General features: G+C 60.7%; 73 protein-coding genes, 1 tRNA gene and 1 other RNA gene (1 of these 75 cut by a window edge). 41 read left to right on the plus strand and 34 right to left on the minus strand.

From position 1 onward, the window contains the following. Positions 1-221: the 5' end (the start) of an RNA polymerase factor sigma-54 gene (gene rpoN, locus G7Y51_RS01585; RefSeq protein ID WP_165174655.1), read on the minus strand. It extends 1,207 nt beyond the left edge of the window; only the first 221 of its 1,428 coding nucleotides appear in the window; the start codon lies at positions 219-221; its stop codon lies off the left edge, out of view. A 320-nt stretch (positions 222-541) separates the two neighbouring features. Beyond that, positions 542-2,185, minus strand: coding sequence for a CTP synthase (locus G7Y51_RS01590; RefSeq protein WP_165070601.1), 1,644 nt, complete (start codon positions 2,183-2,185; stop codon positions 542-544). Positions 2,186-2,427: 242 nt separating this feature from the next. Here G7Y51_RS01590 and G7Y51_RS01595 point away from each other — a divergent pair, with 242 nt between their 5' ends. The 13 genes from G7Y51_RS01595 (at position 2,428) to G7Y51_RS01660 (ending at position 18,749) form a co-directional block, all read left to right on the plus strand. After that, positions 2,428-3,237 (plus strand): phosphoribosylformylglycinamidine synthase subunit PurQ, encoded by an 810-nt coding sequence (locus G7Y51_RS01595; RefSeq protein WP_165174656.1) that lies wholly within the window; start codon positions 2,428-2,430, stop codon positions 3,235-3,237. Between the two features lie 421 nt (positions 3,238-3,658). Further along, entirely contained in the window at positions 3,659-4,453 is a 795-nt protein-coding gene (locus tag G7Y51_RS01605; RefSeq protein WP_165174659.1) for a Nif3-like dinuclear metal center hexameric protein, read from the plus strand. 19 nt (positions 4,454-4,472) lie between these two features. Continuing rightward, positions 4,473-5,240: a C4-type zinc ribbon domain-containing protein gene (locus tag G7Y51_RS01610; protein ID WP_165174660.1), complete on the plus strand. Its 768-nt coding sequence runs from the start codon at positions 4,473-4,475 to the stop codon at positions 5,238-5,240. 149 nt (positions 5,241-5,389) lie between these two features. Further along, positions 5,390-5,803: RNase P RNA component class A (gene rnpB / locus G7Y51_RS01615), an RNA gene on the plus strand. Positions 5,804-5,927: 124 nt separating this feature from the next. After that, entirely contained in the window at positions 5,928-7,169 is a 1,242-nt protein-coding gene (ispD, locus tag G7Y51_RS01620) for a 2-C-methyl-D-erythritol 4-phosphate cytidylyltransferase (protein WP_165174661.1), read from the plus strand. Positions 7,170-7,468: 299 nt separating this feature from the next. Further along, positions 7,469-7,822: an STAS domain-containing protein gene (locus G7Y51_RS01625; RefSeq protein ID WP_165174662.1), complete on the plus strand. Its 354-nt coding sequence runs from the start codon at positions 7,469-7,471 to the stop codon at positions 7,820-7,822. A 98-nt stretch (positions 7,823-7,920) separates the two neighbouring features. After that, the gene (locus G7Y51_RS01630; RefSeq protein ID WP_165174663.1) at positions 7,921-9,054 is read left to right on the plus strand and encodes a FapA family protein; all 1,134 of its coding nucleotides are present in this window, start codon (positions 7,921-7,923) and stop codon (positions 9,052-9,054) included. Next, positions 9,054-10,895, plus strand: coding sequence for a glycosyltransferase (locus G7Y51_RS01635; RefSeq protein ID WP_165174664.1), 1,842 nt, complete (start codon positions 9,054-9,056; stop codon positions 10,893-10,895). The genes G7Y51_RS01630 and G7Y51_RS01635 overlap by 1 nt, the downstream gene beginning before the upstream one ends. Next, the gene (locus G7Y51_RS01640; RefSeq protein WP_165174665.1) at positions 10,892-12,319 is read left to right on the plus strand and encodes a glycosyltransferase family 9 protein; all 1,428 of its coding nucleotides are present in this window, start codon (positions 10,892-10,894) and stop codon (positions 12,317-12,319) included. Before G7Y51_RS01635 ends, G7Y51_RS01640 begins: the two co-directional genes overlap by 4 nt. A gap of 136 nt (positions 12,320-12,455) precedes the next feature. After that, on the plus strand, positions 12,456-14,348 hold the full coding sequence (locus G7Y51_RS01645) for a flagellar hook-length control protein FliK (protein WP_165174666.1): 1,893 nt from the start codon (positions 12,456-12,458) through the stop codon (positions 14,346-14,348). A 22-nt stretch (positions 14,349-14,370) separates the two neighbouring features. Further along, positions 14,371-15,219 (plus strand): flagellar hook assembly protein FlgD, encoded by an 849-nt coding sequence (locus G7Y51_RS01650; RefSeq protein ID WP_165174668.1) that lies wholly within the window; start codon positions 14,371-14,373, stop codon positions 15,217-15,219. Between the two features lie 71 nt (positions 15,220-15,290). Beyond that, complete coding sequence (locus G7Y51_RS01655; RefSeq protein WP_165174669.1) at positions 15,291-17,435, plus strand: flagellar hook-basal body complex protein; 2,145 nt, start codon at positions 15,291-15,293, stop codon at positions 17,433-17,435. A 408-nt stretch (positions 17,436-17,843) separates the two neighbouring features. Continuing rightward, positions 17,844-18,749, plus strand: a complete 906-nt coding sequence (locus tag G7Y51_RS01660; RefSeq protein ID WP_165174670.1) for a flagellin — start codon at positions 17,844-17,846, stop codon at positions 18,747-18,749. A 99-nt stretch (positions 18,750-18,848) separates the two neighbouring features. Here G7Y51_RS01660 and rnc read toward each other — a convergent pair whose 3' ends face one another. Next, positions 18,849-19,610: a ribonuclease III gene (gene rnc, locus G7Y51_RS01665; protein ID WP_165174672.1), complete on the minus strand. Its 762-nt coding sequence runs from the start codon at positions 19,608-19,610 to the stop codon at positions 18,849-18,851. 101 nt (positions 19,611-19,711) lie between these two features. Here rnc and G7Y51_RS01670 point away from each other — a divergent pair, with 101 nt between their 5' ends. The 4 genes from G7Y51_RS01670 to G7Y51_RS01685 all read left to right on the plus strand — a co-directional run bounded on the left by G7Y51_RS01670 (position 19,712) and on the right by G7Y51_RS01685 (position 23,797). Then, complete coding sequence (locus G7Y51_RS01670) at positions 19,712-20,050, plus strand: hypothetical protein (RefSeq protein ID WP_165070542.1); 339 nt, start codon at positions 19,712-19,714, stop codon at positions 20,048-20,050. A 144-nt stretch (positions 20,051-20,194) separates the two neighbouring features. Then, positions 20,195-22,897: a TIGR03960 family B12-binding radical SAM protein gene (locus G7Y51_RS01675; protein WP_165174673.1), complete on the plus strand. Its 2,703-nt coding sequence runs from the start codon at positions 20,195-20,197 to the stop codon at positions 22,895-22,897. Positions 22,898-22,911: 14 nt separating this feature from the next. Further along, on the plus strand, positions 22,912-23,550 hold the full coding sequence (locus G7Y51_RS01680; protein ID WP_165174674.1) for a GDSL-type esterase/lipase family protein: 639 nt from the start codon (positions 22,912-22,914) through the stop codon (positions 23,548-23,550). A 13-nt stretch (positions 23,551-23,563) separates the two neighbouring features. After that, positions 23,564-23,797: a hypothetical protein gene (locus G7Y51_RS01685; RefSeq protein WP_241160093.1), complete on the plus strand. Its 234-nt coding sequence runs from the start codon at positions 23,564-23,566 to the stop codon at positions 23,795-23,797. A gap of 42 nt (positions 23,798-23,839) precedes the next feature. Here the strand turns inward: G7Y51_RS01685 and G7Y51_RS01690 are convergent, their stop codons facing one another. The 3 genes from G7Y51_RS01690 to G7Y51_RS13860 all read right to left on the minus strand — a co-directional run bounded on the left by G7Y51_RS01690 (position 23,840) and on the right by G7Y51_RS13860 (position 27,035). Further along, positions 23,840-24,283: a GNAT family N-acetyltransferase gene (locus tag G7Y51_RS01690; protein ID WP_165070531.1), complete on the minus strand. Its 444-nt coding sequence runs from the start codon at positions 24,281-24,283 to the stop codon at positions 23,840-23,842. 201 nt (positions 24,284-24,484) lie between these two features. Next, the gene (locus G7Y51_RS01695) at positions 24,485-24,961 is read right to left on the minus strand and encodes a chemotaxis protein CheW (protein ID WP_165070526.1); all 477 of its coding nucleotides are present in this window, start codon (positions 24,959-24,961) and stop codon (positions 24,485-24,487) included. A 217-nt stretch (positions 24,962-25,178) separates the two neighbouring features. Then, positions 25,179-27,035, minus strand: coding sequence for a cytochrome c biogenesis protein CcdA (locus tag G7Y51_RS13860; RefSeq protein ID WP_277424680.1), 1,857 nt, complete (start codon positions 27,033-27,035; stop codon positions 25,179-25,181). A gap of 144 nt (positions 27,036-27,179) precedes the next feature. Here G7Y51_RS13860 and G7Y51_RS01705 point away from each other — a divergent pair. Next, positions 27,180-27,255, plus strand: a tRNA-Lys gene (locus tag G7Y51_RS01705). 145 nt (positions 27,256-27,400) lie between these two features. On the opposite strand, the gene hslU is transcribed toward G7Y51_RS01705, so the two are convergent. Then, the gene (gene hslU, locus G7Y51_RS01710) at positions 27,401-28,714 is read right to left on the minus strand and encodes an ATP-dependent protease ATPase subunit HslU (RefSeq protein ID WP_165174678.1); all 1,314 of its coding nucleotides are present in this window, start codon (positions 28,712-28,714) and stop codon (positions 27,401-27,403) included. A 259-nt stretch (positions 28,715-28,973) separates the two neighbouring features. Between hslU and G7Y51_RS01715 the strand changes: the two genes are divergently transcribed. Beyond that, positions 28,974-29,264 (plus strand): hypothetical protein, encoded by a 291-nt coding sequence (locus G7Y51_RS01715; protein WP_165174680.1) that lies wholly within the window; start codon positions 28,974-28,976, stop codon positions 29,262-29,264. A 75-nt stretch (positions 29,265-29,339) separates the two neighbouring features. On the opposite strand, the gene G7Y51_RS01720 is transcribed toward G7Y51_RS01715, so the two are convergent. The 4 genes from G7Y51_RS01720 to ybgF all read right to left on the minus strand — a co-directional run bounded on the left by G7Y51_RS01720 (position 29,340) and on the right by ybgF (position 34,056). Next, positions 29,340-30,257 (minus strand): manganese-dependent inorganic pyrophosphatase, encoded by a 918-nt coding sequence (locus G7Y51_RS01720; RefSeq protein WP_165174682.1) that lies wholly within the window; start codon positions 30,255-30,257, stop codon positions 29,340-29,342. Positions 30,258-30,437: 180 nt separating this feature from the next. Beyond that, positions 30,438-31,385, minus strand: a complete 948-nt coding sequence (locus tag G7Y51_RS01725) for a tyrosine recombinase XerC (protein WP_165174684.1) — start codon at positions 31,383-31,385, stop codon at positions 30,438-30,440. A 14-nt stretch (positions 31,386-31,399) separates the two neighbouring features. Then, positions 31,400-32,632 carry a DNA-processing protein DprA gene (gene dprA, locus G7Y51_RS01730; protein WP_241160094.1) on the minus strand — a complete coding sequence of 411 codons (1,233 nt, stop codon included), beginning with the start codon at positions 32,630-32,632 and terminating at the stop codon, positions 31,400-31,402. 92 nt (positions 32,633-32,724) lie between these two features. After that, positions 32,725-34,056 (minus strand): tol-pal system protein YbgF, encoded by a 1,332-nt coding sequence (gene ybgF, locus G7Y51_RS01735; protein ID WP_165174687.1) that lies wholly within the window; start codon positions 34,054-34,056, stop codon positions 32,725-32,727. A gap of 365 nt (positions 34,057-34,421) precedes the next feature. Between ybgF and G7Y51_RS01740 the strand changes: the two genes are divergently transcribed. Next, the gene (locus tag G7Y51_RS01740) at positions 34,422-35,366 is read left to right on the plus strand and encodes a hypothetical protein (protein ID WP_165174689.1); all 945 of its coding nucleotides are present in this window, start codon (positions 34,422-34,424) and stop codon (positions 35,364-35,366) included. 268 nt (positions 35,367-35,634) lie between these two features. On the opposite strand, the gene G7Y51_RS01745 is transcribed toward G7Y51_RS01740, so the two are convergent. Together G7Y51_RS01745 and G7Y51_RS01750 are read right to left on the minus strand one after the other, a co-directional pair. After that, positions 35,635-36,903, minus strand: coding sequence for a glycosyltransferase (locus G7Y51_RS01745; protein ID WP_165174690.1), 1,269 nt, complete (start codon positions 36,901-36,903; stop codon positions 35,635-35,637). Continuing rightward, positions 36,903-38,177: a glycosyltransferase family 9 protein gene (locus G7Y51_RS01750; RefSeq protein WP_165174692.1), complete on the minus strand. Its 1,275-nt coding sequence runs from the start codon at positions 38,175-38,177 to the stop codon at positions 36,903-36,905. The genes G7Y51_RS01745 and G7Y51_RS01750 overlap by 1 nt, the downstream gene beginning before the upstream one ends. A 338-nt stretch (positions 38,178-38,515) precedes the next feature. Here G7Y51_RS01750 and G7Y51_RS01755 point away from each other — a divergent pair, with 338 nt between their 5' ends. Genes G7Y51_RS01755 through tilS form a run of 5 tightly spaced genes read left to right on the plus strand, consistent with a single transcriptional unit; the run spans position 38,516 to position 42,835 of the window. Then, positions 38,516-39,220 carry a bifunctional precorrin-2 dehydrogenase/sirohydrochlorin ferrochelatase gene (locus tag G7Y51_RS01755; protein WP_165174694.1) on the plus strand — a complete coding sequence of 235 codons (705 nt, stop codon included), beginning with the start codon at positions 38,516-38,518 and terminating at the stop codon, positions 39,218-39,220. Further along, the gene (gene ccsA / locus G7Y51_RS01760) at positions 39,207-40,034 is read left to right on the plus strand and encodes a cytochrome c biogenesis protein CcsA (RefSeq protein WP_165174696.1); all 828 of its coding nucleotides are present in this window, start codon (positions 39,207-39,209) and stop codon (positions 40,032-40,034) included. Before G7Y51_RS01755 ends, ccsA begins: the two co-directional genes overlap by 14 nt. Positions 40,035-40,046: 12 nt before the next feature. Then, positions 40,047-41,339: a glutamyl-tRNA reductase gene (gene hemA / locus G7Y51_RS01765; RefSeq protein WP_165174697.1), complete on the plus strand. Its 1,293-nt coding sequence runs from the start codon at positions 40,047-40,049 to the stop codon at positions 41,337-41,339. Next, positions 41,339-41,674: a hypothetical protein gene (locus G7Y51_RS01770; RefSeq protein WP_165174699.1), complete on the plus strand. Its 336-nt coding sequence runs from the start codon at positions 41,339-41,341 to the stop codon at positions 41,672-41,674. Before hemA ends, G7Y51_RS01770 begins: the two co-directional genes overlap by 1 nt. Positions 41,675-41,689: 15 nt before the next feature. Then, positions 41,690-42,835, plus strand: a complete 1,146-nt coding sequence (tilS, locus tag G7Y51_RS01775) for a tRNA lysidine(34) synthetase TilS (RefSeq protein ID WP_165174700.1) — start codon at positions 41,690-41,692, stop codon at positions 42,833-42,835. 124 nt (positions 42,836-42,959) lie between these two features. Here tilS and dxs read toward each other — a convergent pair whose 3' ends face one another. The 7 genes from dxs to ispG form a co-directional block, all read right to left on the minus strand. Further along, positions 42,960-44,864, minus strand: a complete 1,905-nt coding sequence (gene dxs / locus G7Y51_RS01780) for a 1-deoxy-D-xylulose-5-phosphate synthase (protein WP_165174702.1) — start codon at positions 44,862-44,864, stop codon at positions 42,960-42,962. 1 nt (position 44,865) lies between these two features. Next, a complete protein-coding gene (locus tag G7Y51_RS01785; protein WP_165174703.1) occupies positions 44,866-45,759 on the minus strand; it encodes a polyprenyl synthetase family protein in 894 nt (297 codons plus the stop codon). Next, positions 45,756-46,016 (minus strand): exodeoxyribonuclease VII small subunit, encoded by a 261-nt coding sequence (xseB, locus tag G7Y51_RS01790; RefSeq protein ID WP_165174704.1) that lies wholly within the window; start codon positions 46,014-46,016, stop codon positions 45,756-45,758. The genes G7Y51_RS01785 and xseB overlap by 4 nt, the downstream gene beginning before the upstream one ends. A gap of 16 nt (positions 46,017-46,032) precedes the next feature. Then, positions 46,033-46,983: a M23 family metallopeptidase gene (locus tag G7Y51_RS01795; RefSeq protein ID WP_165174705.1), complete on the minus strand. Its 951-nt coding sequence runs from the start codon at positions 46,981-46,983 to the stop codon at positions 46,033-46,035. Beyond that, entirely contained in the window at positions 46,973-48,478 is a 1,506-nt protein-coding gene (xseA, locus tag G7Y51_RS01800; protein WP_165174706.1) for an exodeoxyribonuclease VII large subunit, read from the minus strand. Before xseA ends, G7Y51_RS01795 begins: the two co-directional genes overlap by 11 nt. 23 nt (positions 48,479-48,501) lie before the next feature. Then, positions 48,502-50,256 carry a proline--tRNA ligase gene (locus G7Y51_RS01805; RefSeq protein WP_165174707.1) on the minus strand — a complete coding sequence of 585 codons (1,755 nt, stop codon included), beginning with the start codon at positions 50,254-50,256 and terminating at the stop codon, positions 48,502-48,504. Between the two features lie 284 nt (positions 50,257-50,540). After that, complete coding sequence (gene ispG / locus G7Y51_RS01810; RefSeq protein ID WP_165174708.1) at positions 50,541-51,614, minus strand: flavodoxin-dependent (E)-4-hydroxy-3-methylbut-2-enyl-diphosphate synthase; 1,074 nt, start codon at positions 51,612-51,614, stop codon at positions 50,541-50,543. Positions 51,615-51,842: 228 nt separating this feature from the next. On the opposite strand from ispG, the gene G7Y51_RS01815 reads away from it, so the two are divergent. The 5 genes from G7Y51_RS01815 to G7Y51_RS01835 all read left to right on the plus strand — a co-directional run bounded on the left by G7Y51_RS01815 (position 51,843) and on the right by G7Y51_RS01835 (position 55,527). Next, a complete protein-coding gene (locus G7Y51_RS01815) occupies positions 51,843-52,526 on the plus strand; it encodes a FlgO family outer membrane protein (protein ID WP_165174709.1) in 684 nt (227 codons plus the stop codon). A 13-nt stretch (positions 52,527-52,539) separates the two neighbouring features. Beyond that, on the plus strand, positions 52,540-52,842 hold the full coding sequence (locus tag G7Y51_RS01820; protein ID WP_165174710.1) for a hypothetical protein: 303 nt from the start codon (positions 52,540-52,542) through the stop codon (positions 52,840-52,842). A gap of 8 nt (positions 52,843-52,850) precedes the next feature. Continuing rightward, positions 52,851-53,459 carry a FlgO family outer membrane protein gene (locus G7Y51_RS01825; protein WP_165174711.1) on the plus strand — a complete coding sequence of 203 codons (609 nt, stop codon included), beginning with the start codon at positions 52,851-52,853 and terminating at the stop codon, positions 53,457-53,459. A 264-nt stretch (positions 53,460-53,723) separates the two neighbouring features. Further along, positions 53,724-54,824 carry a redox-regulated ATPase YchF gene (ychF, locus tag G7Y51_RS01830; protein ID WP_165174712.1) on the plus strand — a complete coding sequence of 367 codons (1,101 nt, stop codon included), beginning with the start codon at positions 53,724-53,726 and terminating at the stop codon, positions 54,822-54,824. Between the two features lie 151 nt (positions 54,825-54,975). Next, entirely contained in the window at positions 54,976-55,527 is a 552-nt protein-coding gene (locus G7Y51_RS01835; RefSeq protein WP_165174713.1) for a hypothetical protein, read from the plus strand. Positions 55,528-55,575: 48 nt separating this feature from the next. Here the strand turns inward: G7Y51_RS01835 and G7Y51_RS01840 are convergent, their stop codons facing one another. The 10 genes from G7Y51_RS01840 to G7Y51_RS01885 form a co-directional block, all read right to left on the minus strand. Next, complete coding sequence (locus G7Y51_RS01840; RefSeq protein ID WP_165174714.1) at positions 55,576-56,190, minus strand: histidine phosphatase family protein; 615 nt, start codon at positions 56,188-56,190, stop codon at positions 55,576-55,578. Next, positions 56,187-57,362, minus strand: a complete 1,176-nt coding sequence (locus G7Y51_RS01845; protein ID WP_165174715.1) for a DVU_1551 family NTP transferase — start codon at positions 57,360-57,362, stop codon at positions 56,187-56,189. Before G7Y51_RS01845 ends, G7Y51_RS01840 begins: the two co-directional genes overlap by 4 nt. Continuing rightward, positions 57,359-58,504, minus strand: a complete 1,146-nt coding sequence (locus G7Y51_RS01850; protein ID WP_241160095.1) for a DVU_1553 family AMP-dependent CoA ligase — start codon at positions 58,502-58,504, stop codon at positions 57,359-57,361. The genes G7Y51_RS01845 and G7Y51_RS01850 overlap by 4 nt, the downstream gene beginning before the upstream one ends. Next, positions 58,501-59,940 carry a radical SAM (seleno)protein TrsS gene (trsS, locus tag G7Y51_RS01855; protein ID WP_165174716.1) on the minus strand — a complete coding sequence of 480 codons (1,440 nt, stop codon included), beginning with the start codon at positions 59,938-59,940 and terminating at the stop codon, positions 58,501-58,503. Before trsS ends, G7Y51_RS01850 begins: the two co-directional genes overlap by 4 nt. Next, positions 59,937-60,404, minus strand: a complete 468-nt coding sequence (locus tag G7Y51_RS01860; RefSeq protein ID WP_165174717.1) for a DVU_1555 family C-GCAxxG-C-C protein — start codon at positions 60,402-60,404, stop codon at positions 59,937-59,939. The genes trsS and G7Y51_RS01860 overlap by 4 nt, the downstream gene beginning before the upstream one ends. Beyond that, complete coding sequence (gene trsM / locus G7Y51_RS01865; protein ID WP_165174718.1) at positions 60,401-61,117, minus strand: DVU_1556 family methyltransferase; 717 nt, start codon at positions 61,115-61,117, stop codon at positions 60,401-60,403. Before trsM ends, G7Y51_RS01860 begins: the two co-directional genes overlap by 4 nt. After that, positions 61,114-61,329 (minus strand): DVU_1557 family redox protein, encoded by a 216-nt coding sequence (locus tag G7Y51_RS01870; RefSeq protein WP_165174719.1) that lies wholly within the window; start codon positions 61,327-61,329, stop codon positions 61,114-61,116. Before G7Y51_RS01870 ends, trsM begins: the two co-directional genes overlap by 4 nt. 168 nt (positions 61,330-61,497) lie before the next feature. Next, positions 61,498-63,843, minus strand: a complete 2,346-nt coding sequence (locus G7Y51_RS01875; protein WP_165174720.1) for a pyridine nucleotide-disulfide oxidoreductase/dicluster-binding protein — start codon at positions 63,841-63,843, stop codon at positions 61,498-61,500. A gap of 65 nt (positions 63,844-63,908) precedes the next feature. After that, complete coding sequence (locus tag G7Y51_RS01880; RefSeq protein WP_165174721.1) at positions 63,909-66,632, minus strand: molybdopterin-dependent aldehyde oxidoreductase; 2,724 nt, start codon at positions 66,630-66,632, stop codon at positions 63,909-63,911. 60 nt (positions 66,633-66,692) lie between these two features. Next, positions 66,693-67,718 carry a molybdopterin-binding protein gene (locus G7Y51_RS01885; protein ID WP_206214226.1) on the minus strand — a complete coding sequence of 342 codons (1,026 nt, stop codon included), beginning with the start codon at positions 67,716-67,718 and terminating at the stop codon, positions 66,693-66,695. A gap of 350 nt (positions 67,719-68,068) precedes the next feature. Between G7Y51_RS01885 and G7Y51_RS01890 the strand changes: the two genes are divergently transcribed. The 3 genes from G7Y51_RS01890 to G7Y51_RS01900 all read left to right on the plus strand — a co-directional run bounded on the left by G7Y51_RS01890 (position 68,069) and on the right by G7Y51_RS01900 (position 71,317). Further along, positions 68,069-68,425: a DVU3141 family protein gene (locus tag G7Y51_RS01890; protein WP_165174723.1), complete on the plus strand. Its 357-nt coding sequence runs from the start codon at positions 68,069-68,071 to the stop codon at positions 68,423-68,425. Positions 68,426-68,659: 234 nt separating this feature from the next. Beyond that, positions 68,660-70,213, plus strand: a complete 1,554-nt coding sequence (locus G7Y51_RS01895; RefSeq protein ID WP_165174724.1) for a polysaccharide biosynthesis/export family protein — start codon at positions 68,660-68,662, stop codon at positions 70,211-70,213. A 267-nt stretch (positions 70,214-70,480) separates the two neighbouring features. Continuing rightward, on the plus strand, positions 70,481-71,317 hold the full coding sequence (locus G7Y51_RS01900) for a nitroreductase family protein (protein ID WP_165174725.1): 837 nt from the start codon (positions 70,481-70,483) through the stop codon (positions 71,315-71,317). Positions 71,318-71,380: 63 nt separating this feature from the next. On the opposite strand, the gene G7Y51_RS01905 is transcribed toward G7Y51_RS01900, so the two are convergent. Both G7Y51_RS01905 and G7Y51_RS01910 read right to left on the minus strand, forming a co-directional pair. Further along, positions 71,381-72,295, minus strand: a complete 915-nt coding sequence (locus tag G7Y51_RS01905) for an Mrp/NBP35 family ATP-binding protein (RefSeq protein ID WP_165174726.1) — start codon at positions 72,293-72,295, stop codon at positions 71,381-71,383. Positions 72,296-72,337: 42 nt separating this feature from the next. Then, positions 72,338-72,949: a protein-L-isoaspartate(D-aspartate) O-methyltransferase gene (locus tag G7Y51_RS01910; protein WP_165174745.1), complete on the minus strand. Its 612-nt coding sequence runs from the start codon at positions 72,947-72,949 to the stop codon at positions 72,338-72,340. 228 nt (positions 72,950-73,177) lie between these two features. Between G7Y51_RS01910 and G7Y51_RS01915 the strand changes: the two genes are divergently transcribed. Then, a complete protein-coding gene (locus G7Y51_RS01915) occupies positions 73,178-74,500 on the plus strand; it encodes a M23 family metallopeptidase (RefSeq protein ID WP_165174727.1) in 1,323 nt (440 codons plus the stop codon). Positions 74,501-74,532: 32 nt separating this feature from the next. Here the strand turns inward: G7Y51_RS01915 and G7Y51_RS01920 are convergent, their stop codons facing one another. Continuing rightward, complete coding sequence (locus G7Y51_RS01920; RefSeq protein WP_165065736.1) at positions 74,533-74,826, minus strand: transcriptional regulator; 294 nt, start codon at positions 74,824-74,826, stop codon at positions 74,533-74,535. Between the two features lie 134 nt (positions 74,827-74,960). Beyond that, entirely contained in the window at positions 74,961-75,470 is a 510-nt protein-coding gene (gene folK / locus G7Y51_RS01925) for a 2-amino-4-hydroxy-6-hydroxymethyldihydropteridine diphosphokinase (protein ID WP_165174746.1), read from the minus strand. Between the two features lie 199 nt (positions 75,471-75,669). Here folK and xerD point away from each other — a divergent pair, with 199 nt between their 5' ends. From xerD to G7Y51_RS01960, 7 genes are all read left to right on the plus strand, one after another. Further along, positions 75,670-76,593 (plus strand): site-specific tyrosine recombinase XerD, encoded by a 924-nt coding sequence (gene xerD / locus G7Y51_RS01930; protein ID WP_165174728.1) that lies wholly within the window; start codon positions 75,670-75,672, stop codon positions 76,591-76,593. Further along, positions 76,590-79,256: a CBS domain-containing protein gene (locus G7Y51_RS01935; protein ID WP_165174729.1), complete on the plus strand. Its 2,667-nt coding sequence runs from the start codon at positions 76,590-76,592 to the stop codon at positions 79,254-79,256. The genes xerD and G7Y51_RS01935 overlap by 4 nt, the downstream gene beginning before the upstream one ends. A 227-nt stretch (positions 79,257-79,483) precedes the next feature. Beyond that, positions 79,484-79,960 carry an HIT domain-containing protein gene (locus G7Y51_RS01940; RefSeq protein ID WP_165174730.1) on the plus strand — a complete coding sequence of 159 codons (477 nt, stop codon included), beginning with the start codon at positions 79,484-79,486 and terminating at the stop codon, positions 79,958-79,960. Between the two features lie 168 nt (positions 79,961-80,128). Beyond that, positions 80,129-80,584, plus strand: coding sequence for a LapA family protein (locus G7Y51_RS01945; RefSeq protein WP_165174731.1), 456 nt, complete (start codon positions 80,129-80,131; stop codon positions 80,582-80,584). A 121-nt stretch (positions 80,585-80,705) separates the two neighbouring features. Continuing rightward, entirely contained in the window at positions 80,706-83,453 is a 2,748-nt protein-coding gene (mutS, locus tag G7Y51_RS01950; RefSeq protein ID WP_165174732.1) for a DNA mismatch repair protein MutS, read from the plus strand. Then, positions 83,450-83,845 (plus strand): DnaJ family domain-containing protein, encoded by a 396-nt coding sequence (locus G7Y51_RS01955; protein ID WP_165065718.1) that lies wholly within the window; start codon positions 83,450-83,452, stop codon positions 83,843-83,845. The genes mutS and G7Y51_RS01955 overlap by 4 nt, the downstream gene beginning before the upstream one ends. A 352-nt stretch (positions 83,846-84,197) precedes the next feature. Next, entirely contained in the window at positions 84,198-84,569 is a 372-nt protein-coding gene (locus G7Y51_RS01960; protein ID WP_165174733.1) for a transposase, read from the plus strand. The last annotated feature ends 83 nt before the right edge of the window (positions 84,570-84,652 follow it).

Genomic DNA, 84,652 nt, shown 5'->3' on the forward strand with positions numbered 1-84,652 from the left:
ACGCCCTCTTCCGCCGCATCCTGCCGGCTTTCCGGCTGCTCGGCAGTAGCAGGATCGTCGCCTGCGGATTCTTCAAGGAAAGGATTATCCAGCAATTCCTGCTGCACAGTCTCCAACAGCTCCAGACGCGAGAGCTGCAACAGCTTGATGGCCTGCTGCAGTTGCGGAGTCATTACGAGCTGTTGAGCCAGTTTTAACTGCTGACGAAGTTCCAGTGCCATGTCTGCTCTTTTAGCTGAGTCCGGACGAAAAAGCCCGAGAAGAGATTTTCTTGTATCAAGTACTGTGCCACACGCGAAAAAATTATGCAATAGCCGGAGGTTGCGAGCATGAAAAGAAAGAGAAGCCCGGCCTGAACTCCGGCAGAGCACAGAAAGGCACAATTTCCAAGATAAGGCGTGCTGTCCGATGGGCAAGCCCTGCCGCATCCCGGCTGCTTGCAAACCGGCGGCGTGTGCTGAAAACCCCACAGGGAAAGGCTGTTGTCTTTCCCTGTGGGGTCATGCCCACCATCAGGAGTGGAATTCTCAAAAAAGGCAGGTCAGGATGTTGCGTGCTGTTTGGCGGCCCTGATAAATTCCCTGAAAAGAGGGTGGGCCTGCATAGGCCGGGACTTGAACTCGGGATGAAATTGACAGCCCAAAAACCAGGGATGGTCAGGCAGTTCCATGATTTCCACCAGGGAGTCGTCCGGCGCGGTACCGCTGAAAACCATGCCTTTTTGAGCCAAACTTTCCTTGAAAGCGTTGTTGAACTCATAGCGGTGGCGATGCCGTTCCTCGATCAATGCCTTTTGATACGCCTCGTGCGCTTTGGTGCCTGAGAGAATCTTGCAGGGATACGCCCCCAGGCGCATGGTCCCCCCCTTGTCGCTGGCGGCATTGCGCTTTTCCACATTCTTGGTGCGGAAATCAAACCATTCGGTCATCAGATAAATGACTTTGTGATCTGAAAGCGGGTTAAACTCTTCGGAATTGGCGTCATCCAGCCCGGCCACATGGCGGGCGAATTCAATGACCGCGCATTGCATTCCCAGGCAGATGCCGAAGAAAGGCACAAGATTCTCACGGGCATGACGGATGGCTGCAATTTTACCTTCCACCCCCCGGTAGCCGAAGCCGCCGGGCACCAGAATGCCGTTACAGCCTTTGAACAGCGTCGCGGCATTGCGTTCATCCACATTTTCAGAGTTGACGTAGCGCAGTTCCACAGCCACCCTGTTGGCCACGCCGCCGTGGATCAGAGCTTCGTGCAGACTTTTGTAGGCCTCTTTCAAATCCACATACTTGCCCACAATGGCAATGGTCACTTTGCCTTGAGGGTTGGCGCAGTCATGCACCAGCTTTTCCCAGTTTTCCAGGTGGGCATTGCGCGCAGGCAGACGCAGCATAATGGCCACCTTCTGATCAAAGCCCTCTTCATAAAATTTGAGGGGCACCTCATAGATATTATCCACATCCACAGAGGAAAAAACCGCATCCTGATCCACATTGCAGAACAACGCGATCTTGCGCCGCATTTCCTGAGGTATGCTCTGCTCGCAACGGCAAAGGATGATATCCGGCTGGATGCCGATGGAAAGCAATTCCTTGACGCTGTGCTGCGTGGGCTTGGTCTTGTGCTCGCCGGCACAGCGCAGATACGGAACCAGCGTCAGGTGGATGTTAAGGCAGTTGTCGCGCCCCAGATCCGAACGCAACTGGCGGATTGCCTCCAGAAAAGGCAGGCCTTCGATATCGCCCACCGTGCCGCCGATTTCTATGATCGCCACATCCGGGGCGTCTTCGCCTTCGGCCAGGGAAAGCACGGTTTTCTTGATTTCATCGGTAATATGCGGGATGACCTGAACAGTGGCTCCCAAATAGTCGCCGCGCCGCTCTTTGGCAATGACCTGGTTATAAATGGCGCCAGAGGTCGTGTTGTTCTTTCGGGACATGGGCACGTCAAGGTAACGCTCGTAATGGCCCAGATCGAGATCCGTCTCGGCGCCGTCGTCGGTCACGAAAACCTCGCCGTGCTGGAAGGGGTTCATGGTGCCCGGGTCCACATTGATGTAAGGGTCCAGCTTCTGGATGGTCACCGAAAGGCCTCGCGTCTGCAGCAGCGCGCCCAAAGAAGCGGCTGCCAGACCTTTGCCCAACGAAGACAAGACGCCGCCCGTCACGAAAATAAACTTGGTTTTCATGGCCTCCCACCTTTTGCTTGAAGAGCTGATCCGCTTAACCGGATGGCAGTACACCAAAATGATTTTTTTGGCTAGCATTGACTACGCAAGGCAAGCTACGTAGTGTATTTTTCCCTTTTTCAGCAAGGCGCGGTCGTCGATCCCGACCGCCTTTTTCGCCCCTGGCAGCGGCGCCCGCGTTTTCAGACGGCTGTGTTGCCGTGCTGCTGTTTTCCGAAGATCTTCAAGGAGGCTCCACCGGCATGGCCACGGTCAACGTATTGGTAATCACCGGCTACGGCGTCAATTCGCATCTGGAAACCGCGCACACGGCGCGCCTGGCCGGGGCCGACAGGGCCGATGTGGTGCATTTTTCCGATCTGGTCGCCGCCAGGGTACGTTTGTCCGAGTATGATTTTTTGATCTTTCCCGGCGGCTTTCTGGATGGCGATGACTTGGGCGCGGCCCAGGCTGCGGCAATGCGCTGGCGGTATCTCAAGGATGCAGCCGGCACGCCGCTCCTGCAACATCTGCAGGATTTTCTGGATCAGGGAAAGTTGATTTTAGGCATCTGCAACGGTTTTCAGCTTTTGGTCAAACTGGGCTTGCTGCCCGCCCTGGGCGGCGTGCGTTTTGAGCGTCAGGTTTCCCTCGGGCACAACGATTCCGCGCGTTACGAGGATCGCTGGGTGCATTTGCTGCCCAACCCCCAAAGCCCCTGTGTTTTTACAAAGGGGCTGCCCATGCTGGCCATGCCCGTCCGCCACGGCGAGGGCAAGCTGGTTCCCGAGAATGAAGACTGTCTGCGCCGCCTGCAGGCAGAACAGCTTATCGCTCTGCAGTATGTGGATCCCGATACCGGCAAGCCTACCCAGGAGTATCCGCTTAATCCCAACGGTTCGATCCTTGCCGTTGCAGGGCTGAGCGATCCTTCCGGCCGCATTCTGGGGCTCATGCCTCACCCCGAAGCCTTTCACCATGTAACAAATCACCCTGCCTGGACGCGAGGCGAGCTGGATCCGCCCGGAACGCTGCTTTTTGTCAATGCAGTGCGTTATTTGCGCGGTCAGTAGAGCAGATTACCTTTGACTTTTTATGAAAGTCAAAGTGGCATTCAGGCGAAAAACGCGGTTTTCGCCAGAATGTACGCCGCGTTGCGGCGGCTGCCGCTTTCGTGTCAGCAGAGCATTTTCAAAGTGAAAATGCTCTAGCCGCAGCCCGCAGCATTCCGAATGCGGTTGACGCACGAGGAACGGCAGTGGCAATGCCCTCGCCCATTGACAAAGTTCTTTCTTTGGGGTAATTTTTACAAATTAACAGCTAAATGGGTAAAACCAATGTCGCGTGAATCCGAAGCAAATTCGCGCGCCGCCCTCTGCAAGGTGCGAACACTATTGCCGCAAGTTTCTGTTTCTTTGAGTACGCCGGATAATTTTGCAAGGCGCTTTCTCTGCCCAAGGCAAGAAAGTGCCTTTTTTAGTAAAGGCAATATTGATGCAACTTATTGAAATAATTAATTCCATTGAAAAAATTGCGCCTCTTGCCGCGGCAGCGTCCTGGGATCGTTCGGGCCTGCAGGTAGCTGCCCGGCGCGAGGATGTCGCGGCTCTGGCCGTTTGCCTGGATCCTACGCCCTCTTCCGTGCGCAACGCCCTTGAGCTGGGCGCGGAGTGCATTCTCAGTCATCATCCTTTGCTGCTTACGCCGGTATTGCCCACTCGGCTGGACGACTACCACGAGGTTTTGCGCCTCCTGCTGGTGGCCGATGTGCCGCTCTATGCGGCGCATACCTCCCTGGATGTCAACGGGCGCGGACCGGCCGGCTGGCTGGCTCAGGAGCTTGAGTTGCGCAATCTCGCGGTGCTGGAGCCGACAAGCGGGCAGCCTTTCGGCGATACGCTTCCTCTCGGCTTCGGTCTGGCCGGCGATCTGCCCTCCCCTCTCGGCTTTGAAGCAATTGTGGAAATCCTGGCCCGTCACCTGGACTTGTCCACAGCCGCGCTTTGCGGCCCAACGCCGGGAACGATCAGACGTCTGGCCTATTGCACGGGTTCGGGTTCTTCCCTGTTGCCCGCAGCGCGCGCGGCCGGGGCCGATCTTTTTATAACCGGCGACGTGAAATACCACACGGCGCTCGCCGCTGAAATTTCCACGCTTGATGTCGGGCATCACAGCCTTGAAGAAGAAATGATGCGCCGCATGTGTCGTTTGCTGCAGGAGCGTCTTGAGCCTTTGGAAATTTTTTTCGTGCCTTCCAGGTCTCCGCTGCGCCCGCTTGTTGTGTCATGACTCCCAGGAGGTTTACGGTATGAGCAGTGCCTTGTATTTTGATCAGATAAAGCAGTTGGTGGAATTGCAAAAGGTCGATGACGCCATCTTTGCCGTCCGGCAGGAGCTGGAGAGCGCCCCTCGTGACCTTGAGGAACTGGAACAGCGTTTTGAAGCAGCCGATGCGCAGCGCAATCGCGTGCTGGATAAACTCGCGCACTTGCAGGAACAGCAAAAACGACTTTCTCTGGAAATCGATGACGACTCCGCCCGAATCAAAAAGAGCAAGAACAAGCTCATGCAAGTGGGCAATACACGCGAATACCATGCCATGATGCGTGAGATGGACAGCATGGAAAAAGTCAACCGCTCTCGGGAAGAAGAAAAAATGACTCTTCTGGAAGAGTTGCAGTTGCAAAATGACGCGCTGGCCAAAATTGATCGCGACTATTCTGCCCTTAAGGCAGAACTTGAAGTAAAGCGCGACGGCTTGGAGGAAAAACTCCGCAAGGCCAAGGACAATCTGGAAGAATTGAATGAAAAGCGCAGCCAGGTCAGCAAGCTCATTCCTCAGCCCGTGTTCATGCGCTATGAGTTCATTCGCGTGCGCCTGGAGCATCCCGTGATTGTCGCCGTCAAAGACGGCGTTTGCTCGGGCTGCAATATTGCCGTGCCGCCGCAGTCCTTTATTGAGTTACAGCGTGGTCAGCAGATTCTGAGTTGCCCCAACTGCCAGCGTCTTATTTTCTGGTGCGAGCATTTCAGCATGCCTGAAGAAGCGCCTGAAGTGACTGCTCCCGTCGATTGACGCTATGTCATTGTGCAGGCCGATTCCGCGCCATGACGTGCCTTTTGCTGCCCCCTTGCGCGGCCACGTTGCAACTCGCTGCAAAAATGGCATGCCTTGCAAGGCGCTTCGCCGATAGGAGAGAATGACGACACGCTGTAAAAAATGCGGGAGTCGGACAGACCGTCGCTGCGGGCCATTGCGCCCGGAGAGGAAAGTCCGGGCTCCACAGGGCAGGACGCTGGGTAACACCCAGGAGGGGCGACCCTCGGAAAGCGCCACAGAAAGCAAACCGCCCCGCACCCAAACCGGCACGAAGGACGCCAGACCTTTTTCTGGCCTCCCTGCGGATTTGGGCGCGGGGTAAGGGTGAAACGGTGGGGCAAGAGCCCACCAGATGCCGCGGCGACGCGGCATGCTCGGCATACCCCGTTCGGAGCAAGACCAAATAGGGAAGGCGGTCGGCCCGGCCACAGCCTTCCGGGTAGGTTGCTTGAGGGCGCGGGCAACTGCGCTCCTAGAGGAATGACGGTCAGATGCGGCTTGCCGCATGACAGAACCCGGCTTATCGTCCGGCTCCCGCCGAAAAAAGATAGTATCCTGTGCAGAGGAATGGATGCCGGCTGCACAGCCGTGTGAAATCCGATTTGGCCCCCATTGACCGGCGGCCCTCAAAGAATCCACCCTTCAGCCGCCAGAGGCCGCGCCATGTCCGTTACGTCTCCGCAGGAAAAGCCGTGGGCCCTGATTCTGGCGGCCGGACAAGGCAGCCGCCTGTCCGCCGTCACCGCCGGATGCGCCAAACAGTTTCTGCCTTGGCGCGGCGCGCCGCTCTATTGGCACGCCGCCCGCGCCATGAGCCGCAGCGCCGCTGTGGCCGGATTGGTTGTTGTTTTTCCTGAAAATCAACTTGCGCAAGCCGAGGAACAACTGCGCGCTCTCTGCCGCAACGAAGACCTGGGCTTGCCCTGCCTGGCGGTCGCAGGCGGCAGACAGCGCCAGGATTCCGTGCGCCTGGGTCTTGCCGCCCTTCCCGTGCGCGCGCGTTTTGTGCTGATTCATGACGGGGCCAGGCCATTTTTGAGCCCTGCGCTGGTGCGGAGCGTCTGCGAAGAGTTGCGCCGTGGAGCGCGCGCGGTGGTTCCCGCTCTGCCTGTCACTGATACTATCAAGCTGGTTGAGGACGGGCGCGTGACCGCAACTCTGCCCCGGGAGCGGCTGGCAGCCGTTCAAACGCCGCAGGGCTTTGATCTGGCGCTTTTACGCCAGGCGCACCAGCACGCGCTCCGCACGTCCCTGGCCGTCACTGACGATGCCTCGCTGATCGAAGCTCTGGGCCAGGTGGTGCGGATTATTCCCGGTGAGGCGACCAACGTGAAAATCACATATCCCGAAGACATGGCGTTGCTGCAGGCTCCGCAAATGCCGCTCCGGCCGCGCGTGGGCATGGGCTACGACGTGCATCGCTATGGCGCGGGCCGTCCCCTGAAACTGGGCGGCGTGCTCATTCCGGGCGCGCCGGAGGTTCTGGCCCATTCGGACGGCGATGTGCTCTTGCATGCGCTGATGGACGCGCTTCTGGGCTGCGCGGGCCTGGGCGACATCGGCTGCCACTTTCCCGACACTGACGCCCGCTTTGAAGGCATTTCATCGGCCATTCTGCTGGATCGGGTTCTGGAAATGACCCGCGCTGCCGGGCTGACGCTTGAGCACGCGGATCTGACAATCGTGGCGCAAGCTCCCCGCCTTGCGCCGTTTCGCGAAGAAATACGCAAAAATCTGTGCCGCCTTCTGGATCTGCCCAAAGAGCAGGTCAATCTCAAGGCCAGCACCGAAGAGAGGCTCGGCTTTACCGGCCGGGTCGAAGGCATCAAGGTTTACGCCGTGGTCAGCGCGCTGGCCGCTCCCCTGCCCCGGCCGCATGCCGCCTCCTGTGGCCGCGATTTCTGATTGCCGCAAAAAGGCCGCCCATGCACGCCGAACGCCATCGCCCCTGGGTTGCGCATTAGAGCATTTTCTCTTTGAAAATGCTCTAGTTTCATTGGCAAACCGCTCTACTGTGCGCGAAATATCCTGCAACCCCCGGCAAAATATGCGCGTTTTGCGGAGCTGTTGACGAATCTTGCCGCAACAGCGTATCCTTCAGCAAACTCGCGGCAAGGAATCAGGCACGATCCTGCGGGCATCGCGCCCCAGAGCCGCGGAATTTTCAGCACATGCTGTGACCCGACTGCTCAGGAGGCTCAGCCATGTTTACTTTGTTTGCAGAGTCTCACAGGGATGTAACCATAGTGCGCCTGTCCGGCGACATGCTGCTGGCTGACGTGGCTCAGCTCAACCAGGAACTGGATCAATATCTGCTGGCGCCCGACGTATCGCAAATAGTGCTTGATCTCAGCCGTATCGAACGGGTGGATACGTCCGGGCTGGGCGTTCTGGTAAGCGAGAGTACGAAAGTCCGCAATATGGGGCGCAGGCTGATCCTTCTTACTCCTTCCCCACAGGTGGCACAACTTTTGAAAGAAGCGGAGATAGAAGGTTTTTTCCCCACCTTTGAAAGTGAGGAAGAACTGAATGGCTATATCCCCAATGCGGCGGAATAAAAGCGTTGGCGCAAAAGGCCGGAATGTCGGCTGTGCCCCACGGGCTTGAGCGGCAAACCGGCGGCGGCAGTTTTTGCAACGCAGACGGAGGGGGCAGCGTGCAATACTATTTGCGGCATTATTTCAATCCTGACTTTGATCACCTTCACCTCAAACCGTGCGGGGAAGGCGACGCTTCAAACATTTACTGCCTCGGCTATGTGCAGAATGTGATTGACGGCCAGGTTCTGGCTGAAATCATCCCCCTGGAAGAAGCCGGCCCCAACCCCGACCCCCGGCATGTGCTGCAGAAACCTGTCCTGCCTGCGGGCATCAATACGCGCGTGGATCCCGCGCATCCCAACTATCTGCTTGCCGCGGCCAATGGCTATGTCTTTTATGATGAAGACAGAATCACGGTCAAATGCCTGCTCAATGTTCGGCAGGATATAAGCTTTCAGACCGGCAACATCTTTTTTGTGGGCGATATGGCCGTGCACGGCTCCGTGCGGGCAGGCTTTTCCGTGCAGGCCAACAACATCCGGATCATGGGCATGGTTGAAGGCGGGGTTGTGCGCGCCCGCCGCGATCTGATGCTGGACGGAGGCGCCCGCGGCGGCGCCGGGCAGCACTGCCTGGTGGATGCCGGAGGCAAGCTGCTCGCGCCTTTTCTTGAAAAAGTCGAGGCCCGCACCCGCGGCAACATGGTTGTTGCGAAATACTGCCTGTACTCCACGGTCTACGCCGGAGCCAGCATGGTGGTGCGCGATCAGGTTTACGGCAGCGCCATCAATGCGTACGGCAGCGTGTATGTGGGCAAGCAACTGGGCAACAAGGCCGCCATTTCCACCAAAGTATATCTCGGCTATGACCCCGCGAGAATCCGGCACCTGGAAAAGATTGACGGCATTATTGCAAGCCAGTCCCAGGCCATTACGCATCTCAGGGCCGTGGTCGGTCATTTGCCGCCCGACGCCGGGGAAGCCAGCCAAAAGCTGGCCCGCCTGACCAGGCAGCGTGAACAGTTGATGCAACGGCGCGCTGAGTTGGGGGCCAAGCTGCATCTTGATGAAAATTACATGCAGAACTGCCGCCTGATGGTGCCGGGCAAGGTTTTCCCCGGAGTGGAGATTTCCATCGGCCAGGCGTTTATGCTGGTTGAGCAGCCATATGAAAATGTGCTTTTCCGCTTGAGCTATGACGACATCATAGTGGAACCTCTGCCGCCTGCCGCTGCCAAGGGCAAAAAATAATGAAGCCGGAAGCAGAGCCGCTTTTTGAGGCTGTCTGCCGCGGGCCAGAGGGCAAGCCCGCCGGACGGCCCGCGGATGTCATTGCCTGTGTCGCGGGCCGCCGCTTCGCCATGCTGGCGCCGGGCGGCCCGGAGCGGGAAAAGGCGTGCGTTGAGAGCATTGCGCCGGAGCAATGGCGCGACAGCCTGCCGGTGCTTCTGGGCGCGGGCATGGGGCATGCTCTTCATCTGATACTTGAAAGATCCCAGGGGCCCGTTGCTGTTGTTGAAAAAGAACAGCCCCTGCAACGGCTCACCGGCGTGTTGTCCGGACTGCCTGAAAGGTTGCGGCAACGCGTGCTGCTGGTGGACGCGGCCTCTTTGCAGGACGCGCTCAGGGAACTGACGCACTGGCAGATGCAGCATGGCGGCAAACGCCTGCTGCCTGTGGCCCTGCCCTTCTATCTGCGCCTGGACCGCGCATACTACGGCGGGCTGCGCGACAAACTCGCTGCCAGCGCCCGCTATGACTTCTGGGGCCGCGTTGTGCAGCCGCGCTTTCGCAGCGCCAGACCCCGCGTGCTGCTGTTGACCAGCAAATATTTCCTGATGGGCGAGCTGGAGGGGGCCTGCCGCAAACTGGGGCTTGAGCACAGGCTCGTCACCCTTGCAAGCGACAACCTTGCCCATACGGATTTTGTGCAACAGTTGCTTGAAGTCGTTCTTGAATTCAAGCCCGACTGCTGCGTGACGCTCAATCACATGGGCGTGGATGTGGAAGGCGTGCTCATGGATCTTCTGGCGCGCCTTGAACTGCCCCTGGCCTCCTGGTTCGTGGACAATCCGCATCTGATCATCCACTTGTACGCGCGCTGCGTCAGCCCCTGGGCCGCTCTGTTCACCTGGGACGCCGACAACATCGAAAGCTTGCGGCGCGCGGGCTTTGAGCATGTTTTCTATTTGCCCCTGGGCACGGATCCGCAACGATTCGCGCCGCGTGCCGCCGCGTCCGTGCCTGCTACCTGGAAGGCAGACGTTTCCTTTGTGGGCAATTCCATGCTCTACAAGGTGGGCGGTCGTCTGAAAAATGGCCGTTTTCCGCGCGGCCTGCTGCTGCCTTTCCGCACTGTTTCCCAAGCTTTTATGGAGAGCGAGCAGCGCTCGGTATCGGATTTTCTGCGTGAATCCTTTCCCGATGTTCATGCGCGCTATGCCGCCCTGCCGGACAATGAAGCGCGGCTGGCCTATGAAACGGCAATCACCTGGCAGGCCACGCGCCTGTACCGTAACGGCTGCGTGCGCAAGCTCCTCCCTTTCCGGCCTTTGCTTGTGGGCGACAGCGGCTGGAAAATCGAATTCCGGCATGAGGCCCGCCAGCCCCGCTATCTGGACGCCTTGAGCTACTATACCCAACTCCCTTTATTTTATGGACATTCTTCAATTAATTTCAACTGCACCAGCAAGCAGATGAAAGGAGCCGTGAACCAGCGCGTTTTTGACGTGCCCGCCGCCGGGGGCTTTGTGCTCACGGACTGGCGTCCGCAGATGGAACAGCTCTTTGCGCCGGACGAGATGGCCTGTTACCATGATCCCGAAGAAATCCCGGATCTGACGCGCCACTATCTCGCCCATCCCCAGGAGCGCCGCAGGCTTAGTGAGGCTGCGCGCAAGCGCGTGCTCGCCTGCCATACCTGGGAACACAGACTTCAGGAAATGCTTGAACATATGCGCCGGGTATACGGAACGCCTGGGGCGCGCGGCCTTTCTTCAGGTAAAACAGCAAGCCGGACCAGGGGGGCGGCGGCATTGGCGGCCGCTGCCCCGGATGCGGCCCGCAGGCCGGGCGGCAAGGCTCCCGCATGAGCGCGGATCCGGTGCTGGTTCTGCAGTTGCAGCGCATGGGGGATTTAATTCTCACCTTTCCGCTGCTCACCCGGCTCAAACAGCGCTGGCCCGGACATCCTGTCTGGGTAGTCGCGGAACCGCAATTTTTCCGGGATCTCATGCCGCTTGCGCCGGAGGCAGTCTTTTTTCCGCCGCAGCACTGCCCTGCCCTGGCTCGCGGCCGGTATGCCGCGGCCGTGAACCTCAGCGGACGCCCGGAGGCCAGCGCCTGCCTGGCCCGGCTTGAGGCCGGCCGTAAAATAGGCGCGGCCGCCCTGCCCGGCGGCCTGCATGTCTTTGGCTATTGGCAGCTCTATCGAACCGCCTTGACCCAGAATAACCACAACAACGCTTTTCATTGGTCCGATCTCTCCCTGCTGGATCTGGATCCCACGGCCAGGCTGACGGATGTGGGACATTCGCTGCCCAAAGGCGCGGGCACGGGGCGGATCGGCCTGATCCTCGGAGCCAGCGAGGCGGCCAAGCGCCCCGACGCCGCCTTTTGGGCGCGGCTGGCCGCACGGCTGGCAAAAGCGGGCGCAACGCCGGTTTTTCTGGGCGGCCCTGCCGAGGCCGGGCTGGGGAGAGAGGTCGCCAGGCTTTCAGGTCTTGGAGGAGCCAATCTTTGCGGCCGCCTCTCGCTCAGGGAAGTGGCCGGGGTCTTGCAAACCCTGGATCTGTGCGTCACGCCGGATACCGGGCCCATGCATCTGGCCGACTGGCTGGGCGTTCCGGTGCTTAATCTCTCCATGGGGCCGGTACATGCCCGGGAAACCGGCCCCTCCTCGCCCGGCCAATGGGTGCTGCGCGCCAGGATGAGTTGCGTGGGCTGCTGGCAATGCCGGCGCGCCAGGCTCTATTGCAAGCAGGCTTTTACCCCCTCTGCCGTGGCGGACGTGGCCTTGGCTCTTGTGAACAAATCTCCGGCCCTCCCCTCCGCAGCGTCAGGGCTGCGCGAGCCCGCGGGCCTGGCCCTGTACCGCACGGGCCGGGATTGCCTGGGCCTGCACACGCTTGAACGCGCCGGGGCTCAGAACAGGCAGGCCGTATCCTGCCGCCCCCTGCTGGAGGACTTCTGGCAGGCCGCATTTTTATTCCTCTATGATCCTTCCTTGCGGGCTTTGGCGCAACAACGCCTGAGCAACCTGCAGAACGCCTTCCCGGCGCTCGCCCATCGCCTGGGCAGCGGCTTTGCACGCCTCTGCGCCCAATGCGCCGCGCACCTCAAACGCCGCAGCCCGGCCTTGCCCGCGACATTCTGGCGCGCGGAGCCGCCTTTGCTGCGCCTTTTTGCCGGGCATCTGCATATGTTTCTGCAAAATGCCGACTATGCCCCCACCGGCTGGCAAACGGCCGTGGATCGCCTGACCGCGCTCTGCGGGCTGTTTGCCTCGCAAAAATAAGCCCTTTGCGCCCACGGCTTCAGGCAATGGGCAAGTCTTGCCTATCCTTCTGAGATCCTCTGTTATCTTGCTTGAATTAATATCTTTTTCTTTTTGGAACACTCCTTGAATACTCAGGCCTGCAAGGAGTGCGAAGATGCAAATTATTCCCGCCAGCAGCGCCGGTTTCGGTTCGGATCTTTGGAGCAATGCGGCTCAAAGCTCGCAGGGCGATTCTCCTTACGCCGATTTTCTGCAATCCATCCATGAAGCCATTGAGAGCGTACAGCGCGGGCAATCCGGCTCGGTGGACACGGCTCTGGCGGATTCCGGGGAGCAGGCCAGACCGCTGGTGCAAGGCCCCTACAGCCGCAACAGCGTTGACGGCGTGACCTATACGCTGGATGAAGTCTGCTTTACCAAAAACGAGCTTTTTGAGCTGCGCCGGGAGCTGATCAAAGTGGGCGCGCCCGCCCAAAGCCTGAAAAAATTCGATGTGCTGGCCGACCAGCCCGACGGCGCGACCCTGGCCCAGGTCATGGCCAGTCTTCAGGCGTACGGCGATCCGTCCGACCTGAGTGATGAAGACCTTACAAACATTACCGCTCTGCTGGGAAAAATCGATCCCACCGGCGATCTTTCGGCGCAGGCCCTGCAACTCATGCGGGATGGCAACGGTTCGGCCGCGCTTGCTCTGATCTCGGAAACCTTTGCCTCCCTTGCTTCGGCCGAAGGCATTGAAATCAGCCGGGACGAAGCGCTTGCCCTGGGCAGGGGCCTGGGCCTCAATCAAAACAGCCTGCAAACTCTGGCAAACAGCTTCGGCAATCAGCAGACCCTGATCGGCACAAGCGCGCAGTTTGCACATCTTATGGCCCCGGCGGCCGCGCAGTTCGCCGAGGAGGCGGCCCAACGCCAAAAGCTGGATGCCGCGCTGGAGCAGACGCTCAAGCCGATCATCAGCAAGGCCCGCAACCGCATGGAAAAGGAAAAGGCCGCCGCCGCCCTGCGCAATCGCGAAGTCGAGCAAAGCAAGATCCTGATCAACAGGACAGTGGAGAAAAAAAGCCGGGAAATTCTCGATCAGACACTGCAAAGCGGCCGGGAGTCGGCAAATCCCAACGACGCGGAAGCGCGGGACGAAGCCATCAGCAGAAAGCTTGACCAAAGCCAAAGCGCGGCTCTGGGCGATGCGGGCACAAGCGAAAAAAACAACCGGGCTCAAACTGCCGAAGTCTCTGCGCGCGCGGCTTCCAATGCCGAAAGCGCCGCGAACAGCCGCAACAATCCCGGTGTCGAACACGCGGATTTTGTTCAGAGCGGCCACAGCGCGCAAAGCAAAACCGGCTATGTCGCGGGCCTGGGCAATGAAGGGGCCCACGGCGAGGCCCGCCCAGGCAGCGAACAGGGCACGAGCAGGGAATGGAGCGAGCTGCTTCACAAAATTGAGGCCAACGCCGCGCAACCCGCAGGCAGTAACGGCAATTCCGTCCTTTTTTCCATGCTTCAGGGCAATGCCGAGTCGTCTGCGACGCTCGAAAACATGCCCGGCGCAAACTCCCGGACGCTTTCCAGGCATGTGGCGCAGCAGGTGGAGCAGGGTCTGCTTACCGCGCTCAAGGGCGGGGGCGCCCGTCTGGATTTGCAGCTTCATCCTCAGGAGCTGGGGGCCATCACCATCACCCTCACCGCCCGCAACGGCGAGGTGAGCGCGCGCATCCGCTCGGAAAAAACCGAAACCGCGGAAATGGTCACCCGCCAACTGGACGCGATACGTATCAATCTGGAACAACAGGGCATCAAGGTCGACAAGATCGAGGTCCAGCTTGAAAACAGGCAGCAGGACGACCACAGCCAGTGGCAGGATCTGGATCAGCATAATTCCTGGCAGGAAGAAGAAGCCCGCCGGGAAGAACTTGCCCGCCTGAAAAATCTTTCAGCTATGCGTAACTCCTCAAGAAATATGGAAATTGAGCATTTGGAACAGCCTGTGCATTCTCTGGGCCAAACGGCAGGATATTCCACCCGCGCCTTGCACGTGGTGGCCTGAGCACAAGGGAAGGGAGCACAGCATGTCCAGCATCAATCAGGCTCTTACCGCAACCAACACTGAGTTTAATCAGGCCTTGAGCAAGCAGAAAGGCAGCGCCCTGGACAAGGACTCCTTCATGCTGCTCCTGGTCACCCAGTTCAAATATCAGGATCCGCTCAATCCCATGGAGGATAAGGAATTTATTGCCCAGATGGCGCAGTTCTCAAGCCTGGAACAGCTCATGAACCTGAATACGAGCATGGAGGGCCTGACCACCGCCACCAACAACGGGCAGATGATCAACGCTACCTCCTATATCGGCAAGCGGGTGAGCGTCGGCGGCGATACCATCGGCAAGGCCGACGGAATGGTCACCTCCAGCTTCCGCTATGCGCCAGTGGATCATGTGACTGCGGGCCAGATCAATGTCTGCGACAGCGACGGCAACGTGGTATACTCCGAGAAGCTGCCTCCCAAGAGCGCCAACGTCACCTACACCTTTGAGTGGAACGGCAAGAACAACAACGGCGACGCGGCTCCGGACGGCGTGTATCAGGTGAACATCGCCCTGCTCAACGCCAAGGGCGAAAGCGTGCTCTGCGATCAGGTGGTGGACGACACGGTCACCGGCGTGGTGAACGACAACGGGATCGTCTGCCTCGGCCTGAGCGGCGGCCAGTTGATGGCTCTGGCCAATGTGCGCCAGGTCACCAATCCACCGGTGAAGAACGATGGCAACGGTGACGGCTCAGGCACTGGTGGCGGAACTGGTGGCGGATCGGGTGATGGCGGCACCGAGGGTTCCGGCGATACGGCGGGCTCCGGCGGCGCTGAGGGCACTGAAGGTTCCGGCGGCGCTGCATCCGGCGACGTGGCCCGGGCCGCCTGAGTAAAGCATTCGGCGGCTTCAGCCGCCTGTCAGGACGAAACAACTATCCCAATACATATACGGAGGAAGTCATGAGTCTCTCAGCCAGCATGTGGACCAGCGTTTCCGGCCTGCTCACGCACGGCGACAAAATGAATGTGGTGGGCAACAATATCGCCAATGTGAGCACCATCGGCTTCAAAGGCCAGCGCATGGATTTCAACGATTATTTGTACATGGACGGCGGAAGCGCCAGCGGTCCCACCCAGATCGGCGCGGGCGTGGGCATCAATGCGGTGCTGGGCGATTATTCGCAGGGCTCTTTTGAATCAACCAACTCCGCCACGGATCTGGCCCTTGACGGCAACGGCTTTTTCGGGGTGCGCAAGCCGGGCAGCGATCGAAAATACTACACCCGCGCCGGGGATTTTTACTTCAATCAAAACCGGGAGCTGCAAAATCCCCAGGGCCTGCTGGTGCAGGGCTGGGAGGTGGAAAACAAGAAAAAGATTACCTTCAATGGCGGTACCACCACCGTGAGCGGCAAGAGCGAATCCGCCTATGTGGGCAGCGGCTCCCCCACGGACATTGTGCTGAACAGTTGGCATATCCCGGCACAGCAGACCACCAATGTGACCTTCAACATGCAGCTCTCCACGGATCAAGGCACGGACAGGACCATCAACACAGCCAGTCCCCTGACCGCTCTCTTCGATCAGTGGAACGCCGGCAACGAACCGCCTCTGCCCAAAGAAGGTTACGCCACCCAGTCCGCCATCAAGGTCTATGACGAAGGCGGCACCAAGCATGAGCTGACCACCTATTACGACAGGGTGGAAACCTCCGGCATCAAGGGCCTGCCCGAAGGCTATACGGTCTATGAATATCTGGTGACCATCCCCCCGTCCGAGGATATGCGTTCCTACGGCGGCGAGGGCTATGACGACGCCACCAAGACCTGGACCAAAGAGCCCACGAAATTCTATGACGATCCTGTGGCGGGCACCAACAAGCAGGCCGGCGTGCTCATGAGCGGCGTGATGATTTTCAACGCCAGCGGCGAGATGGTCAACCAGACCGCCTACACTTTCGGGGCCACGGGCACCCAGGATCCTAATGATCAATACGCCGGCAACCCGGACGACAAGAACTCCTGGCAGCCCACCAGGATGTCCAGCAACGGTCTGCCCGTGTTCACGCCCAATTTCACGGGCCAGCCCCTGGCCAACAGCGTGAGCGAAACCATGACCACGCCCGGCGGCACCACGCCCTTCAGCCAGGCCCAGAACTACATCGTTGAGCTGGATTTCGGCCTGCGCAACACCAGCAACAGTTGGCTGAACAACGTCACCAACACCATGAGCCTGGACGCCAACGGCAATCCCGTGACCGCGGACGACGTGTCCCTGGGCGTGGATCCGGACGGCTACGGGTACTACGCCCTGGAGGACAATTCCTACGGAACCGACGGTGGCGCTAAGGTATTCAGGGATCAGTACGGCTTCTACACCAAGAACGGCGCCAATAATGTGTACGGCACGTATAATGGACATGAGGTTCTGCATGACGGCACGGGCTACTATTATATGGATGCCGGGGCGAAGCATACCATTGATATCACCGACCCCGGTGTCACCAGAACGCAGCCTGACAACAGGCTTACCCCGGAGATTCTCTCGCAGAAGAACAGTCTGGCCAGCCTGCACACCAATCTGGTCCAGAACGGCGTGAACCCTGACGGCTCCCCCAGATATGTGAGCCAGATGAACTATAATGACAGCGTGCCGGTAATGGCTACCGCCCAGCGCAGTGAAAACGCCTCCGTGGCCGCGGCGGGCACGGGCGTCACGCGCTCTCCCTCCCAGGACGGCTATGCATCGGGCAACCTGAGCGGCTACAACATTGATGAAAACGGCATTATTTACGGTAAGTATGACAACGGCGCCAATCTGGCCCTCTGGCAGATCAGCATCTATGATGTGCAGAACTACCAGGGCCTGTACCGCGAAGGCGGCAACCTCTTCTCGACCACCAGGGAATCGGGCGAGCCCAGCGTGGGCGTGGCGGGCAGCCACGGCTTCGGCAAGACAAAATCCTATTATATCGAGATGTCCAACGTGGACATGGCCCGGGAGTTCGTGCAGATGATCACCACCCAGCGCGGTTTCCAGGCCAACTCCAAGGGCGTCACCACGGTTGACACCATGCTGGAAACCGTCATCGGCATGAAGCGGTAAGCCCGCCGCCTCGCCTGACATGGCCCTGTGGGGCGGTGAGCCGCCCCACGGAGTTTTACAAAATCTTCGCGGCTTGCGAGCCGCAGACAATGCCTTTCCAAATGAAGAAGGCAGCGTCGGGATAGCGCTGCCATTGGCTTCTTCCGTGTGGAGCGCCGACCATTGGGGTCGGCGCTCTGTTTTTTGTCGGGCGCATCCGCTTTTGGCAAACCGTGATGTGATGGAGGGCAAAAGCCGACCGCCCCCCCCTTTACAGCGCGTCAAAATTGCAGCGCGAACCCTGGGAAAATTTTTCCCGCCGACATTCTTTTTATATAACTATTGGAAAATACATAATAAAATAGTAGTGGCACATGGATTGCAGTACCAAGGACACAGCTTAGCCAACCCACCCGAAGGAGGTGTCCCATGTCTTTGGTTATCAACCATAATATGATGGCCGCCAACACGGCCCGAAACCTGAATTCGCATTACGCGCAACTGAGCAAATCCACGCAACGGCTTTCCACCGGCCTGCGCGTCAACAGCGCGGCGGACGACGCCGCGGGTCTGGCCATTCGAGAATTACAGCGCGCGGACATTGCCACCCTGCAGCAGGGCGCGCGCAACGCCAACGACGCCATTTCCCTCATTCAGACCGCCGACGGCGCCCTGAGCATCATCGACGAAAAGCTCGTCCGCATGAAAGAGCTGGCCGAACAGGCCGCTACCGGCACCTATGATTCCACGCAGCGTCTGATGATCGAGTCCGAATATCAGGCCATGGCCTCGGAAATCACCCGTATCGCCAACGCCACGGACTTTAACGGCATCAAGCTGCTGGACGGCACGCTTTCTTCCAACACGCACGACGGCAGCGGCCTGACCGCCACCGGCAAGCTGAAGGTCCACTTCGGCACGGGCAACGACTCGGCCGAGGATTATTATTACATTAAAATCGGCCAGAGCACCGCCTCCGCGCTGGGCGTGGGCAATCAGGCCATTGACTCGAAGGGCGAATTGCGCGCGGGCGGCACCATTTCCACCCAGGAAGCCGCGCAAAAGTCCCTGGAAGCGCTTACCCAGGCCATTGTTTCCAAGGACAAGATTCGCGCGCACCTGGGCGCGATGCAAAACCGCCTGGAAAATACCATCACCAACCTGAATACGCAGGCTGAAAACCTCCAGGCCGCGGAATCCCGCATTTCGGACGTGGACGTGGCCACGGAAATGACGCAATTCGTGCGCACCCAGATTTTGAGTCAGAGTGCGGTAGCCATGCTTTCGCAAGCTAACTCGCTGCCCAAGATGGCCATGCAGCTCATCGGCGGCTAGGCCATTTCGACATAGGCTGTGGCAGACCAAAGACGGGAGGCCCGGGGGCCGTGCCCCCGGGCCGGGTTGCGAGCCGGCTGAACCGCCAGGCTATGCGTCTTACGCTTGGGTTCCCGGTTCGCCGCAAGGGCTTGCAGCGGCTTCCAGCGCTTCCAGAGCAAGGCGCGCGGCTTCCTGTTCCGCTTTTTTGCAACTGCTGCCGCTGGCCAGAAATTCCCGGCCGTCAGGCAGGCGCAACGAAACTTCAAAAACTTTGGCATGTTCTGGCCCGTGGCTGGCCAACTGCGCATAGGCCGGACGTTCCTTGAAAAGTTGCAGCGCCGCTTCCTGCAGGCGCGTTTTGTTGTCTTTCAGCCGGGGCTGTTTCTCGGCCGACTGCGGCCAATGCGCCGCAAAAATGCGGCGCACGCTCCCCCTGGCAGCCTCATAGCCGCCGTCTTCGTACACCGCGGCCAGCACCGCCTCCAGCGCGTCGCTGAGAACCGCATCACGGCTGCGTCCCCCCTGATTTTCCTCGCCCCTGCCCAGTTTTATCAGAGCGTCCAGACCAAGCTCGCGCGCGCGTTGCGCCAAACTCACCGTGCTCACAAGCAAAGCGCGCATTTTGGTCAGTTCTCCCTCGCGCGCCTCCGGGAAGCGGCAAAACAATTCCCAGGAAACAGACAGTTCCAGAACCGCGTCGCCCAGAAATTCCTGCCGCTCATTGTGCTTCTGGCCCATGCCGTATTCGTTGGACCACGAACTGTGCGTCAGGGCCAGTTCCAGCAATTCAGGCCGCTCAAAGACATGACCGAGCTTTTCTTCCAGGGCGGCGCGGGCTTCGGCCGTCTTTGCTCCGTCGATGGCGTGGCTGTTTCTCATGCCTCTAATGTAGCCGTTTTACGGCTGATGGCAACAGAAAATCCCTTGACATGACGTGCGCCAGTGCCTACCTAAAGCAAATTACTTATGAGGAGTTACGCATGGCTTACGATATTCGTTTGATGAAATTGGTGACGGGCGAGCTCGTCATCGGCAAATACGACCAGGAAAAAGACTGCCTCAACGAAGTGGCCGCCATCCAGAGCATCCCCACCCAGCAGGGCGTGCAGATGATGATGCTGCCGTATGGGTATCCTTTTGAAGCCAATTTCAGCGGCACGCTGGAAGGCAAAACCTTCCTCTACCGCTATGCCGATACGCCCAAGGAGCTTCAGGATAAATATATTGAAGCCATCACCAACCTCACTGTGGCGGGCGGTCTCGGCAAGCTGCAATTCGGCTCCGCTCCGATGGGCAGCGGCAGCGGGCTGATCAAGTAGTTCGGGCACATTCGGTCTTTTCACGGGCGGCGCTCAACGCCGCCTTTTTTCTGCCCGTGCCGGAAGCGGCGGCAGGCTTTTTCGCCTCTCAGGCGCAAGCCGCGTCTCTTTCATCCCACACGCTCAAACGACCGGGGAAAAACCATGCGCTCCCTTCTGCCTCTGTTGCCCAGGCCCAGCCGCTTTGCCGGCATTGAAGACGGAGCCTGCCGCAAAGATCCCGCCGCAATGCGCCTGCGTCTGGCCCTGGCTTTTCCCGATACCTATGAAGTGGGCATGTCGTATCTGGGTCAGAAAATCCTGTACGGCATCGCCAATGCCGAACCAGCCTGGTGGGCCGAAAGGGTCATGGCCCCGGATCGCGAAGCCGGGGCAGTGCTGCGGGCGCACAACAGCCCGCTCTGTACCCTGGAGTCCGACACGCCCCTGGCGGATCTGCATTGTGTTTCCTTTTCCATCACGCATGAGCTCTGTTACACCAACGTGCTTTATATGCTCGATCTGGCGGGCATCCCTTTGCGCACTGCGGATCGCAGCCCGGATTTGCGCGTCTGCCCGCTGGTCATTGCCGGGGGCGGCGCGCTGCTGAGCGCCGAGCCTCTGGCCCCGTTCATGGATCTCATGGTTCTGGGCGACGGGGAGGAAAGCCTGCCCGATGTGCTGCGCCTGCTGGAAAAAGCTTTGGAAAAAGGCTGGACCCGCGACCGGCTCCTGCATGAGGCCCGCCTCGTGCCCGGCGTGTACGTTCCTTCCCTGTTTGAGCCGGAACCGGCGGATCCCGGGCATGGTCTTCGCGCTTTGCTGGCGGATTACACGCGGCCCACGCGCCGCATTGTGACGGATTTGAACAAGGCCGCCTACCCTACCCGGCAGGTTGTTCCGGTGGGCGCGGTGCACAACCGCCTTTCCCTGGAGATTGCCAGAGGCTGCACGCGCGGTTGCCGTTTCTGCCATGCGGGCATGGTCTACCGACCGGTGCGCGAGCGCTCTCTGGAGAATATTGCCTCCTTGCTGCAGGATTGCCTGCGCGAAACGGGCTTTGATGAAATATCCTTCCTCTCCCTGAGCACAGGTGACTTTTCCGCCCTGAAGACGCTCTGCCACGGCGTGCTTGACCGTTGCGCGCGCGAGCAGATCAGTCTTTCTCTGCCCTCGCTGCGGGTGGGCTCCATTGATGACGAGATCATTGAGCGCATGGCCGATTTGCGCCGCACGGGCTGCACTCTGGCCCCGGAAGCGGGCAGCCAGCGCCTGCGCGATGTGATCAACAAAGGCGTCAGCGAGGATGCCCTGCTTTTGCACGCCCAAAAGCTGCTGGAGCACGGCTGGCGGCAGGTCAAGCTCTACTTCATGATTGGCCTGCCCACGGAAAACGACGAGGATCTGGCCGCCATTGCCGAGCTCTGCCGCAAAGTGCGTGATGCCGCGGGGCGCGGTGGCCCGCGTTTGCAGGTCACGGCAGCGCTTTCCCCCTTTGTGCCCAAGCCGTTTACGCCCTTTCAGTGGGAAGCGCAGATCGATCAGGCGGAAATGCGCCGCCGGGTGGATCTGGTGCGCGAGCTTTTCAAAGGCCAAAAATGTCTTAAGCTGCGCTGGCATGAGCCTGCCATGAGCCATCTGGAAGGCATTTTGTCGCGGGCTGACCGCCGCATGGCGGACGTGGTGGAAAAAGCCTACCGCAAGGGCGCGATTTTTTGCAGCTGGATGGAAAGTTTCGATCTTGCGCCCTGGCTCGCGGCCCTGGAGGAATGCGGGATACAGCCCGAAGACTGCACCGGCCCGCGCGAAGTGGGCGGCAGCCTGCCTTGGAGCCATCTGGAAGCGGGCATCTCGGAGGACTTTCTGCTGCGGGAGCGCGCCCGCGCCCTGCAAGGCAAAATCACCGAGGATTGCCGCTACGGCGTTTGCCGCCACTGCGGCGCTTGCGACACCAAGGCCGGGCCGTCGCTGCTGACCGGATCCGCGCCAGGATCCGGGCCAGGAAGCGGGGCACGTTCCGCAACAGACGCCGAGGCCGGAATCCCGCGGTATGGTCACAGGCTTAATTTTCCGCAACGCGACCAAAAGGCCCATGAAGCCCGGCGCGACGCCGAGGGCCGCCTGATCTGCCGTGCGCAGGCGAACCGGCCGCCGCAGATTGCCCCCGCGCTTGCCGTCAAGGCAGCCCAATACAGGATATGGCACAGCAAAATGGGCGGCAGCGCCTATTTGAGCCAATTAGAGCTTCAGGCCATTCTGGAGCGGGCCCTGCGCAGAGCGGGCCTGCCCCTGGCCTTTTCGCAGGGTTTTCACCCTTTGCCCCTGCTCTCTTTTGGCAGGGCCTTGCCGGTGGGCGTGCAAAGCCGGGCCGAATGGTTTGCGTTGACTTTGCACAAAGCTCTGGATCCAAAGGAAGTGGAGGCCCGTCTCGCGCCCTTGCTGCCGCCGGGCATGGATCTGGCGCGCGTTGAAATTACAGCTAAAAGCCGCCGCACCGAACAGGCCGAAGCCGAGGCCTTTTGCCTGAGACTGCCTACGGAGCGGGAAAACCAGGCTGCCGTATGCTGTTTTGAAAAATTCTTCGCGCTGGCGGGCCGGATGTACAGCCGCGAGACCAAAAACGGCCCGCGCAGCATGGACATTCGCCCCTTGCTGCGCGATTGGGCTGTCTCGCAGGAGGCAGCGGACAAGGAAAACGAGGCGGGTCAGGCCGTGACATTTGTGGCTGACTGGCGTACCGGTTATTTGTCGCCCTTGTTGCTCAGCATGGCCATTCTTGAACCACTGGCCGCCGAGCGTGATCTGCGCTCGCGCCTTCACTTGCTGAAAACAGCGCAGATTTTTGCCAACGCGGAAATCTATCCATAAGGATTGCACATATCATGTCACGCGCATTTACTCACGCCTGGTTCTTTTTCGGCGATTCACTGACCCTTGGGGTCAATGACTGCAGGATGCCCGGCGGCTGGGTCAGCCGTCTGGCGCTTTTGGGACGTGAAGCGGGCTTGTATCGCCTCCCCCCGGCGACATTTTACAATTTGGGCGCGCGGCGGCAAAACGTCGCTGATCTGGCGCGCCGTTGGCGGCAGGAAGTGGATTGCAGGCAGATGCCCGGCCTTGTGCCGCGCCTGGCTTTTTGCGCCGGCGTGGTGGACATGGCCTCCCCGGGCGGCGGCCAGCCGGCCGCTCTCGTCAAAACCGCGCGCATCCTGCGGGCCATGTTGACCGAAGCCGCCTCTCTTGCGCCCACCCTGTTGATCAGCCCGCCGCCCGTGGCGGATGCCGAGGCGCGCCGCCGCATAGAAAGCCTGAATGAAGCGCAGGCCGAGCTCTGCGCCGCAATGGCTTTGCCCTTTGCCAATATCCATGCCACACTCGCGGCTTCCCGCGCCTATATGGACGATTTGAGCGACGGTCTGCATCCCGGCCCCGAAGGCTGCGCGATTATGGCTGAAACCCTGTTGTCGCAAAAGGTCGTTCAGGACTTTCTGCGCACGGACATGGAACCGGAGGTGGCGTGAAATGGGATCGTGCATGCCGTTCAGTGACGAAGATTCTTTTGCCGAACGCGTAAAAAGCCTGGCGGATGACGAGTTGCTGCAAATCTGGGAAGAAACCCAGCAGATTGAAAGCCTGCTTTCCACGGAGCTGCATACGGATCTTTCCATTGCGCCGGATTATGAAAAGGCCATTGTGGCGGAATTGCGCCTGCGCTCAAGCCGGAAGCTGCGCGCGCCGCAATCCGGCGATTGCGCCAGGAATGGTTGAACCCTGATTCCTGGCCGCGGCATGGGCAAAGGCGGGGCTTCCTCAGAGGCTTTTTTTAAGGCAGATCATATCCACGAGCCGCACGCCGCACTCCACAATGGGCTCGCGGTAGTTGACCGTGAAAAAATTTTTCAGACGATGGGAAAAGCGGAAGCCCAGACGCTCATAAAAAGCCAGAAGGCCCGGAACTTCCCCTGTTCCCACCACCATGGCGGCATATTTGCCGTGATAGTGCCGGAAAAGATACTCCACCAGTCGCGTCCCATAGCCCCGGCCCTGAAAAGCCGCGTAGGTGGCCAGATTTTTCAGCTCGCAGGTGGCGTTGCCTTCGTCGGTCACCACACAGATACTTTTTAGATCCGGATCAAAAAGCGCGAATACTTCCCCCCGCTCCAGATAGCGATCAATCATGTCCTCCTGCTCGTCCCCCAGCAAAAGGAGCTCCAAAAAGCGCTTTTTGCGCTCCGTAATTTTTTCAATGCGCATGGCAAGACTTTCCGTGGCAATGAACCCACGTCCACGACAGACATCCCGGCAAGGCGAGCTCCGCTTTTCAACCGGAGATGCGGCGCACTGCCGGTGGGGCAGTGCGCCGCATTCAGGAACAAATGCCCTGAGAGCAAATCAAGGTTGAAAATTTCGATTCTCAACCTTGATGGTAATCCGCCTCAGGCGCGTCAAAAGCGTTTACAGGGTGCTCAGCATATCCATGTCTTCACTGGAAAGCAGCTTGTCCAAATCCAGCATTATCAACAGGCGATCCTGCAATTTGCCGACCCCGCTGATATAATCGGATTCCACGCCCGCCACCACAGGCGGCGGCGGTTCCACCGTGCTCGCGGGTATGCGCAGAACCTCGGAAACGGCGTCCACGACAAAGCCCACGATAATGTTGTTGATCTCAATCACAATGATCCGTGTGTTTTTATCATGCGCTTTGGGCACAAGGCCGAAACGACGCCGCAGATCAATGATCGGGATCACTTTGCCGCGCAAGTTGATGACGCCTTCCACGAACTCCGGCGCGCGGGGAACCTTGGTAATCTCCATAGTGCGGATGATTTCCTGCACCTTGAGGATATTAACCCCGAATTCCTCTTCGCCGATGCTGAACGTCACCAGTTGCAGGAGCTCATCATCCTGCTTTTTCTGGTTTTGATCCATATCTGCTCCCTTGTCGCATATACGCTTTTCAAGCTGTTTCAAAAAACCCCGACATCCGGAGGCAACAGAACCTGGGGCCCCGACCTGCGGTTTGCGGGTACGGCCGCGGCAGAGCTGATCGCCCGGCCTGTGAGCAGTGTTTGGACAGACTTATGCAATGCACATATTCCTTATCGACAGTTCCGTAAAGTGCCATAGGCCGATAGCGAAAAAATTCTTACTTTCCTCCGAAAGTCTCGCCCAGGGCCTGCTCAAGAGCCTCCACGCCGTAAACATCCCGCAGAACCAGGGGAGATGAGGCCCCGTCTCCGGCCGCGAACAATGCCGTCAAAGGGATGCTCTTGCTGCCCAGAGCCTGTAGAAGACGCACGGCATAGGCATTGGCGTCAGTCAGGTCAACGCGCACAAGTTCCATGCCGTAACGGGCCTGCCAGGCGCGCAGGCGCTCATCCGTCAGCACTGTTGCCTCCATGAACTTGCAATTGGGGCACCAGTCGGCGGTAAATTCAAGAAGCATGGGCTTTTTGCCCAGTTGGGAGGTAAAGTATTCGGGGCTGAAATCGCGCCATTGCGGCAGAGGCGTTACAGGCCGCAGTACCCAGACCACGGCGGCGCACAAAAGCAGAATGCCCGCGATGCCCGCCAGACGACGGCGGAAGGGGGGGGCGTCCATGCCGCAATACCGGCCCCAGAACCAGGCGCAGAAGGAGACCAGCAAGAGCACGCTGAGAACCTGCATATGCTTTTCCACAGGCAGGATGGAGAGCAGATACAGTGCTGTGCCTAACAGAAAAAAGCCCACAATGCGCTCAAAAACCTGCATCCAGGGGCCGGGCCGGGGCAAGATCCTTGCCATATTCGGCCAGAGGCAGAACAACAGGTACGGCAAGGCCATGCCCAGGCCCACAGCCCAGAACACCACCATGAGAATCACCAGGGACTGGGTAAAGGCCCAGCCCAGAACGCCGCCCAGAAGCGGCCCGCTGCACGGCGTTGCCAGAAAAGTGGACACCAGGCCGGTCAGGTAGGATTGCACGCGGGGATTTTTGGCGTTTTGGCCGGGTTTGAGGTCAATCACCGGCAGGGTGAACACCCCAAGCATGGAGAGGCCCATCAGAAAAACAATGAGCAGCATGAACAGGAGGATTCCCTGATTCTGATAGAGCTGCCCCCACATCAGATCCGCCAGCCCGAGGACCAGGGCCAGCCCGGTGAACAAGGTCATCACGCCCGCGGCAAACCAGATGTTGTGCTCGCGGAAGCGTCTGAGCCCGTTTTTGTCCCCAATGCCGCCCATCAGCAGCAGGCCGCTGATCTTGAAGGTAAGCACCGGCAGCACGCACGGCATGGCGTTCAGCAGCAGACCGGCCAGGATCCCCAGCAAAAGGGCTTTGCCCAGGCTGGATATTTCCACGGAGGCGTCCGCATAGCGCGGCGTCAGTTGCAGATCAAAACCGTCGCCTGAGGGCGGGATCTCACGCCCTGAAGCTGCATCCGGCGCAGTCGCGCTCAGCGGCGGAGCCACCCTTCCGGCCGGAGCCCTGACCACAGCATCGGGCGCGTCAGGCGTTTCCGACACATGCGCGAGGCTGGGTTGATTGCCGTTAAGTTTTTGCCATTGGCCGCTCCAGGCCGCTTCCGAAATGAGGGGCATCGCCTGCGGCACTGTGCCGGTGAAACTTTGATTGACCGGCAGGCAATGGCGATTTGAGCAGAGCAAAAGGCTCATGCCGATGGTGTAGGGCTTGCCGGTGGCCTGCACGGGCAGCGCCGAAAAAAACACGACCTCGCCTTCATAGACGAAAACCGTGGCTTCGGTATCATAGAAATCACGCTGCATGGTTCCGGCCGGATACCAGACGGGCAGCATCCGGCCGCCCTCAAGCGCAAAATCCAGCACCGTGGGACGCCCCGCGTCGCCTGATTCATGGGCATAGGCGTGATAGCCGGCTGGGATTGCGAGACGCATGGCAGCAACAATATTTTCACCGTCGCGGGCAAACTCCACTTGCAGGGGAACGCTTTCTGCCTTTGCCTGGAAGGGGAAGAACGCAACGCAACTGAAAAAGGCCAGAAGGCATACTGCGCCAGGAACATGCCGACGCAAGATCTGAAAAATAGTTTTTAAATACAATGTATTATCTCAATTATGTTGAAATTTTCGCAAAATTGCTTGACAAGTGAGCCACATATGCGTAAACCCCTTTTCACGCCTGTCGGGTCATTAGCTCAATTGGTAGAGCAGCTGACTCTTAATCAGTTGGTTCGGGGTTCGAGTCCCTGATGGCCCACCAAAAATTTGGGGTTTGCGGCATTGCCGCAAACCCTTTTTTTCGGAGTTCAGAACAAACTCGAAGGCGTGCGGCCGCGCGCGGGCATCCATTTTATCCGCACGCGGCCGCCAAGTCCAGTTGCCGCCAGGGCGGCAGGCAAAAGCATTTAAAGGATATACTGGCTCAAATCCTGATCCTTGCGCACATCCTGCAGATGCTCCGCAACATAGTTGCGGTTGACCAGCACCTGCGCCCCGGGCATGTCCGGGGCATCAAAAGAGATGTCGGCCAGAATTTTCTCCATGATTGTGTACAGGCGGCGTGCGCCGATGTTTTCCGTGCGCGAATTGGTATCCTCCGCAAAGGCCGCGATTTCCTCAAGGCCGTCCTCGGTGAAGCTGAGCCGGATTTGCTCGGTGCCCAGCAAAGCCTCGTACTGCTTGGTCAAGGCATTGTCCGGCTCTTTGAGGATGCGCAGAAATTCCTCTTTGCCCAGAGCCTGCAACTCCACGCGCAAAGGAAAGCGGCCCTGAAGTTCGGGAATCATGTCCGAAGGCTTGCTGAAGTGAAAGGCTCCGGCCGCAATGAACAGGATATGATCCGTGCGGACCATGCCGTATTTTGTGTTCACGGCGCTGCCTTCCACAATGGGCAGAAGATCGCGCTGCACGCCCTCGCGTGAAATGTCGGACGTGCGGTTTTGCGACGAGCTGGCGATCTTGTCGATTTCATCAATAAAAATAATGCCGCTCTGCTCCACACGCTCTTTGGCCCGCTCGCGGAGCGCTTCCTGATCCACAAGTTTGCCTGACTCTTCCTGCACGAGCACATTGAAGGCGTCGCGGATTTTCATCTTGCGGCGGCTGCGTCGCGGCGGAAAAGCCTTGCTGAACATGTCCTTGACCTGGCCGCCCACCTGCTCCATGCCCGGAATGGCAAAGATGTCGATGCCCTGGCCGCCCTGCTCCATGACTTCCATTTCCACTTCGCGCTGATCCAGAAAGCCCAGACGAAACTGCTGCAGCAGTTTCTCACGGGTTGAGGCGCGTTCTTCCTGCCCGAACGAGCTTGGCAGAAGCAAGTCCAGAAGGCGGGACTCGGCGGCAGCTTCCGCGGCTTTGCGCACGCGTTCGTTTTCCTCCTCGCGCACCAGGGTGACGCCGATTTCCATGAGATCGCGCACCATGGATTCCACATCACGGCCCACATATCCCACTTCAGTGAATTTCGTAGCCTCCACCTTGATGAACGGAGCTCCGGAAAGTTTGGCCAGACGCCGCGCTATCTCGGTCTTGCCCACGCCGGTGGGGCCCATCATGATGATGTTCTTGGGAGCCACTTCGTCGCGCAATTCCGGCGCAAGGCGCTGCCGCCGCCAGCGGTTGCGCACGGCCACGGCCACCATGCGCTTGGCCTGTTCCTGCCCCACCACGAATTTATCCAGCTCAGCCACGATTTCACGAGGTGTCAAGGTGCTCATCAACTGCTCCTGCTGTTTCTGCGTACAGGCCTTACTATACGCACTCTCCACAGTCTGACAATGGCGAAGCGCAGATTTGTCGCAGCCCCGGTTTGCAGGCCGGTGCCGACGCGCACTGCCAGGCCCGCAAAGCATAGTTTTTTTCGCCTTCAACGCCGCGGATTGCCGGGTGAAAATCATTGTTTTCATCCGGCAATCCTGCAAAGCTCGCGCGCAACAGGAACTGGTTATTTTTTCCCTGAAGAGCTAGCATTGCCGCATGGAAGCAATCCAGCTTGCGCGCTTTGCCGAGACGGCCGCTGAGCAAACAGCGGCATGCCGGCATATTCTTCTCAATGATGCTCTGCCGCTCTGGCTTTTTCCTCTTTTACTGCTGAGCGGCGCATTGCTGCAACTGGCTTTTCTGCGACTGCGCCGCCGCCGGCTCCTGCTTTTGGGCGCGCTTCTTGTGCTCGGCGCAGCCGCTGTTGATCGCGATCTCACGCTGGCTGTGGGCCAAATTTTTGTTGCCGCAGGTCTTTTGCGTCTTTTCGATGCCAACGGGGCCTGAGAGTAGCAAAACGCTCTAAAACCAGGGCGCAAAAAAACCCCGGCGAGCCGGGGTTCTTGCGTTTACTGCGGCAGCTTACTTAAAGGCCTTTTCAAAATTGGGCACCACCTGCTTTTTACGGCTCATGACGCCGGGCAGCCAGACGGAACTGCCTTCCGGCTTGACGCCGAAAGCCTTTTCCACCACCGCCGGATTATCGGAAACGATCAGCATTTCCGAACCTTCCTTCATGATGTCCGTGAGCAGCAGGAAAACGCTGTGGCGTCCCTCGCCCTTGACCTTGGCAATTTCTTCCTGAAGACCGGCCTTGACGTTATCCAGTATGGAAAGATCCACCACTTCCAACTGGCCGATGCCCACCTTATTGCCGTTCATGTCAAAGTCCTTGTAGTCGCGGAAGACCAGATCATGCATGGATGTGCCCTCCACCGCGCTCTTGACCTTGAACATTTCCATGCCCAGCGCCGTTACGTCGCTCACGCCCGCGATTTTGGCCAGAGCCTCCACGGCCTTCCTGTCGGCCTCGGTGCAGGTGGGAGACTTGAAGATGACCGTGTCGGAAAGTATGGCGCACAACATGCCGCCGGCGATATTTTTGGGAATCTCCACCCCGTAAAAGTCATACATATTCTTGAGCACGGTGCAGGTGCAGCCCACGGGCCAGATCCAGGCCTCAAGGGGCGTGGAGGTGGTCACGTCGCCAAGTTTATGATGGTCGGCAATGCCCAGCACTGTGGCGGAATCCATGCCCTGCGGAGCCTGGGGCAGATCCGAGAAATCCACCAGATACAATTCCTTGCCCGCCACGTCGTTGACGATCTGCGGCGCGGAAAGGCCGAATTTTTTGAGCACGAATTCGGTTTCCGGGGTGGGCGCGCCCTGAGCCGCGGGGGTGACGTCAAAACCGCGTTTGCCGTACAGATCGGCGGCGGCGATGGCGGAAATAATGCTGTCGGTATCGGGATTCATATGGCCAAGAACGAATGCGGGCATGACATGACTCCTTCCGGTATGATTCTTGAAGATAACGAACGATGGCCGATTTGTTATCTTTAGCACAAGGGCGCGGCCATGCCAAGACCTTTGGCGCAAATTTCCCGGCTCCGAAGAAAAACGGCAGATGTTCCGGGCTTGAACTTCAGAGAAAAAGCCCCAAAACGGCTCGTGATTTTTTTACTTTTTCCCTGAACGCGGATGGGCCTGATCATAGGCTTGCACGAGATGCTCAAGGCTCACCTGGGTATAGCGCTGGGTGGTCGTCAGGCGTCTGTGCCCCAGAAGTTCCTGCACGCTGCGCAAATCCGCCCCTGCGGTCAGCAAATGGGTGGCAAAAGAATGGCGCAGGCTGTGCGGAGAAACCGTGACATCCAGCCCGGCCCGGCGGCAGAGCCGGGCAATGATCCGGGCTGCCTCGCGCCGGTTGAGACGTGCGCCGCGCGCGCCCACAAAAAGCGCCGCTTCCTCAGGCAAAGCCAGCAAGGGGCGCTCGTCCAGCCAGGCCGCCAGACTGCTGCAGGAAGTGTCGGAAAGCGGCGCCAGGCGCTCGCGCGAGCCCTTGCCCATGACCCGCAGCACGCGGGAAGTCAACTGCACGTCGTCCACGTCCAGGCCCAGCGCCTCGGAGATACGCAAGCCGGAACCATAGAGCAGCTCGGCCAGGGCCAGATCCCTGCAAAGCAAGCGCGCCTTGTGAGCATCCGTGGGCGCGTCGGCCCTGGGCGCGTCCAGCAAGGCAAATGTTTCATCCACGTTCAACGCGCGGGGGTGATGCCTTTCCTGACGCGGATTGCGCACAGCGGCAGCCACATTTTCGCCAACCTGCCCGCTGCGTTGCAGAAAACGAAAGAAAGAACGCGCGGCGGCCAGTTTGCGGGCCATGGAGCTTTTAGCCGTGCCCTTGCGAAAAAGCCAGACCAGAAAGGCCTGAATATGCTTGCGGCTTATCTCGCCCGGCCGGGCCAGATCCGCGCCCTGTTCATGCAAAAAAACCGCCAGTTGCGTCAGATCCGCAGCATAGGCTTTTTGCGTTGCCTCGGCAGCGCCTTTTTGCACGGCAAGCCAGGCCAGGAACGCCTCGATCAGAGGCCGGGCTTTTCCGGCCCCGTCCAGAGAAGACGGCATACTTTTGCCCGCTCTCACGGCAAAGCCTCATAGCGGGCCCCGGGCAGCCGCTTGATCCTCCCCAGCATTTCCAAGCCGATCAGCAAGGTGTTCAGTTCCGGGACGGAAATATCCAGGGCAAGCGCCAGAGCATCGGCCTGCATGGCTCCCTGGGCGCGCAGGCAGGCAAGCAGCCGCTCTTTGCGCTCTTCCGGAACCAGCGCGTCGGCAGAAGGGCAAACAGGCCCGGCCGCGGGCCATGAATTTTTTCCGGGTACGGCAGCGGCGTTGCGCGTCGTCGCAGCCGCGGGTTCCTCCTCCGGACGGGGAAAAGGCGCTCTTTTTTCCTCTTCCGGCAGGGTTTCGTGGCTGATCCCGAAGGGCCGCAACTGCTCGGCCAGATCCAGCAGCACGTCTTCGGCGCTGAATACCGGCCGCGCGCCCTGACGCACCAATTGCTGACAGCCCAGGCAGTGCGCGTCCAAAGCCGGGCCGGGCACGGCATATACCTCGCGGTTTTGTTCCAGAGCCAGCCTGGCGGTGATCAGACTGCCGGAGCGGCTTGCCGCTTCCACCACCAGCACGCCCAAAGCCAACCCGCTGATAATCCTGTTGCGGATGGGAAAGTGTTCCGCCAGCGGCAAGGCCCCGGGGGCAAATTCCGTTACCAGGAGGCCTTTTTCCGCCATTTCCCCGAAGAGCCGGGCGTTGCTCCTGGGGTAGATTTGATCAATGCCGGTGCCCAGCACGCCTATGCTCCGCCCTACCCGCGCCAGGGCAGCCTCATGGGCCACCTTGTCGATGCCCAGGGCCATGCCGGAAATAACGGCTATGCCGCAGGCCGAAAGGCAACGCGCCATGTAGGATGCCATACTGCGCCCCTGAAACGTGGCGCGTCGCGATCCCACAACGGCAAAAGCCGGGGAATGCAGCAGGGAAAGGTCGCCGCGGCAATAGAGCAGAACCGGCGCGTCTGGAAGCTCGCGGAGTCGTTGCGGATAGCGCGGGTCAGACCAGAGCAGAATGTGCGCCTGCACTGTTTGCGCGCGGTTCCACTCTTCCTTTGCTGTGACTCGCCAGGAGCCGGTCGCCATCTCCGCGGCCTGACGGCGGGTAAGCCCGGCTTCGGGCCAGCGCTCCCGGGCTTGCACGGCGTTATATGCCGAACCGAAGGTCTTGAGCAGCCGCGCGCGGGAGAGCGCGCCCAGCCCCCGGCAATGCCGCAGGGCCAGGCTGGCCCAGAATTCGGTGCGCGCCGCCTGATCCATATACGCCCAGGTGGGGACAGAGGCAGCCCTATGGTCGGGCCCGCCGCGCCCTGCAGCGTGCAGGTCAGTGTCTTGCTTGCACAAAGCCATGTTCAGCGCGCAAGCCCGCGTGAGCGCGCCAGGCGGGCGGCCTCGGAATTGGGAAAATCAGCCAGAAGCGTCTTGTACTTGCTCGCCGCGCCCTGCTTATCGCCAAGGCGGCTCAGGCACATGCCCGCCTTGAGCAAGGCGTCGGCATTCTTATGATGGCGCGGATACGCGGCATTGACTTTCTCAAACTGGGCCAGAGCTTCCCGCAACTTGCCCTGGGCATACAGACATTCGCCAGTCCAGTATTCAGCATTGGCCGCGTAGCGGCCCTGGGGATAGTGCTGCAAAAATTCCTGAAAGCGGGCAATTCCCTCGGTTGAACGCCCGGAAAGCGCCACCTGCAATGCCGCTTTATATGCCCGGTCCTCGCCTTTTCCGGCTCTGGGAGCGGCAACGGTTTGGGGAGGCGCGGCTTGCGGCGCAACGGCACTCTCCCGCGAAACGGGCGGCACGCTTGTCTCGGCGGCGGCCGCGCCCAGCGGAGGCAAGCCCGGATGCTCCGGCGGCAGCGACAGAGTCGAAGGGGGCAATGCCGGCACCTGCACCGCGGCATTGCCGTCAGTGCCGCCTTGGGCAGCAAGAGGCGTGCCGGCGGCGGGCGGCGCGGAGACACTCTTTCCTCCCGCAGCGTTGGCAGCCGGGGCTGCGTCCTTTTGAGACGTCGCAAGCGCAGGGTTTTCAACCGGCGGAAGGGCCAGACTGCCGGGCGCAGGCTCGCTTGCGGCCAACTGTCCTGTAGGGCCGGCCACCCTGTCGGGGCTGCCCACCTGACCCGCAGGGCCGGCTACGCCGGATTTGCGGGAAGCGTCGGGGCTATTGCCGACTTTGGCGCGCGCGCCATCGGTTTTGCCGGGCAAGGGCGTGGGCGGCGCGGCCGGATTGATCACCCGGCCGGACGGGGACGATGGGCCTGCATCCCTTGTGGATGCAGCGGCGGACTGAGAATTGTGCCCCTTTTGCGCGCTTTGATCCGCCTGTAGTGACCGGGCGGGCATGTTGCGCGAAGTCGGCATGCCCGCCGGAACAGAAGCAGAAGAAAGCGGCGGGCTGTAGGCAGCGGCCCTGGCGGTCTGTGCCGGAATAATCGGCACAACGGTCATGCCGGTTTTGCGGCCGCCACGAGTGCGCACTTCATAGGCCCGGTTGTTGAGCATGGCGACCTGGCTATCCAGCGCCGCAACGCTCTGTTCCAGCTTTTGCAGGCGATGCTCCGTTTCGCGCAGCGTCGCCTGGTTTGTGCGGTTGCTTTCTTCAAGCTTGCGCATCTGAGCCGTTGAAGCGCAACCGCCTGCCAAAAGCAGGCAGGCTGCCGGTATCATCAAGAGCTTTTTCATAGTACTCCCCACACCCTTTTTCCGCCGCAAGTCCGGCCGCTCTTTGGGGCATTTCCTGATTGAATTTGTCCAGAGCTCATTTCATACATCGTCATACAAACGAGTTATGAGGATCACTTTGCCAAAAAACGCGGCTTCTTCCAGAATCCACGCCGCTGCGCGGCGCAACGCGCCATGTGCGGCAAGAGAGCATTTTCTCTGGCATACTGCGCTGAGAACTCTTGCGGCGACCGTAATTTTGAGGCAAAAACAGGCCTGTATGCGTTTTCCTCAGGGTACAGAACACAGCCGGTCAGCGCAATACCGCAAGGAGTAAGCATGAATATTTACAGCCGGTCCTTTTGCCGGGCGCAAGGCGGTGCTCAATGAACTCGGTGCATGAGTTTCTCCGCGCCAATCCTCTGCTGCAAACCGGTCTGGACGTACTGGGGATTGTCATTCCGCTGGCCATGCTCCTGGCTTTTGCCGGCATGGGCTTTATGTCCGCCACAGCCAAAATTCTGTCCCATACGCGTGGACGATCCTCATATGACAAATGCGCCCGCCAGCTTGCTGCCCTGGGCCTCATTCTGGGCTGGCTGTTGCTGATCGGCGGCCGTATCTGGCTTTTTTTCACCCAGGAAGGCTACACCCCGGACTCTCTGCCGGGTTTCATGGTGGAGATGACCTGGATCCTGCTGGGGGTGGGAGTTCTGATCGGCAGCCTCTACCATGCGCTTTGGAAACCCTTGGCCACTATGCCCGTTCTGCATGTGACCCTGGGCATTTTGAGCGGGGTGCAGGGCAGCGCGGCAGTGGTGGCGGCTCTGGCCTCAGCCCGCTTTTTGACGGCGCTTGCGCAGCCTGACGCCGCAACCATGACCCTGGGCGATCTTTTTCGGCCGGAATGGGGCTCCCCCTTCTGGAGCGCGTTATGCTATACGCCGCTGCTGATTCTGGCCATGCCTGCGGCCTTCGGCGCGCTGTGGCTCCCTCTGCGGCGCGCCCACGACGATTTCGGCAGGGATCATTACAATACCATGATCCCTTGGTGCGCGGCCTGGGCCCGCAATGCCTGGGGTCTGTTCTGGCTTCTGCTGCTCATATCCAGCGGCATGCAGATCGCCCAGCACTGGCAGGCTGGAGTTTTCACAATGCAGGACGCGATTATCCAGACCTCCCGCCTGCTGCTCTGGCTGATTCCGGCTCTGCTCTGGACGCTGGTCTGCCACAGCGCCATAGCCCTCCGTCACAAGTTGACATTGCTGGCGGCGCTGGTGATCAGCATTACCTTCATGCTGCCCTATTATCTGGAAGCCACGGCCATGTAGAACGTTTTGCTAATGAAATTAGCTAAACGCTCTGGCGACAGCGTTAGCTGGCGCCCGCGCCGAATGAGCGTCCAGACCGCGTTCTGGACGCGAAATGATGGCAGCGCAGTGATTGAAAATGGATATTTTCAATCAAAGAATGCTCTAGGGTCCGCGTCACGCATACAGACGCACAGCCCGGCATCTGAATGAGCGGAGAAGACGCTGCGACGCGCAGCGCGCAGCCGCTCTGCCTGCGCGGGCCCTGGGCGCGAAGGCTTACCAAGGCTTACCGCTGCAAATATTGCCTGCGCCATTCGTCCAGAAAAAGCAGACTTGTTTCCAGATCGCTGAGCGCGCCGCTCTGCTGGCGCAAGCGCGCCAGCACGTCCTCAAAGGAGGCATGCGGCCCCAGGCCCAGTTTTCGGGCCAGTTGCGCCAGCTCCGCCTGCAGTTCCACAGGCAGTTCCGGCAGGGGCGCTTTTTCCGGGCCGCTTTCCTGCCAGGGGCCCAGGCTTTGTTCACAGTATTCCAGCAAGGCGGCCATGCGCCGCGCATAAGTGTGCTCCCGCACAACCCGCGCCTGGCCGCGCGCGGCGTAGGCCGCGCGCTCCTCAGGCCGGGCAAGAAAATAGTCGATTTTTTCGTAAAATTCTTCCAGGCTGGCAAAGGTGGCCAGTTCATCCGGGGCAAACAATTCGGGCAGCAGCGTGCGCTCGTCCACCAGTTGAAAGGCGCGCATGGCGGCCAGCTCAAAGGTGCGCGGATTGACGAAATCCCCGTGGCTGACCAGATCGTTGGTCTGCAAACTGGAATGCAGGTTAAGGTTGACCCGCGTGGCGTTATAAATTTTGACGCTTTCCTCTTCGCCAATGCGCGCGCCCTGGCGCTGGACGTGACCAGCCAGAAGGCTTTCCCCTTCCCAGTCCGATCCCCAGATTTTGAAATCGCGGCCGGCCAGCCGCCGGAAGGCCAGCCGCCGGTTGGGATAGCCGGCCCCGAGAAAGCCGATGTCCGCCCCGTATTCACGTTGCTCGGCCGGGCTGAGCGCAAGCGGTTTGTGGAAGTCGGGCAGGGCCGCCAGGGGCAGATACAAGGAGCGGACGCCCAGCGCCGCCAGTTCCGAAAGAAAGGGTTCTTTCTGAATCACCGCGAAAACATCGTAAAGCGGCGCATAGGCTCGCCAGTAAGTGAACAGGCGGTAATCTTCCACAAACCACATGGCCGTGCGCACGCCGCTGCGCTGCAGACGCTGCAGCAGGCTGCGGCTGACCGGAGCCTGGGCCAGCGCCAGCATCAGATGCGGCTCCACGGACTCAACCTGGGCCCAGATGGCCTGAGAAAGCACTTGCAAAAAAGAATGTTCCAGTTGCGCGGCCCGGTTCGGCGTGAGCGCCAGGCCTTGCAGGCCGGTAAATGCCGGATACATCAGCGGCGACTCAAAGACATGCGCGGTGTGGCCGAGCTCACGCAGCGCAGCCGCGCAATACCGGCCAATGGGCAAGGAACCGCCGTACATGGGCAGAATCACCAGAATACGCAGGGGCGCAACAGCCATCAGCAATACCTCCCGGGCGGCAGCATCCAATCAAGGTCCTGGCACAGCCAGTCATCCGGAACCGCCGGAGCGGGTGCGCTTTCGGTCTGGAGCGCCGCAGCGTCGAAAACATCCCCCGCAGCTTTGGGCAGCCGCAAAAATTCAGTCAGCGCGGCACGCACGGCAGCCCGTTGCCGAGCCTGCGGATCCGACCCGGCTTGCAGACGCAAGACGCAGCCAAGCGCGTCCAGATCGCTCTGCCAGAGTTGCAGATCATCCGGCAAAGGCGCCTGCGAGCCTGTTTCGCCCCGCAGGCAGGTGGCCAGGGAGCGCAGGAGTTCCGATTGGCGAAAGGGAGCAAGACAGGCTGTCGCATGGGGGCAGGGAGCCGACTCCAGACAGGGAGCGCAGGCCCGCGCTGCCTGCCAGATAAAATGCCCCCGGCCGTAAGGCCCGGTTTCATGTGCGCTTGCCGAGGAGAGAAAAAAAGCCAGCACAGGCACGCCCAGATGAGCCGCCAGATGCATGATGCCCGTATCCGGGGTGATCAATGCGTCCAGGCCGCGCACGGCGTCCACAAGACCCGGCCAGTCGGTTTTTCCGCTGAGATCCCTTGTCCGTTCCTGGATTCGGAGCGGCAAGAGCCGCAAAAGCTTGCGGGCGGCGGCCTGTTCGGCTTTGGAGCCCAGCAGGCGGACGGGTGGCCCGTCCAGCGCCTTGAAGGCCGTTTCCAGCACTGCGGCCAGCACGGGAACCGGCAGGGAGCGGCGCGATTCGCGCCCGGCCAGAACCACCCCCAGACCTTGCCCGCCGGGCCGGGCCTGGGGATTGACCTGATCCGCCGCCACTGGGGAATCTGCAAAATGAGCCCAGAAATCCACGAGATTGAGCGGCGAAACCGCGCGCCGCTCACTGAGGCGAAAGGCTTTGCGCGCCCAGGCGGAACGCAGGATGCCCCCCGGCGCGGGGCGGTAGCCGTGCACCAGTTCCGGCTCGAAGCAGCGGCAAAGAGCCGTCGTCATGCCGGAAAAGTTGCAGTTGTACACGGCCTGAAAGTCGGTTGCCTGCCACTGGGCCAGGATTTCCCTGTTGTGCTTGAGGGCCTGATATTGCGGCTGCGCGTGCAGATGCAGGGCGTGAATTTCAGCCGCCGGGTACAACAGCCGGGCCAGGGGAGCGAGCCCCGCCTCAATGCCGAGATGGACCCGGCCACGGCTTTCCAGCGTGCGGATCAGGCGCTTGCTCTGCACAAGGTCGCCGAAGCGTGCCGCTTGCAAGACCAGAAAAGCAGCCATCAGCCATCCTTAACAGATAGATATTTTCTCCGGCACAGGCCGGGCGTCGGCAGGAGAAATTCGCGGCAGTGTGCAGAGAACTCCCGGCGGGGCTGCCTCCGGTCGCTTGCGCTCACTCACGGCGGCTGCGCCGCCACATCCTCCGGGCGTTGCCCTGTTTTTTTTGCATGTGGACGCCAGCCCTGGCCCGGGACGGCGGCCAGAGAGAAAATCTAGCGCATTCATCCGCCTGAGGCAAGCCGCGCGCCCTTTGCAAAACGCCGCTCTTTGTATATTCTTTTCCTTCCCTGCATGTTCGCCGTGCCCTGCTGCCGCGGCTGAAAGGCAAAGGCCGGATTATGAATGCACTACATGCCAGCGCGCCGCTCTACCCTCTTTTTCTCTCGCTGGAGGGCAAACACTGTTTGCTGGCGGGCCTGGGTGAAGTGGGCCGCCGTAAACTCTCTGGCCTGCTGTGCTGCGCGCCCGCCTCGGTGCTCGTGCTGGACACGGCGGCAGCGGCAGCCACGTCCCCGGACGCCGTTCCCCTGCTGGCGCATGAGCATGTGCGGTTTGAAAAACGCGCCTGCACGCCGGAAGATGTGCAGGGCCGCGCACTGGTTTTTGCCGCCACCGGCGATGCGCGGGAGAATGCCCGGATTGCCGCCTGGTGCCGCGAGGCTGCCGTGCCGTGCAATTGCGTCAGCGCGCCGGAGCTGGGTTCTTTTCTGGTCCCTGCCGTTGCCCGGCATGGGGATCTGGCGGTCGCGCTTTCCACCGGCGGAGCCAGCCCGGCACTGGCCCGGCGCTGGCGCAGCGAGCTTGAGCTCTGGCTTGCGCCGCGGGCCCGCATGGCCTGCCTGATGGGCCGTCTGCGGCCGCTGGTTCTTGCCTTGCACCTTGAGACAGGGCAGAATGCGCAATTGTTCCGCAGAGTGGCGGCATCGCCCTTGCAGCAATGGCTGGGCGAGGGTGATTTTCAACGCTGCCGCCAGTGGCTTCTGGCGGAATTGCCGCCGGTTTTGCATACACATCTAGCGGAGTTGCTTGATGATCTCCCCTGAAGTCTCCACCCTGGTCACCCTGATCCTGTATGCTTTGGCAAGCATTGCGGGCATTGCGGGCATGGTGGCGCGCAGCCTTTTCTGGCGGCGTCTGGGCTGCTGGCTGGCGCTGGCCGGTTTTGCCTGCCAGACCCTGATGCTGGCCCTGGGTTTTCATACCGCCTTGCCCGGCGGCCTGAGCCTTGGCGCGTATCTGCAGATGCTGGCCTGGTTTGTGCTGCTCTGCGGCCTGGCTGTCTGGTTCAAAATGCGCCAGGAAACGGCGCTGCTCTTTGCCGCGCCCCTTGGATTAATACTCTTTGCCATGTCCGGCCCGTATCTGAGCGCCCTGATTCATGTGCCGCCCTCGCTGAAAGCGCCCTTTTACGCCCTGCACATCGGCGCGCTCTTTCTGAGCCTGGGGCTGACCGCGCTTGCCTTTGCCGCCGGGGCCCTGTTTCTTTTTCTGGAAGGCAGGATCAAAAGCAAACAGCGCATGCGCGGTTTCTGGCAAGACATGCCCGCGCTCTCCATCCTGGATAAAATCAACGCCTTCACCACCCTGACGGCCTTTCCGCTCTATACCCTGGGCATTGTTGCCGGGCTGATCTGGGCCAAGCCCGTGTTTGGGGCCACGGTCACGGGCGATCCCAAGGAAGTTGTCAGCATCGTGGTCTGGCTGCTTTTTGCCGTGCTCTTTCACAATCGTCTGGCGAACGGCTGGAAGGGCCGCAAGCCCGCGCGCCTGGCTGTGTTCATCTTTGTGCTCTGTCTTTTCTCGATAATTGTGGTGAATACCTTTATGGTCACGCACCACGCCTTCATCCGCCGTTAAGCAGGCTGGGCTATGGACTGCGACATTTTTCTTGTGGGCCTCAATCACCGCACTGCCGGAGTGGACGTGCGCGAGCGTTTTGCCCTGACCAATTACTGCGACCAGGAGCACTGGGCATTGCCCTGCGCCGGCGCCGTGAACGAGGCCATGATTCTTTCCACCTGCAATCGCGTTGAGCTGCTTGCCGCGGGCACGGGCGACGTGTCCGGCCAGATGCTTGACTGCTGGGCCAGGGCGCGCGACGCCGACGCCCGGGAACTCGCGCCCTACGTTTACATTCACAAAAATCTGGAAGCCGTGCGCCACCTTTTTTCCGTGGCCTCCAGCCTGGACTCCATGGTCCTGGGCGAGCCGCAGATTCTGGGGCAGTTGAAGACCGCCTACCGCAAGGCGGTGGACTGCCGCGCCACCGGCCTGATTCTCAACCGTCTGCTGCACAAGGCCTTTTCAGTGGCCAAGCGGGTCCGCACCGAGACGGCCGTGGCCTCCAGCGCCGTTTCCATCAGTTATGCGGCCGTGGAGCTCGCCAAGCGCATCTTCGGGGACATGCATCCCCACAAGGCCCTGCTGGTGGGCGCCGGGGAAATGGCCGAACTGGCGGCCACGCATCTTTTGCAGGCGGGCATTGACGAAATTCTGGTGGCCAACCGCACCCTGGCCCGGGGTGAAGAGCTGGCCGCGCAGTTCCGCGGCCGCGCCGTGGCCTTTGAGCGCTTGACGGAGCATCTGACCGAGGTCGACATCATTATCACCTCCACGGGCTCGCCCGAACCGATCATCCGGGCCAGGGACATCCGGGCCGTGCTCAGGGCGCGTAAAAACCGGCCCATGTTTTTCATCGACATTGCAGTGCCCCGCGATATTGATCCCGATGTCAACGGCCTGGACAACGTCTATCTTTACGACATTGACGATCTTAAAGAAGTTGTTGAAGAAAATCTGGCCAATCGCCGCGACGAGGCGGCCAAAGCCGTGGAAATCGTTAACGAGGAAGTGGATTTCTTTGCGCAATGGCTCAACAGCCTGGACGCGCAGCCCACCATCGTCGACTTGATCCGGCGCGGCGAGCGCATGGCCCAGGAAGAGCTGGCCCGCACCCTCAAACGCTTGGGGCCGCTGAGCGATGAACAGCGTGAAGCGCTGTCGGCCATGACCAACGCTCTGGTCCGGAAGATGAACCATGACCCGATCATGTTTCTGAAAGGCGGCGGCATGGCCCAGGAAGGCAGCGCGCCGCGCATCAGCATTGTGCGGCGGATTTTCAATCTGGACAAGACAAGCGGCGCCTGTGGCAGGAAAAGCTGATGCGCTCCTATCTCATTGATGAACTGAACGCCGAGGATACTGCGCGGCTGGCCCGTACACTTCAGGATATGGGCCTGGGCGCGGGCATGGAAGGCCTTTTCTGGCTTCCCGTGCCGCTGGAGCTCTTATCTCCCGTGCAGCGCGAGCATGCACAAGACTGCGGCCCGTATGTCATGGGCCTGGAAGTCGAGGAGCACGGCGTGCGCCTGGAACTGCTGGTGCGGGCCCGCGGCCGCCTGCGCTGCGAATGTGTGCACTATGCATCATCCCCCTTGCGGGAGCATATGCAGGCCTATCTGGATCAGCTTTTGTGCGATCTGAATGTCACGGCCTGATCTCTTCCCCTTTCCATGAAGTTTTTGCCTGATCTGCGCGCACTCACCCCGGCATCGGCCCGGCTTTGCCTGAATGTGGAGCGATTCTGGCTGCGCGATCTGGGCATGCCGCGCGGCCTGCGCCTGTTGCTGGCGCTTTCCGGAGGGGCTGATTCCACGGCGCTGGCCCTCATTCTGCGCATTTTGGCCCCGCGTCTCAGGCTGGATCTCCGCGCTCTGACCGTGAACCACGGCCTGCGGCCGGAAGCCGGGGAGGATGCCCGCTGGACCCTGCATTTTTGCGCGCAACTGGATATTGCCTGCGCACTGCGTGAGACGAATGTCGCGGCTCTGGCCGCGCAGGAACGTCTGAGCCTGGAAGAAGCCGCGCGCGCGCGGCGTTACGCCTTATTGGAAACAGCGCGAAAAGAGCAGGATGCCGATTTTGTAGTCACAGGGCATCACAACGGAGATCTGGCTGAAGATATCCTGCTGCGCCTTGTGCGGGGCACAGGCTGGCCGGCGCTGGGCGGCATGACGGCCAGAGACGGGCAGCGGCGATTGCTGCGGCCCCTTCTTTTCACGCAGCCGGAAGATCTCAGAAATTTACTGCGCGAATGCGGCATCCGCTGGCGGGAAGATGCCAGCAACCGGGATTGCGTCTTTACCCGCAACTTCATGCGCCATGCGGTTCTGCCCCGTTTGCGCGCAAAAAACCCGGCCCTGAATCGGACGCTGGCCGATCTTTGGCGTTTGGCGCAATGGGACAAAGAGTATTGGCAATCCACCCTGAGCGCGGCTCTTGCCGCCTGCCCCTGGCAGGAAGACAGCGCCGGCATCGTTCTGCCCCGGATGCTGCTGGCCGCCCTGCACCCGGCAGCCCGCCTGCGCCTGTACCTTGCGGCGCTGCGCCGACTTGCCTCAGGCCCTGAAGGCAGCCAAAGCCGCAGCAGCGGCCAGGCCAGAGCGCGAACCCTGCTCAAGCTCGACGAGGCTTTGCGTGAGGGACGCGGCAACACCCGCTTTCAATTGCCCGGCGGTGTGGAAGCCCGGCTGAAAAGCGGCGAAATCCGCTTTTTCAAGTACGACAAAAGCAAAAAACAGCGCAAAAGAAGAGAACAGCCGCTGGAGCGGAGTAACCTTGAGATTGCCTTAGAGCAGATTACCTTTGACTTTTTATGAAAGTCAAAGGTGGCATTCAGGCGAAAAACGCGGTTTTCGCCTGAATGTACGCCGCGTTGCGGCGGCTGCCGCTTTCGCGTCAGCAGAGCATTTTCAAAGTGAAAATGCTCTAAGGCCACAAAGCTCATGCACGGTGAGCCAATTCCCTGATGGCCTTGGCAATGCCTTGAGCGCGCAGACCTGCCAGCTCACGCAACTCCACCTGTTTGCCGTGTTCCACAAAACTGTCGGGCAGGCCCAGACGTCGAATCTGTTGCCCGCGCAACAGGCTGTTGTCATTCAAAAATTCCAGCACAGCTGAAGAAAAACCACCCGCCAGCACGCCTTCTTCCACAATCAGCAGGCGATCAAAACGGCGTGCGAGATCGGCCAGTTGCTCTTCGGGCAGGGGCTTGAGCCAGACAGGGTCAAAAACCAGGGGGCTGAAGCCCAGTTCTTTTTCTGTGAGAGACGCGGCTTCCAGGGCCGGATGCGCGCGATTGCCCACGGCAATGACGGCTATTTTCTCGCCCTGGCGCAAGATTTCGCCGACGCCCGGCGCGAGCAGGCGCGGCTCGCCCGTCAGCGGCACGCCGAAGCCGGCGCCGCGGGGATAGCGCAGGGCGCAGGGCTCTTTGCCGCCCAGAGCCGTGCGCAGGCAGTGCCGCAGCATATCTTCGTCCCGTGGCGCAAGCAGGCGAATGTGCGGAATATGCCGCAAATAGGCAATGTCGAAAACGCCGTGGTGCGTGGCTCCGTCCTCCCCGACCAGGCCCGCTCTGTCCACGCAAAAGGTCACAGGCAGATTTTGCAGACACACGTCATGGACGACCTGATCATAGGCGCGCTGCAGAAATGTCGAATAGATGGCCAGAGCCGGCCGGTATCCCTGGCTGGCCAGGCCCGCGGCAAAGGTGACCGCATGCTGTTCGCAGATGCCCACGTCCACAAAGCGATCAGGGAAGCGTTCCCTGAAGCTGCTTGTCCCTGTGCCTTCAGGCATGGCCGCGGTGATCGCAATGATCTTTTCGTCCTTTTCGGCCAGTTGCAAAAGTGTGTCGCTGAAAACCGAAGTAAACGAAGGCGCCTTGCCGCCGGAAGGGATCAGCATCCCGGTATCGGGCTCGAAGTGGCCCACGCCGTGGAATTGCGTGGGATCTTTTTCCGCCGGAGCGTAGCCCCTGCCCTTGTGGGTGCGCACATGCAAGAGCACAGGGCCGTCCTCCACGGCGGCCGCCATTTGCAAATGCCGCCGCAGAGCCGGAATATCGTGCCCGTCCACCGGGCCGATGTAGGTAAAGCGGAAGGCCTCGAAAAGCATGCCCGGCGTGAAAAAGGACTTGAAGCTCCACTCGCCGCGCATGGCGTACAAAGCCAGCTTTTGCCCGATGCGCGGTATGGAGCGCAAAAACTTGAGCACTTCCTTGCGGGTCTGGCGCACCCAGCGCCGCGAAAGCGTGCGGCTCAAAAAAAGCGAGAGCGCGCCCACATTGGACGAAATGGACATCTCATTGTCATTGAGCACCACAATGAGCCGCCGCCCCATATGCCCGGCAAGGTTGAGCCCTTCAAAAGCTTCGCCCGCGGTCAGCGAACCGTCGCCGATAATTGCCAGCACATGATGATGCAGGCCGGAAAGATCGCGCGCCAGGGCCATGCCCAGGGCCGCGGAAATGGATGTGGAAGAATGCCCCACCCCAAAGTGATCATAGGGGCTTTCCGCCATGCGGGGAAAACCCGACAGGCCGCCCAGGGTGCGCAAACTGTCGAAACGATTCGCCCTGCCGGTCAGAAGCTTGAAGGCGTAGGACTGATGCCCCACATCCCAGATCAGTTTGTCGTTGTCCAGATTGAATGTGGAAAGCAGGGCCAGGGTCAACTCGACCGCGCCCAGGGAAGGCGCCAGATGCCCTCCGTTGCGCGAAACCACGTCAATGATGCGCGCGCGCACTTCGCTCGCCAGTTGCTCCAGTTCAGCCTCGGAGAGTGCGGCCACTTGCCCGGGCTTTGTGATGCCGTCCAGAATCGTTTTTTCTGCGGTTTGCGCCATTTCAGGCCGCCCGGTTTACTGTGTAATCGGCCAGAGCGCGCAGAAAATCCGCCTCAACTCCTGTAAAAGCCGCCAGGGCCGCCCTGGCGTTTTCAGCCTGCTCCCGGGCCAGCTTGCGGCTCTTTTCCAGGCCCAGAAGGGAAGGATAGGTGTTTTTCCCCTGCGTCGCGTCGCTGCCCGCGGGTTTGCCCAATGTGGCCGTATCCGCAACCACATCCAGAATATCGTCGGCAATCTGAAAGGCCAGGCCCAGGGATGCGCCGAAATCGCTTATGGCGCGCACGGCCGCGTCGTCCGCTTTGGCCAGCAGGGCTCCACAAACGCATGAGGCCCGCAATAAGGCGCCGGTTTTCATGGCCTGCATGCTGCGCAACTCCTCAAGGCCGATCCCGGGCCGGCCGGTATAGATCATGTCCCATTCCTGGCCGCCCACCATGCCCGAAGATCCCGCGGCCAGAGCCAGCTCGGCCACGGCTTTGAGCACCGCGTCAGGGGCAAGGGGCGTGCGGCACATGATTACAAAAGCATCCGTAAGCAGGCCGTCTCCGGCCAGGATGGCCGTAGCCTCGTCAAAGGCCTTGTGGTTGGAAGGCTTGCCCCGGCGCAGATCATCATCGTCCATGGCCGGAAGATCGTCATGAATCAGAGAGTAGGTGTGGATCATTTCAATGGCCGAAGCAAAAGGCAGCACTTTTTCCGGCGCAAGGCCGCAGAGGGCCGCGCAGCTCATGCAAAGAACCGGCCTGAGCCGCTTGCCGCCAGCCTGCAAACTGTAGAGCATGGACTCCTTGAGTCGCGGGGGCAGGGGACGATTGTCCAGACATGTGGCGAGAAAAGCCTCCACTTCTTTGCCCCGGCTTTGCAGCAGGGTCTTCATTTCCGGCATGGGCATCATGATTGATCCGCCTTCTCCTCTGCCCCGCCGGGCAGATCGTTTACGACTTCAAGAGATTTCAGCTCGCCGTCCTGCCAGAGAGAAAGCTCGTGGCGGGCCTTTTCCAATTGCTTGCGGCAAAAGCGCGAGCATTCCGCGCCTTCCTTATACAGGGCCATGCCTTTTTCAAGCGGCAGATCGCCGGATTCCAGGGCGCTGACGATTTCCTGCAAGCGGGCCATTTTTACTTCAAAAAGATTATCTTTCGTGGGGCTCATGGCTTTGTCTCCGAATTCAGCGGGCATTGCCGGAAGAAATGGCAGCCGCCCCGGGCTTTGCCCCTGCGGCCGGAGCAGCCAGAAAGGGCTGCGGATCCACGGATTGCCCCTGCACAATGAGCGAAAGATGCAGATGCGGGCCGGTCACGCGCCCGGTTGCGCCCACCAGACCGACAACCTGGCCTTTGCGCACGCGCTCGCCGGCTTTGACTTTGCTCTCCGACATATGCAGATAGGCGCTGAAGACCCCTTCCCCGTGATTGATATACACCGCATTGCCGGAAAAATACAAATTATCCGCCAGGGCCACTTCGCCGTCCGCGCATGCCCGGATGGGCGTGCCCTGCGCGCCGCGCAGATCCAGCCCGCGGTGCACGCTGCGCGGTTGGCCGTTGAAAACGCGCTTCATGCCGAACAGGCTGGAGACGCCGCCCGGCACAGGGCGCTCAAAGGGCAGCGTCCAGTACCGTTCCGGCAGATAGACGGAGAGAATCCGGCGCACTTTTTCGCGATCCTTTTTGATCCGCTCCTGCTGCGCGGCAGGCGGATTGACGTACTTTTTGTCCACCGTAAGCTTTTGTACCGGCCGCTCCCTGTCATACAGCGCAATAGCCATGTTCGCTTTCGCCACGTCGTCGGAAGCGCGCGACCCCGGCCCCTCGCGCCCGGACGTTACGGCAAGCTCAAGCCGTTGCGCTTTTTCATCCAGGGGCACAGGCAACAGGATAACCGCCTGCCATTGCCCGCCCGCATCCGCCGCACGCTGCGCCACAGCTTTGTAAGACTTGCCCCGCCAGTGAAACGTAAAGCATGTAGCAGGCTGATCGGCGGCAGCCAGCGCCAGAAAGGCATCGCCCCGGGCCGCCCTGGCCGGAGCCTCCAGACGCACGCCCGCCAGCGCGCAGACATGGGTCAGAAGACACGCAATCAGTATGGGGAGTATCCGAAAGATTTTATCATGCCTCATGCGAACCATCCTGTTGCTCCGAAAGCTTTTTTTTCTCAGGCTTGACGTCACTGATCACCGCGTCGACACGGCCGTCGCAGAGGCGCACCTCAATGGGCAGGCCGGGAGACGCGCTGCGTACCGAACGCAGAATATCCCCTTGTTTTGTACGCACCAGCGCATAACCGCGGCGCAAGGGCGTCAGGGGATTTTGGGCTTCCAGCGCCAGTTGGAGACTCTCCAGCCTGCGCTCATGGCCTGCCAGCAGGTTGCGGCTCGCCGTCTGCAAACGGTTCTGCGCCAAAGCCAGCCCATGCTCCGCATCCATGATCCGGCGCGGCAGAGCCGCGCGCAACGTTGAAGTCAGCACTTCCAAACGCGCATTGCGCATGGCCAGGTTTTCCGTAGTGAAGCTGTTCCGGCGGCATTGCTCAAGGTGCTCCCAAGCCTGTTTTTTTGCATTGAACCAGTAAGCGGCCGCGCGCTGGAGATGGGAGCAAAGCCCTGCCAAGCGCTCGTCAAGGCGGGTCAGATGGCGGCCGGGCGAAAACCAGCGCAGGGCGTTTTCGTTTTCTTTGAGTTTTTGCTCCGCCCGCGCCACAAGCTGGCTCACGGCCCGTTGCAAGGCCGCATTTGCTTCGTCCAGGCGCTGCCAAAGCTCGGCGCGCAGGGGCCAGAGCAACTGGGCGGCATGGGAGGGCGTGGACGCGCGCAGATCCGCGGTCATGTCCGCAAGGGTAAAATCCACCTCATGCCCGATCCCCGCCAGAACAGGCAGGCGCGACTGGAAAACCGCAGCAGCCACTTCTTCCTCATTGAAAGCCCAGAGATCCTCCAAAGAGCCGCCGCCCCGGATCAGCACAATGGCCTGGGCCCAGCCCTGGGCGTTGGCTTCGGCCAGGGCCCGCACAATCTCCGGCGCGGCGTTCTCGCCCTGAACCAGAACCGGGAAAAGTCGAATCTGCGCGCCGCTACCCCGGTTTTGCGCCAACTCCAGGAAGTCGTGAATGGCCGCGCCTGTGCGGGAAGTGATCAGCGCCACCCGCTGCGGATCCCGCGGCAAGGGGCGTTTGCGTTCCCGGCTGAAATAGCCGAGGCCGGCCAGCTTCCGCTTGCGCTCTTCAAAAGCCTGGGCCAGCAGGCCCAGGCCCGCGGGTTGGATCAGTTCAATCAACAACTGGTACTGGCCGCGCGGCGCATAGACGCTGAGCCGCCCGGCGCACAACACATCCAGGCCGTTACTCAGGAGTTCCTGAGCCGCGGGCCGGGGTTTGTCGAAAACCTCGCCGGTAAGCGGATCAAACTGCCTCCCCTGCTCCGGCTCCCGCTGCTGGGATCTGAACCAGACGCACTGCAACTGCGCGTCCTGATCCTTGAGGCTGAAATAGATATGCCCGGAACCGGGACGCGAGAGATTGCTCACCTCGCCGCGCACCCAGACAAAAGGAAAGCGCGCTTCCAGACTTTTCCGCAAGAGCTCCGTGAGCTCCCGGACAGTCAGAATGCCGTCCCGCATGGTTCAGCGGCTCCGGCAAAGGCTCAAAGCGCAGGGCCGGATCGCTCAGGCCCCTGCTGCTTTTCCCAGCCGTTGCGCACCGCCGCGGCCCAGGCCGAAAAATCCCGGGCCAGGTTTTCCACGGAAAGTTCCCCTTTTTCGCCGCTGCGACGATCCTTGCATTCCACAATGCCGCGCGCGAGGCCTTTGCCGCCCACCACCAACTGCATGGGCACGCCCAGGAGGTCGGCATCCTTGAATTTAACCCCCGGCCTCTCATCCCGGTCGTCCAGCAAGACATCAACGTCCATCTCCCGAAGCAAGGCGTAGATTGCTTCAGCCCTGGCGTTGACTTCGGCGTTGCGCGGGTCAAGATTGAGCAGAATACATGTAAAGGGAGCCAGCGGCGGCGGGAACACAATGCCGTTTTGATCGTGGTTCTGTTCAATGGCGGCAGCGGCCACGCGCGAGACGCCGATACCGTAACAGCCCATGATCATCAGCTTTTCCTTCCCGGTTTCATCCAGAAAGGCCGCATGCATGGCCTCACTGTATTTAAGGCCCAGCATGAAGATGTGCCCCACCTCAATACCCCTGGTAAGCTCAATGCGGCCGCCGCAACGCGGGCAGACATCCTCCGGGGTGATGGCGCGCAGATCCGCCCAGGCCGTGATTGTTGCGTCGCGGCGCAGGTCCACATGCCTGAAATGGGCGTCAGCGGCGTTGGCCCCGACAATGTAATCCGTGCCCCCCTGCAATTCAAAATCCGCGTACACGGGCACGGACAGGCCAATGGGGCCCGCGAAGCCCACCGGCGCATGGGTCAGGCCTTCCACCACGGCGGCCCCGGCCAGTTCCGCATCCTGCGCCTTGAGCAGATTCTTGAGCTTGACGGCATTGACCTCGCGGTCGCCGCGCACCAGCACGGCAACGGTTTTGCCGTCCACAGTCAAGAGCATGGTTTTGACGATGCTCGCGGCAGGCACATGCAGCATGTTTGCCACTTCTTCCACGCTGTGCGCACCCGGAGTAGCGACTTTTTCGCAAGGCGGGCAGGCGGCGGCGCATGCTTCGCCCTGCCAGGTCACTTCAGCGCGCTCCACGTTGGCCGCGTAATCGCAGTTATGGCAGAAGGCGATGGTATCCTCGCCGGTATCGGCCAGGACCATGAACTCATGGGAAAAATTGCCGCCGATGGAGCCGGTGTCGGCTTCAACTGCCCTGAACCTGAGGCCCAGGCGGCTGAAAATGCGGGTATAGGCGTCGTACATCAGTTTGTAGCTCCGCTCCGCGCCCGCGCTGTCGGCGTCAAAGGAATACGCATCCTTCATCATGAATTCGCGGCCGCGCATCAGACCGAAGCGGGGGCGGATTTCATCGCGGAACTTGCTCTGGATCTGATAGAGACGCACCGGCAGTTGCCGGTAGGAACGCACTTCGCCGCGCACCAGATCCGTGATCACTTCCTCATGCGTGGGGCCCAGGCAATACTCGCGCTCATTGCGATCTTTGAAACGCAAAAGCTCCTTGCCGTAGTGCTCCCACCGGCCGGTCTCTTTCCAGAGATCCCCTGGCTGGACCATGGGCATGAGCAATTCCTGAAAACCGGCCGCGTTCATCTCTTCGCGCACGATCCCGGCGATTTTTTCCATGACCTTGAGGCCCAGGGGCAGATAAATATAAAGCCCGGAGGTGAGTCGGCGCACCATGCCGGCGCGCAGCAAAAGCTTGTGACTGATCACCTCGGCGTCTGCCGGGGATTCCTTGAGCGTGGGAATGTAACAGGAACTGAAGCGCATGGATTTTGCATCCTTTACATGAAGTTTTACCGCGCGGCGCAACGGCGTGAGCAAGCCGCAACGACCGGAGCGCATTCCGTGAAAAGCCACGTTGTTCCACGGCATGACAACGTTGAAATTTGTAAAATTTCAAAGCTTATCCGGTCTAGAACAGATTACCTTTGACTTTTTATGAAAGTCAAAGGTGGCATTCAGGCGAAAAACGCGGTTTTCGCCTGAATGTACGCCGCGTTGCGGCGGCTGCCGCTTTCGCGTCAGCAGAGCATTTTCAAAGAGAAAATGCTCTAAAGGCCGCCTTTTTCATCCAACAGTCTTTGCAGCTCTTCCATAAAGGCCGCGAGCAGGGCCTCCTGGCCTCTGATCGAGCGGATGACTTTGCCCTTGCGGAAGATGATGCCTTTGTCCCGGCCTCCGGCCAGGCCCAGATCCGCCTCGCGCGCCTCGCCCGGGCCGTTGACCACGCAACCCATGACCGCGACCTTGATGTCTGCGGTGGACCCGGCCAGTCGATCCTCCACGGCGCGGGCCAGGCTGAAGAGATCGATTTCCGTGCGGCCGCAGGTGGGGCAGGAAATGATTTCCGGCCCGCGCGAGCGCAAGCCCAGCGCGCGCAGAATTTCCCAGGCCACACTGACCTCTTCGGCCGGATCGGCGGTCAACGAAACCCGCATGGTGTCGCCGATGCCCTGGTGCAGCAAAATCCCGATGCCTACGGAAGATTTGACCGCGCCGCGCACAAGGCCGCCCGCTTCCGTGATGCCGATATGCAGGGGATAGTCGCAGGCCTCGGACAGCAAGCGGTATGCCGCGATGGTATCCGGGACCGAAGATGATTTGAGCGAAATCTTGATGTCATAAAAACCCCGGCCTTCCAGCAGACGCACATGCCCCAGGGCGCTTTGCACCAGGGCCTTGGGGCAAGGCCCTCCATACTCCTGGAGCAGGCGCTTTTCCAGAGAGCCGGAGTTGACGCCCACACGGATCACCGCCTTGTGGGCTTTGGCGGCATCCACCACTCTATCCACATGCGCTTTCGGGCCGATATTGCCGGGGTTGATGCGCAGGCCTTCAAGCCCTGCCTCCAGTGCGGCAATTGCCAGACGGTGATCAAAATGAATGTCCGCGATCAGCGGCAGGGACGTGCCGCTGCGGATGGCGGGCAGAGCTCTGGCGGCCGTTTCGTCCGGCACGGCCAGGCGCACGGCTTCGCAGCCGCGTTCCGCGAGGCGCGCGATCTGCGCCAGGGTGGCCGCAACGTCGCGGGTATCGGTATTGGTCATGCTCTGCACCATGACCGGCGCGCCGCCGCCGATGGTCAGCCCGCCCAGCCTGATGGCGCGGGTTTGTGTCTTGCGCATCTCCGGCTCCCACAAAAAAACTGCCTGTCAGCTCTCTGCCGCCCTGTTCCACGGCAAAAAAACCTTGTACGCTATTTCCGGGCGCAAGCCAAGCCTGCGCCTGGAACATATCTTGCATATATTTATCGGGAACAACCGGGAAAAACATGCGGCTTTTTCGGCAATCACACTCAAGTTCCGGGCCGCGCCGACGATAAGAAAAATATTAACGTGCTTGTTGAGGTCACTATGCACAGTCTGTTGCGCCTTTTGCTGCTCTGCGCGCTTCTGCTGCCGCTTTTGCCGGGCTGCACAACAACGCCCGCGCCCAACGATCCCGCATATGTGGACGCTGTGGAGCTGAAGCTTAAATGCCGCGAACTGGCGGATCAGATGCTGGCCACCATGCCCAATGACGCGATTCAGGGTTTTGTGGCCATGCCCACGTCTTTTGTGGATCAAAACAACACCTCCCGCAGTTCCCCCCTGGGCAGGCTGCTGGGCGAGGCCATGTTCTACGAGTTCAACCAGCGCGGCTTTCCCACGCGCGAGTACCGCCTGACCGGCCATATCTCGGTGGCGGGCGGCCGCGACGATCTGGCTCTGGCGGCCAGTCAGCTCGTATCCACCCAGGGCCAGAAATGGGCTGCCCTGGTCGTGGGCACCTATTATGTGGACAAGGACGCCACTTTCGTCAATGCCCGGCTGGTGCGCGCCGATGACGGCCTGGTGCTGCGCACCGGCCAGCTTGTGCTGGTCAACACGCCGATCATCGCGCGCATGGGCAAATCCGACCCGGTGGCTTCCAGGGCCGTCGCCGTGAAACCGGCCGCCGTTACGCCAGCCAGGCAACGGCAAGGCCTGTATCCTTCATTGTATACGCCCGCGAGCTCCATCAGCAGCGGCAGCATACCCATCAAGCAAGGCAAATAATGCCGGAACAGCCATGCGATACGCACTTGTTTTTTCTCTCATGCTCTGGATACTGCCGATCCTTTTTTCTCCCCTCCCGGCCCAATCGCTTTCCGCTCACGGGGAAGAGGTTCCAGGTGCCCCGCCTCTCAAGCTGGGACCGGACATAAGCGCCCAATATCTGGAGCAGGCCCGCGCATACAGAGCACAGGGCCGCTATGAGCTGGCGCGCCAATCGTATGCCCAGGCGCTTTCCACCTGCCAGTCAAATGAAGCCCTGGCCGTGATCAAACACGAGCTGGGCGGAGTTGAACTTCTGTTGCGCACTATGCGCTGAGGTCTGACATGAGCCGTTTTATTGTCGTTATTCTGGTTTTTGCCGCCCTGCTTTTTCCGCTGACCGCCGCGGCCATAGGCACCGTGCCCAAAGCGGCCAACAGCATTGCCGAGCAAATGGATGCGCAACTGATGATGCGCTATGCGGGCAATGATCCGGACATCGACAAAAAACAACGCTTCGCCCGGGCGCGGGCCGGGATCATGATCATGGGCACAACCCCGGTCAATTTGAACAACCTGGAAAAATCCTCCCCCCTGGGTCGCCAGATGACGGAAGAAATCTCCCGTTGGCTGATCAACGCCGGCTATCGCTATCAGGAATTGCGCAAAGGGCGTTATATACGCTTTGACAGGCGCAAGGGCGAATTCATCCTGACCCGCGACGTGCGCAAGCTCGCCAGAACCGTGGGCACAAGCCAGGCCGTGCTGGCCGGAACCTATGTGGTCAGCAGCGAGCAGGTGCGGTTCAGCATCAGCCTTATTCACACCACCAGCAATGAAGTGCTGGCCAAGGGCACGGCCACGGTGCCCATTACCGATGATCTGCTGCCCCTGCTTGAGGATCCGCTCCCCGGCAGCGGTTATATGCCTACGGTATACACCCGCTTGCAGTGATCGTCGCAGCGTCTTGCCGCCTCTGGCGGCAGGCGCGAACCGAAAGGGTACCGACTGCCCCGCGCCAGATTCGCAGCGGCGTCTTTTTGCCATCAAAAGACGCCACTTGCGAATCCTGTGCGGGGCTTTGCATTGGCGGCCGCATACGTCTGCCCTGCCGCGCCCGGATCGCATTCTCGACATTTCATTCTGAAAATGCTTTAACGCTCCGAGGCATGCGAAGATTTCGCATATCAACATACGTCATACATTCAAGGAGTCGTCATGGCGCTCAGCATCGGTATTGTGGGCTTGCCCAATGTAGGCAAATCCACCCTGTTCAACGCATTGACCAAAGCCCAGAACGCCCAGGCCGCCAATTACCCTTTTTGCACCATTGAGCCCAACAAAGCCACCGTGGCTGTGCCGGACGCGCGCGTGGACGCGCTTTCGGCCAAGGCCAGGCCGCAAAAAACCATCTACGCCAGCGTGGACTTTATTGATATTGCAGGCCTGGTGCGCGGCGCGAGCAAGGGCGAAGGGCTGGGCAATCAGTTTTTGGCCAATATTCGCGAATGCGCGGCCATTGTTGAGGTGGTGCGTTGCTTTGAAGATGAAAACATCGCGCATGTGGATGGCGACGTGAACCCTTTGCGCGATATAGAAACCATTGAGACCGAGCTTCTGCTGGCCGATTTGCAGAGCGTGGAAAAGCGCCTTGAAAAACTGCAAAAAATGGCCAAGGGCAGCAAAGACGCCAAAAACGCGGCCGCAATCATGCAGGACTTGCTGGCGCATCTCAATGAGGGCAAAGCCGCGCGCGCTTTTCCCCTGCCCGACAATGAGGCCTTTTTGACCTCCTGGCGGGAACTGGGCTTGCTGACGGCCAAGCCTGTGATCTATTGCGCCAATGTGGACGAGGCCGCCCTGGCCCACGGCAACGCCCATGTGGAAGAAGTGCGCGCCCTGGCCGGGCAACGCCGGGCGGGCTTTGCCTGCATTTGCGCCAAACTTGAAGAAGAACTTCAAGGTTTGTCTGACGAGGAACAAGCGGAAATGCTAACTTCCTACGGCATTACGGAAAGCGGGCTGGCGCGGATCATTCATACCGGTTACGCCACGTTGGGCCTGTGCAGCTATTTTACTGCCGGGCCGGATGAAGTGCGCGCCTGGACCATTCGCCAAGGGTGGAAAGCCCCCCAGGCCGCGGGTGTGATTCATACGGATTTTGAGCGCGGCTTCATCAGAGCCGAAGTCATCTCCTTCGAGGAGTACATGAAGCATGAAAACGAAGCAGCATGCCGCGCTGACGGCGTGCTGCGGGTGGAAGGCAAGGACTATGTGGTGCGGGATGGCGACGTGATGCACTTTTTGTTCAATGTGTAGAACGCGCTGCATTCGCAGTAACATTGCCGCTTTCTTCATATTTGACAGATCTTGCGCATTGGGGATAAGCGAAAGACGTGCGGCGCACTGTACAATGCAGCCGGGCTAATGTTGCAGGCCGTTGTTTATAACGTCATGGAAGGATATGAGCATGCAGAAAGGCTTTTGGCATTATCTTGAACTCTGGCGCGAACGTTTTCCACGCCCTCGCCCGCTGCAATGGCGCGGCCACTGGCTGGAAAATCCCTACTGCCAGGATTGCCGCTATTGCTGCGGCCCGCAGGATTCCAATACCCCCTTTCCCATGGCTCTGCTGCCAAGTCAGCTCCGCCCCAATCTTGACGATGACTTTTATCTGCTCAATGCGGACACGGCCTGTCTGGACGCGCGCGGCTGCAAGGCCGATACGGATCAAGGCTGCCGCCTGCCGCACGCGCAACGGCCCGTGGCCTGCGGCCTGTTCCCGCTGGTACTGGTCAACGGCAGTCTTTATCTCTACAAAACCTGCCCGGCCGTGATCTTTACGCCGCTGGAGCAGCTCGCGGCTCTTGGTCTGGAGGCCGGACGCTGGCTGACCGGCTTCAGCCTTGAGAATCTTCGCCACATCTCCCTGGATCTGTGCGAGCAGACCCTTGCCGAACGCTATATCTCCCTGAGCATCGGCATTTTTGATGCAAAGGGCGTGCGCCTGGATCTGCGCTGAGCCTGGCGTGAGCCTGCCGGATCGCGCGGGCGGAACCGCGGCAAAGAGCTACCATCCGGGCAAAAAAGCGCGGCAGGCATAGGGCTGCGGAATGCGCAGCGCTTCGCTCAGGGGCAGGGCCAGATAGCGGGCCAGCAACGTCCGGTTCAAGCCCGCATGGCCCGCCAGCAGCAGTTGCCCTTCAGGATAGCGGGCCCGCCAGCGGGCCAGAGCCGCCAGAGCGCGGCGCTGCACATCAGCGAAACTCTCGCCTCCCGGCGGCCGGAATCGGGCCGGATCTTTGCCGCGCCGCTCGTATTGGCCGGGGAAGGCCTGCCGCACCTCCTGGGGTGTCAGTCCCTGCCAGGAGCCGAGATTGATTTCCCGCAAGTCCGCGTCCGCATGCAGTGGAACCGACGTTGCGGCAGTTGTGCCCTTTCCCTCTGCTCCGGCTGCCCAGGCTGCCGCAGTGGCAATAATCGCCGCGGTCTCCCGGCAACGCTCCAGATCAGAGGAAAGGACAGCCGCCAGCGCGCCGCTTTTCAAAACCGGCGCGAAATCACGGGCAAGCCCCCGGATCTGCGCGCGTCCGGCTTCGCTCAACGGCAGATCGCGCGCGCCCACGAAACGGCGCTCCGGATTGGGCGGCAAAGCCCCGTGGCGCACCAGCCAGAGACCGCTCACAAGCGCCCTTCCGTGCCGCTGAGGTCGGCCAGAACCCGCCGCGCTATGCGCGCGGGTTCCTGCCCCATCTCGCGGGCAAGACGCGCCTCCAGTGTCCGGGCCCGCCCCAGGCGCGCCCGGATGGCCGCGCAGGCCTCGGCGTCAGCGGCATAGAGCGCCAGTTTTTGGCCGAAGCGTTGCTCAAGGCTGACAAATTCTTTGCCGCGGCAGTATTTGTCGGCCAGATACACCACTTCCCGCTCGCCCACAGGGCATCCTTCAGGCAGAGAAAGATCGCGGTGATCAACTGCCAGCGCGGCCATAACCGGCAGCCCCAGGCCGCGCAGCAAACGCCCGGCCGCGGCCTCATGCCCGGCCTGGCCCTTGCAGATGTCGTGCAGCAGGCCTCCAGCCAGAGCCAGAGAGGGATCAATGCCCGGCGCAGATCCCTGGGCCGCGCGGCTCTCTTGCAGGGCCAGAGCCAGGCCCTGCGCCACGGCCCCCACCGCCTCGGCATGGCGCAGCCCTTTTTCCGGGATGCCCCGCTCGCGCAGCAGGCGGCGCGCCTCGGCGGGCGCAAGGGCCCCACGCCGCGCGGCCAGACCCCGCAGACGCGCATAATCTTCGGGCCTGTCCATGTCTTCAAGAACAAAGGAATCGGCGACCTCCACCAGCCGCCGCGGCAAGGCTGCCAGCGCTCCGCGCAGACCGTCCCCGCCCTGGTAGTTGCAGATAGTTTTCGCAAAAGCCGCGGGCAACAGGGGCGGATGCCCCTCCCTGCCCTCAAAGCCGGGAATCAGAACCGCGCGCGGCACAGCCCGCGCCTCCTCCAGCAAGGCCCGCACGGTCAGCGGACGAACCAGGGGCACGTCCGCCGGATGCACGAATACCCGGTCGCAATCCGCGGCCACAGCCCGCAGCCCCACGCGCACCGAAGAAAACATGCCCTGCTCCGGATCGGGATTCCGCGCCGTCACAAGGTCCAGAGAACGGGCCGCCGTCTCCACCTCCGCCGCGTGATGGCCGCTGACCACAAGAATATCCCGCACTCCGGCCTCACGGTACAGGCGGGCAAGACCTTCCAGAGCCGGGCAATCCCGGCCGCCCGGCAGCAAGGGCAGGGGCAGGAGGGCTTTGACAGCCTTCATGCGCGAGGCCTGCCCGGCGGCCAGCACTACCGCGCAAATTTTCATACAGCCCCCTCAATGGCCGCTCGCGCGGCGATCCGCGCCTGTGCCCCTTTGGCTGGATGCGCAAGACGCATTTGCGCCGTTCCGCCGGAGCCGACCCGCTCCAGACGCCCCAGAACCGGCCCGATGCGGCGCAAGGGACTGCCGCAGGCGCAGGGGCCCGGCAAAAGCGCGGCCACGTCGCCGGTGCGGTACCGGATCAGGGGCATGGCCTCGCGGTCAAGCGTGGTGATCACCACTTCGCCCGCCTCTCCAGGCGGCAGAGGCGCGCCGCTGGCCGCGTCCACGATTTCCGCCAGCACGTCCAGCTCGCGCAGATGATAGCCGTCGTGAGCCGCGCATTCCACAGCGCAGCCGAAAGCCGTTTCCGTGAGGCCGTAGTGATCCAGCAGCGCGCAGCCCCAGGCATGGCGCACGCGCCGGGCCAGGCCGGGATCAAGACGATCCGCGCTGGAAAGGACGCCGCGCAGGCCCGGCGGCCCCTGTTCGGGAAAAACGCGCAAAAGCAGGGCCAGTTGCGCGGGCGCGGCCACCAGACAATGCGGCGCGAAGTCCCTGAGCCAGCGGCGCAGATGGTCGGCATCGCCCCATATATGCCGGTCAGGAGCCTGATCCGCCCCGGAATGCGCCCCTGCCGGCGGGGGAACAGCCACGGCCACGCCCAGGGCAGCCAGAGCCTGCCGCAAAAGATCCGCCACGCCGTCAGGCCGCTCCGCGCCGGGCAAAAGCACGGCCAGGCGCTGGCCCGGCTCCACCAGTTGGCTCATGCCTGCCCGGAAAAAATCGCGGGTGCGGGCCAGATCCCGATCCGTAAAGGCCAGACGCTTGGGGCTGCCCGTGGTGCCTGAGGTTTGCAGGGTGACCATGCGCCGCACTTCGCCCTGCGAGACGCAGAGAAAATCGCGCCAGTTGCGCAAATCAGAAGGCTGTGTAAACGGCAGGCAAGGCAGATCTTCCGGGCCGCGCAGGTTGAGATCGCACTGCGCCAGACGCCGCGCGTAAAAAGCGCTGCGCTCCAGAGCATAGCGCAACGTGCGGCGCAGGGCCGCAGCCTGAGCCTCGCGCAAACGCGCGGCCAGTTGCTTCGGCTCCCGCGCGCCGCAGGCCTGGGCAAGCCAGAGATCCAGACACGAGGGCCCGCTCATGCCCACGGCTCTCCGTACAGCCGCGTTCCGTCACGGGCCGTAAGATTGTGCAGACAAAAGGGAATCAGGCGCCCGTCGGGACGGACCACATGAATACAACAGCCGCGCACCCGTTCCAGATCCAGGTTGAGCGCGTCCTGAAAGGCCATGCCCGAAACGGTGAATCGCTGCCCGGCTCCGGCCCCGGCCAGAAATCGGTTGAAATCGCCCCCTGCGCCCGCTTCGTCCTTTGCGCCGCCCATGTCGCCCATGTCGCGCGGGCCCGCGCCCTTCCAGTGCAGGGCCACAAATTGTTTGGCCTTGCGCGCGCCTTCGGCCGCCGGGGGCGGCAACGGCGAACAGCAGCTCCTGTTGCTGTCGGGCAGCCATTCCAGATGGGCGCTTGCCCGTTTCCCGGCTTCTGCCCGGCCGGGCCGGCTCTGCGTGCTCACCCTGCGGTACAGCGCGCTGAAAGAGCACAAGGAATGTTCACAGCCCGGCGGATGAAAATGCGCGGCCCTGACCAACTCCGGCGCCTGGTGTTCCAATGCGGCCATGATTTCGGGCAAGGTGAGCCGGGGCGCGTTTTCCAGGGGCCAGGGATAGCGCCCGAAGGAGGAAACAGGTTGAAAGTGCAGTCCGCGTACCGCAGGCCCCAGCGCAAGCGCAAGGCGCAGCAAGTCCCCCATTTCGCGATCATTGACGCCGCGGGCCACAGTGGCCACCAACACCACGCCCAGGCCCGCGGCCGCGCAGCGTTCCACGGCGCGGCGCTTCAGATCCAGGCAGGGCCTGCCGCGCAGGGTTTCAAAAACAGCCTCGCTGACGCCGTCCCATTGCAGATAAACCGAATCCAGCCCGGCCTCGCGCAGCCGCGTTGCATAGCCTTCTTCACGGCCCAGGCGCAGGCCGTTGGTATTGAGCTGCACCAGTCCGAAGCCGCGCTCCCGCGCAAGGCGGAGAATGGCGGGCAAATCCTCGCGCACTGTGGGCTCCCCGCCGGAAATCTGCACATTGCAAGGGCCTGAAGCGCTTCTGAGGCTATCCAGTTGCGCGGCCACAACGGCAAGCGGCGGGTCCGGGGGCAGCGCAGGCGCGCCCGCCCCGGCATAGCAGACCGGGCAGGACAAATCACAGCGCATGGTCACTTCCACCAGACCGGTGCAGGTATGCTGGGCATGCAGGCGGCAGAGCCCGCAGTCAAAGGGGCAGCCGCGCCGCACGGTCGTGCCGGGGTGAGCCGGATACGAAGGGCTTTTGGGCCGCGACCAGCTCTCAAAAAGCGGCGCGTTCTCCAAGCCGGGCCCCTCGCGCCAGACCGGCGCGCTGAACGGGCCGTGCTCCGGGCAGGTCTTGCGCAGCACAACGTCCCGGCAATCCCCGCCCACGCGCTGGTAAACGGCCTCCACGCGGCGCAGGCAGACGGGGCAGAGGCTTTGGGTGCGGCGCAGGATCATGATGCGGCGGTCACATCCAGGTCATAGCTTTGCAGCAGTTCCAGAATCTTTTCCCAGCATTCGGCCAGCAGATCGCCGCAGGCCGCGGCATCCGGCGCGCCGCCGGTCTCGCCGCCCGCAACGGCGCCCAGCCCGGCCGCGATACAGCCGCAAGCCGTGCCGCCGTAGGGATTGACGCGCTCATAAAACCACAGGGCGTAGTCATTGAGCATGGGCGTGAGCATGGGATGCGCGGTTTCACTGTCCGCGCCCTTGCCGGTGGCAAGGGCCAGGGCGCAGGCCCCGCCGGTGAGCAGGCCGCAGGGCCCGTCGGACTGGCCGATGCCGTGGCAGAGGCCATGCATGGCGCGCACCAGCTCGGGATTTTGCCGGTCCCGCACTTGCAGCATGAGCAGGATCAGCAGTTGGCTGCAGCAATAGCCCTGGCGCACCAAGGGCAGGAGTTCCAGCATCAGGGGATTCATTGCGGCTCCTTTTGCGCTATCCACAGCCCGTAGCCCAGCGCGCGGCCTCCCTTGCAGGCACAATGCGCGGCCCGGCGATCCGGGCCCGGCGCGTCCGCGACATCGTACCAGATCAGGCGTGCCGCCAGCTCGGCCAGGGCCCGGCTGTGATCCTCAAAATAATGAAGAAAAAAACCGGCCCGCGCAAGCAGCCTTTCCCACTCCTCGCGCGCACGGGCTCCGTCCGCGCAGGAGAAGCGAGCCTCGGCACAACGCCCTGCTCTGCCGGAAGAGCCGCTCCCCCCAGGCGCGCGCAAAAAAAGATCGCTGACAAGCAGCGCGCCGCCGGGCCGCAAGACCCTTCGGCAGCCGCGCAGCACGGCACAAGGATCGTGCAGCAAAGAAAGCACGCACTCGCAGAGCACAGCGTCCAGACTGTTGTCCGTCAGGGGCAGACAGGAGGCGTCGGCTTGCAGCGCGTTTATGCCTGACATTCGCTTCGGCCATGCCGCATGGGCGTTGCGATCCAGGCCCAGAGCGCGGTAGCCTTCCTGTGCCAGGAGATCCAGGCTTGCGCCACGGCCGCAGCCCAGATCCAGGACAAGGGAGCCGCGTTGCAGGCCGCAACGCTCCGCGCAGAGCTCAAGGCAGCGCCGGGTCAGTTCCGGGCCGCCGGGCCGCCAGACATCCCCTGCCACGCGCTGAAAATCGCGCTGTTCCCACAAAGGGCTCATTTGTCTTCCAGCAAGGCTTCCACTTCCAGCATCCTGCCCTGGGCCAGAGACTTGGGCACCAGGGTCAGCCCGCATTTCGGGCAACGTGGAAGATACACGTCAAATGCGCTGTTCAGATAGAATGCCTGCACCTTGGCCTGCTCCAGCGGGCAGCGGCATTGGCCGCACACCCACTGGCCCGCGTCCGGCGGATAATTGGGCCCCATGCTCATGCGCTCTGCCCTCCCCGGTCCTAGAGCATTTTTTGATTGAAAATATTCATTTTCAATCACTTCGCTGCCATCATTTCGCGTCCAGAACGCGGTCTGGACGCTCATTCGGCGCGGGCGCCAGCTAACGCTGCCGCCAGAGCGTTTAGCTAATTTCATTAGCAAAACGCTCTAGCCGCTGTCCGCCACGCAGCCGCTCTGACCGCCGGAACCGGGCACCTGCATCCGGTGGCACCAGGCGTCATGCAGCACCAGCACGCCGTCTTCATTGCTGTATTCAGCCCAGAAGGTCACATGGCGCGGCCGCCAGGACGCCAGCCAATGCCCATTTTCCAGATTCTGAAAGCGTCCGCCCCCGGCTTCGGCGGCAGCTACGGCCCCTTCCACGTCCGAAAGCAGAATATGCCGCTCTTCCAGGCGCGCCAAAGTTTCCGGGGGCACATGCACAATGGCGGGCGCGGCTTCGTCCTCCTCTGTTCCCAAATATGCGCGCAGCAGCCTGCGGCGCAAAGCGGCCCGGTTGGCCCGGCGCGCGGAAAGACCCGGACCTTTTTGCGTCTCATCCGCAGCGCCCTGATCCGGAAACAGCAAATCCAGCAGATGACGGCACTTTTTGCCGTCCGCAACCAGCCTGTCCCGGCACATGATGCAGGAAGCCAGGGCCGTGTGCGGCAGCCCGGCGGCGCGATGTTCGCTCATAGCCCGCGCCAGATCGGGCTGCGCGCACCAGACAAGGCCGCCGTAGCCGCAACAGGCCGTTGCCGCGCCGGAAAGGCGGGGCTCTTCCAGACGCGCGCCGCATTTGCGGGCCAGGCTGCGCACGGCGGTCAGCCAGGCCGCATCCCCGCGGGCCGTGCAGGGATCATGGATCGAAAATACTTCCGGCAAGGCTTGCGGGGATGCTTGTGGCAACGGCAGGCCGTCCAGCACTTCCCAGACGGAAAGCGCTTTGGCCTCGGGCAGGGCGTCGCGCAATGCGCTCAAGCAGGAAGAGCAGGCCGCCATGATTTGAGGGCGGCCCAGTTGCTCCCACTGCTCCGCGAGCCGCGCCGCATGCTCCTTGAAAAGCGTTTCACGACCTGCCCAGCGCGCCGGAATCCCGCAGCAGGAAAGCAGCAGGGCCACGCCTGCCCTTTGCCCGGCCTGATCTTTCAGCGCGTCCCGCACATAGGCATAGAGCGCGCCCACCTGCTCCCCCCGCGAGGCCGCCAGCTGGCAACCGGGAAAGAAGAGCCAGGATGCGGGGCGTCCCTGGGGCAGGGAAACATCCGGCAGGGCCAGGGCGCACTCGGGGCCGGAGGCGCTTTCCATGTCTTCAAGCGCGAACTCATGGGCCGAGGGCGGCATGAAGTCGCGCTCCACCATATCCCGGCGCGCGGAAAGGCAGAGTTCCGCCATAGAGAAATTTTCAGGGCAGAGCTCCTGGCACTGGCCGCAGAGCGCGCAGCCGTTGACCAGGGCATTGGCTGTATGCAGGCCCTTGACGATGGAGGCATTATTGTAGATCTGGCGCGCATAGATCCGGGGATAGCCTTTGTATTTCTGGAGATACGCACATTCCCGGACGCAGAGCAGGCATTCGCATTGCAGGCAGCGGGCCGCCTCCCTGGCAGCCTCGTTTTCCGTATATATCTCTGCGGCGGGTTCCACACGCGGCTCAGGCTCCAGGCCCTCCAGGGAGGTGTGCAACGGACCCTGCTCTTTTTCGCGCGCGGCCGTCAATGAGACGCCACTTGCCAGCCGCTCCAGGGTCTGCGCGGCGCAACGCCCCTGCCCCGCCTGTGCTGAGGCCGAGGCATAACAATGGCCGGTGGCAGTGACGCTGAGCCATCCCGCGCAACAGATTTTGCCCCGCCAATGCAGGGTGGCAGCATCTATTGCGCTCTCAGGGGGGGCCAAAGCCTGAGCTGCATCCGCGTCGATCAGCACGCCGTCGAATTCCGTTTCAGCGCGCTCCGCCAGGGCGGCGTCCAGAACAGCCTCGCTGAAAAGCACCTGGCGGCGAGCCAGCATCTCCCGATCAGCCGCCAGAGGATCTTGTCCGGTCGTGACATCTTTTTTCAGGGCCGGATAGCGATCCCGCAAAAATTTCCACGCTTCTCCCTGGTGAAAAACAGTGACCGGGTAGCCCTTGGCCGCCAGATCATGGGCGGCGGCCAGACCGGCCAGGCCCGCGCCCAGGACGGCCATGCGGAACCGTTTGCGCGGCATGGGCAGCAGGCGTCTGGTCTGCTCGCCTGTTGTCACGCAGGCCAGCTCCAGGGCATGAATGGCAAGACTGCCGCCCAGATCCAAACGCAGGCAGACGTTTTCGCAAGGGTGATCGCAGATGCGCCCGATGATGCCCGGCAAGGGTAAATGCCGTTCCAGAACCTTACGGGCTTCAGCGGGCTTTTTTTCGGCCATGCGGGCCATGAAAGCGCGCACGTCCAAATGGAACGGGCAAGCGGCCCGGCAGTGCGGCGGGCTTTCCTGCGTGCAGCGGGCTTCAATCTCGTGGAGGCGACGTTGATCCATATCCGTTTACTCTGCAAAAGGCGCGGCGAAAAGGGGAGGTTGCCCTCCCCTTTTCTCAGTTGTTGTTACTTGGGCATGGCGGCCAGCACCTTTTCCGGCCGGGCGGGCAAATGCTTGACCCGCGCGCCGCAGGCGTTGGCAATGGCGTTGATGATCGCCGCATGGGGCGCGGAAAGGGGCATTTCGCCCACGCCCGATGCGCCGAAGGGGCCATCCGGCCGCGGGCTTTCCACATAGATGATTTCCATTTCATCGGGAATCATCCTGATGTCGGGTATGCCCGCGCCCGCGATGGTGCTGTGCTTTTTAATGTCCTCATAGTCCTCGCTCAGGGCCAGGCCCACGCCTTGAGCCATACCGCCGTAGATCTGGCCGTCAGTGACCAATCTGTTGCAGATGGAGCCGATGTCGGCCACGCAGGTCAGCTTTTCCACCTGGGTTTTGCCGGTATCCACGTCCACGGCCACTTCGGCCAGGAACAGGCCGTACATATAGCAGCAGAAGGGGTTGCCCTGACCGTTGGCGTCGCAATCCTTGGCCGGGGCGCTCCATTTGCCCGGCTGGCGCACGTCGCGGCCCTCCGCCTTCATGCCCGCGTAATCCAGAAAGCCGCCCGCGGGCTTGCGCATGGCTTCGATCAGCGTTTCGCAGGCCACGCGAATGGCATTGCCCACAACCACCTGGGAGCGCGAACCGCCGGCCGGGCCGGAGTTGGGCGCCTTGCTGGTGTCGTTGAGGACCAGACGGATTTTCTCCGCCGGAATCCCCAACGGCCGCAGAGCCGCATGCGCGGTGCCCAGCGTGCCGGAATCCGCGCCCTGGCCGTGATCTTCCCAGCATGCGCCGATGGTCACGCCGCCGTCCTCATTGAGCTCGGCCCAGGCTTCGGCCGTGTCCGGGCCGTCCAGGCCGGAACCATAGACGCCCAGAGACACGCCCACCCCGCGCTTGATCCTGCCCTCGGAATTGGCCTTGGCCTTTTCCAGGGCGGCCTTGTAACGGGGCCGCATCAGCTCGAACATTTCCGGCAGGCTGTACACTTCCGGCTCCTGGCCGGTGGGCGTGGTGTCGCCTTTGCGGTAGCAGTTGAGGGCGCGCAGTTCCAACGGGTCCATATGCAGCTTTTCGGCCAGCATGTCCATGAGCACTTCCGAAGGGAATTCGCTCTCCGGCGCGCCGTAGCCGCGGAAAGCCGCGCCCCAGCAGTGGTTGGTGCAGACCGTGCGCCCCTTGCCGCGGATATTGGGGATGCCGTAGCCCGCGCCGATATACTGGGCGCCGCGCAGGGTGAGCAGATCCCCGAATTCGGAATACGGGCCATGATCCACGGACCAGTCGGTTTCCATGGCCAGCAATTTGCCGTTTTTGTCCGCCGCGTACCGCACTGTGGTCCAGAAGGGCGAGCGCTTGCCCGTATATTGCTGCTGCTGCTCATAGTTGTAGCGCAAATGGCAGGGACGGCCCGTGGCCAGCACGGCCACGCCCAGCAAGGCCTCCATGGTGGGGCTGAATTTATAGCCGAACGTGCCGCCCGTGGTGTTCTGGACCATAATCATATCGTTGGCGAAATCCAGGCCCAGGCCCGGCGCGATCATCAGGCCGTGCAGATGCAGGCCGATGGACTTGGAATGGATGACCAGCTTGCCGTCCTCATTCAGATAGGCATAGCCCACGTCCGGCTCAATGGGCAGATGAGGCTGGCGCTGGGTGTAGAAGCTGTCTTCCACAACCACGTTGTTGGGGTCCTCGAAGAAGGGGCGGGTATCCTGGCCTTTTTCAATGTTCTGATCATAATAGACATTGGGCGTGCCGGGGTGAATCTCAATGGCGTCCGGAGCCATGGCTTCGGGCGCGCTCATGTATTCGGGCAGCAGCTCCAGATCGAACTTGACTTTTTCCGCCGCCGCGCGGGCGTTGCATTCACTGTCGGCGCAGACAATGGCCAGAGCGTCCCCGTACTGAAAGACTTTTTCGTCATTAAGGATGGGCCGGTCCCAGCCGTCCCCCTTGTTGGTGGGGAAGGTGATCAGGCCGGTGATCCGGTTCTTGCCCTTGACGTCCTTGTGCGTCAGCACCTTGTAGACGCCGGGCATTTTTTCGGCTTCCGAAGTGTCGATGCCCTTGATCAGGGCATGGGACACTTTGGCCTGAGCCAAGGCCAGATGCAGGGTCTCAGGCGGCAGACGGTACGCGGCGTCGGCCCCGAATTCCGCAACGCCCGTAACCTTGGCCAGCGCGCTGGGCCGCGGCAGGCGCGTGCCCCAGATATGGCCGTCAGCCGGCATCTGGAACTCGATCTCTTCGGGCTTTTTCTCGCCGCGCATGACCGCGGCCGCGTCCATGACGGCGTTGACCAGGGGCTGGTAGCCGGTGCAGCGGCAGATATTATGATGTTTCTGGAACCAGTCGCGCACGTCCTCCCGGCTCGGATTGGGGTTCACGTCCAGCAGGCCCTTGGCCGAAACAATGAATCCCGGCGTGCAGAAGCCGCACTGCGCTGCGCCGTGATATATCCAGGCCTTTTGCAGGGGGTGCAGGCAGGTGGGCGTGCCGATGCCCTCCAATGTGGTGATGGAGGCATTTTCCGGCACGCGGCGCATTTTGACGATGCAGGAGCGCACTACCTTGCCGTCCAGAATAACCGAACATGCGCCGCACTGGCCCTGACCGCAGCCCACCTTGACGCTGGTGATCTGCAACTGCCCGCGCAGCACATCGGCCAGCATGTCTTCGGAGTTGACCAGCAGCCGTCTGGGAATGCCGTTAACCACAAGCGTTTTTGTTTCCATGCGCGACTCCTTAAAGTAAGAGGCTGACCGCACGTTGGCGGCGCAGCCCGTTTCGGATGCTCATTTGCCGAAAGGGCAGATCGGATAGCGGCACTGCGGGCAAGCGGCGCAAAAACCGCCGTGGCCGAGCGCGACCACGTCTTCGGCCGTAACTGTGAGCCCGGCCAGCAGGCGCGGGACCAGCAGGTCGAAAATACTTGCCTTGTGGTACATGACGCAGCCGGGCAGGCCCAGCACCGGCGCCTGCCCCTGGGGACCGTCCATATAGGCCAGCAAAAACATGGCTCCGGGGTAAACCGGCGCGCCGTAGCTGATTATCCGCGCGCCTGCCGCCCGGATGGCGGCCGGGGTTCGATCGTCCGGGTCCACCGACATGCCGCCGGTGACCACCACCATGTCCGCGCCCTGCGCAATGAAATCCCTGATGGCTGTGGCCGTCATGGCCACCTCGTCGCTGGTCAGGGTCTGGCCCAGGACCGTGCTGCCCAGCTCGGCGAATTTTTTGCGCAGCACCGGGCCGAAAGCGTCCTGAATCCGACCGGAAAAAACTTCGCTGCCTGTCGTCACGATGCCCACCTGCAGTTTCCGCAGGGGCAACACTTCAATGATCGGCCTGGTGATCAGTGCCTCCACAGCCTGCAGTTTTTCTTCATCGATCAGTAAAGGCACAACGCGGGTTCCGGCCACGGCCCGGCCCTTATCCACCCGCTGCAAGGTATGCAGGCTGGCCAGAGTTATCTCCCCAAGGCTGTTGAGCCGGGTGAGCATGGGCACGTCCACCCGCAACAGCCCCGCGCAGGCGGCGGAAAAATCGATCCGGCCTTCTCTGGGCTCGCCTATTGCGATATTGCGGCCGGCAGCTACCGCGGCTATGCGGGCCGCCGCCTCATTTTCATGCACAAGGCCCGGCTGGGGCTCGAAGACGTACAGATGCTCCTTGCCCACATCCAGCAGCACAGGAATATCCTCCTGACGCACCACATGCCCCTTGCGGAACACCGGCCCCTTGGAGTCGCCCGGCACGATGCGGGTAATATCATGGCAGAGCACGCTCCCCACGGCCTCGCGCACGTTGATGGTTTTCATGGCGGCGTTTTTCGACATGACCCTACCCCATTCTTTCTGGCATATGCTTATTTTTACTTTAGCAGTGTTTCAATAAAAGGGCAAAACAAAAGTTAGGTTATGCAGAATCGTGGTAATCACAACATATTGGTTTATAAAAATTTTACCTCGTTTTTTCTCGATTTGGGGAAAAAACGCGACTGCCTTGCATACAGAGGCGCAGTCTTTGCTGCGCAGGGCCCAACCCGTGGACGACCGGATCACGCGGCATTTGACAGCGGCCCTTTTCTCTGCAAGATGAAGCAAACGCCGCCCTGCTTTTTCAGGACGGGACGAACACGGTTACCTTGCCAAACGCCGGAGGGCTTGTCATGAGCGTATCCTTTCGCCCCTTGCCTTTGCTGAGCCTGCCCCTGGTTGTGCTGCTGCACGGCTGCGGACTGTTTGGCGATGCGCCGCCCCTGCCGCCGCAAACGCCGCCCGGCCCGGTGGAGGCCTATATGATTTCAGCCAATCCCGGCGACTCCACGACCATTGACGATCCGAATTTCGGCAAGAATGTGCGGGTAACTCTGGAGAACGGCTTCACCTCGGCCAAGGGCGAGGAGTGCAAACGGGCCAGCGTGCTTTCCGGCCAAAAAGAAGCCGAAGTCGTGGTGATCTGCCGCAACAGCGAGGGAGAATGGCGGATGGCGCCGCGGGTGTGGGGCCACGGCATAGGCCACTAAGGCGGCAGGGATCTCACGGCGCGGGCCATGCCCTTGCTTCTGCCGTCCCCATGCGTGATTTCGCCCCCCCTGAAGCCCGGCGTAACGGGCGCAGTATGAATCGCAAGACCTTACCCTGCATAACAAACTTGCAGCATTGCCGGAAACAAAAAAATTTCACATGTCGGACGTCATTCTCCGGACTCGCCCGCATGGTATTCTTCATCACAAGCCTGTAACCGCCCAATGCACATCATGCTCAAATCACTTTGCCTTTCTCTTGTCCTGGCCTGCCTGGCGCTCAGCGTGGTAAGTCACGCCGCGGACGCGCCCAAGCCCTATGGAGCCAACCTTTTTCAGGGGAATTTCTCCCAAAGCGGGGAAGGCGCGGCAGTCGCGCCCGGCGACCGGGTAGTCTTGCGGCTCTGGGGCGGTGGCCTCACTGTGGACGATACCTTTATTGTGGATGCCGGCGGGCGCATCGAGCTGCCGGGTGTGGGGCCTCTGGCTGTGGCGGGCATTGCCCACGACAAGTTGGCAGAGGATTTGCGAAGCAAGCTGGCAGCCAGCGGGCACGGCGAAACTCAAATATATGTGGCCCCGCTGGACGCGCGGCCCGTATCGGTTTTTGTAACCGGCGGCGTGGTCAGGCCCGGTCGCTACGCTGTTTCGCCGGGCGATCCGGTTCTCAGCCTTCTGGACAAGGCCGGAGGCATTGACCCCCGGCGCGGCAGCTACCGTTCCATCCGCCTGCTGCGCAACGGCGCGCTTGTCGGCAATCTGGATCTTTATCCCTTTGTGCGTGGGGGTGAGTTGCCAAACCTGCGCCTGCAGGACGGCGATACTCTTGTGGTGGGCAGCAAGGGGCCTGCGGTCACGGCCACGGGCGCGGTGCGCAATGAGGCGCGCTTTGAATTTTTGAAGGGGCAGGCCACAGGCGCAGCGCTCATGGAACTGGCCGGGCCAGAGAGCCGGGCTTCGCACATCTCCCTTACCGGAACGCGCAACGGCGCGCCCTACAGCACCTATCTGCCTCTCAAGGAATTGGCGCATCTGCGTCTGGAAGACGGCGACCGCGTGCAGTTCATGGCCGACGCCACAGGAAATACGATTATGATCGAGGTCCAGGGCGCTGTGCGCGGCTCCTCGCGCTTCCCGGTGCGCCGGGGGGCGCGCCTCAGGGATGTGCAGGACTTCATTGCTGTGGAGCCGGGGCGGGCCAATCTCAAGGCTCTGTACATCAAACGCAAAAGCGTGGCGGCCCGGCAAAAGAAAGCCATTGCCGACTCTCTGCGCCGTCTGGAGGAAACCGCGCTTACCGCGTCCTCGTCCAGCACCGAGGAATCCCAGATCCGCGCCAAGGAAGCGGAAATGGTGGCCAAATTCGTGGAGCGGGCCAAAAGCGTGGAGCCGGAGGGAGTCGTCGTGCTTGACGACGGCTCAAACAATGCGGATCTGACGCTGGAGGACGGCGACGTTATCGTGATCCCGGCCAAAAGCGACGTTGTTCTGGTCAGCGGCGAGGTGATGGTGCCGCAGGCCATGCTCTGGAGCGAGGAAAAGGATTTGGACGATTATGTCAGGGGGGCCGGGGGCTACGGCAACAGGGCTGACCGCGACAATGTGCTGATTATGCATTCGAACGGCGCAGTTTCCAGAAACAGTGGAAAAATCAGCGCCGGCGATCAGATTCTGGTGCTGCCCAAAGTGGAATCCAAGAGTATGCAGGCAGTCAAGGACATTTCCCAGGTGCTTATGCAGGTGGCGGTATCCACCGGCGCGGTGCTCGGTCTGCCTTTCCTGCAGTAAGGCCGGCTTGCGCAGGCAGAGCCCCACGCCAGCAGCTCAAGCGCGCCGGGCCCAGCAGTGGCTGCCGGCGCTTGGGCCAAGGAGAAGGCAGCCGCGGGCGAGATGAAAGCCCGGCGTACGCCGAGGCAATTTTGTGCATCTTTTGCCGGTTCCATTTCCGCACGCGACTTTTCTTGCCAGAGGCTGATGTTGCAGCCTATACTATGCGCAGTGCAGACCGTTTCTTTGTCGGACGGCTCGCGCATCATTCTCTCAAGGAGTTCGTATATGCTGCATTTCAGACTTGATAAAAATCTGTGCGTTTCCTGCGGGTCTTGTGCCAGGGATTGTCTGCCGCAAGTTATTGAGATGGTGGATCAATACCCTGTGATCCGCAAGGAAGAGCAATGCATACGCTGCCTGCACTGTCTGGCGGTCTGTCCCACAGGCGCTATTTCCATTCTGAACCATACGCCTGCCCAAAGCCGTTCCCTGAAAGGCAATTACCCGACGCCGGAGCAGTTGGAAACATTACTGAAAGGGCGCCGCTCCGTCCGACAGTACAGGAAAAGAAATGTCGACCCCGCTTTGCTCAAAAAAATTTTGGACGCCGCCTCCCACGCGCCCACAGGGGGCAACTCGCGCAAGCTCTGGATAACGGTTATTGACGACATCAAAGTCATGAACGCCTTTCGCGAAGACGTTTACCGGCGACTGGCGGAAGTGACGGCGCAGAATCTCATGCCGGAAAATCCGCGGCAAAAATTTTTCAGCACAGCCTCGGAACTTTGGCAAAAGGAACAAAAGGACAGCATCTTTCGCCATGCGCCGCACTGCATTCTGGTTTCCAACGCCAAGGATGCCACCTGCGTGGAACAAGATCCTCTGATCTATCTCTCCTCTTTTGAATTGCTGGCACAGACACAGGGGCTCGGCACGCTCTGGTGTGGCCTGCTGTACTGGTGCTTGCGGCTTGTGCTGCCGGAGTTTCTGCCGCGCCTGGGCATACCGGAAACACATACCCTGGGCTATGCCATGCTTTTCGGTTACCCGGCTGTCAGCTATCATCGGACAGTAGAGCACGGCCCGGCTCAAGTCCATCGTATTACCTGGCCCACAACCTGACAAGGCTTCGCCCTGTATATTCCCATGTTAGAGCGTTTTGCTAATGAAATTAGCTAAACCGCTCTAACGATGCGAGCCGGCGAGGGATTCCAGGCTGCTGTCCGCGGCTTTGGCAATAGCATCCGCCAGAGTCAGAAAAGCCGTTTTGGCAGGGCCGTCAGTCTCGAGGTAGACCACGGGCACCCCGCGATCCGCAGCTACGACAGTGGCCGGATCCAAAGGCACGGCCCCCAGAAACGTGAGCCCATAGCGCTTTGCCAGCTCCTCGCCGCCGCCTTTTTTGAAGAGATCGATTTCCTGCCCGCAGTGCGGACAGACCAGGCCGCTCATATTCTCTACCACCCCCAGGACATTGGCGTTGGCATATTGCAGGAAATTCACCGCCTTGCGCACATCTGCCAGAGAAATCTCCTGCGGCGTGGTGACCACCACGCAGAGGGCGTCGGGAATGCTTTTCACCACGGTCATATGCTCGTCGCCGGTTCCAGGGGGCGAATCGATGAACAGAAAATCAAGTTCGCCCCAATTCACATCCGCCATAAACTGGCGGATGGCGGCGGTTTTTTTGGGTCCGCGCCAGAGTATGGCCTGATCCTTATCCTGCAGCAACGAGTCCATGGAAATGACGGACAAGTTTTCATTGTACGCCGCAGGCAACATTCGACGGCCGTCCTGGTCCAGTTCGACCGTGCCGGCAAGACCCAGCAGGTTGGGCACGCTGGGGCCGTGCATGTCCACGTCCAGCACGCCAACCTTGAAGCCGCGCCGGGCCAGGGCCGCGGCGGTATTGACCGTCACCGAGCTTTTACCCACGCCGCCCTTGCCGCTCATGACGAAAATCTTGTGGCGAATCTTGCCCAGAGTGGCGGCAATAAGCCGATCCTGCAGGGCCATGGGATCAGTGCAGTTGCCGTCGCCGCCGTTGCCCGGGGCGCTTTTGCAAGAGGCAGCGGAAGAACAGGAGGAACAGGAGGACATACGATCTCCTTGCTGGTATGAAAAAGTTTGCAGCCGCACGGCTTACCAGCCGTGATCGCCCACAAGGTCAACAAAAATGACGGAACCGAGATCCTCGCTGCGGACGTTCCCATGCTCTTTGCGCAGGCGCAGCAGTCGCTGCGTGCGCGGGCGCGTCCCCACGGGGATGAGCATAATGCCCCCCTCATCCAGTTGCTCCACAAGGGGACGGGGAATCTCAGGCCCGCCCGCAGTGACGATAATCCGCTCGAAAGGCGCGGCGTCAGGCATGCCCAGAGTTCCGTCGTGCCGTTGCATATGGATACCCCGAAGGCCGAGTTGCCGCAAGAGGGTCCGGGTGCTCTGATAGAGTTCCCGCAATCGCTCCACGGTAAAGACCGTGCAGCCCAGAGTGGCCAGCACGGCCGCCTGATAGCCCGAACCGGTGCCGATTTCCAGCACGCGCATGCCCCGCCTGACTTCAAGCAGTTCCGTCATCAGGGCGACTATATACGGTTGCGAGATGGTCTGGCCGTGGCCGATGGGCAAAGGGGTGTCTTCATACGCCTGAGCCCGCAGAGCCTCCTGCACGAAGAGGTGCCGGGGCACGGCCGCCATGGCCGAGAGTACCGCGGGGTTGCTGATGCCCCTGGCCTCAAGTTGCTCGCGCACCATGCGGCGGCGCAGCCTTTTGGGGTCCACCTGAAAAGTCTGCGGGGCCAGGGCGGCGTGAGTATATACGTTACCGTTCTGCATGCTGTGGAACAGAAAACAGATTTTGATCGCCAAGTCAATGCGCCGGAATCGGCCTTGCCGCTTTCGTCAAGAAAATATCAAGACTTTTCCTTGAAAATTGCTTCTCTTTATGCAAACATTTTCGAGCCGGAGAACAAGGAGTCCTCAATGCGCAAAAAAAGTATGTTTTCCAGCTTGTTAGGTTTGCTGGTCATCGCTGCCCTGGTCGCGGGGGGATATACCTTTTTCAAGGATATGGACGGGCCGGCCGTGCAGGTTTCGCCCACTACCGGCAGAGTCTCCCCTGCCAGCGTCCTGCAGATCAGAATGAGCGATCCCTCCGGCATCCGCTCCCTTTCCGTTGGTATTCGGAAAAATAATGTGGTTAATGTGATTTTCAAGCGGCATTTTGATGAATATCTGCCCGATCGCGTGGTGGAGGTTCCGCTTAAAGACGCCAATCTGCGCGAAGGCGCGTTCGATCTGGAAGTGCGCGCCACGGACGGCTCTTTGGCAGGTTTCGGCCAGGGCAATACGCGCACGGTGCAGCTGCCCATGCGGCTGGATACCCAGCCCCCGCGCATTTCCGTCAAAACCCTGCCGCCCTATGTGCGTCGGGGCGGCTCCGCCGTCATCCGTTATGCCATTGACGAGGACGTCAGCACTTCCGGCGTGCTTGTGGCCGGCTACTTTGTGCCCGGTTTTCTGCAAAAAGACGGCAGCTACCTTTGCTTTTTCCCCTTTCCCTATACCATGACGGCCAAGGACTTCAAAAACGCGGTGGAAATCACTGCTGCGGATCTGGCCGGGAACGTGACCAAAAGCCGTTTGACGGTCATGGCCTATGAGCGCAACTTCAAAAGCGACAACCTGGAGCTGAGTGACGCCTTTCTCCAGACTGTGGAGAACAAGCTGCGTGCTCTTGCTCCCCATGCGGCAAATCCTCTGGAATGCTATTTATACATTAACAATCAGGTGCGCGCGGGCAATGCGCAGCGTTTGCGCGAAATAGGCCAGGATACGGCCGCAGCCATGCTCTGGGACGGCGTGTTCCAGCGTTTGCCCCGCTCCGCCGCGCGGGCGGGCTTTGCGGATCACCGCTTCTTTCACTATCAGGGCAAGCTCGTGGGCGAATCCTTCCATCTGGGCTTTGACCTGGCTTCGGTACGCAATGCGGAAGTCCCTGCCGCCAACAGCGGCCGGGTTGTTTTCGTGGGCGACCTGGGCATTTACGGCAATCTGATTGTCATCGATCATGGCCTGGGGCTTATGTCGCTCTACTCCCATTTGAGCGAGCAACTGGTCAACCCCGGCGACGTGGTCAAAAAAAGGCAGATCATCGCGCGCACAGGCAGTACCGGACTGGCCTTTGGCGATCATCTGCATTTCGGCATGCTTGTGGGCGGCATTGAGGTGACGCCCCTGGAATGGATCGATGCCAAATGGATTCGCGACAATATCACGGGCAGGCTTGACGCGTCTGCCAATTAGAGCGGTTTAGCTAATTTCAAAAGCAAAATGCTCTACTCGCGCGGCGGCAACTCCCGGCCGCCCTCTTCCAGGCGTTGTAAAAATTTGTCGCGGCAGTCATAGCTGCAAAAGCGATAGGTTTTGTCGCCGTCACGCACGGAAATATTGCCGTCCACCGAGACATAAGCGCCGCATTCGGGATCTTTCACCATTTCGCCGGCTGCTACTTTCCGCTCCAGATCCGCCGCGCTCTCTTCTTTATTGGCTTGTTTTTTTTTGAGAATGTCATTGGCAAAAAGTCGGTAGAGCACATAAATCGCCAGGAGTAAAATAAGCCATTTCCACATGTTCTGCTCCTTTGGCCGTTGCGGCCCCAGGCCGTCAACAAAGACAACGATCCCGCCAGGCGCCGTTTTCCGGCTGCCGTTTCACTGGCTTGGCATCAGACCAACCCTGAATGTAGCATGAAGGGCTTGCGGCGTCACTGAAAAATTCTGCGGCCTTCCAGCCGATAGGTCAGGCGCGCCAGCCAGCTTGCTGCGGGAAGGCCGTCAATACGGATCTGCGGAGCAATATCCAGCAAGGGCACAAGAACAAAGGCGCGTTGGGTAAGGCGCGGGTGCGGCAGCACGCAACGCGGATCGGCATGGCGTTCCCCGCCATAGAGCAGCAGATCCGCGTCAATGACGCGCGGGCCGTAGCGCATGGCCGGGTCAGGGCTGCGCACGCGCCCCATCTCCGTTTCCAGCCGGAGCAGGGACGCGAGCAGGCTTTGGGGCCGCCAGCATGCCTCGGGCACGATCTCCACAACCTGATTCAAAAACCAGGGCTGATCGGCAAAGCCCTGGGGCTCAGTGCTGTATACAGGCGAAGCCGCAGTGAGGCGCAACCTAGGCAGCCCGGCAATGCGACGGCGCGCCTTGTTCAGCATGGTTTCGGCGTCCGGGCTGTTGGAACCGAGCCCCACATAGGCTTTCACGTTTTGTTCCATGTTCACGCCGACTCCGGCAAAGTACTACGGCTACAGACGGCAAGGCGGGGGCCGGGGCTGTTTTTATTGAGGATTGTACGCATTGTTTGAGCATAGCCTATCGTCGGGCTGCTGAAAAGTTTCTTTTTCTTGCGGATCTTGCCGTTGCCTGCCTCGCAAAAGGCTTGCCCGCTCACGCCAAGGCGGCTAGCATACAGGAATGATGCAAATCAAACCCGGATCCACTCCACTTGCCGGACTGCTCGCGCCCTGGAAAGATTACCTGCTGGCGCAGCGGGGGCTTTCACCCCGCAGCGTTGCATCCTATGGGCAGGATCTGGAAAGTTTTTTTTTGTTTCAGGAAGAATTGGCGCAAGGCGGATCCGCCTCCGGCGTTCTGAACGAGCAGGAAATATTTCTTTATCTTGCCTGGTCGCGGGCCAGACGCAACAGCGGGCGCACTCTGGCCCGGCGGCTTTCCGCGTTGAGGGCTTTTTTCAGCTTTGCCGTGGAGGAAGGGGCGCTGCGCGCGAATCCAGCGCTTTTGCTGGAAAATCCCAAGCTGCCGCACTATTTGCCGGAAGTGCTCAGCCGGGAAGAAATGGAACGCCTCCTGGCCCTGCCCGATATGAACGACAAAAGCGGCCGTCGTGATCGTTGCATGCTGGAATTGCTTTACGCGGCCGGGCTGCGGGTTTCCGAGCTTTGCAATCTGTGCGTCAGGGATCTTGATTTGCAGCGGGGCCTCGTGCGTGTTTTCGGGAAGGGCGCAAAGGAACGTCTGGTGCCTTTGCACGACATGATCCAAAAATTGCTTGCCGACTATCTGCGCCACTGGCGCCCGGCCTTCTCGCCCGGCGGCGAACAGCTTTTCGTCAACCGCTCCGGCCGCGCTCTCAGCCGCCAGTATGTCTGGAAGATGGTAAAAAAGTACGCGCTCGCGGCCGGCATCCGGCGGCCCATCTCGCCGCATACGTTCAGGCATTCCTTTGCCACGCATCTTCTGGAAGGCGGCGCCGACCTGCGTGCCGTGCAATTGCTGCTCGGCCATGCCGACATCAGCGCAACGGAAATCTATACGCATGTTCAGGCCGAACGCCTGCGCGGCGTGCATCGCCAGTTTCACCCCCGGAGCCGGGTATGAACGCCGCCGGGTCTACCCTGATCACCTGCCACGCCAATGCGGATTTTGACGCCTTTGCCGCCATGCTTGCGGCCAGGCATCTTTACGCTCCCTGCGTTCTGCTCTTTCCCGGCAGTCAGGAACGCGGCCTGCAGAAAGTCTATGCCAACCTGGACAAGTCAGCCTATAATCTTGTCGAAGCCGGGGATCTGCACTGGGAGGATTTTGATTGTCTGGTCCTGGTTGATACACGTCAGCGCACCCGTGTGCGTCATGCGGCTCCCTTGCTGGATCGACCCGACGTGCGCGTGGAAATATGGGATCATCACCCGGACTCGCCCGACGACATTCAGGCCGCTGAAATCCATCTGGCCGAGGTGGGGGCCGTGACCAGCTTATTGGTGCTGAGCCTCCAGGCGCGTGGCATCCGCCTCAACGCCGAGGAGCCCACCCTGCTTGGTCTCGGCATCTACGGCGATACAGGGTCTTTTACCTATTCCTCCACCACGGCGACGGACTTTCAGGCCGCGGCCTGGCTGCTCAGGCAGGGCATGGACGTCAACCGGATCAACGATCTGGCCGCGCAAGAGCTGACCAGCTTGCACATCCAGGCTCTGAACAGCCTGCTGGAGTCGTCGCGCGCCTATGCCGTCAACAATACGCAGGTGGTTCTGGCCGAAGCTTCCATGGAGCATTACCTGGGTGATTTCGCCTACCTCGCGCACCGGCTCATGGAGATGGAAAAGTTCCCGGTGCTGTTCGCCATCGGGATTATGGAAGATCGCATTCAAGTCGTGGCGCGCAGCCGCAGCAACGCCATAAACGTGGGCGAAATCTGCGCCGAGCTGGGCGGCGGCGGCCATGCCTACGCCGCTTCGGCTTCCGTCCGATCCATGACGATCAGCGAGGTGCGCGAGGTTATTGTGCGCCGCCTGTATGATCAGGCCTCCCCCGGCAAAACCGCGCGCGAGTATATGTCCACACCCGCCGTGGGCATAGAGTCGACAGCCAGCATACATGAAGCGGACGAGCTTATGCTCCATTTCGGGCTGAAGGCCGTGCCTGTCTTCAAGGCCGGAAGCCGCGCCTGCGCGGGGCTTTTGGATGCCCAGACGGCTTCCCGGGCTGCCGCGCACGGCCTGAGGGAATCGCCGGTTGACGACTATATGCAGCGCAGCGTCCTCACCTTGCCGCCTGAAGCAAGCCTGAAGGAGCTTACCGACGTGATTGTGGGCTCGCGTCAACGACTGGTGCCCATTGTGGAAAAGGAAAAGGTCGTGGGCGTGGTGACGCGCACGGACCTGATTAATGTTTTTGCCGATGAACCCGGCTTGCTGGCGGATCGGGCCAGACTGGGAGCCAGGGAGCGAAACATCAGCAAATTCATCCAGGATCGCCTCCCTTCAGAAATCCGCCAGATGCTGCATCTGGCCGGAAGGCTGGGCAAAGAGCTGGCTTTGCCGGTCTATGCCGTGGGCGGATTCGTGCGCGATCTTCTTTTGAACAAGCCCAACCAGGACATTGATCTGGTAGTGGAGGGCAATGGCATGGCCCTGGCCCGGGCTCTGGCCCGGGAGCTCAACGGCCGAATACGCGAACACCCGAAATTTCTGACGTCAGTGGTGATTTATCATGACGCCAGGGGGGAGGAATGTCGCATTGACGTTGCCACGGCCCGGCTGGAGTATTATGAATATCCTGCCGCTTTGCCCACGGTGGAGCTTTCATCCATCAAAATGGATCTTTTCCGGCGTGATTTTACCATCAATGCCCTTGCCGTGCGCCTGGACAGCACGCCTTTCGGCCTGCTGGTGGATTTTTTCAGCGGGCAGCGAGACATAAAAGACAAGGCTATCAGAGTCCTGCATACGTTGAGCTTTGTGGAAGATCCGACGCGCTGCCTCAGGGCCGTCCGCTTTGAGCAGCGGTATAAGTTCAGGATCGGAGCGGGCACGGAAAAGCTCATCAGGAACGTGCTCTCGCTCAAGCTCATGGATCGCCTTTCGCGGCCGCGCCTGTTTAACGAATACCGCCATATCTGCGAGGAAGCCGATCCCGTGGCCTGCTTCTCGCGCCTGGATGATTTGGGCATTCTCCAGGCCATCGCGCCCCAACTTGCCCTTACCCCCAACAAAAAAAACCTGCTCCGGCGTCTTATGGAAATGCTCGCCTGGTACCGGCTGCTCTATTTTGACGAAAGAGCGCACGCCTGGCTGGTCTATTTTTACGGCCTCAACCTGCGCCTGAACTATGCGGAGACCTCAGCCAATTTTGACCGCCTGGGGCTGCCGGAGATAAAAAAGGCCGAAATCCTGGGGCAGCGTGAGCGAATGCGCGCCATCCGCCCCAAACTGACGGATTGGCAAAGCAAGGATGACGTGGGCGTCGCCAAGGTCAGCGCGTTGTGCGAGTTGCTGCGCCCCATCTCTCTGGAGTGTCTGCTGTACTGCATGGCCGACGCCACCGATCAGGGACTGCAAAAAAATCTTTCCCGCTATATTACGCAATGGCGCAGGGAAAAAGCCGACATCAACGGCGCGGATCTGCTTCGCCTCGGCCTTGAGCCGGGCCCGCTGGTCGGCCGCATCCTGAAAGCCGCTCTCACTGCCAAGCTGGACGGCAAAGCCGTTACCGCGGAAAGCCAGCTCAAGCTGGCCCGCAAGCTGATTCGCGAATTTTCCTGAGCAGGCTCCGGCCGTGCGCCCTGCCGTGTCCGAGTGTCGGGAGAAATCTGAGCGCCTGGCCCTGTATACGGGACGCGCGCGCATTTGCCGTAACCGCCCGGATTTTGCCGCCCTCGCCCGGTACTTCTGCCGAGGGCAGACCAGATGCCGCCCCGGCGACAGGATTTTGCGCCACATTCCAATCATTGCTTGCTCCCAGGCAAGAATCCGTGTAGACTAAAGAGGTTATGAAACAGCTTTGGGCGCCTTGGCGCATTGAATATATCCTTGGGGCCAAACCTGACACTTGTGTCTTTTGCCTGCCCGAGAGCACCGAAGAAGACGAGGAACGCCTCGTCCTCTATCGCGGAGCGCGGGCATTTGTGATCATGAACAAGTTCCCCTATAATAACGGGCACATCATGGTCTGCCCCTTCAGGCATGTGATGGCTCTGGCGGATCTTGACAGCACTGAAACCCACGAAATAATGGATTTGCTCCAGCGCTGTACGCTTATTCTGAAAGAGCACTTCCACTGTGAAGGCATCAATATCGGCCTCAATCAGGGGCAGGCTGCCGGCGCGGGGATTCGTGAGCATTTGCATTTTCATCTTGTGCCGCGATGGAACGGCGACTCTTCGTTCATGGCTGTTTTTGACGAAGTGCGCACCATGCCGGAGCATCTCCGCCGGACATACGCGGCATTAAAGCCCCGCTTCAAGTAAGCGGAGGCGCATGGAACGAATCAGGCGTTTCCTTTGACAAGGCTGGGGATTACGGCGGCATCGCCGCCTCTCATCCGCAATGGCTGATCGTTACTGTACGGACGCGGCATGGTTCTCAGGAACGCCTCGCAAGTGTTTTCAGAAAGCTTGTAGCCCGAGGAGTTTTTTATGCGTTATCTTAAGGTGCTGTTGCTCATCATCCTGCTCTTTCTGGTCCTGGTTTTCTTTTTCCAGAATCAGGGCGCGCTTTCTCAGGACATGGTGCTCACGCTCAACCTTTTCTTTATTCCGCCCATGTCTTCCATACCGCTGCCCTTCTATTTCCTGATAATTGCCGCATTTTTTGTGGGCGCGCTGCTTTCGCTTTGTTTTCTTGTCTGGGATAAAGTCAACCTTTCAGCCCGGCTTATGAAGAGTAAATGGCGCGTCAGCAGCCTTGAGCGCGAGGTGGAAAAGTTGCACAAAAATCTGGGCAAGGAAGCTTCCCGCAGCGCATTTTTGCGTAAAACGCAAATCCGTCCGGCAGAAGCTGCCGCGACGGAAAACGTGGCCATCAGGCAGCCTGAAACGCCTTCTGTTTCCAGGCCAGAGGATGTGCTGGCCCCGGATCCCGACAAGGCCTGATCCGCGCGTAGTTCCAGTTTTCCATCGGTGCGCCGCTCGTCTGTATTTGGTTACGGAAGAGCGAGAATAGATTATTGTGTATTTCTGACGAGCGCTCTCACCTTTAGCGCACCGGAATGTCATGCCTGAAACTTCCGCCAAGCTGACGCCCATGTTTGAGCAGTATATGCGCATCAAGGCTGATTACCCTGATGCGCTGCTCTTTTACCGGATGGGCGATTTTTACGAGCTTTTTTTCGACGATGCCGTAACCGCCGCGCGCGAATTGCAGATCGCTCTCACCAGCCGCAGCAAGGACTCCCAAAACCCCGTGCCCATGTGCGGCGTCCCCTGGCACGCAGTGCAAGGTTATGTGGCCCAGCTCATTGACAGGGGCTTTCATGTGGCCATCTGCGACCAGACGGAAGACCCCAAAGCCGCCAAAGGTCTGGTCAAGCGCGCCGTCACTTGCGTGATTACGCCGGGGACGGTGCTGGAAGACGCCAACCTGAGCACCAAAAGCCATAATTATCTTGGCGCGCTCTGCTATAATTCGGCCCAGGGCCGAGGCGGCTTTGCCTGGGCTGATATTTCAACGGGGCAATGGTCCGGCGTGGAATTCAAACGTCAGACCGAGCTCTGGCAATGGGCGCAGAAACTGGCCCCGCGCGAGCTCCTGATCCCCGAAGGTTTGGATCTGCCGCCGCGCTGCCTGCTTGAGGGCGTGCGGCTTGTGCACATGTCAGCCGCTCATTTTGATCTCAAACGCGCCACAGAACGCGTGCTCCGCGCCCAGGGCGTGCGCGAGGCAGGAGCCCTTGGCCTGAAGGGCAAATCCGAATTAATGCGCGCGTGCGGCGCACTTCTGGTCTATCTGGATCAGACCCAGAAGCGCAACCCGGATCACCTCATGCCTTTCAGGCCGCTGGATCTGAGCCGCCGTTTGCTGATCGACGAGGTGACCGAACGGAACCTTGAGATCTTCACCCGGCTTAACGGGCGCAAGGGCAAGGGCACCTTGCGGCATGTCCTGGATGATACGATGACGCCCATGGGCGGCCGCTTTCTGGAAGACATGCTCCGCCATCCCTGGCGGGAAGCCGCGCCCATTGAGCGCATTCAGGAATGCGTGGCCTTTTTCCATGACGACGACAATCGACGCGCCGCCCTGCGGGAGGCCCTCCGGGGCGTGTACGATTTGGAGCGCCTTTCCACGAGAATCAGTCTCAATCGCGCCACGCCGCGCGATTTTATCGCTCTGCGCAACAGTCTGGGAGCCTTGCCCAAAGTCCATGACGCCTTGCTCAAAAGCACGGATTCAAGCTATCCCACGGAAGCTCAGGCGTTGGGCCATGAACTGCCGCAAAGCCTCTACCAGATCGTCAAGACCTGGGATCACCTTGAGGATTGCGCCACCTTGCTGAGCAACGCCCTGGTTGACAGCCCGCCCGCGGTTATCACCGACGGAGGGTTGTTTAAAAGCGGCTATCATGCCGATCTGGACAAGCTTCTGGATCTTGTGGAGCATGGCGAACAAAAACTTCAGGCTCTGCTTGAAGAAGAACAAAAAAGAACCGGCATAGCCAAGTTGAAACTGGGCTATAACCGCGTCTTTGGCTATTATTATGAAGTGACGCGCGCCGCGTATTCCGGGCCGCTGCCCGAGCATTTCATCCGTCGGCAGACGCTGGCCAATGCCGAGCGCTTTACAACCACCGCCTTAAAAGATCTGGAGGAAGAACTGCTTTCCGCCTCGGATCGGCGCAAAAGCCTTGAATACAGGCTTTTTCAGGATTTGCGCGAGCATATGGCCAAACAGCGCGAACGTATCGTGCATATGGCGGATCTGGTGGCTCAGCTCGACTACTGGCAAAGCCTTGCCGAAGTGGGCCGCCGGAACAACTGGTGCAGGCCGCAGCTCACGGACAATGCGGATCTGGACATCCGGGAGGGACGCCATCCGGTTGTGGAAGCCATGCTCGGCAGCGCCAACTTTGTGCCCAACAGTTTCCGCCTGGATCACAAGCGCCGCCTCTGCCTGCTCACCGGCCCCAATATGGCCGGCAAATCCACGGTGCTGCGCCAGGTGGCGATCATTTGCCTGCTGGCCCAGGCGGGTTCCATGGTTCCGGCCGCCGAAGCCAGGCTGGGCCTGGTGGATCGCTTGTTCTCCCGCGTGGGGGCCTCGGATAACCTGGCTCAGGGGCAAAGCACCTTCATGGTTGAGATGATGGAAACCGCGCGCATTCTCCGCCAGGCCACACGGCGCAGCCTGGTGATTCTGGATGAGATTGGGCGCGGCACAAGCACCTATGACGGTGTGGCCCTGGCCTGGGCCGTGGTGGAGGATCTGGCGCAACGGGCGGGCGGCGAGCTGCGCACCCTCTTTGCCACCCATTATCACGAGCTGACGGCCCTGGAAGGCCGGATACCCGGCGTTTTCACCATGAATATCGCCATCCGGGAATATAACAACGATATTTTGTTCCTGCACAAACTGGTGCCGGGCCCTTCGGACCGCAGCTACGGGGTGGAAGTGGCGCGGCTGGCCGGCGTGCCCGTGCCCGTGGTGCAGCGGGCCAGAGCCATTCTGGCCGGGCTGGAGCGGGGCCGCGACGGCGCGCGCAAGGCTGTGGCCGTGGCCTCAATGCCCTTGCCGGGCCTGACGTTGCCGGATGCCGGGCACACAGCGGCCAGGCGTGCGGACCTGCCGGAAACAGCGGCCGCGCCGCCTGCGGCGGAACATCCGCTCGTGCGGATGCTGCGCGAACTCTCACCCGAAACGTTAAGCCCCCTGGACGCGCTCAAGTTGCTGATCGAATGGAAGAGCCTCTGGGCTTCCAAGCCGGAAGCGGCGTCGGCCGTCCCGCAAGAGGCTGAAGAAGCATGAGCGACGCCAACCCCTGGTCCGTGATTCAGCTCATTGCGGAAAAACGCATTGAAGAAGCGCAGTCCAGGGGTGAATTTGAAAATCTTCCGGGCCAGGGTCGCCCTCTGCATCTGGAAGATATGAGCCATGTGCCGGAAGAGCTGCGCATGGCCTACACAATTTTGCGCAATGCAGGCTGCCTTCCGCCCGAATTGGCCGAGCGCCGCGAACTCAACCGGCTTGTGGATCTTCTGGAAGCATGCGAAAATGAACAGGAACGGGTGCGGCAGATGCAAAAGCTGCGCTATATGATTATGCAGGCGCAAATGCGTCACCAGCGCCCCATCCATGTGGAAGAAAACGACCCCTATTACGCGCGTTTGCTGGAGCGCATCGGCAGACTGAAAAAATAGCGCCATCCCGGAGAAGGCTTATGCCGGAGGCTGTTGAAAGTCGAGCCGTGAACCGGCGTCTTTGTGATTTTTTCCCGCCGCAACAGAAAGTGAGGCTGCTCGGCTGCGGCACAGTGGGCTTGCTCACGGAAAACAGCCGCTGAAACGTTCGCTCCGGCGCGTAACGGCGCAAGTGCATTGCGCCTGCGCCTCTCTCTGCTGTCGTCATCCGTAAGGTGGACAGCCGCCAACGGCTGACGCTCGCGGGTGGGCATGGCTTCGCCCTGCCAGAGCGTCTAGAGCATTTTCTCTTTGAAAATGCTCTAGAGCAATTTGACTTTTATTTTATTTAGAAATCGTTTAGATTGCAGAGATGAAATTTGCATCTGAAGAAATCCGAACCAAGGCTGTTCATGCGTATCTTGATGGAAAAGCAACAGCCAGGCAATTGGCAAATATTTTAGGTTATACCCCGGCTACCATCTGCAATTGGGTCAGAGCTTACCGTGAAAACCAACGATTATCAGCCAAACCCAATGGCCATCGCCCAAGTTGTTTCTCATGCGAGGAGATTCGGGAATTGCAAGCCCTTCTTGATAAAAATGTTGATATGACGCTTCAGGAAATTAAAGAGCATTTTAATAAATCATGTTGCCTGGCTGCCATCCACCGTCTGCTTGTTAAACTTGGCTACAAATATAAAAAAAAACTCTCAAGGCCAGCGAACAAGAACGCGAAGATGTAAGAAGGAAACGTGAGGAATGGAAACTGTTCCAGCAAAAAGCTTCATGTAATAGATTGATATTTATTGATGAAACCGGTGCCAAA

Origin of the sequence: Desulfovibrio sp. ZJ369 (assembly GCF_011039085.1) — a bacterium.
Lineage (GTDB): Bacteria > Desulfobacterota > Desulfovibrionia > Desulfovibrionales > Desulfovibrionaceae > Desulfovibrio.

Bases quoted from the DNA above. Each gene is read 5' to 3' on its own strand.
- G7Y51_RS01590 (WP_165070601.1), bottom strand. From the start codon at position 2,185: ATGAAAACCAAGTTTATTTTCGTGACGGGCGGCGTCTTGTCTTCGTTG.
- G7Y51_RS01595 (WP_165174656.1), top strand. From the start codon at position 2,428: ATGGCCACGGTCAACGTATTGGTAATCACCGGCTACGGCGTCAATTCG.
- G7Y51_RS01605 (WP_165174659.1), top strand. From the start codon at position 3,659: ATGCAACTTATTGAAATAATTAATTCCATTGAAAAAATTGCGCCTCTT.
- G7Y51_RS01610 (WP_165174660.1), top strand. From the start codon at position 4,473: ATGAGCAGTGCCTTGTATTTTGATCAGATAAAGCAGTTGGTGGAATTG.
- ispD (WP_165174661.1), top strand. From the start codon at position 5,928: ATGTCCGTTACGTCTCCGCAGGAAAAGCCGTGGGCCCTGATTCTGGCG.
- G7Y51_RS01625 (WP_165174662.1), top strand. From the start codon at position 7,469: ATGTTTACTTTGTTTGCAGAGTCTCACAGGGATGTAACCATAGTGCGC.
- G7Y51_RS01635 (WP_165174664.1), top strand. From the start codon at position 9,054: ATGAAGCCGGAAGCAGAGCCGCTTTTTGAGGCTGTCTGCCGCGGGCCA.
- G7Y51_RS01640 (WP_165174665.1), top strand. From the start codon at position 10,892: ATGAGCGCGGATCCGGTGCTGGTTCTGCAGTTGCAGCGCATGGGGGAT.
- G7Y51_RS01645 (WP_165174666.1), top strand. From the start codon at position 12,456: ATGCAAATTATTCCCGCCAGCAGCGCCGGTTTCGGTTCGGATCTTTGG.
- G7Y51_RS01650 (WP_165174668.1), top strand. From the start codon at position 14,371: ATGTCCAGCATCAATCAGGCTCTTACCGCAACCAACACTGAGTTTAAT.
- G7Y51_RS01655 (WP_165174669.1), top strand. From the start codon at position 15,291: ATGAGTCTCTCAGCCAGCATGTGGACCAGCGTTTCCGGCCTGCTCACG.
- G7Y51_RS01660 (WP_165174670.1), top strand. From the start codon at position 17,844: ATGTCTTTGGTTATCAACCATAATATGATGGCCGCCAACACGGCCCGA.
- rnc (WP_165174672.1), bottom strand. From the start codon at position 19,610: ATGAGAAACAGCCACGCCATCGACGGAGCAAAGACGGCCGAAGCCCGC.
- G7Y51_RS01670 (WP_165070542.1), top strand. From the start codon at position 19,712: ATGGCTTACGATATTCGTTTGATGAAATTGGTGACGGGCGAGCTCGTC.
- G7Y51_RS01675 (WP_165174673.1), top strand. From the start codon at position 20,195: ATGCGCTCCCTTCTGCCTCTGTTGCCCAGGCCCAGCCGCTTTGCCGGC.
- G7Y51_RS01680 (WP_165174674.1), top strand. From the start codon at position 22,912: ATGTCACGCGCATTTACTCACGCCTGGTTCTTTTTCGGCGATTCACTG.
- G7Y51_RS01685 (WP_241160093.1), top strand. From the start codon at position 23,564: ATGCCGTTCAGTGACGAAGATTCTTTTGCCGAACGCGTAAAAAGCCTG.
- G7Y51_RS01690 (WP_165070531.1), bottom strand. From the start codon at position 24,283: ATGCGCATTGAAAAAATTACGGAGCGCAAAAAGCGCTTTTTGGAGCTC.
- G7Y51_RS01695 (WP_165070526.1), bottom strand. From the start codon at position 24,961: ATGGATCAAAACCAGAAAAAGCAGGATGATGAGCTCCTGCAACTGGTG.
- hslU (WP_165174678.1), bottom strand. From the start codon at position 28,714: ATGAGCACCTTGACACCTCGTGAAATCGTGGCTGAGCTGGATAAATTC.
- G7Y51_RS01715 (WP_165174680.1), top strand. From the start codon at position 28,974: ATGGAAGCAATCCAGCTTGCGCGCTTTGCCGAGACGGCCGCTGAGCAA.
- G7Y51_RS01720 (WP_165174682.1), bottom strand. From the start codon at position 30,257: ATGCCCGCATTCGTTCTTGGCCATATGAATCCCGATACCGACAGCATT.
- G7Y51_RS01725 (WP_165174684.1), bottom strand. From the start codon at position 31,385: ATGCCGTCTTCTCTGGACGGGGCCGGAAAAGCCCGGCCTCTGATCGAG.
- dprA (WP_241160094.1), bottom strand. From the start codon at position 32,632: ATGGATCAGGCGGCGCGCACCGAATTCTGGGCCAGCCTGGCCCTGCGG.
- ybgF (WP_165174687.1), bottom strand. From the start codon at position 34,056: ATGAAAAAGCTCTTGATGATACCGGCAGCCTGCCTGCTTTTGGCAGGC.
- G7Y51_RS01740 (WP_165174689.1), top strand. From the start codon at position 34,422: ATGAACTCGGTGCATGAGTTTCTCCGCGCCAATCCTCTGCTGCAAACC.
- G7Y51_RS01745 (WP_165174690.1), bottom strand. From the start codon at position 36,903: ATGGCTGTTGCGCCCCTGCGTATTCTGGTGATTCTGCCCATGTACGGC.
- G7Y51_RS01750 (WP_165174692.1), bottom strand. From the start codon at position 38,177: ATGGCTGCTTTTCTGGTCTTGCAAGCGGCACGCTTCGGCGACCTTGTG.
- G7Y51_RS01755 (WP_165174694.1), top strand. From the start codon at position 38,516: ATGAATGCACTACATGCCAGCGCGCCGCTCTACCCTCTTTTTCTCTCG.
- ccsA (WP_165174696.1), top strand. From the start codon at position 39,207: ATGATCTCCCCTGAAGTCTCCACCCTGGTCACCCTGATCCTGTATGCT.
- hemA (WP_165174697.1), top strand. From the start codon at position 40,047: ATGGACTGCGACATTTTTCTTGTGGGCCTCAATCACCGCACTGCCGGA.
- G7Y51_RS01770 (WP_165174699.1), top strand. From the start codon at position 41,339: ATGCGCTCCTATCTCATTGATGAACTGAACGCCGAGGATACTGCGCGG.
- tilS (WP_165174700.1), top strand. From the start codon at position 41,690: ATGAAGTTTTTGCCTGATCTGCGCGCACTCACCCCGGCATCGGCCCGG.
- dxs (WP_165174702.1), bottom strand. From the start codon at position 44,864: ATGGCGCAAACCGCAGAAAAAACGATTCTGGACGGCATCACAAAGCCC.
- G7Y51_RS01785 (WP_165174703.1), bottom strand. From the start codon at position 45,759: ATGATGCCCATGCCGGAAATGAAGACCCTGCTGCAAAGCCGGGGCAAA.
- xseB (WP_165174704.1), bottom strand. From the start codon at position 46,016: ATGAGCCCCACGAAAGATAATCTTTTTGAAGTAAAAATGGCCCGCTTG.
- G7Y51_RS01795 (WP_165174705.1), bottom strand. From the start codon at position 46,983: ATGAGGCATGATAAAATCTTTCGGATACTCCCCATACTGATTGCGTGT.
- xseA (WP_165174706.1), bottom strand. From the start codon at position 48,478: ATGCGGGACGGCATTCTGACTGTCCGGGAGCTCACGGAGCTCTTGCGG.
- G7Y51_RS01805 (WP_165174707.1), bottom strand. From the start codon at position 50,256: ATGCGCTTCAGTTCCTGTTACATTCCCACGCTCAAGGAATCCCCGGCA.
- ispG (WP_165174708.1), bottom strand. From the start codon at position 51,614: ATGCGCAAGACACAAACCCGCGCCATCAGGCTGGGCGGGCTGACCATC.
- G7Y51_RS01815 (WP_165174709.1), top strand. From the start codon at position 51,843: ATGCACAGTCTGTTGCGCCTTTTGCTGCTCTGCGCGCTTCTGCTGCCG.
- G7Y51_RS01820 (WP_165174710.1), top strand. From the start codon at position 52,540: ATGCGATACGCACTTGTTTTTTCTCTCATGCTCTGGATACTGCCGATC.
- G7Y51_RS01825 (WP_165174711.1), top strand. From the start codon at position 52,851: ATGAGCCGTTTTATTGTCGTTATTCTGGTTTTTGCCGCCCTGCTTTTT.
- ychF (WP_165174712.1), top strand. From the start codon at position 53,724: ATGGCGCTCAGCATCGGTATTGTGGGCTTGCCCAATGTAGGCAAATCC.
- G7Y51_RS01835 (WP_165174713.1), top strand. From the start codon at position 54,976: ATGCAGAAAGGCTTTTGGCATTATCTTGAACTCTGGCGCGAACGTTTT.
- G7Y51_RS01845 (WP_165174715.1), bottom strand. From the start codon at position 57,362: ATGAAAATTTGCGCGGTAGTGCTGGCCGCCGGGCAGGCCTCGCGCATG.
- G7Y51_RS01850 (WP_241160095.1), bottom strand. From the start codon at position 58,504: ATGAGCGGGCCCTCGTGTCTGGATCTCTGGCTTGCCCAGGCCTGCGGC.
- trsS (WP_165174716.1), bottom strand. From the start codon at position 59,940: ATGATCCTGCGCCGCACCCAAAGCCTCTGCCCCGTCTGCCTGCGCCGC.
- G7Y51_RS01860 (WP_165174717.1), bottom strand. From the start codon at position 60,404: ATGAATCCCCTGATGCTGGAACTCCTGCCCTTGGTGCGCCAGGGCTAT.
- trsM (WP_165174718.1), bottom strand. From the start codon at position 61,117: ATGAGCCCTTTGTGGGAACAGCGCGATTTTCAGCGCGTGGCAGGGGAT.
- G7Y51_RS01870 (WP_165174719.1), bottom strand. From the start codon at position 61,329: ATGAGCATGGGGCCCAATTATCCGCCGGACGCGGGCCAGTGGGTGTGC.
- G7Y51_RS01875 (WP_165174720.1), bottom strand. From the start codon at position 63,843: ATGGATCAACGTCGCCTCCACGAGATTGAAGCCCGCTGCACGCAGGAA.
- G7Y51_RS01880 (WP_165174721.1), bottom strand. From the start codon at position 66,632: ATGGAAACAAAAACGCTTGTGGTTAACGGCATTCCCAGACGGCTGCTG.
- G7Y51_RS01885 (WP_206214226.1), bottom strand. From the start codon at position 67,718: ATGAAAACCATCAACGTGCGCGAGGCCGTGGGGAGCGTGCTCTGCCAT.
- G7Y51_RS01890 (WP_165174723.1), top strand. From the start codon at position 68,069: ATGAGCGTATCCTTTCGCCCCTTGCCTTTGCTGAGCCTGCCCCTGGTT.
- G7Y51_RS01895 (WP_165174724.1), top strand. From the start codon at position 68,660: ATGCTCAAATCACTTTGCCTTTCTCTTGTCCTGGCCTGCCTGGCGCTC.
- G7Y51_RS01900 (WP_165174725.1), top strand. From the start codon at position 70,481: ATGCTGCATTTCAGACTTGATAAAAATCTGTGCGTTTCCTGCGGGTCT.
- G7Y51_RS01905 (WP_165174726.1), bottom strand. From the start codon at position 72,295: ATGTCCTCCTGTTCCTCCTGTTCTTCCGCTGCCTCTTGCAAAAGCGCC.
- G7Y51_RS01910 (WP_165174745.1), bottom strand. From the start codon at position 72,949: ATGGTGCGCGAGCAACTTGAGGCCAGGGGCATCAGCAACCCCGCGGTA.
- G7Y51_RS01915 (WP_165174727.1), top strand. From the start codon at position 73,178: ATGCGCAAAAAAAGTATGTTTTCCAGCTTGTTAGGTTTGCTGGTCATC.
- G7Y51_RS01920 (WP_165065736.1), bottom strand. From the start codon at position 74,826: ATGTGGAAATGGCTTATTTTACTCCTGGCGATTTATGTGCTCTACCGA.
- folK (WP_165174746.1), bottom strand. From the start codon at position 75,470: ATGGAACAAAACGTGAAAGCCTATGTGGGGCTCGGTTCCAACAGCCCG.
- xerD (WP_165174728.1), top strand. From the start codon at position 75,670: ATGATGCAAATCAAACCCGGATCCACTCCACTTGCCGGACTGCTCGCG.
- G7Y51_RS01935 (WP_165174729.1), top strand. From the start codon at position 76,590: ATGAACGCCGCCGGGTCTACCCTGATCACCTGCCACGCCAATGCGGAT.
- G7Y51_RS01940 (WP_165174730.1), top strand. From the start codon at position 79,484: ATGAAACAGCTTTGGGCGCCTTGGCGCATTGAATATATCCTTGGGGCC.
- G7Y51_RS01945 (WP_165174731.1), top strand. From the start codon at position 80,129: ATGCGTTATCTTAAGGTGCTGTTGCTCATCATCCTGCTCTTTCTGGTC.
- mutS (WP_165174732.1), top strand. From the start codon at position 80,706: ATGCCTGAAACTTCCGCCAAGCTGACGCCCATGTTTGAGCAGTATATG.
- G7Y51_RS01955 (WP_165065718.1), top strand. From the start codon at position 83,450: ATGAGCGACGCCAACCCCTGGTCCGTGATTCAGCTCATTGCGGAAAAA.
- G7Y51_RS01960 (WP_165174733.1), top strand. From the start codon at position 84,198: ATGAAATTTGCATCTGAAGAAATCCGAACCAAGGCTGTTCATGCGTAT.